Origin of the sequence: Desulfovibrio sp. OH1186_COT-070, assembly GCF_003860215.1 — a bacterium.
Taxonomy (GTDB): Bacteria; Desulfobacterota; Desulfovibrionia; order Desulfovibrionales; family Desulfovibrionaceae; genus Desulfovibrio.
Map to the genome: position 1 here is coordinate 1 of NZ_RQYH01000007.1, position 110,949 is coordinate 110,949.

Here is a 110,949-nt window from a genome sequence, read left to right on the forward strand (position 1 = left end):
GCCCCATGACGATAATCGCTCATGGGAAAACTTTAAACAAGAAACGCTAAAGCTGCCAGCTAAAGCTGGGGGTTTTAACCCTCCCAAAGTGAGACAATCAATCTTCAACACATACGCAGGATTTCTTGACTTTTTATTGTCTGCCACCTCAAGAACTGTTCCTGCGCGCACTTCGACCTTGTCAAACTCATCTATGGTTATCATGGCAATGGCCTCCATTTTTTTCTCTTGTACGAAACTCCCCGCAGACCACAAAGCTCTGTGGGAGGATATGCACAGGGCACTGCCGTGCGGCAGTGCCCCCAGGTTGATGCCCCCGCTTTGCGGAGTGTGCGCCGCCCCGCCCGCAGAGCGGATTGACGAAAAGGCGTTCAGTCCAGAGCGGCAAGCTGCTGACGCGCCTGGGCAGCTTCCTGCTCCAGCAGGTTTTTGCGGTCCGCGCTGATGCGCAGGCTCTGCGCCAGCCCGTCCAGGTAACTGCGCTCCATGAAGTGGTCAACATCCATGATCAGGCAGGACAGGCGATAGAGGTCTTCGCCCTGCTCCACAGACCCCACCTGGGCGGCGAGAGCGGCAGGGTCCAGCGGTTCCTGCATCAGGGAGTGCATGAGCCGCGAAGTGTCCTGCCCCGGAAACATCTGGGGCAAAAACTTGCCGATGCGCGCTTCTTCCGCCGCATCAATGTGCCCGTCAGCCCGCGCCGCAAAAACCATGGCGCGCAACAGCAGCATGGCTGTGGGGTCTTGGGAGGCGTCCGCCAGGCGCATGTTCGAGGTCATTTCCGTCCGCTTTTCCGGCACGGCGACGCTCTGCCCGGCAGCCCATTTCCGGTAAAAACTCCAGGCCACGGCACCCGCCCCCAAAAGAGCCGTATTTTTCACCATGGTCCGGGAAAGAACAGAGCCGAGCAGCACGCCCAGTGTGCCCGCGCCCAAAAGGCCGCCCATGCCGCCGGGCATATGATTGTCCGCTCTGGCAACACCGGCCTTGCCCTTGCTCACCAGCGCGCCCAGCATCTCGCCAAGGTCATCCTTTTTCAGAATATCAAACAAAGACATGTCTACCTCGTTGTGGTGGTTATGGGGTCAGCATATGCCTGCAAAAAACCCTGTCAAGGCGGAATGCGGCGTGGATCACCAGTCCGTCGGCTTGCCCACAGGCCCTCTGGGGATGTCCTCCCCGAAAGAAAAGCGTGTGGGACGCTCCGGCCCTTTCAGCCTTTTGCGCACATGAACAGCAAGAGATTCGCGCAGCGCATCCACAGTCCACCCCATTGCGGGCACGACAAAAGCCTTGAGTCTGTGCCCCTCTTCCGGACGCATGAGCCGCACCTGACAACACCGCACCCCTTCGTGCTCTTCAAGAATCGCGGCGACATGGCCGGGATAAACGTTCACTCCCCCCACCTGCACGGCGGCGTCAATACGCCCGCAGGGGAGCAGACGGCGCTCGTCCAGCCAGGTGATAACGTCCTGCACGGGATACAGCCTGCACTCCCCTTCCGGGAGGCAACGCTCCAGCATGTCGGCATGCGGCCCTTTGCCGCGGGAAATATGGGGCAGCAGTTCAAAAGGATCGTCAGGGTGGAAGCGATGGCAAACAACGCCCACTTCCGAAGAACCGAAGAACTCGATGACACGAAAGCCCTGACGCAACAGGGCGTGCGCCACATCAGGAGGCATGGGAGCCGTGGCGGTGAGGGCCGTGACCCCTCTGCCTTCTTCCGAAGCTCTTTCCTTCCAGCCGCGCAGATCCGCCAGACGGGACCAGAGCAGGGGAATGCCCACAACCATGTCGCCAGGTTTCATCTGCGCTTGCGCCAGCGTGGGCAGCGGCGGCACGCACCGCACGGGAATGCCGAGGCTCAGGGGCAAAAGCAGCCCGAAGGTAAAGCCGTACATATGGTGCAGGGGGGCCGTCACCAGAGCGGAGGTGCAGTTTTCCACCAGCGGAGCAAGGCTGGTGATCTCCTGCCGCAAATGGCTTTCCGGATGGGTGCAGGGCTTGGGCTTTCCCGTGGAGCCGGAGGTAAAAAACGTGACCGCCACCGGGCCGTCCCCCCAATGTTCCAGAATCCGCAGGGGCAAACGCCCGCACTCTTCCGCAAGATTTGGCGGGGCAAGGCTGGCGCGAAACATGGCATTGCACTGCCGCGCGACATTTGCCACGCCCTCCGGGCCAAGTCCGAAATCCTGCCAGCGCATGGCAGAAAAATCCTGCGGCGGGCATGCCACAAAGCCCGGCATCCCGTGACGCCCCATTTCCGCTTGGGCAATGGACTGGACAATGGCCGTGACAGCGCGCTCCCCAAGACGGGGAATTTTCTCCAGAGGCCAGGGCTTCATGATGCCCTCCGCACTTCCACAAGAGCCTGACGCCCGTCCGGCATCCGGCACAGGCAGTCAACCGGCCCCCCGCCCGCTCCTGCCCGCTCCAGCGCAGCCAACACATCCAGCGGATGCGCCAGAGGGCCGTCATCCCACCAACGGCCTTCGGCAACGTCGGCAGATCCCCTGCCGCACAAAAGAACCTCGCTGCCTTCTGCCGGTTCCTGCTCCCAGAGCACACGCAGGCTGGCGGCAGCGGGGCGTCGGGAGGTCAGGCAAAAAAAGACCGCCCCCTGAGTCGGCACAAGGCCCGGAACATGCTGTTGCGGGCAACAGCGCGAAAAGCGCTTGTCCAGTTCGTCCACGGCTCCCGCCAGCACGTGCTCCACGCGTCCGGAGGCCAACAGGGTTTCCGCCGCCGTCAGCGCACCCGCAAAGGACAGCCCGAACTGGGAAAGAGTGCAGCACGGCCCCCGGATGCCCAGCAAAAGACTGAGCAGACCGGCCCCCACATTGTTGACCGCATGGGAAAAAGCCGTGGGGGAGGAAAGCTGCGGACCGTTGTCCAGAATGGAATCCATGAAGTCCATGCTCATCCGGACACCGCCGTAGGCCGTGCCCAACACAAGGGCCGCACGGGAAATGTCGGACCGGGACCATGCGGCAGACCGCAGGGCCGACAGTGCGGCCAGCAGGGCCGTGCGGGCATACTGCGGGATGCGGCGCAGGGACACCGTGGGCAGAAGTTCGGCCAGAGGCGATGTGTCCGGCGGTGCGGACACCCACGCCCCAGGCTCCCGATCCGCCGCCAGACTCTCCGGGCCGCTGCGGCTGTAGGCCAGTCCGGTTCCTGCCACCAGCAGGGGGAAAGCCGTCATGCATCCCCCCTTCCCAGTATCAGGGCGGCATTGCCGCCGCCAAAGCCCAGAGAGGTGGACACGGCGTACGGCAAGGACACGGACAGAGCCTCCTGCGTGGGGCTGAGGCCGATTTCCGGATCAGAAGCAGAAAATCCCGTGCTCGCGGGCACACGGCCCAGATTCAGGGCGGCCAGCGTCAGCACAGCCTCAAGGGCCCCCGCCGCGCCCAGGGTATGCCCCGTGCCGCCCTTGCTGGCCCAGACAGGTGTCCGGGGCAGCATCTGAAGCAGCACATGCCCCTCCACCCTGTCGTTTTCGCGCGTGGATGTTGCGTGGGCATTCACAAAGGCCAGGTCTTTTGCTTCCAGCCCCGCCTGCGCGAGAGCCGCTCCAAGGGCATCGGCCAGCCCGCGCCCCTGGGGATGGGGCGCGGTAAAATGGTGCGCGTCCGCCGCGCTGCCGTAGCCGAGCACCCGCCCCAGCACGGCAGCCCCCCGTTGCCGCGCGCTTGCGGCGCTTTCCAGCACCAGAGCCGCAGCCCCTTCACCCAGATTCAGCCCCTTGCGTTCCCGGTCAAAAGGACGGCACGCCTCGTCAGAGGATATCATCAGCCGGGCAAAACCCGTATGCGGCACAAGGCTCAGGGCGTCCGCGCCTCCGCAGATCACGCAGGAGCACTGGCCCGCAGCCACCATATCCCTGCCCAGACCAATGGCATCCGCCCCCGAAGTGCAGGCATTGGTCACCGTCAGGCGCGGGCCACGGGCGGCAACGTCCATGGCGAGGGCCAGATTGGAGGCAAAATAGTCTTCTCTGGCGCAGTCCTGCCCGTCCTCCCGCGCTGCGGGCAATATCCCTTTGCCGCTCTCGCGGCTGGCGGCATAGGCGTCCAGAAAGTGCAGGGCACTGCCCGCAGTGGTCCCGAGCACAAGACCGGCATCTGCCAGAAGTTCCGGCGGCAGCGCCGCCTGGGCAAGGGCCTTGTGCACCACTGTCCGGGCCAGAGCAAAGGTATCTCGGGCGGACGCCCGCCTCCCTCCGGGAAAGCATTCCCCATCAAGGGCAAAGACCGGAAAGGCCAGAGCGCGGGAATCCAGAACAGTCGCCGGAGAGAGGCGGCATTCTCCCCGGCCGAGGGCAGCCAGAGCCTCTGCGGGGGTTTTTCCGGCGGCGCAGAGACAGGCCATGCCCGTCACAACGACATCATGCCCCATGCGCCTGTTCCGCCCCAGGTTGCGGGCTGTGGGCCAGAATAAAATCGGCAAGCCGGGAGACGGAGGCAAAAGCCTCGTGCGCCTCCCCGGCGCTGGCAATGCTCACGCCGAAATCTTTTTCCACAATGACCACCAGTTCCACGGCATCCAGCGAATCCAGCATCAGGCCTGCATCGCCGAACAGGGGCGTGTCCGCGTCCAGTTCTTCCGGTTTTACGCCTTCCAGCCGCAAGCCGCTGACAATGGCCCTTTTCAGGGCGTCTTCCATCTCTTTTTTCGTCATGTTGCCCACATATCGTAAAAGTTGAAAAACTGATGGGGATATCTTTCCACAACACGCTCCATGCCGCGCGCAAACCGCAGGGCATAGGGCAGAAAGACGGCGGGATCGCGGCGCGGCAGGCCAGACGGCACATTCAGGTGCTCCGCCAGAAAGGCCCGCGTTCTGCCTTTCTCCCGCACGGAAAAAAGCATGAGCAGCGCCGCCCCGGTGAGAGAAGCCAGGGCAAAGGCATTGACGGGAATGCGTATCATCCCGCCCAGAAAAGGCACGTCAACGCCTTGGGCAGTGCGCTCTCCCACGGCGAGGCGGTCGCCCATCAGACAGACGATTTCGGAGCGCCGCAGGGCAGCCGCAGCCTCCACCAGACCGCCCACGGGGTCAGCGGCATCAATGACAGCAAAAGGACGCCCCTTCCCGTATTCAAAATAGTGCCGCCCGGCGTCCTGAGGTTGCCGCCACTGGACAACATGCACCGGCCTGTCAAGCTGTTCCAGCCCCGCAAGCCCCATCTGCCACGCGCCCAGATGGGCGGAGAGGATGATGCAGCCGCGCGGGCATTCCGCCGCTTCCCGCAGGCGCTTCTGCAAAAGAGGCTCTGTCGCCATGACCGGAAATTTTCCGGTGGTTCCCGCGACCATCCTGTCCAGCAGAAGGCACCCGAACTCCAGATACAGGCGAAAGGCATGCGCGAACATGCGCACGCGCCCCGCGCCGGGAAAGCGCCGCGACAAATAGGGCATGCAGCGTTGGCGTATCCGTGGCACGAAAACGTAGTACAAAACCACCGCCACCAGCAAGACGCGCGCCAGAGGCACAAGGCGGCAGCGTACCACGGTCTGGAAAATACCGTACTGAAAGCGTGAGCCGAGGCTGCCCCGCGCTTCTTGCGCCCCGCTCACGCCCCCCTCCCTCCGGCGCGCATTCCGCGCCGTGCCAGCGAAGCCAATCCCCAGACCGTCAGCCCGGCCAGCAAACCCAGAAAGGGCGCAAGACAAAAAGCACCTGCCACCCAATCCAGAAGGCGCTGCGGTGCCTCATACCCCAAAGTCTGGACAGAAAACTCCGTCAGCCAGCGGCCGTTGCGCAGCCTGTAGCCCAGCAAAACGCCCAGCCCCGGCACTACCGGCGGCCATGCCAGAGGAATCATGGTCAACGCGCAGAGGCGGTTCAGGCGCATCCAGCCGATGCAGAAGAGCAGCAGAATGCTTTGCAGCCCCGGCAAAGGCAGGGCAGATACTGCCAGCGCCACACCGGCGGATTTTCCCAGGTGCAGCGGGCTGGACGCATCCCGCAAAAGCAGGCGCAAGGACTCCAGAGGACGCAGAAGGGACACCCGCTCCCGCGCATCGCCCGCCTGCTGCCGAAAAGGCACTGGCAGCAGGGCGCGCAAGGTCAGGCGCGTATTCAGCAAGGAAATGCGCATGTTGTCACGGCACGGGCGGAAATGGGAAATGCGCGCGCTCCCCGGCGGATACAGAACGCGGATTTCGATCTCCCGTACCGCGAATCCGGCCCAGGCCGCGCGCACCAGCACCTCCACCTCAAAGGCATAGCCTTTTTCCGTAAATTTCAGGTTCCGCAACACATCTATGGGGTAGGCCCGAAATCCGCTCTGCATGTCGGAAACGCCGATCCCCGTCTGCACCCGCATCCAGAATCCGGAAAACGCCCGGCCAAAGCGCGACGCGCGGGGCACGTGGGGCACGGAAAAATCGCGCCGTCCCACAATGATCGCCGCAGGCTCACGCTCCAGCGCGGCCAGAAAAAGGGGAATGTCCTCGGGATAGTGCTGGCCGTCGGCGTCCAGGGTGATCATGTGGCTTGCCCCTCGCCGGGCCGCCTCCTCCGCGCCTGTCAGGAGGGCCGCTCCCTTGCCGCTGTTGCGCGGCAGGCGCACCAGATGCAGGGGCAGGCCCGCCAGCCTTTCCGCGCCGTGATCCGTGGACCCGTCGTCCACCACAATGACCAAGGGGTGAACGCGCAGAGCGCGCTCCGCCACCGCGCGCACGCTGCTGGCATGGTTGTAGAGCGGGATGACCACTGCGCTCACGGGCGGCACACTATTTCTCCCTGACGCCACCGTGCGCAAAACTTTTTGTAAAACTCCGGCGCCTCCACCAGAAGCCCGCCGTCAGAACCGAGCATGAGCTGCGTGGTTCCTGCGGTTGTGGTCACCCGACCTTCCGCGTCCTCAATGCGATAGGTGTATTCCAGCACGGCAGCCTCGTTCCAGAGCAGTTCCGTCCGCACCGCATATGTCTGCCCATAGCGCATGGGCAGGCGGAAATCCAGATGAAAAAGCTTGAGCGGCACAAAAACGCCGTGCTCCAGAAAATCGAGATAGCCGATGCCGTACCGCCGCCCCATAGCCTCACGGCCGTCTTCAAGCCAACTGGCGTAGCGCCCGTGCCACATGATGCGCGCGGCATCAACCTCCTCAAAACGGACGGTACGGCTGATGCTCACGCGCAAAGGCTCCACCCCCGATGGCGGCGTCCTCCGGCGGCGCTCCCCTAGCCTGCGCATGTTTCCACCTGAAAACGGGCAGCCACGCCAGCCCGGCTTTGCACAACGCATGTCCAGACGCCCGGCCCGCCGCCGGGAGAAACAAGCAGTTCCAGATCTTCCTCCGGTGCAAGCGGGGCCAGAAACTTGGCCTGGGGGATGCCGGTCAAAACGCCCTCATGGCCGCAATCCTCCAGCGTGGCCTGGGCCATCACTATCTGAACCATTGCGGGCAATACCGGCCGGAGGGGAAAGTGCCCAAGAAAGACCGGGCTGTCCGGCGCAAAACGAAATGTTCTGCGCAGGCTTCCGCCGGGCAGGACTTCCGGCGCGGACGCCGCAGCAGCTATGGCCTTGCGCAACACGCTCATGTCACACTACCTCCGCATTCCGGCGCCCGCCCGCACTCCCGTGATCCGGGCACACTGCGGCTCCGGCCTCCCGTGTGGGCAGGGGCCATTTCATGGCTGGAGACGGTTTGAATTTTTCTCCGGCAAGGACGCAAACCGCATGTCCATGCCGAATCCGCCCTCTTCCGCATACTGTGCGCACAGCGTCTCCTCATCACGGAAAAAACGCGCTTCCCAAGGCTCCCGCCCACCGCGCAGATCCCCGCCGGAAAGCATGCCGGGCAGCATCCTGTATACAGCCCGCCCCGCATGGCGCAGCAGACGTTGTGCCCCGGCATTCTGCCCTGTGGCCGGAACGCAGGTCATCACAAGCATATTTTGCCGGGCTTGCCCCGTGGCGGCAGCATAGCGGCAATGCCCGAAGGTGCGGCCATACGGCAGGATCAGAACCAGGCTGCCTTCGCCCTTTTCCATCTGCACAGCGCCCTGCACGGGCAGGGAATGCCCCGCCCATGTCAGCCGTGCGCCGAACTGCGCTGTGAACGTCTGTTCCGCGTGCTGCCGGGGAAGAGAAATTTCTCTGGCACAGCCGCCGGAAAATCCCGATATTCCCAGCAGGGCGACACACAGCCAGCAACGAAGATTCATTGCTTTTCTCCGGGCCGGGCGGGGCTCTCCTCCGGGCACACCGCCCCGCTGCTTTCTCCCACGCACAGCCGGGGCAGAAGCCAGAGGGCAACAGGTATTTCCGCCAGCAGACCCCAGAAAACCACTTCTCCCATAGCCCTGAGCACAGGGTGGCTTGCCAGAGCCAAAAGCCCCATGCCCGCAAGGGTCGTCAGCGATGAAACCAGCACCGCCCTTTGCGCTCCCGCCCTGATGCCCCTGACAAGCTCGTGGGCCACAAGAATGCCGTGATCCGCGGAGAGCCCCAGCACCAGCGGCAGGGCCGCCATGCCCGCCAGCGTCAGGGGCTGCCCCGTGCAGGCCATCCAGGCAAGGACAGTACCAATGGAACACAAGGGCGGCAAAGATGCAAACAGGGCCATGCGCGCGCTTTTCAGGCAGGCAAAGAGCACGGCAAAGCAGGCCATCCAGGCCAGAGGCAGAAGATGCCTTTCTGACGCAAACTGCCGCGACAGCGTTTTTTCGAGAAAACCGGGCAAAAGAATCAGGACGTCCTGAAGCGTTCCCCCCTCCACACGCGAAAAATCCGTTCCCGGCCCTGCGAAAAGCAGAACTCTGGCTCGCTCCCCGGCGGCACGCACAGCCTCGCCGGGCACGAATGTGTCCAGCAGTTCGCCAAGACCCGCCGCGCGCACGACGTCAGGGCCGAAGGGCGCCACAGGCTGTTGCAGCAGCCCAAAGAAGGAGGCAAAGGCATTGTCTGCAAAGCCGTGTCTGCGAGCCGCCTCCGCCAGCAGGCCGCGCAGTTGCTGCCCGTGCTCCCGCGCAAAGCGCGTCCAACGCCGCACGTTTTCCCTCGCTTCCTCCGGCCCGGGCCACATATCGCCGGGTGTGAGCAGGTCCACAGCAGGATCGACGCGGCGCAGAGCATGGGAAAGACGGCGGGCCTTGCGCATGGCGTCTTCCATGTTTGCCCCTTCCACAACCAGCACCGTGGTCCCGGACGATCCCCAAATAGCCTCAAGGCGGCGGGCGTCCTCGTGCAAGAGGTGTGCATCCGCCCCCATGCTGCGCGGGGAAACATCCACCCCCACATGAAAAAAAAGAAAAAAACACAGGGAAAGCAGCAGGCTTGCAGCAATGCCCGTGCGCCACAGGGAAGGCTGCACAGGCATTGCCGTCCGGACAGAGGCATGCAGGCGCGGCCCGGAAAACCAGGGACAGAGCGGCAAAACAGTAATAGCCAGCACAAAACCCGCACTCAAGGCAAGAAGGGAAAAACAGGCCAGTTGCCGCACTGCGGGCAATCCGGAAAACAGCAGCACAACAAAGCCGGAAATATTGACCAGATAGCCCTGAAACAGGGGGGCGGCCAGATTGTGGAGCGCATCTTCCGCCGAAGCCCCCTCCCGCAGGGCAAAATGCACATGAACGGCATAGTCTTCCGCCAGACCAAGGGTCGCCGCGCCAAAGCCCAGGGCCAGGCCCGACAGGACAGGAAAAAGAAGCGTCATCCCGCCCAGAGCCATGCTTGCGGCCACGCAGGGCGTCAGCAAAAGCCACACTGCGCCTGCCGAACGCACCAGCGCCAGATAAACGGCCAGCAGCGCCGCCAGGGAAAAACCGGCCACAAAGGCCATGTCCCGGTGGATGGTGCGGGTATTGACAGCGCTGTGCCGCTGCCCGCCGACCACAAGGGCCCGCATGTCCGGAGCGAGGATGTGGGCCAGACCGTTTTCCACGGCGTCCAGAAGCTGCACCGCCGCATCCACATCGTGCAGGGAATGGGCGGGGCGCAGAACCAGAAGCAGATGCCTGCCGTCAGTACTCACCGGATACCCGAGTACAGGGTCGGAAGGAGTGCGCGCATGCCCGTCAGGCAGACGGGAAAGCACTGCCGGGAGCAGGCCCAGCGGGTCGGCCTGAAGCCAGCCAAGAGCCGGTCCGGACGCAAGAAGGCTGCCCAGACGCGCATGCACGGCGCGCACAGCGTCATCCGCCACCTGGGGATCAAGAGCGGCCTCCAGCCGCGCCAGTACTTTTTCGTCCGTATAGTAGGGCAGCAGTTGCAGAAGCTCTGCCGGATCAGGCAAAACCGCCTCCACGGGCCGGGCAAGATGCGCGGGCAGGCGGCGCACAAGAGCATCTGCCGCTTCCGCCAGGGCGGTTGCGCCGTTTTCCCGCTCCGTACTCAGGCTCACAAACAGCAGGCGCGAAGCGGGAACAAGATCCAGCGCCCCGGCCATGCTCCGGGACTCTGCATCCGCATCGGGGAAAAAAGCCGTGCTGCCGGTATCGGTTTGTACGCGCAGGGCCAGCAAAACCGCGCCGAACCACAGGCCAAAGACCAGCGCAAAACACAACAGCCTGTGCGCCCGCATGGTGCTGTGAAGAGCGACAAGAAGGAGCCGGGCGTTCATGGGAAGGATCAGAAAGCGCCGTCCCCGGCCGCGCACCGGGCCGGGAGAGGCCGGTTGACTTCCACGGAGCGGAACAGGATATGCACAACATCCCCACCGGCCTCCACAAAACTCAGGCGGCGCACGCTGGCCATATCTTCGGCAAAGCCGACATCCATCCGGGCAAAAAATGCGGGACGGCGCGGGAACAGCCGCAGGCTCCGCGCCTCATCGCCCGGCTCAAGCCTGTACGCCGCGCGCAGGGCTTGCGGGTCAATGTCCATCCACTGGAGCACATGACGCACAATACTGGAAATAAGAGCAGTCTCCCGTCCGTCTGCGGAGCGCGCGCGGGAGGGATCGCCTTCCCAGAGACGCCCCTTGCCCGCCTCATGGACAAAGCCCGAACGCAAAGGGTGGGTGTATGCCCAGAGCAGGCGCTCACCGGAGATATCCCCTTTTTTGTTCTCCCGCTGCCGCCGCAGACAGAGAAAGCCGTGCGACTCCAGAGGACGTTTCAGGAGGGACACATGTTTTTCCTGCAAGAAATCGGCGCTGAGGGACGTGGTTCCGGCATTGCGCAGGGCCACTTCCTCCAGCAGGCGCAGGGCGGCATCCTCTCCCCCGCTGCCCGCAGCAGGCGAGGCCCAGACAACAAAGGCGCACAGCACCAGCCCCGCAACGCCCCCTCTCTGTCCACGCACTATTCTTCCTCCGGAAGAAAAACCTTGATCTGCCCTGACGCCAGCAGCTTCTCCCCGCACCAAACCTCGCCCGTGACCACGGCGATATTGCCCAGGCGCGCCGTGAGGCAGACCGTAACGGCCAGACGCTGCCCCAGGCGCGCATCGTCGTGCACAATCACATCGCGCAGAGCGGCAAGATAGCCCCAGCCGGGAGCACGCTGCCCCGCAGCCCGCAGGCATGCCCCGGTCCCTGCGGCAAAGCACTGGGCCAGCATTTCCGCAAAAGCCGCCCGCTCCAGCAAACCGTTGGGACGCAAAAAAGGATTGTCCGCACGGACTTCCAGCACAGCCCGCGCTGCCTGCGCCGAAAAACTCTCCAGAGCGTCCAGCAGAAGCATGGGCGGACGGTGGGGCAACAAATCCGTTACGGGGACAGGCTGAATCATGTGTCAGATTCCTGCAAGGATTCCAGACAGCGGGCGTACTGCGCCCGCGCAAAACGCATCATGGCCCGGTGTGGCAAATTTTCGCCCGAAAAATCCCCAGGCTGCACCGGGGACAGAAATTCCATGTGCACGGGAGCGGGAAAAATGCCCCTGCCGCCCGGAGGCGCGACCTGAAAACTGTTGCGGATCAGCAGGGGAAGCACGGGGCACCCTGCCCGCACCGCCACCCGGAAGGCCCCGGAACGAAATTTCCCCAAGGCTCCCGTTCTGGTGCGGCGGCCTTCGGGAAAAAACACCAGCGTCGCCCCTTCTTCCAGACGTTGCAGGCAAAGCGCCTCTGCCTGCTCCACGGGCAGACTCTCCACATCAATGTATCCGGCGCAGCGCATGACCGGAGCAAAGAAAAACAGACGGCGGAAGGGCCAGCTTTTGGTCACCAGGCACAGATTGGCCTGAGCTTGCGCGCCAAGAAGATAAATATCCAGAAAAGACTGATGGTTGCATATCATGACCGAGGCAGGAAAGCGCACGGCCAGATCCCCTTGGCGAAGGTGTACCGGCAGCCAGGGCCGGAGCCAGAAAAGCATGCCGCGCCCGTAGAACCAGATCGCCCTGCGGCTGAACGGGGCCAGTTTCCGGGGGCAGAAAGGCCGCAGAACGGCCAGGCACAACATGCAGGGCAGGACAGCAAGAGTCCAGCACAAGAAAACAAGGCGGACGGCAATGCCCGACACCATGCCTACCCGCTTTCCCCAAGGGCTCCCTGGTCGCGCAAGGCGGCGATAAAGGCATGGATATCCCCGACGGTCCGGATTTTTGCCAGGGATTCCTTGTTGTGCAGTTTGCAGCCAAAGGCTTTTTCCAGCACAATGACCATATCCACAATATCAAGGCTGTCCAGGCCGAGATCTTCCCTGATGCGGGCTGAAGGCGTCAGGCTTTCCGGATCCAGCTCAAATTCTTCGCTCAGGGCGGCATTGACGGTTTTTTCGATATCACTGTGATTCATGGGGCAGTATTGTACGGGGCTTGGCGGAACATGTCGAGAACAATGCTGCAGTGGCAGCCGCCCAGAGCAAAGCTGTTTTTCAGCACCAGACTGTTGCGTGAGCGCAGGGGAGCAAAAAAGTGCCCCGGATTGCCGCAACGGGGATCGGGATCGTGCAGGCCTCTCGTGGGGGCATAAAGGCCGTCACGCAGCATTGCGACGCACAATATGCTTTCCAGCGCTCCGCTGGCGGCCATGGTATGCCCCATGTGCCCCTTGAGGCTGCTCACGGGAACCTTCGGTCCGAAAAGTTTTTCAATGGCCCTGCCTTCGGCCATGTCTCCAGATTCCGTAGCCGTGGCATGGGCATTCACATAGCCCACGCTTTCTGCGCCGATACCGGCATCGTCCAGAGCCTGACGCATGCATTCGCCGATGGCTTCGGCATCGGGATGGGCAATGCTGCCCGGCGAGGAAAGCAGAGCCGCTCCGAGCACCTCCGCCAGAACGGGAGCATTGCGGGCCTGCGCGCTGCGCAGGCTTTCCAGCACCAGAATGCCCGCGCCCTCCGAACACACAAGCCCGGCCCTTTTTTTGTCAAAGGGCAGCGAGGCCTGCCGGGGATCGGCCTCCTCCGAAGCCGCCCCCAACCGTGCGAACGTGGCCGGAACCAGAGGGTGAAATTCGTCCGCGCCGCCGCAGAGCATGATCTCCTCCCGGCCAGCGGCAATGGCCTCATAGCCCAGGCAGATGGCGGCAAGGCCGGAGGAACAGGCCATGGACGGAGCCAGCATGCGCCCGGTACAGCCGCAGGCCTGCGCCACATTGGCGGCAACGCTGTGCCCCATGACCTTGAAAAAAACCGTGCTGCGCGCGCTGTCCATATTGCCTTCGTGCAAAAACAGGCTGAAAAAATCCTGCAACGTGCCGGGGCTGCCCAAAGTGGAGCCTACGGCAACGCCTGTTCTTGTTTGCGGCGCGGGAGGCAGGGCCGCCTGTTCCAGGGCCTCCCAGGCCGCCAGACAGGCAAAAACAGACATGGGCGACATGGACCGGCGCAGTTCGCGCGGGATGCGCTTTGCATCCACAGGGGGAACCCGTCCGGCCACACGGCAGCAAAAACCTTCCGCCTCCTGTTCCGGCAGGGGACAAAGGGCGCAGGCATTCCGGCGCAGCCCCCTGACCATGCACTCCACTCCCCCGCCGTACGGCGAAACAGCGCCCATGCCCGTAATGACTACCCGTTCTCCGCGCATTGCCTGAACTCCTTGAGTACCGCATCGTGCCCGACGGCAAAGCCTACGGCAAGGGCCGCGCTCACAATGCCTCCCAGGACACCGGGCAGCAGAATATTCTGCCCCGCCAGAAGCAGGCCCGGCAGGCGCGTGACAGGCAGCAGGGGCATGGTATGCCAATGATGCCCCACCCCGTACAGGCTGCCCGTGGCTCCGTGTATCCAGTGCCGCAGGGTCAGGGGCGTGGCGGCGTCCAGAACACGCCAGGCATCTGCAAGGCCGGGCAGGCGTTTTTCGGCCTGGGCACGCACACGGGCCACGGCCTCCCTTTTCCAGTCCGCACAGGCGCGGGGGGAGTCGGGGGGAGCGCCCGGCGGCAGAAAAGCCGCTGCCATGACGGCCATCCTGCCGTCATGCTGCGGCCTGTCGCAAAAAAGATACAGGCAGGGCTCATCATCCTCCAGATCGGGAAACATGCAGGCACTCTCCGCTTCGGGCAAAAGATACACGCTTTCGCCTGGATGCAGAACGCCGCGGGCCTCGGCAAACAGCAACAGTGCCGAGCGGCTTTCCGGCAAATCCGCGATGCGGTGAAGATAGGCGGGGCGAAAAAGCCCGCCGGGCACAATGGACGCGAGTTGGGACGGGTGCCCGGTAAAAATGCAGAGGTCACAGGCCAGACGCTCCCCGTCATGCACAAAAACGCCGCTCACATTCCTGCCCGCGCTGACATCAAGGCCGCATACCATCTGCCCGCAGCGCACAGGAACACCCGTTTTTTGCAGAATATCCAGCAGCCCCGCGGCAAGTGCGGCTCCTCCTCCGTCCCAGGAACCGTTGGACTGAAAGTAGGGCCCGGCCACCAAGGCATAGTCTTCCCATGCGGATTCGTGGGGCAGTATGCCGTACAGCAGGCAGCGCGCTCCGAGCATGGCGCGCAGGGCGGCGGGAAACCCGGCCCCCTGCAGTATCCCGTCCGTGTTGCCCCGGCGGTGCCAGACAGGCGCAGGCTCGCCGCAAACAGCGGGGTTGAGATAGGGAGAGTGCGCGAGTTGGCGCTCCATGTCCTGCAAAAGAGCCCACAGGGCGTCTCCTGTGCCGGGGAACTGCCTGTCCACAGCGGTGCGGACAGCCTCATGCCCGTCCGGCAGAAAGTATCTGCTGCCGTCGGCAAAGCGGAAGACGTCCCGGCGGCCCGTGCGGATATTCCCCAGCGCCTTTTCCACCCCCAAGGCGCGCAGCCAGCGGCGCAGGACACCACCCTTGTGCAGGCCGCCGCCGCAGTGGAAACCCGTGTCAAAGTGCAGCCCCTGACGCCGGAAACCTCGCAAAAGAGGAGCCGGAGAGGGTGCGGCCTCCAGCACGGTGACGGCATGCCCCTGCCGTGCCAGAAAAATCGCGGCGCTCAAACCGGAGATGCCGCTGCCCACCACCACGCAGCGCATCAGGAAACCCGCAGGATCAGGCAGGCATTGTTGCCGCCGAAACCGGCGGCATTGCTCAGGACAATCCGGGGCGGGCGCTCCAGCCTGCGGGCCAGCACCGGAATGCCCCGCGTTCCGTCGTCCGGTTCCCCGTAATTGCGCGTTCCGGCAACAAAGCCCGCCTGGGCCATCACAATGGCATATGCCGCCTGCGCCGCGCCGGACATCCACAATTCGTGCCCGGTCAGACTTTTGAGGGCCGTCACGGGCGGGCAGTCCGCACCGAAGACCATACGGATATTGGCGGCTTCGGCGGCATCGCCCAGGGGGGTGGATGTGGCATGGGCATTGATGAGATCAATGTGCGCCGGGGTCAGGCGCGCGTCGGCCAGAGCCATGCGCATGGCGCGCGCCAGACCATCCCGGGAAGGCACGGAAAGGCCCTCTCCGTCAGCACTGCACCCGAAACCCAGAACTTCCGCCAGCAGGGGCACGCCCCGCGCACGCGCAAGCTCATACTCCTCCAGCAAAAGAACAGCGGCACCGCCGCTGGGCACAAGCCCGTCCCTCTCCCTGTCAAAGGGGCGGGAGGCATCTTCGGGAGGCATGCGCACGGAAAAGGCTCCCAGCCCGTCAAAGGCGCATACGGACTGCCAGTTCACCTCCTGTGCCGCACCGCACAATACGCGATCCAGACGGCCAAGCCGGATCTGGTCCGCAGCCTGCCCCACGGCATGGGCTCCGCTGGCGCACGCGGCGCTCACCGTCCAGCAGGGGCCGGTGTTGCCCAGAAGGACATTGAGATTCATGGTGATGGTGGAGTTCATGCCGCGAAAAACGTGCCCGCTGCCCATGCCCGACGTGACGCCCGCCTCCTCCAGAGCCTGCTGCTGCTCCAGAACCGCGAGAACCGAAGAATCGTTGCCAAAAACAAGCCCGCAACGCTCGGAGCGCAGATCCGCCGGTTCCAGACCGGCCTGGGCCAGGGCTTCCAGCGCCGCAGCGTGGGCCTGAACGGCATATTCGGGCATGGTTTTGCGCTGTTTGCGGCCCAGGTGGGCGGCAGGGTCAAAGTCTTTGATCCGGCCTGTCAGCGGGCTGCGAAAGCCGCGTTCCGTACGGGCGGGCTCGGCCACAATGCCCGAAGCCCCCGCATACAGGGATCGGGCCACAGCCTCCCGGCCAATGCCCAGAACAGACACAAGCCCCACTCCGGTAACAGCCACACGTTTCATGCGTTCTCACATGTACAGGCCGCCGTTGGCGGAAATCACCTGCCCGGTGACGTAGGAGGAAAGGCCGGAACACAGAAAGCGCACACAGCCCGCCACTTCCTCTGCGGTGCCGGGGCGGCCGAGGGGAATGTTTTTTCTGTATTCCTCCAGAGGCAGACCAAGGGTCATGTCTGTAGCGATGAAGCCCGGCGCCACCGCATTGACCAGAATGTTGCGCCTGCCCAGTTCGCGGGCCAGAGCGCGCGTGGCTCCCACAAGTCCCGCCTTGGCCGCGGAATAGTTGACCTGCCCCGCCATGCCGGTCTGCCCGGAAGCGGATACAATGTTGACAATGCGGCCCTGCCGCGCCCGCTGCATGTGCGGCACAATGCGGCGCGTGACATGAAAAAAGCCGCCCAGATGCACGTCCAGCACAGAATGCCACTGCTCGTCGGACATCAGGCCAAAAACCGCATCGCGGGCAAAACCGGCATTGTTGACCAAGGCAAAAGGCGTTTCCCGCTCCAGCAGGGGAGCCAGCGCCCCGTCCACAGCCTCTTTGTCGGCCACGTCAAAAGGCACGGGAAAGCAGCGGCGTCCCAGGGCCTCAATTTCCTGCCGCGCGCTTTCCGCGGCCTGGTGGTCGCTGCGGTAATTGAGCCAGATATCGAAACCGTCAGCCGCCAGCCCCAAGGCCACGGCCCTGCCGATTCCCCTGCCCGCCCCTGTCACGAAAGCCACAGGCCCCATATGCGGTATCCTCCGTCTTGCGTCTTCGCCGTTCATGACATACTGTCGGCAGATACAAAAAGCGCCCGTGCAGCATATGCAAACACGGCGTCAAGAACAACCTCAACCAGCGAGTTCTCTCATGAAAATCATGGCCGCATGCCTGATCGCCCTTTTTTTCCTCCCCGGATGCGGCTGGGTCGGCAGGACTGCCGGCAAAGCCACGGCAAAAATCGAAAGAAAAGTTGACTCCGTTGAGCAGGGATACAAGGAAGGATATCGGGAAGAAAGCAAGAAGTAGCGGCGCGGGCAGCCGGGCCGCCCTTCATCTGCCGGATGCGGGTTTTTTGCTCAAAACCAGAGACATGTAGGGCGGAACGCCCTCCGCAAGGTCAATGCCCTGGCGGATATGCTCGGAGTCCTGCTCCACCTGACTGACCAGCAGGCAATTTTCCAGCCTGCCCGTTGTGTGCAGGGCGTCCCGGATGGCGGAAAGGTTGCGGTACGCCTTGAGCACCACGGCAGTATCCGCGTGTTTCAGGCAGTCTTCAAGCTCTTCACGGCTGTTGATCCCCGGCAAAATACAGAGCGTCTCGCCGCTTTCACAAAGCACGGTGCGGGCGCGGGCCGCGGCGGCCTGAAAGGACGTGATGCCCGGCACAACCCGCACGGACAGATGCGGCGCGCACTCCGCCAGCGTGCGCATGAGATAGCCGAAGGTGCTGTAGACCAGGGGATCGCCGATGGTCAGAAAGGCCGCGTTCAGCCCCTCCTCCAGCACATCCTGCGTGATGCGCGCGGCCTCGCGCCAGGCGCGGAGCAATTCGGCTTTGTCCCGCGTCATGGGAAAATCCAGCCTCCGGATACAGACTCCGGAACGCAGATGGGGCCGGGCGGCTTCCAGCGCGAGGGAATATTCGTTGCGTGAGGACGCCGCCGACAGCACAACGTCCACCCTGCCCAGCACCGCAACGGCACGCAACGTCAGCAGGTCGGGAGCGCCCGGCCCGACGCCGATGCCGTACAAAACACCGTTCATTCACTACTCCCCTGTGGTCTGATCCGGCCTCCGGAGAACATATTCTCTTGCTTCCGGAGGCCGTGGCCCCAAAAAATCCCGCCCGCTCCGGGCAAAATCCGTTCCGCCAGCCGCGCGGCTGGCGCGTATTCCGCTTCCTGCGGGTGCAGCCAGCGGCCCAATTCCTCCGCCGCGTCCAGAGCGCGGGGGCCGGGACGGGAATACATGTCTTCGGGCACCATGAGCACTCTTCCTGTCCGAACAGCCCGCAATCCCTTATAGTGCGCGCGCGAGGCCGGAGGCGGCGGGGCGGGATTCATGGGGCCGATCTGCACCACATAGGCATCAGGGTCGGCGGCGAGCAGAGCCTCCTCACTGCAACGCACCAGTTTTTGGGCCTCTGTCAGCACGTTTTCCCCTCCCGCGCGGGCAATGATCTCGCTGGCAATGCCCCCACGGCCCGCGCCCAGCAGATTGGGATAGCGCGCCTCAAAAAAAACCCGCACCCTGGGGCGATCTCCGTAGAGGGCGTCCAGGCGCGCAAGGCGCTCCCGCCAGCCGCGCACAAGCTCTGCCGCCCGTTCCTCCCGCCCGGCGAGGCGTCCCAAAGTTTCCGTCACGGCAAAGAGTTGCGCGAAAGAATTCATCTCAAAGGTCAGCACTGTCATGCCCAGGGTCCGCAAGTTCCCGGCTTGCAGGCGCGCCTCTTCACGGCCTGCCATTTGCAGCACCACATCGGGCCGCGCCGCTGCCACCAGCTCCGCATTGGGGCGCATGTGGGTGCCGATGACGGGCAGATGGGCCAGAGCCGCGCTCTGGTCGGCAGAGGTGCGGGCCGCCAGCACATGGCCCGCATCCAGCGCCAGCAAAATTTCGTTGAAGGCTCCGTACAGGGCAATGACGCGGGACACCGGGCCCGGCAAATGCGCGGTGAAGCCCGTATCGTCCGTCACCGCAAACGGCGCGCCTTCAGCCGCGCGAACCTGCGGAACCGGAAATGCCGACAGCAGCCCCCAGAGCAGCAGGGCCGCCGCCATCCTCCACCCCCGCAGCCCGCGTATGGTGAGGGCCTGACGCTTGCGCGAGCAGAGCCTGCGGCAGTCCCCAGAGCGGATGGGGCAGAACTGTGACAGGCAAACCGTAAAGTTCACCGAGGTTCTCCTCTGTAAAGGCCTGGCCCACCGGGCCGTCAAAAAGCAGTTGCCCCGCCTTCAGCCCCACCAGACGTGTGGCATAGACAGCGGCCAGATTGCAGTCATGCACGGCCATGAGCACGCAGGCACCGGCTGCCCGGCGTTTTTCCAGCAGGTCAAAAAGTTCCACCATGCGCGCCGGGTCAAGGCCCGCGGCCAGTTCGTCCAGCAGCAGGAGGGGGCTGCCCTGGGCCAGGGCCCTGGCCAGAAGCACGCGCTGCAATTCTCCGCCGGAAAGCTCGCCCAGACGGCGCCGGGCCAGCGGGGCCGCGCCGGTTTCTTCCAGCGCCCTGTCTGCGGCCGCATGATCGGCAACGCCGTATGCTCCGAGCCAGGACAAGTGAGGATACCGCCCGAGCAGAACCATCTGGCGCACGGTCATTTCGTGCGGGCAGTGCCCGCGTTGCGGCACCACGGCAATCATGCGCGCCCGCTCACGGGGCCGCAGGCGAAAAAAATCCCGCCCCTGCACTTCCATGCGTTCGGCCCTGACGGGGATTCCCCCGGACAGTGCCCGCAAAAGGGTTGTTTTGCCGCTGCCGTTGGCCCCCAGCAAAGCCACGCACTCCCCTGCCCGCAGGGCAAGGTTCAAACCGTGCAGAACGCGGTTTTTGCCGTAACCGGCGCAGAGATTTTCTGCCGCCAGCATGGCGTGAGCGCCGCCCGGCATCAGCGCCTCCGCACCATGAAGGCAAAAAAAGGACCGCCCAGCAGGGCCGTCACCACGCCCACGGGCAGTTCCTGCCCGCCCGACAGCACGCTGCGGGCCAGTACATCGGCCCAGAGCAGGAGCAGCCCCCCCCCGAAAAAAGCGCCCACAAGGAGAGGCCCGTTTCCCCAGCCCAGCAAAAGGCGCAGCACATGCGGCACCACCAGCCCCACAAAGCCGATGATCCCCGTCACGGCCACGCAGCCTGCGGTCATGCAACTGGCTCCGGCCAGCAGCCAGAAGCGCGCCCGGCCCACGTCAAGGCCTGTCTGGGCGGCCTGCTCGTCGCCCAAGGCCAGCACGTCCAGTGCCCGCCACCCCAGGCCCACGGCCAAAAGGCCCGGAACAAATGTTGCCAGCAGCAGGGGCATGTTCTCCCAGCCCCTCCCCTGCAGGGAGCCCATGATCCAGAACACGATGCTGGTGACGGATTCCTCGTTCAGAGCCTTGATGAGAGCCACCAGAGCACCCAGAAAGGCGGCCACGGCAATGCCCGCAAGCACCACGCTCTCCCGGCGGAAAGAACCGTGGGCGCTCCCCAGCCAGAGCGTGCCCGCAAGAGCCGCCAGCGCGCCCGCAAGGGCCGCTGGAGCCACCAGAGCCGGAGAGGCCCAGGGCCAGAGCGTCCACAGGCCGGGAATTTGCCCGAAAGCAATGGCAAGGCTCGCCCCGCAGGCCGCTCCCGCAGAAATTCCCAGGGTAAAGGGATCCGCCAGAGGATTGCGCAAAACCCCCTGCAGGGCTGCCCCGGCCACAGCCAGCGCGCCTCCGCAGAGCAGAGCCAGACAGACCCGTGCCAGCCGGATATGCCCCACCACCAACAGGCGCACCGGGTCATCCGGCAAAGGCGCAAGCCCCAGAAAAGCCGCCAGAGCCGCAACAACCTCTCCTGCGGGCACAGACGCCGGGCCGGGCAGGCAGGCCAGCGGAACAGACACAAGCCAGAGCAGAACCAGAGCGGGAAAAACCAGCCGCCAGCGCGCGGAAGATGCGCAAAAAAAAGAAAAAAACGCGCGTCGGCTCATGCCGCCCCTGCCTGTGTCACGGCTGCCCTTGGCCCGGACAGCAACAAAAAAAGCCTCTCCCAACCCTGTGGAAGAGGCCCGTGTTTCCTCTGCCCGCGGCAAAAACCCGTTGCCGCAGCGGCTGCAATGCCGCCTGCCGCGGCAGCCTGTCACGGCGACCGCGGGCAACGGCAGGTCTTCCGGCTTGGTTCTTCCGCCCCGGCCTTCCCGTTTCCAGTGGCGCTGGATGGAGCAGAATCATGAACCTTACGGCGGCGGGTCCGCTCCCGCTTTCCACGGGATTCCCTTTTCAAGCCGGAAAAATCCGGCTACCGTTACCGCTGTTTCTATACGGCGCGCCTGTACCGGCTGTCAATGCCGCCCTTTTGCGCGCTTCAATTTCAATCCGCAAACAGGGGCGCAGCAAAACAACGGGGATTGGCAGGATCGCCTGCCCCGGCACCCCCTGCCCCTGTTGCGGACACGCCAGCAGTTCATGGCCTCCGCATTGAGCTTTCGTTTCAAAAATGATACGAAAATTCTGTCAAATGATACTCAAAAAAGAAAGAGCCATGACTACCAAACGCCAGGATCATATTCTCGCCTGTCTCGGGCAGACGGGAGCCTCTTCCCGGGAAGAGCTTGCCCGTTGCCTGGACAAACGGGGGCAGGCACAGCAAACCGGAAGCTGTTTTTTGCAACAGATGGGGTCAGCACCTCAAACTTTTGCAATACAGCCCTTCAAATCCCGCACAATCAGCTCAAAGCGATCCTCCGATGCCGCTATCCAGACCATTATACGCTGATATATCCAGTCCGGCTCCGCATCAAGCACATGACCGTTGATGCGCAAAAACACGTCACAGGCGGCAAACGCGGCACGCTTGTTGCCGTCGATAAAGGGATGATTGATGAGCAGGTTTTCCAGAAGAGCCGCAGCTTCCTCAACAATATCTGCATAGTATCCGCCATTGGGGGCGGAACACGGCGGCTTCCACCGCGCCCATATCGCGTATGCTGCTGGTACCCCCATAGCGTTCAATCAAGGCACGGTGCAGGGCCAGCACTTCCACGGGTGTCAGGTAGTCCCTCACCTGGAAAGCTCCCGGTACAGAGCGTCGAACTGGCCCATGCTGGCGTGCAGGGCCTGTACAACATGCCTGCGGGGGGCTTTTCCCTGCTTGCGTTCAATATATTCGCGCAGGGCTTCGTCCACAAGGGATTGCAGTTGCCTGCCTTCTTCCCCGGCGATTTTTCTGAGCATGGCGAGCAGTTCAGGATCGGCCTGAGTCGCGAATTTTACCTTTTGCGGATGTCCGGATGTCGTTTGCATGATGCACCTCACAGAATCAGGGATACCTCTGCATCATGAAATGTCAAGATATATCATGATACAGAGGCAAACAGTCCGTAGCGCATGCGCATCACCGCACCGAACGTCAGCGAAAGGCATTGCCGGGCAAAGGCGGCGACCGCACCCAACCTGTGGGCAAGCCTTTCCGGCGGGTCTTTTTTTCCCCGTGCGGCTCTGGTATAGACACAGGCACAGCCAATATGCGACAGCAGGAGAAGCTCCATGAAAGTCATTATCATGTGCGGCGGCAAGGGCACCCGCCTGCGGGAAGAAACCTCGGTCAAGCCCAAGCCCATGGTTGAAATCGGCGGCCGTCCCGTACTCTGGCACATCATGTCCATTTATGCGCGTTTCGGCTTCAGGGATTTTGTGCTGCCTCTGGGATACAAGGGAGAAGCCATCAAGCAGTACTTTCATGACTACACCATGCGCAATACGGATTTTACCGTTGATCTGAAAGACGGCAGCGTCACCACCTACCCCACGCACATTGAAGACTGGCGCGTGACCCTGTGCGACACGGGGCAGGAAACCCTCAAGGGTGCGCGCCTCAAGCGCGTTGCCCGGCACATCGACACAGAACGCTTCATGGTCACCTACGGAGACGGCGTTGCCGACATTGACCTGCACAAGCTTGTGGCCTTTCACGAGCAGGCAGGCACCATCGGCACATTCACCGGCGTGCGGATGCCCTCCCGCTTCGGGACGGTCCGCACCGACCCCCAGGGGAAAATTCTCTCCTGGGAAGAAAAGCCCGTGCTGGACGAATACATCAACTGCGGCTTTTTTGTTTTCAAAAGGGAATTTCTGGATTACCTCAGCGAAGACGAGAGCTGTGACCTCGAAAAGGAACCCCTGCAAAGACTGGCCGCGGAAGGGCAGCTTTCCATGTATCCGCATCCCGGACAGTGGCAGTGCATGGACACATTGCGCGACTCTCTGAAGCTCAACGAAATGTGGGACAAAGGCCGGGCCTTCTGGACAACGCGGGCGTGATTTCCTATGGTACAAGAGAGGTGTAATCATGCTTGACGCCATCGGCTATTCCGAAGCCAGAAAAAATCTGGCTTCCCTTATGGACAGTGTGTGCGATGGCAGCGACATCGTGGTCATCACCCGCCGAAAAGCCCGGCCCGTGGTGCTCATGTCGCTGGACGAATACAACAGCATCCAAGAAACCGCGCACCTTCTGCGGAATCCGGCCAACGCGGAACGGCTGCTGGAAAGCATTGCCGAACTGCAACAGGGCAAAGCCGTCCCGCGTGTCCTTGCCCATATCCCCGCAGAGAACAGTGAATAATGGCTCTGCTGACATGGACCCCCAAAGCCTGGGAGGACTACCTGCACTGGCAGGAGCACGACAAAAAGAAATGCAGGCGCGTCAATCTGCTGGTTGCCGCCGCCCTGCGCACCCCGTTTGAAGGCGAAGGCAAGCCGGAAGCCTTGAAATTCCAGCTTGCCGGTTTCTGGTCGCGCCGCATCGACCAAGAGCACCGCCTTGTCTATGCCTGGGACGAAAAATCCGACACCCTGACCATTGTGCAGTGCCGTTATCATTACAATAAGCACTGACCTGCGGGGATTCGCCGTGTCCTCATGTCGCGGCTTTCGGTTCGCTTTGCCCAGCCGACAGCCAGCCTCTCGCAGCAGGCGGCGTAAATCATGTTCATGGCAGTTGCCGTCCGCCAGGGCGGAATTGAACAGGGCGCCGAACCTGCCGAGGTTAGCGCAGGTCTTGATGATGCCCTGCACGATATGTCTGCGTTCGATGCTTTGCACAGGCCGCCGTGCAGGCGAAGGCGGTGACGGCAATCAGGCTGTGCCAACCCTTTCCGGCGGGTCTTTTTTTCCCCGCTCGGCTCTGATACAGACACAGGCACAGCCAACATGCGACAGCGAGAAATTCCATGAAAGTCATCATGTGCGGCGGCAAGGGCGCCCGCCTGCGAGAAGAAGCCTCGGTCAAACCCAGGCCCATGGGTGAAATCGGCGGCCGGGGCCTCTGGGCAGCCAAGCGGACGTGAGTCTCCGCGGCCGTTTGCCGCGTTGTGCCGCGCAGAAAAAACAGCCTTGCGCGAGGCACGGGCAAACGGGAACCGCGCAAAAACTGCCTCGCATCACAACACGCACTGCCGAAAAAGAAAAAATCTTTCGGCCGTCCAAACAACAAGGAATAGCCATGTTTTCCGACGCATATCAGGGACGCCGGGTTTTCATCACCGGCCATACGGGCTTCAAGGGTTCGTGGCTGGCTGCCTGGCTGACACAGTTGGGCGCTGTGGTGGGCGGTTTTTCCGATGGCGTGCCCACCACCCCCTCGCACTTTGAAGCCATGAACCTCGGGCCGCATCTGGAGGCTGACCTGCGGGGCGATATTCGCGACCGGGACAGCCTGGCAAGCAGCATACGCCATTTCCACCCTGAAGTGGTTTTTCATCTGGCCGCTCAGGCACTTGTGCGCAAATCGTACGAAGACCCGGCCCTGACCTTCGAGGCCAATGCGCTGGGCACGCTCAATGTGCTTGAGGCCGTGCGCCAATGCCCCGATGTGCGGGCGGTGGTCATGATCACTTCGGACAAGTGCTACCGCAATGACGAATGGGTTTGGGGCTACCGCGAAACAGATCATCTGGGCGGCTCCGATCCCTATTCGGCCTCCAAGGGCTGCGCGGAGATCATTGCCCACTCGTATTTTGCAAGCTTCTTCAAGGACGGCCCGGCCTGTGCCACCGTACGCGCGGGCAACGTCATCGGCGGGGGCGACTGGGCCGCCGACCGCATTGTGCCCGACTGCGCGCGGGCCTGGGCTGCTGGCCAGCCCGTGCAGATACGCAGCCCCTGGGCCACACGCCCCTGGCAGCTCGTGCTGGAGCCGCTTTCCGGCTATCTCTGGCTGGGCGCACGCCTTTTGCTGGGCAAAAACACGCCTTTTGACCCGCAAAACCAAGCCTACAATTTCGGGCCTGCCGCGGATGTCAACAATACTGTGGCGGAAATGGTGGAGGCTCTGGCCCTGCACTGGCCGGGATTCAGCAGCCAGATGGACACGGCCGGTCAGGCCGGAATGCAGGAATGCACGCTGCTCAAACTCTGTTGTGACAAGGCGCTGGCCCATCTCGGCTGGAAGGCCACCCTCGACTTTGCGGAAACCATACGCTACACGGCGGAATGGTATCACTGCTTCCACCACGGACAGGGCGGAAAACAGCCCCAGAACATGCTGGAATTCAGCCTCGGACAGATTGCCGCATACGTCAACGCGGCCCGGCAGAGAAAGCAGATCTGGGCCTGAAACGCCCCCTGGGGCGGCAAAGTCGAAAGAAGCTTGCTGCCTGCAAAGGAGCAGCCATGCCACGTCAGAATGCCATACAGAACACGGGAATCGACGGCCTTCTGCTGCAACCGCTTGCCGTCATCCCCGCAGAAGGGGGGCCGGTGCTGCACATGTTCCGCCCGGACTCACCCCTGTTTGCGAATTTTTGCGGCGGGCCGGGGGAAGTCTATTTTTCCGAGGTTCATCCCGGCCATGTCAAGGCGTGGAAGCTGCACACGCGGCAGCAGCAGACTTTTGCCGTGCCTTCGGGCCTGCTCAAGATTGTTCTTTACGACCAACGCCCCGGCTCACCCACCCGCGGCGTCCTGTGCGAGCTTTTTCTGGGCAGGCCCGACCATTACGCCCTGCTGCGCATTCCGCCCGGCATCTGGTACGGCTTTGCCGCGCACGGCAACTCCCCCGCCCTGATCTGCAACTGCGCGGACATTGCCCACGACCCGACCGAAAGCCGCCGCCTGCCCGCTGACGATCCGGCCATTCCCTATCGCTGGGGAAAAAGCTGATCCGCCCCCAATCCCTTTTGCCGGCAGGGCGTTCAGCGCCGGGCAGCCGCCCTTTCCAGCCCCAGGGCCATGAGCCGCTCCAGCAGGCTGCCGAGATCCATGCCCACGGCCAGCGCTTCTTGCGGCACAAGGCTTGTGGGCGTCATGCCGGGCAGGGTGTTCACCTCCAGCAGGGTCAGGCCGCCGCTGTCGTCCAGAATGAAATCCGCGCGGCTGTACCCCTCAAGCCCCAGCGCGGCATGGGCCGCCAGGGCAAGCTTTTGGACGCGCGCTGTCAGTTCCGGCCCGATGGGCGCGGGGCATACTTCCCGTGCGCCGTTGGGCGTGTATTTGCTTGTGTAGTCAAAATACTTTCCGGCCAGAGGTTCAATGAGCACGGGCGGCAGGGCTTCGCTGCCCAGCACACCGCACGTCACTTCCTGCCCCTCAAGCGCCGGTTCCAGAATGGCTTCGTCCCCTGCAGAAAAAATCTGCTCCAGCACAGCGTCCAGTTGGGCACGGTCACACGCGCGCCCCAGAAGCAGGGACGATCCCCCGGTATTGCTTTTGGCAAAAAGCGGATACGGCAGGCGCGGCTGCCAGCCCGCGGCAGGACGCGCGGGCAGGAACTCCCAGTCGGCTGTGGGCAGCCCGGCATGGCGAAAAATCTGCTTGGCAACAGCCTTGTTCAGGGCCAGAAATGACGCCGCAGGGCCGGACCCCTGGTAGGGACAATCCACTCTTTCCAGCATGGCCTGCACAAGGCCGTCCTCGCCGGGCGCGCCGTGCAGGTTGATGAAGGCGAAATCGTGCTCCGCAGCCCGGAGCAGAAGGTCGTCCATTTCTTCCCGGAGATCGAAAAAGCGCACCGTGTGCCCACGCTTTTCCAGAGCTTCCCGCATGCCCCGCGCCCCGGCAAGAGAAACCTCGCGCTCAGGCGACCACCCGCCCGCAATCAAAAGAATCTTCATGAACAGCCCACTCCAACTGCGCCGCGAGGGCGCTTTCCATCATTTTGCCCTGCCGGTGCGCCTCGCGGATGCCTTCACGCGCGCTTTCCGAACAGCCATACCGCTCCAGCAGATCCTCGTACCGCTCTTCAAGGGAAACACAGCGGTCGTGCCGGACCCTTTTGTCCGCATAGATCACAAAAAAAGGCAGGGAGCAGATGCCCGCTCCCTGCGGCAGGGGCCAGGGCCACCAGACATGCATCATGACGCCCTGCGCAACGGCATGGTTGCCGGTTTCGGCCACTGTCCAGGCAGCTCCGAGCTGGGCATGGCTGCCGCCGTAACGCACGCAATACGTCTTGGCAATATCGTGCAGGAGCGCGCTGGCGCGCACCTCCGGCACGCGAACATTCATGCCCATATCAGCGGCGCGCCGGGCCAGGCACTCCGCCACATGGGCCACCAGCAGGGAGTGCCGCCGGATATTGGGGAGCATGTCGTATTTGTCCCAAAGGGCAAAACAGGCGTCATCGTCGGGCACGGATGCTGCGGCGCAGGGCAGGGACAGTTGGGGGAGCTGGGAAAGCGGGCGCTTTCCGGCCCCGGCCTGCGTTTTGGACTGCGCGGAAGAATTTTTCATGGCGTACAGTATGCCACCGCGACAAGCGGCGCGTCAACGCTTCGCCGCTTTCCCGGAGGTTTTTTTCGCCGATGGCGTGGGAGCCGCCCTGCCCTCCACCAGATCGGCCAGAGCCAGGATGGTGTTGGCATACACCACGGACTTGTTGTATTTCATGAGTATCCCGTGCTGCGCCTGACGGCTCAGGCCCGCCTTCCAGCCGTGCCGGGCCAGATAGTTGGCCAGACTCGCCACGGCATCGGGAACAGTGAGCAGATCCACCCTGCCGTCAGCATCCCCGTCAGCCCCGTAGACCGCGATATTGGACGGCATGAACTGGCACAGGCCCACGGCCCCGTAGATGGAGCCGGGCAGACTCTCCGGCTCCGCATTCTCGCGCAGCATGTATTCCGTCAGGGCGCGGACTTCCCTGTAGGCCCAGTCCGCGCGCCGGGGCATGACCTCGGCGAACCAGTCCAGATGCTTTTCGTATTCCGGCATGCGGGGCAGCCAGTCGGCAATGTCCTCAACCGTGCGGCTGACCGCCATGCCCGCCAGAGTCTGGAAGGCGTTTTCCGGCACATCGCCAAGAACCGTGCCGAGGCGTGTTTCCACAAAGAGGAGCGCGGCGGCGATGGCGGGCGGCACGGCATATGTTTTTTCGGCGCGCTCGAAATCTTCTCTGTGGGCTTCGACAAAGTCACGGCACAGCCTGGCATTGCCCTCGGAAACCACGCCCTTGTAATACCGGGGAGGCGCACCCTGCGCCGGTGGACGCGGAAAAAACTTGCGCAGATACAGTTCGCGCATCTTGCGCCCCATGGGCGACTGCGTGGGCGTATCGCCAAGCGTGAGCAGCAGAGCCTCCACCCTCGGGCCGGAAAGACCGTCTGCGGCCAGTTTTTCGGCCAGCGGCAGCCAGACGGACGGCAGGCCGCTCTCTCCGGCAGGGGGGGCCTCCTGCGGTTGCCCCCTGGCCGGAAGCTGCGGCTGCCCCACAGGCAAGGCAGGAGGGGACGCCGTGTGCCCTCCGCCGCAGGCAGCCGCAAGAATGCAGAGCACCATGCAGCAGACAAGACCCGCCGCCCGCCAGCGCGCACGGGCAGAGCGCCCGCCGGAAAATCCGGCGGGCGCATGAGGCTCTTTTTTTCGCGCACTGCCTGTCATTTTTGCGGAGCCAGCAGAGGCGCGTCGCTGGCCAGAACCATTTTGCTGTTTTCCTTGAGGGCCTTGCGCATGGCTTCCAGCCAACGCTGGTAGGCATAGAACTGGGGCGACTTGTTGTAGGCTCCGGCATAAATTCCGGCAGCCTGAGCATCGCCCTTGCCGCGCTCGATCTGGGCTGCGCGCGCCGCCTCGGCCAGGATCAGGGAACGCTGGCGGTCCGCATCGGAACGGATGCGCGTGGATTCCTCCTCACCCTCGGAGCGGTACTGCTTGGCCTGACGCTCGCGCTCCGCCCGCATGCGCTCAAAGATGGCGCGCTGGTTTTCCGCCGGAAGATCCGTGCGCTTGATGCGCACGTCCAGCACCTCCACCCCGTAACTGTTCATCAGGGAAGACACCTTGTTGGTCACTTCCTTCATGATGGCGGCACGGTGTGAGGAAACCACCTCGGTCAGCGTGTATGCGCCCACCAGCGCCCGCAACTGGGAATACACCACGTCGTCCAGGCGGGCCTGGGCTCCGGGAATGGTGCGCATGGTCCGGTAGAACTGCAGGGGGTCTATGATCCGCCAGCGGGCGTAATTGTCCAGAACAATGGCTTTTTTGTCCACGGTAAAGGCTTCGCGCGAACGGGCCTCATAATCCAGAACCCGCGAATCAAAGTATATGACGCGCTGAATGAAGGGGAGTTTGAAAAACAGCCCCGCACCGTACACGCGGGAGAGCGGCTCGCCCAGTTGCAGAACCAGGGCTTTCTGCGTCTGGTGAACAATGAAAAAGCACTGGCTGCCCAAGACAACGGCAACCATCAGCGCCACAACAGGAAACAGGGGATTGGCACGCATTATTTTTTCTCCAGCAGTCTGGGAGCCGCGGGGGCGCTCAGGCCGGGCAGAGTGAGGTACGGCAGGGCGCGGCTGGCGGCAGATCCGTCCATGACCACTTTTTCGTCCGCCTGGGAAAGGACATCTTCCACCATTTCGTAGTACAGGCGCTGCTCGGTCACTTTGGGCGCCTTCTCGTACTCCACGCGCAGCACGTCAAACCGGGCGGCATCACCTTCTGCGGTGCGCACGCGGGTCGCGCTGTACGCCTCGGCCTGGTTCTGCAGGGCCGCCGCCTGTCCTCTGGCTCTGGGCAGAAGCTCGTTGCGGTAGGCCTCCGCCTCGTTGATGATGCGGCTTTTGTCCTCACGGGCGCTGGCCACGTCCTTGAAGGCGTCAATGACTTCCTGCGGCGGATGCACGTCCTGCAACTGGGCGGCAATGACCTGGATGCCCGCGCCGTAACGGTCAAGAATCGTCTGCAAAAGGAGTGTGGCCTCGTTCTGGATTTTCAGCTTGCCATCGGTGATGGCCGAGTCGATCTCGCTGTTGCCGATGACCTCGCGCATGGCCGCCTCGGCAGCGTTGCGCACCAGAGCCGTGGGGGCGCTGACATTGAACAGGTACTGCACGGGATCACTGATCTTGTACTGCACACTGAACTGCACGTTCACGATATTTTCGTCCCCGGTGAGCATGGATGCTTCTTCCGGAATGGTGCGCACCTGCCCCTGCTGGAAGGTCGCGCTCTGCCCCACGGAACGAAAGCCCACCTCACTGCGCAGAATCTGCGTCACCTGCGGTTTGTAGACGGACTCGATGGGCACAGGCCAGGCGTAGTGCGGGCCGGGGCCTTCAGTGCGGTTGTATTTGCCAAAACGCAGCACAACCCCCTGCTCGTCGGGGTTGACAATATAAATGCCCGAAAGAAGCCAGAGCCCCACCACAGCCAGAGCCACCAGAAGAAAAACCTTGCCGCCGGGCAGATTCATCCGGGGGATTTTCGCAAAAGGATTTTCCCCCTCCGGGGGACGTCCGCCAAAAGGACTGCGCCTGGCGCGCGGCGGCTCATTGATCTCGCTGTCGTCAAAATCGTCCTGCGGCGGAGGCGGCGTATTGCCCTGCCTCTGCCGTTTTTCCTGCAATTTGTCCCAATCCCAATTCATGAAAATGTATACCTTTTTGTTGAAAACAGGGAAGATTCGCCCGGCCTGCGGCAACACCATCTGCAAAACAGCCGGAAGAAAAGCATAGGGCACGAAAAGACAGCGGTCAAGGCAGGGGGGCGCTTTCAGAGCGTACCAGACCGATCTTACTCTCAACCAACATATCAAACATTGGATATTTTTGTTGACAGCATATAAAAAATTGATATGTTTTGTGCGTGAAAAATCCGCCCGATGCCCCTCACTGGACAGTGAATTTTTCCAACGCGGCGGCAAAGCAGTTGCGCAAGCTCCCTGCGGCAATGCAGGATCGCGTTCTTGCGTTGGCCCTTGATCTGGAGCACAAAGGCCCGGAGCAAAGGAGTTGGCGCAATTATGGCCTGATCGTGGGAGGCAGGGATGTGCATCACTGCCACCTGAACAGCGGTCCCACGCTATGTTGTTGTGTGGAAGGTGCTGGACCGGGAAGTGCGCATCACAGAAATACGGTATGTCGGCCCTCACGGCAGCGTGAACTACAGCCGGTTTGCATAGGAGTTTTGCCATGAACGCAGATGTGAAGGTTTTTCCCGGCAACGGGGGCCATACGGAGATCAATCTTTCCATTCCGTCAAACAAGGCTGACGCTGTTCTCGAAGCATTGAGCGGCATACTTCCCCTGGCAGGGCTCAGGCTGCGCCGGGTAAATGAAGATGGCGAAAAGATATATAGCGTCAAGGAAGTATTTCCTGACGCGAATCCGGCTATGGCTTTGCGTGGTTTCCGGGGCAAGATGGAATGGACGCAGCAGGAACTTGCCAGCAGGCTGGGCACCACACAAAACAGCATTTCAGCCATGGAAAGCGGAAAGCGCCCCATTTCCAGGGCAATGGCCATGCGCCTTGGAGAAGTGTTCGACATTGCCTACAAAGTCTTTTTGTAGGCCGCACACAGTATTGCAGTTTTTCTGCCGCCGCCGCAGAAAAAACAAACCCCCATTGCCTGAAATGGGGGTTTGTGCCATCCGTTGCGGGCGCGCTGAAAAAGCGCGCTACGGGGCGGTGGGGAAAAGCAGCATCTCCCTGGGGGAAGACACGGTCACGCTGTGCCTGACCTCTGCCTTGCCGCCCGCAGGCACTGCCACATCCCAGAAAAGCATGTGCTTTTTCCTGTCTTCCTGCGCCTCCGGCTGATTGGCCTGCGTAATGCTGATCTCCTGATCCACGGCTCTGGGCAGGGGCCGCTCAAGGCGCACGGTAACGGCCCTGTCTCTGCCGTTGACCACCTCATATGTCCAGCCCCATGTCCAGGTGCTGCTTTTCTTGAGAAAGCCGCTTTCGCCGCGCTCCCTCTTGTCCGCCACGGTATTGACCCTGATTCGCGGGTCTGCCCCGTAAAAGAGGGTGGCTTCATCGCCCGATGGGCGAAAATGCCCCCGCCCCACGCTTTGCCCGCCCATGCAGAATTCCGCCGGGCCTTCAGGCCAGACCTGCCCTGCGGGCAGAGTGTAGCGGCCCACAAACCAGACGCGGTTTTCCTGCTCCGAAGGACGGGAGAGCCATTCCAGCCGGGCTTTCCAGACATCCTCCACCATCAGCAGGCGTGAATGCCCTTCGGGCAGGCCGCGCGCCGCCAGCGTCCACGTGGCATAGACGCCGCTGACATCCGCCACAACAGCCGGCTCCTCCCTTTGCCTGCCACCCATCTCTGCGGACTCCACCACCATGGGCTCCGCTTGCAGGGCATGCCCCATCGGCGCCGCGCTTCTGCTCCTTTTTTCCAGGGCAGGCTCACGCGCCTCAAGAATCCAGGAACGCAGCGGAAACGGCTCGCGACCCGCCTCTGCCTGCGACACAAGAGTGAGCTTTGCCTTGTCCCAATCCATGCCGGAGTACTGCCAGACTTCCGCCATCAGGCGCACATCGGTTTCGTCTCCGCTTCCCCTGTCGGGCTGGGCGTCAAAAATGTACACCGGACGCCACCCGCAATCTTTCAGCGTATAACTGTATTCCACCGGAACGCCAAAAGCCGCGACGCTCTTTTTCAGAACCAGCGTGATCATCTGCCCCAGATCCGGGCCGCCGCGCAGTTTTTTCAACTCCTGCTCCAGCAGGGCAATGCGGCGCTCAAGATCGGCCTTCTCCTCCGTCAGGACGGGCACGGCTTCGGCCATGCGTTTTTCCAACTGCACCACATCGTTGTACACGCCGCTTTCCGTCTGGCCTGCCCAGAGCGCCAGACGGGCGCTGACGGAGGCCAAGCTGCCCCGCAGCACCTTCAGTTCGTTCAGCTTCTTGTCCCGCAGGGAGCTGGCCCCGCCGCTGCGCTCCAGCACATGGGGCGCGGATGACCAGCGCACAACCGTATTGCCCGGAATGCGCACCTGCCAGTCTTCGGCCCCTTCGGGCAGGACAATCCGCACTTCGCTCACTCCGTCCCGTGTTGTCACCGGCGCATGGTGCGCTACGGTCAGCAGCCCGCCTCCCGGCGACAGCCTGACGGAGGCCGGCGCCGCAAGGCCGGGCGTCTGTGCCTGCGCGGCAGCCGGGAGCATGATGCACAAACCGGCGGCAGCGCCCGCAACCATGCCCAGCAAACGCCGCCCCGCGTCAAATCCCGAAAATCTGAAAGTACGCATTGTGCCTCCCTGGCAAGAAAAAATCCCTCGAATACGCGGCGCACGAACCGCCGCGAAGTCCCAATGCCCTACCTTGTCAGCTTGCGGAACTTGATGCGCCGCGGCGTATCGGCCTCCTTGCCCAGCCTTTTTTTGCGGTCAGCCTCATATTCCGAATAATTGCCGTCAAAAAAGACCACACGGGAATCGCCTTCAAAAGCCATGATGTGCGTTGCCACACGATCCAGAAACCAGCGGTCGTGGCTGATGATGAGCGCGCATCCCGCAAAATTGTCCAGCGCGTCTTCCAGAGCGCGCATGGTGTTCACGTCAATATCGTTGGTGGGTTCGTCCAGCAGCAGCACATTGGCGCCCGATTTGAGCATGCAGGCCAGATGCAGCCGGTTGCGCTCGCCGCCGGACAGAACCTCGACCTTTTTCTGCTGATCCGCGCCGTGAAAATTGAAACGCGTGCAATAGGCGCGGGCATTCACCTCGCGCCCGCCCAGACGCACGCTTTCCGCGCCTTCACTGATGATTTCATACACAGTCTTGCCGGGCGTCAGCGAGTCCCGCCCCTGATCCACATGGGCAAAGCGCACTGTCTCGCCGACCTCCAGCACGCCGGCATCGGGTTTTTCCTGCCCCGTCAGCATCTTGAACAGCGTGGTCTTGCCCGCGCCGTTGGGGCCGATGATGCCCACAATGGCCCCCGCCGGAACAAGCGCGTTGACGCCCTCCATGAGAAGCTTTTCGCCCATGCCTTTCCTGACGTCCGCCAGTTCGATGACCTTTTTGCCCAAGCGCGGCCCCGGCGGAATATAGATTTCCAGATCCGGCGCCCTCTTTTCGCTCTCGTGCGAGAGCATGGCCTCGTATGCGTTGAGCCGGGCCTTGCCCTTGGCGTGCCGCCCCCTGGGCGACATGCGCACCCATTCCAGTTCGCGTTGCAGGGTTTTCTGGCGCTCGGCCTCGGCCTTGTCCTCATGGGCAAGCCGTTTCTGCTTCTGCTCAAGCCATGAGGAGTAGTTGCCCTTCCAGGGGATGCCCCGGCCACGATCCAGTTCCAGAATCCAGCCCGCCACATTGTCCAGAAAATAGCGGTCGTGGGTCACCGCAATGACGGTGCCGGGAAAGGTGGAGAGATAGCGCTCCAGCCAGGCAACGGACTCCGCGTCCAGATGGTTGGTGGGTTCGTCCAGCAGCAAAATATCGGGATTTTGCAGCAGCAGACGGCACAGGGCCACCCGCCGCCGCTCACCGCCCGAAATCCGGGAGACAGGCATGTCGCCGGGGGGGCAGCGCAGGGAGTCCATGGCCATTTCCAGGCGGGAGTCCAGATCCCAGATATTTTTGGCATCCATGAGATCCTGCACCCTGGCCTGCCGCTCCATGAGGGCATCCATCTCTTCCGGGGCAACGGTGGCAAACAGGGCATTGATCTCCTCAAACTCGCGGGCAATGGCCACAAGCTCGCTGACGCCCTCTTCCACAACTTCCCGTACGGTGCGCGCTTCACCGGCCAGAGGCTCCTGCTCCAGATATCCGATGGTATATCCGGGAGCCAGTACGGTCTTGCCCTCAAAGGCCTGGTCCACTCCGGCCAGTATCTTCAGCAGGCTGGACTTGCCCGCGCCGTTGAGCCCCAGAACTCCGATTTTGGCTCCGTAAAAATAGGAGAGGGAAATATCCTTGAGCACTTCCTTCTGGCCGTGGCGCTTGCTCACGCGAATCATGGAATAAATGATCTTGTCCGGTTCGTTGCTCATGACGCTCCTCAAAGGGTGACTGTTGGCGGGCCGCGCACAGCGGCAGGAAAAAGCGCAAAATTGAGGCATCAGGGTAGCCGCTGCCCGCCCGTTTGACAAGACCGCCCCTGCCTTCAGGCAGGGGCGGTTGCACGCATCCCTTGCGGATGGCGGGTGGAACGGACGTGGCGGCGCGCGAGGTGCACGGCATGGCGCAGCACGGGCAACAGGGCGGCCTCTCGGGCTGCCCGCGGCATCCGTGAGCGCCACCACAAGGGAAAAGGAGAAAACATCATGGGCAATATCTACGGGTACATCCGTGTTTCCAGCATCGGGCAGAATGAAAGACGCCAGCGTGCCGCCATGCTCCGCCGGGGTGTTCCGGCCGACAACACATATACGGACAGGCAGTCAGGCAAGGATTTCCGGCGTCCCCGCTACCAGGCCCTGCTGCGCCGCCTGCGGCCCGGCGATCAGCTCTGCGTCACGAGCATCGACAGGCTGGGCCGTGATTACCGGGAAATCCAGAGACAGTGGCGCTTCCTGACCCAGGAAAAAAAGGTCGATATTCTGGTTTTTGACATGCCCCTGCTCGACACGCGGCGTGACAGGGATCTGCTGGGCGTCTTCATCGCCGATGTGGTGCTTCAGGTCTTGTCGTTTGTGGCGCAGAGCGAGCGCGAAAACATCCGCAAACGGCAGGCGGAAGGCATTGCCGTTGCCAAAAAGAACGGCGTCAGGTTCGGCCGCAAGCCAAAGCCGCTGCCGGAGAATTTTTTTCGTATGCACACGCTCTGGAAAAACGGAAAAATCAGTGCCGCTGAGGCCGCAAAACGGTGCGGGATGGCGCGCTCGACGTTTCGCTATCAGGCTCTGGCGCTCCGCAGATCATCCTGATTGCCTGGCGAAAAAGTACACTTTTTCGCCACGCCTTCTTTTATCCAATATTTTACCAAAGCACAAGAGAAAGTTTTCTTCTCTTGCCTCTTTTTCTTTGCACTTTTTCTCTGGCGAAAAAGTGTACTTTTCCGGCAGTGGGCGGGAAAAGGCGTTTATGTATTAATTTAAGGAGGATGGTTATGCAATTGACTCAAGGCGCTCTGGGTATGCTCGTGCAGCGCTACCGGGCTGTTCTGAAAAAATGCCGTCTGCTCAACGTGTTCGGCGCTCTGCTGCTGGGCGCGAGCCTGCTTGGCGGCACAGCTTTGGCCGCTGATCCTGTCACCATTGACAATACGCAAGAGGTGGCGGACGGCGTTAAAAAAGAATACACCACCATTGACGTGAACAGCGGCGGCACGCTGAACATCGCGCGGCAGGGAAAGGTGACCGGAACAGCTGTGACCGTGAAGGCAGGCGGCGCGCTGAACTCGGCGAAGGACCTGCACATCGGCACGCCGGAGGCGGACGGTTCCAAAACCGGCCTGCTGGCAAAAGAAAAGCTCGTCATTGACGGCGGCAAGGTGACCGGCGCGCATCTGGGTTTTCTGAGCGCCGGCGCTGAACTGGAGGTCAAGAATGGGGGATCGCTGACGGGACTGGAGAAGCTGCAACTGGAACAGGGCAAAATTACTCTGGGGGGCGGCACAGGCGGTCGGCTTGAGGTGAAAGATCTGCAAATTGCATACGGCAGTCTCGCTGACGATGCGGCTGCCAACGGGAAAATCTTTTTGGACACGGACGGACAGCTTGTGGTTCGCAACAAGCTGTCCCTCACCGGCGGCAACATAACCAATGCATTGACGAAGGGATCCCTCAGTGCCGGCAAGCTTGCGCTGGATGCCGCAACAAATACCTATACGCATAACCACGATGATGCGAAACTGACTCTCACCGGCGGCACGGGGGACGGCACGTTCTTCAACGGCAGTACGTTTGCCGTGTCGAAGGGTCAGGTTTTCCTCCGGGACAACGGCGAAAGCTCTTCTGCCAGTCGGGAAACTGCTGCGGCTGTGGACGTCAACGGTACCGGAAAACTGAATGTGGACAAGGGAAGGTGGACCATCGGCAGCCTTGCGCAGGCCGACAACAGCCTTGTGACCGTGGGTTCTTCTTCGGGATCCGCCAAACTGAAGGTTGCAGGAGCCGTGAAGAACGTGGAGGCTGACGGCAGCAAGGGCATCACCGTAGCGAACGGAGGCGCGCTGAAGGTAAAATTTGCCAATGTGGTTAACGCTGACAATACTACCCTCAAGGGCGGCGTGAACAAAGTTCTGGTCGAATCCGGCGGAATGCTGCAATTTCTGGATGGGAAAACACTGACTCTGGCTGACCTCACCACGCTGAGGGGGAATCTTCTGACGGGCGCCAGCAAAGGGCTTATCGCCGGTGTTGCGGTCAGCGATGTGGCGGGCAAGACATTGCAGCAGCTTGCCGGCGCCAGTGTCGCCGTGATGGAAAATGCTGTGAAAAGTAACGGAGCACCCATCAATAACAGCGTTGGCGTGAGCGGCATCACAGGCGTGGGCACCACGGTGGGTAGCGGGGCACGACTGACGCTGAGCGGACAAACGTCCGACTTTTCCACAGTCGCCCTTACCCTGGACACAGCCAGCCTGCAGTTGGGCATGGACTCTTCCGAGGGCAAAAAGTTGGCCGGCGGCATCACCATGCAGGGCTCCGGCGTCAATACGCTTGATGTGCTCGGAAACAACCATACCATCAACGGCGGCATCAAAACCGCCGGAACCAGCACCAACGTTATCACTGTGCAGGGCGGCAGCCATACCATCAGCGGCAAGGTTGACGCCTCCACAGCCACAGGCACCACCATCAACGTGCACAATGGCGCCACGCTCGCGGTCAACGGCGGCGTCAAGGGCGCTGGACACACAAAAATCAACGTGGGCGACGCCAATAGCAAGGGCACCCTCGTTGCCTCTGGCATACAGATGAACGGCGGCCGCATTGACTTTGACCCGCCCTTTGTGGCGGCGGGCGATACGTCCAACGCGTCCCTGGGCGGACTGACCTTTGCGTCCAGCACTGTGGACGGCCTCATGAACGTGGGGCAGAACAGCATGGTCTCTCTGGGCAGCACCGATGCCGGCTGGCTGCGGAACGAAGTGGCAAACTACCAGAGTCTCGGGCACGGCCTCTGGGGCAAGGACGTTACCGCAGCCCTGGCTCTGCGCGCTCCCCAGACCCTGGACGCCGCGGGCGGCATCAATGTGGACGGAACCTGGGTGAGTGGCGGCGCTGCGGCCACTGCCAATACCGCGAAGTTCGCCGACAAGTCCCTGCTGGTGGTGGACGCCGCGGGCGTGGGCGACAAGGTGGCCCTCACGGGTGACGGCGCCGCCAGCGCCCTCAACGTGAACGGCGGAGCCAAGCTGCACATCGTGGGCGGCAAGGGCGGCAGCACAGTGCACATCACTGACAAGTTCAACGGCGGCGCCGCCACCGCGCCCACCAGCTGGACAGGAAAGAACCTGACCACCAGCACGGCCCTGCTTTCGGCCACGGGCGGCACGTTTGGCGCAGCCGACGGCAAGTACAGCGTGACCCTGAAAGCCAACGCGGCTTCTGACATGTTCCCCAAAATGTCCGGCGAAATGAGCGGGCTGGTCGGCGATGTGGTGACGCAGACCGGCATTGACCCCGCTTCGGACAATGCGGGCGTGCGCCTTGTGTCCCGCGCGGTGAGCGACAACTACATCGGCAGACAGGATCGCGACAAGGCCGCGGCCACCATCGAGGGCGCAGCCCAGATCGCCCCGGTGGGCGCGGTGCAGGCCAGCACCATGAACGTGGCCAACGTGGCCTCGGGCGCGGCGCTGAACCGTACCTCCCTGGCCCTGCCGCGTACGGACAGCCACCGCACCGTGGCCCTGCATCAGGATGCCGATGGCGTGAGCCTCTCCGGCATGAGCGCGGGCGACGGCATGAAAAACGGCCTGGGCCTCTGGCTCATGCCGCTCTACCAGACCAGCCACGTCTGGGGCATGGAGTCCGGCGACTTTGAGGGCGGCTACCACAGCAGCCTGGGCGGCATCGCCCTGGGCGCGGACTATACTGTCAACGACATGTTCCGCTTTGGCGCGGCCTTCAACATCGGCGCTGGCTATGCCAAATCCAGCGGGGACTTCAACGGCACGGACAACCGCTTCAACTTCTGGGGCGTGAGCCTCTACGGCGGCTGGGTATACAACAACTTCGGCCTCACCGCCGATGTGGGCTATACCAGCAACTACTGCCCGCCTCCATGCTCATGAACGACCTCAAGTCCGACGTCACCAGCCATGCCTGGAATACGGGCCTCAAGGCGGAATACAAGTTCAACGCGGGCGTGCTGGACATCATCCCCCACGTGAGCGTGCGCTATCTGGGCCTTGTGACCGACAAGCATGACGTGACCAGCGGCGGCGACACGGTCTTTGAAGTGGACCGCAGCGTCCAGTCCATCTGGACGTTCCCCCTGGGCCTGACCTTTGCCGCCAATCTGGAAAGCGCCAACGGCTGGACCTTCAAGCCGCAGCTGGACCTTGGCGTCATCCCGGCCACGGGCGACGTGAAGGCCAGGAGCAAGGTGCGCATCCCCGGAGTGGACAGCAGTGCCGAAATGAAGATGCAGGTGGTGGACTACCTCACCTTTGACGGCGGCGCGGGCTTTGAACTTGCCAAGGGCGACTTCAGCGTCGGCCTCAACTACAACCTCCAGGCATCGGAACACCGCACCGGGCACGGCGTCTTCGGCACGCTGCGCTACGAGTTCTAGCCTGTAGCCTTTTCCTTCCTGTCTGCCGGGCACAGCCACTTTGGCTGTGCCCGGCAGCACTGCATTTGGCTGGCCTGCACGACACTTCAGATGAAATGCCCCTAGATAGCGTCGTCAAACTATGAATATTATGATAACACCTCTTCCTGCATGACAGGAGAGGCTATGTACGCACATCAACGACACGATATTTGTGACAGGGTTTGGGAAAATATACGGGCACATCTTCCCGGCAAAAAGGGGAGTGTTGGTCGCCCGGCCGGAGACAACAGGCTGTTTGTCAACGCGGTATTCTGGATATTATGAACGGGAGCGCCATGGCGCGATCTGCCTCCTGACCTTGGGGACTGGGAAAATACCTATCGCCGGTTTTGCCGTTGGCGTGACCGGGGCGTTTGGGAAAAACTCCTTGTGGTGCTCGTGGTTGAGCCTGACTATAAGTGGTTAATGGTTGATGCAAGCCATTGCAAAGTGCATCCCCATGCTGCGGGAGCGGTTGGCGGCAACCAGGCGATGAGTCGCACAAAGGGGGGGCTCAACACCAAAATACATCTGGCCGTGGATGCGCATGGTATGCCGCTTAGAGAGGTTGCCCATCAGGGCTCCTTTTTTCAATCAATATGGATACTGTTTTCGTCTGTCGAGAACCTGGCCGCAGCATCCGTACGCCCCTCACACCCGCGCGAAAGCCAGAAAGACGATGTGCACGACCACCAGCAGCAACACAAAAATACTTCTGGCCGTTGCGGCGGAAAGGGGCAGGCCCACAGCGCGCAGGGCAAGAGCCTTGTTCTTGCAGACCGCAATGCAGTCCATGCACAAAGAGCAGCCAAAATCTGTTTTGCCCTGTACCCGGCTTGTTGCAGAAATGGCCCTGTACCGGCAGACATTCTCGCACGCGCCGCAGTTGTCGCATTTTTCCGGCGCCACGCGAATGCGCCACGGCGAAAGCTTTCCCAGCGTGCTGACCACAATGCCCATGGGGCAGAATGCGGTGCAGTGCTCCATACCGCCGTATTTTCGGGAAAGCAGGGCCATGCAGAGCAGGCTTGCGCCCACAAAAAGCACGGAGGCCGCCAAGGCAGCTTCCAGAGGCAGCTCTGCCATGCGCAGAGTCAGCGCCACCGCTGCCCCCAGAGCCAACACCAGCAACCTGCCGTGGCGTGCCGCCCGGCGCAGGAGGGGCGGCAGCGGCCTGACGGGCCTGCTCCCCGCTGCGGCGGCATCCAGCGGCCCGAAGTAGCATAGCATGCTGCACCATGCGCTGCCCACGAGCAGCGCCGCAGCAAGGGCCAGCGCGAGCATCATGCCGGGCGTGCCGCGAAAAGCAGGGCCAAAAACGATGAATCCCGGCACGGGAATGTGCAGATTTCCGGTCATGAGCAGCTTTTCCATACCCAGCAGACCAAGGATCAGCTGCCCAAAAAATACGCACGAAAAAAATGTCCAGACCAGTTTTCTCCCTCTGCGGCTGCGCTTCGGGTCAAGAAGCAGGGTCAGCACAAAAACGCCGTACCAGGCGAGGGGGATGATCTGCGCCTCTCCCCAGCGCGGGAAAAAGCGTTCGAGCAGCAACAGGGGCACGGGGGAAAGACTGGCCAGGGAGTGCACAACCCAGAAGGAACAAAAGAAAACCATGCCTTTCAGCCGCGCCAGAGGGTCTTCTTTTCCGGCGTGGCTCTGGCTGCCATACAGGGCAATGGCCCCCAGGCAGGTGATGCCGGCAACGCTCCACACGATGAGCGCGGCGCGAAACCAGGGAAGCCCGGCCTGCATGCGCGCCTGCGCCAGAAAAAAAGCTGTGGAACCCCATTGGACGGCCCCCCAGAACAGGAAAAAACTGACCGCATACCACTTCCACCGCGCATGCCCGCAATGCAGCAGAAGCACGCCGCAACAGCAGACCACAAGCCCATACTCGGAAGCACGGAAAAAGTGCGCTCCCAGCAGAGCAAGCAGCAGGCTTGCGCCAGTCCAGCCCAGCGCCTGCCGCAGGCTGAACGTATGGTTGAGGTAGCGGAAAAATCCGGTGTTCTGCATAACGGCGTTCGTGGGGGCACAGGTGGCCGATGCCAGAGCTTCAGCCGTGTGGATAGTGAAGGCAAGACACTAGACGTGCGTTGCGCTGTCTTTCAGTGCGTCCACAGCCCAGGTATTGAGACTTTTTCCGGAAACTGCGGCAGCCGCAGCGATCATGCGATGAATTTCCGGCGTCATGCGCACGGTCAGTCGCCCGGAGTAAGGTTTTTCCGGTTCTATACCCCGCTCCCGGCAAACTTCAAACCATATGTCCACAGAGCGGGCAAACTCCTGCCGCAGTTCCGCCGTTGTCTTGCCATAAAAAGTTACAGGGCTGGACATGTTGACAACGCAGCCGCAAAAGCTGTCCACATCCGCGTCATAGTCGATCTGTGCCACAAACCCCTTGTACTCCATTGTCGCCATTGTTACCCCCTGCCAGGCGTGTGCCCCAAACGCTCAAGCCATTGCCGGATCGTACTCACAGCGCCCTTGTCCGTCATGGGTGATGGGTGTGGCCGGTGGAAGACGGCAGGCATGTGACCGGGAAAGACGACTGCCACACGCGAGCCTGCCCGTTCTTCAATATCTGCTCCAAGTGCCACAAAAAGAGCTTCAACATCTTTCCAGCGGATGGTACCGCTGACCGGACGTCTGAAGAGAGCCCGCAGGGTGGCATCGTGTTTCCGGCTCAAACTCATGGACAAACAGTGTCATTTTTTGGTGCGAATAGCAAGAGAATAGTCGTGTCGACTGCCGTTCCTTGCACAGCCCCGCCGCACCAGAAGCCCCGCCCGGAACAGGGCGAAAAAATGGGCATACGCGAAACGTATGCCCATTCATGGGAAAGAAACCTTGTTCGGCTGCGTCCCCGCACGGCCCGTGGCAACCCCTCCAGCTTCAAGATTGAATGGAGGGTGAGCGTTGGCGCTCTGCGGCTAGAACGGCCAGATATTGTCCATCAGGCGCGTGAACCAGCCGGGCTTCTGCTTGTCGGCCAGAACGCCCTTGCCGTAATATTCGATGCTGGCATCGGCAAGCTGTGTGGAGAGCACGGTATTGTCCGCGCTCACGTCCCGCGAACGGACCATGCCGCGCACCACCATGTATTCGGTTTCGGAATTGACGCGGATTTCCCGCGCGCCCTCGATTTCCAGCAGGCCGCCCGGCAGAACGCGGATAACGCGCGCCGCCAGGGATGTGGTCACATAATTCTCGCGCTTGGTCTTGCCTGTGCCCTTGTGGGAGCTTCTGGAGTTGGTATCAAGTATGGGCAGGCCGATGGAGGCCTGCGGCCCCAGGTTGGTGAAGGGCAAAAAGCCCACCTTGCTCTTGCCGAACAGGGCCGCCACCTCGTAGTCATTGCCCGCGTTCTTGCTGGCTGTGGTTTCGGCCTTGTTCTGGGCCTTGGTGTTTTCCACCAGTTTGACCACCACAATATCGCCCACGCGGCGGGCGCGGCTGTCGGAAAAGAGGGTGTCCTCCTCGCTGGCCGCGAAAAGCGAGCCGGGATTGTTGGCCCCATTGACATCCTGCCGGTATTCCTGCGCGGGCGTCACCGGCGGGTGGATGGCGGGCCGTCTGTGCGGGCTGCCTCCGCAGGCGGAGCAGGCCAGAAGCAAAAGCGCCAGCAGGGGTGCAAGATAACGTGTGTGCATATTCCTCTCCTTGGGTACAGGCTGTGCCCGTTGCGCGGGCTCAGCGGACTTCCACGGTGCTGCCGTCCCTGACGGTGGCGTAGACCTGTTTTTTGGTTTGCAGGTTGCGCACGGGCACTCTGGCTCCCGGTTCGCCGTCGGCCATGACCTGGGCCTGGGCGGTGATGCGCAGATTGCCTTTGGCAAAAACAAGGGTAACGATGTCCCCACGGTTGACCATAAGCTGGCTGACCAGATCGCTCTGAACAATGGGCTCGCCCGTATTCAGACTGCGGGCGAGCTTCCAGGGGCCGCCCCTGCCGTCCCAGGGCACTTCCTGCAGACGGCCTGCGTTGACCCGCAAAAAGGTGACGGACTGGGCGGTGAGGGCGTCGCCCTTGTTCATGGGGCGGGCCGCTGCCGGAACCGTGATCCAGAGCACAAGGCTGGTTGTGCCCGCCACGCGCCGCAGAACGGTTCCGTCTGCCTCCTGCACGGCAAAGCGCAGAACAACGCGGCCCGGAGTCAGTTTGCCCGCCTCCAACTGTATTTTTTGCCGGGAATGGGCAAGAAAAATGTATTCCGGCAGGCGAAAATCCGTGAGTTCCGCTTCGCCAGGCATGGCCGCCAGAAGCGGGGTCAGGCTTTTGACAACGTAGGCGCGCAGATCATCCTCCCGAAAAATCAACCCCCCGCGCTGAATGGTCAGGGATGAAGGCAGGATGCAGCGCCCGGCCATGTCCTTGCCCAGCGCCTGCCACAGAGCCTGGGAAAGGCGCGAACGGTTGATCTGCGAGGGTTTTCCCTCGTCAGGGGGAGATGCCCAAAGCGGTTGCGCGCGCAACTGCTCCCACACCTGCTGGTCCATATGCCCCAAGGGCAAGGCGATATCGCCGAGGAGCACCATGTCGGTATGCGTTACTGCAGCTGGCAGGATTTTGAGCCGCCAGTCGCTCTGCCCCAGCATGTCCAACTGCCCTTCCCGTGCCAGGGGAGTACTGTTGGCCGCCAGTTGGCCGCGCACCCTGGCTGCTCGGGGACTTTGCGCATCAGCCTCCAGAGGCAGGCTCCGGGACTGGGGAGCGGATATCTGTGTTTTGATCTGGCTTGGCGAGCGGCGGTGACTGCGGTCATTGTCCTGCCAGACGGCGGCGGGCACGCCCCCCAGAGCCGCGCCCTGCGCCGTGACGCCGCAAAGGATGAGCCCCGGCAGGCAGAGAAGCCCCACGCCCCCGCGCAACAATGTCTGTATAACCCCGGCAATCCGCATGGTTGTCGTCCGCAAAAAAGTGTTTTCTAGCTGCGCTTGAGCTGCACGGCTATGCCCAGCATGGAGTCCGAAGTCTGGATGGACTTGGAGTTGACCTCATAGGCGCGCTGGCCAACGATCATGTTCACCATTTCGTCCACCACTTCCACGTTGGACATTTCCAGAAAGCCCTGGGCCAGGGTACCCACGTTTTCTGTGCCGGGCACACCCTCAATGGCTTCGCCCGAAGCTTCGCTGGGGGTGAACAGATTGCGCCCGCGCGCGTCCAGACCGGCGGGGTTGATAAAGGTGTACAAGGGGATTTCCGCTCCGGCCAGTTCCTGGCCCTGGGCGTCCAGGGCGGCGATGTGCCCGGAGGAGGAGATGGAGACGGTTTTGGTTTCCGGCGGGACGGAAAATTCCGGCTGCAGGATGTATCCGTTGGCCGTGACGACCGTTCCTTCCTGATTGAGCTTGAATGCGCCCGCGCGGGTGTACATGAGCTCCCCGTTCACGTCCACCTGAAAGAACCCGTCGCCTTCAACGGCAACGTCCAGCGCATTGCCGGTGTTCTGAAAGTCGCCTTGCGTGTAGAACTTGTGCACCGCTGTGGGGCGTGTGCCCATGCCCACCTGAATGCCCACAGGCAGGCGGTTGTCGCCCTCCACAATGGAACCGGCCATGCGCATGGTCTGGTACATGAGATCCTCGAACTCTGCCCGGCTTTTTTTGAAGCCCGTGGTGTTCACGTTGGCCAGGTTGTTGGAGATAACGTCAATGTTCAGTTGCTGGGCGATCATGCCTGTGGCGCCCGTCCAAAGGGAACGCATCATGGGGGAAACTCCTTGTGCTCTGCCGGTTCAGCACCGGCCCTGCGGCGCGTCTGTGCGCGTGTCTGGTCAGCCAGCTAGCCTATGCGGCGGCCCACTTTTTCCGTGGCGGCGCGGTCCAGCGTGTCTGACGTCTGCATGACTTTCTGGTAGGCTTCAAACTGGCGGTGCACCTCGATCATGTTGACCATTTCGGGCACCACCTCCACATTGGCCGCTTCGGTAAAACCCTGCTCCAACCGCGCCCCAAGCAGATAGGCATCACCTTCCTCCACCTGCGCCGTGGGACGGGGCCGGTAGAGATTGTTGCCCATTTTTTCGAGATTTTGCGGATTATCCACGCTGACAAGGGCGATCTGCTCGATGACGGCATTGTCCGCCAGCACCTGTCCGTCCCTGCTGATCTGCACATGCCGCGTACCGGGAGGAATGACAATATTTCCGCCCAGCCCCTGCACCTGATAGCCCTGGGGAGTCATGAGCACGCCGTCGCCGTTGACCACAAAGGCGCCGTTGCGCGTGAGGTAGGGGCCGGTAGGTGTGTTGACGCGGAAAAAGGCGTTTTCTCCGGTAATGGCCACATCCAGGTCGTTGCCGGAATATTGCAGCGACCCTTGGGCGAAATCGATGCGCGAAACAGCCACGCGCGGGCGGGCCGCATTTTTCGGCTCGGGAAAGAGCGGGTCTGACCGCAGGTGCAGAAGCGGCTCCCGGATCTCGTCAAAGGCATAGGTGATCATGGTGTCCTTGAAGGCCAACACGTCCCTCTTGTAGCCTCTGGTACTGGCATTCGCCAAATTGTTGGCGATGAAATTCATCCTGTGCTCTGTGGTCAGTGCGCCGAAAAGTCCGCTGAACATGCCTGCCTGCATATGAGGCTCCTTCTGTTGTCCGCTCCGGCAATTTTGCCGCGCGGTATGGCCCAAGGGCTGTGCGGAGTTTTATGCAAGGAGCGCGCCAACAGTCAGAAATGAAAAAAGGAGGAGTCAGGGGGATGCGGTATGCGGGGTAAAATTCTGCTCTGCCCGGCTCGCATGGCTGGAACACAGAAGCAAACACAAGTCTGCGCGGGTCAGGATTTTGGCTGTCGGCTTTTTTTGAGGGGCTTGGGAGGAGTGAAGGCTTTTTCGAGGAGATGCCTGGCCGTGTCGTCGCGTATACTGCGGCTGGGGCTGCCCAGCACCACGGCCAGCAGGCGGACATTGCCGCGCCGGGCGGTGACAATGATGTTGTAGCCCGAGGCGATGGTCCAGCCGGTTTTGAGGCCGTTGACGCCCGCCACAGTGCGCAGAAGCATGTTGGTGTTGGGCATGAGGCGGCCCCTGTGGGTAAAGGCCTTGGTGGAATGAAAGGAAAGCGCGGTGGGGTGCGCCGCCAGATAGGCCCGGGCAAGAGCCGCCATGTCGCGGGCGGAGGTTTTTTGCCCGGCGGCGGGCAGGCCCGTGGGATTTTTGAAAACTGTGCGCTTCATGCCCAGGGTCCGGGCCTTCTGATTCATGGTCTGCACAAAGCGGCGGTCGTTGCCGCCAACAGCGCGGGCCAGAGCCGTGGCCGCATCATTGCCCGAGGCCACGGCGGCTCCGGTGAGCAGATCCTTGACGCTCACCCGCTCACCCGCCTGAAGCCGCATGGTGGAGCCGCCCACCGCCGCCACGGAGGAAGTGATCCTCACCTTGTCCTTCAGCCTGATTTTTTTTTTGCGCACCATGTCCATGGTCAAAAACATGGTCATGACCTTGGTCAGTGAAGCCGGGGGAATGGACAAGTCGGGATTTTTGGCAAAGAGCACCTTGCCCGTGTCCATATTGACCACAATGGCCGCACGGGCATTGACGGCGGGGCGGGCCTCCGGAGCGGCCGGTACGGCAAGGATGCACCAGAGCGCGAGCAACAGAAAGAGGCGGGCAAAAACCGGCGTGCGAACGACGGTCTGGTCAAAATCAGGCTTGGCGGACGTGTGCATGGAGGGCATCAGCCTCTTCAACAGCCTGCATGGCAAGAACCAGCAGCACGGGGCCGACCACAAGGCCCACCGGACCGAAACTGGCCAAGCCGCAGAGGATGGCGATGATCAGAACAAAGAAGGGTGCCTTGATGCCCTGACGCAGAAAGAGGGGACGGAGAATATTGTCTACCCCCGCGACAACCACTATGCCCCACAAAGCCAGGCCGATGGCTGCCATGGTGCTGCCGGTGAACCAGAGAGAAAGGCAGAGCGGCCCCCAGACAAGAGCCGTACCCACCGCGGGGATGGGGGCCACAAATGTGGCCAGCATTCCCCAGAAGGCGGGTTGGCGTATCCCGGCCACGGCAAAGGCCAGACCGCAGAGGATGCCCTGGGCAAGGGCCACCAGCACAATGCCCAGCATGACGCCCCGCAGGGCCTTGTGGATGGCGAGAACGAAGCGTTGCAGCATATCGCCGGGAATGTGCAGTATTCTGCGGGCAACCTTGCGGATGGTGCGGGAATAGAGGGTAAAAAGCACCGTCAGGCTGAAAAAGAGAAGGGCTGTCCAGAGCACAGTCATGGTGCCACCCAGAAAATCCATGCTCCGCGTGAGCAGAATGCTCACGGTGTCGCCGAGCAGGCTTTCCAGCTTGTGCAGAAAATCGTTGAGCATTTTGTCCAGGCGGGGATAGGCGGCAATCTGGTCCCGCCAGACCTGGATGTTGGCTACCCACTCGGGCGGCAGCTGAAACTTGTTGGCCTGAAGTTCACGCAGGCGGGCAAAGCCTGCCGCCGCCTGCGGAGAAACCAGCAGCACCAGAATGGCTGTGGGAATGGCCATGCAGGAAAGCAGCATCAGAAGGTAGCCGCCCAGTGGCACAATGCCGGTCACACCCTGCAGAAAATTCCTGCGGCGCGAGGGCGGCAGCCTGCGCGCCAGGCCAAAACGCCAGCAGCGCGCCTTTTTTTGCAGTGCCCGGTACTGGGGCAGGGTAAGGCAGGACAGACAGGCAGCCATAAAAATGGTTGTAGGCTGGGGCCAGAGCAACAAGGCCCATGCAACGGCAGTCAGCAGGTAGAGCAGGCGCGGCAGGGACAATGTCATGAGGGAACCTTGGTGGTTTTGTACTGCCGCCCGATGCGGCATGATCCAACGCCGACGGCAAAACTGATAGCAGAGAATCGGGCGGCAGCCAAGTACGCGCCTGATCCGGGGCGTTGCTTCCGGCGCGGCCCGCGCCTTTGCGTCACTCCTGTTGCATCCCCCTGGTGCCGTGAAAATGCACAGCGGTCACTTCGTAGGTGACGCGCCCGCGCGGAATGTCCACGCTGACTTCATCCCCTTCGGAGCGGGACAAAAGAGCCTGCCCCACAGGCGAAAGAAAAGAGATGGAGCCCTTGGCGGGATCCGCCTCGTCCGGCCCGAGGATGGTGAAGGATTTCTTTTCTCCGCTGTCCACATCCTCTACTTCCACCGTTGCGCCAAAGGTTACCTTGTCGCCGCTGAGGGTATCCAAGTCCACAACCTGATAGCGGGCCATGCGTGATTCGATATAATTGATGCGCGCCTCGGTCATGCCCTGACGTTCGCGCGCGGCATCGTATCCGGCGTTTTCGCTCAAATCGCCCTCTTCCCTGGCCTCCTTGATGGCCTGGATGATGACGGGGCGCTCACTTTTCAGGCGGGCAAGTTCTTCTTCCAGCTTGCGGTAGCCCTGAACGGAAATGGGAATGTTTGTCAGTTCTGTCATGAAAAAATCCTTGTGGTCTGTGTTTTTTACAGGCAGGGCAGCTCGTTGGGAGCAGCGTGTTTTTTGTGCTTTTGCGCGCGTTCGCGCGGCGGCCGTGAAGACCAGAAAAGAACGCTGCGCGAATAAAAAAGCACCGCTGCCCTGGCAGCGGAGTATCCTCGGGGCGGGTTCGCGCGAAAAAGGCCGAAGAGAGAAACCTCTCCGGCAAGGATGGCGTTCTTTTGAAAACTATAGCCGCTCACGGAGAAAGGGTCAAGCGCGCAGAAGCTTGACAGCCGGGGCAGACCGCTCGCTAGCCTGCCCAAGGCATTTTCATACCGCCAGACAATTTTTTGTCCCCGGGCAGGCAAACGCAATGAAAACTGGCCGCTCCCGAAGAAGGGCCTTTTCCTTGACTTAATATCACAAAATGATATCATTTTTTCGTGAACGCCAAACACAAGAAAACCTTGTATCTTGTTTTTCAACGCCCTGTCAGTGGCAATATCCGCTGGGCGGACATTGAGGCTTTGCTGACAGCCCTCGGCGCAAAAATAACAGAGGCCGAAGGGTCACGTTTGTGCGTCCGGCTTTTCAACGATCGGCGAGTATTCCACAGGCCCCACCCCTCTCCGGATACCGATAAAGGGGCCGTGGTCAGTATCCGCAAATGGTTGGAAGAAAATGGAGTACGGCCATGAAAAATGTCATGGACTTTGACGGTGGCTATCAGGCCGTCATCGCATATGACCCGGAAATCGAAATGTTCCGGGGAGAATTTGTCGGACTGAACGGCGGAGCGGACTTTTACGCGAAAGACACCGAAAGCCTGAAACGGGAAGGCAAAGCCTCGCTTGATGTCTTCCTGCGCATGTGTGCAGAGGACGGCGTGCCGGTCAGGAAACCGCAGGGAAAATTCGCCTTGCGGCTGCCTCCTGAGGTCTATCACCGTGCCATGGTGGCGGCTGCTGCGGAAGGGACGTCTCTCAATTCGTTTATCAGCGATGCCGTTCGTCAGGCGCTGGCGGAATGAACGGAAAGACCGGGCAAGCTGTCCATGCCCGGCCTGCTTTCATTTTTCCTCGGTGCTGCCCGGTCAAGGCGAAAAAAATCCCAAACGGACAGGGCCATGTGCCCAAAAATATGTGCCCAAAAGTAAAGGCACTGCCGGGTATCCAGCAAGTGCCTGATTCTGCGCTTGATTTGTGGCGCGTCCGGGAGGGATCGAACCCCCGGCCTGAAGCTTAGAAGGCTTCTGCTCTATCCAACTGAGCTACGGACGCTTGCCTGCGTGACGCAAGAAAAGACTATATGTTTTCGCGCCCTCCGGCGTCAAGACGGCGAGCCCCCGTTTTCGCGCAAGTGCCTTGGCCAGAACGAAGATTGCCTCGGGAGTGCCGCAAGACCACAACTTGCCAAAGGCCACAGCCACAGGCAGACTGCCTGCCATGACATACTCACCGCACCTTTCCGGAACATCTGCGTCCCCGTGCGCGCAGCCCCCGCGCGGCAAGGGCCGCAGCGCGTTGCGCCCGTATTTTCTGGCGGCAACGGCAGTATGGGTCCTGTGCGTCTTGTCGGCCTGTGCCTCCCCCCGGCAGGCGGCGCTCACCTTCGCGCAGCAGCACGGCTTTGCCGAACGCCTTTTTGTGGCGCAGCCCTTTGTTTTGTACGGCCTGTACCGCCCCGGCTCTTCCGCCCGGCCCGACGTGCTGCGCGTCTATATTGAAGGCGATGGGCATGCCTGGGAATCGCGCACCCGGCCTTCCGGCGATCCCACGCCGCACAACCCTGTGGCGCTGCGTCTGGCAGCCCTTGATCCGGGGCCGGATCCGGTGCTGTATCTGGCGCGGCCCTGCCAGTATGTGCAGGGCAAGGACAGACGGCACTGCGCGCAACGCTACTGGACTTCGGCCCGGCTGGGGCAGGAGGTGATCACCGCCCTTGACGCGGCCATCACCCAGGCCAGGGATGCCTGCGGGGCGCGGCATGTGTTGCTGACCGGGTTTTCCGGCGGCGGAGGGGCTGCGGCGCTGCTGGCGGCGCAGCGGCGGGATGTCGTTTTTCTGGGAACCGTTGCGGGCATGCTTGACACTGATGCCTGGACACGCCTTCAGGGCATCAGCCCTCTTGCAGGCTCTCTCAACCCCATCAGCGTGGCTCCCGCACTGCGGCATATGCCGCAACGGCACATGAGCAGCCGCGCAGATGCCGTCATGCCGCCGGAAATCAGCGCGGCGTTCTGCCGGGCCGCAGGGCAGGCCCAAAGCTGCGAAGAAGTTCCCGGCATGGCGCACGGCGGGCCGTGGCAGAACGTCTGGCACAGGCACTCTGCCGCCCGCAGGCCATAACGTATGCAAAGCGGGAGCATGCCCATGCCAATGCTGAAAGTGCGCACGAACACCCGCAACTTGACTTTGCACTAAAAATTGGTATATTCAGCGTGCGAGGCCAGTATGGCAGAAAATTTGTGGCATGTGCGCTTGTCCAAAAAAGCAAGCAGGGGGGCGGCCAAACTTCCCAAAACGGTTCGCGCAAATCTGGCTGCGCTGATGAAGCAGATGGAAATTCAGGGGCCGGTGCGCGGCGACTGGCCCAATTACAGCAAGCTTGGCTCCAATCGGCATCATTGCCATCTGAAAAAGGGACAGCCTACCTATGTGGCCGTGTGGGAAGAACGTGAAACCGGCATTCGCCTTGTGGAGGTGACGTATGCAGGGACACATGAAAAAGCACCCTATTGAGGCTGTGCAGATGACCTTTTCCGGCCCTGTGGCCATGCGGGAAGAGGCTTTGCAGGCCATGCGCTCTCTTGGCTTTGTGGAAGCCGGGCACCTCCCCGTGGAAAATCAGAATGACAGTGCGATTTCGTGGCGTGAGTCCGAAGCCTTCAAGGACTTGTCTTTTCCCGGAGCCTATCTGTCCGGTTTCCGCCATCGCGAAGGCATGACTCAAGCTGAGCTTGCCCAACGTTCCGGTGTCCCCCGCCGCCATATCTCCGAAATGGAGAACGGCAAGCGCCCCATCGGCAAGGCCAATGCCCGAAAGTTGGCGGACGTGCTGCGCATTGACCCGCGCCTCCTGTTGTCGGTGTAGCGGCGTTTTTGACCAGCACGCTACTGTCCCCGCTCATGCGCAAGCTTTGTATTTTGCCACCGCGAAACAAGGCCGAACTCCCCCTGCCGATGCAGGGAGGCTATGGCAGTCCGCGCGGCAACTTTTTTTCAAAAAAATCTGGTGGGTAGCAGGTTTCTTGACACAAAGCAAATAATGTTGAAATGTCATTATATGGAAAGCAGGCGAGCCAGCAAAATCTTTGAAGCACTCTCGTCGGACGTACGGCTGGATCTGTTCCGACTGCTCGTCAAAAACGCGCCTGACGGCCTTGTGGCCGGGGATATTGCCAAGCAGTTGGGCGTCCCCTCCACAAACCTGTCTTTTCACCTGAAAAACATTGTGCAAAGCGGACTTGTGAACGTTGAGCGCGAGGGGCGCTTCATGCGCTACAAGGCCAGCATCCCGCTCATGTTGGACATTATCGCCTACCTGACTGCGGAGTGCTGCTCCGGCAATCCTGCACAGTGCCAAGCTTTCAGAAAGGCGAGCACTGTGGCCCCCGGCATTCTGCCCGAACGCACTGCCGCAGGCGGATAGTAATGCTTTTTACTTCAAAAATTCAATATTTCAACTACAATCAGAACAATGCGCACAAACAAAAAAAATTCTCTGCTCAAGCCCTCTGCCTGCGCCTGCTGCGCTCCTCCACGCCCGCCTGCCCCGACTTCAACTGCTGATACTCTGGCGTGGAATCTCCGCTACGGCAGTGCCGTCGTAGCCTTGGCCGCCCTCTGGTGGCTGGTCTTCGCACATCTGCCGCAGGCCGCTCACTGGCTGACCTTCGGTGCGCTCGGCCTTGCCCCCGGCTCGCGCCTTGGCGCAGCCGTGGAATTTTTTGTGTACGATACAGCAAAAATCCTTCTTCTGCTGGCAGGCCTCATCTATGCTATTGCCTGGATGCGCGCCTCCCTCAACGTGGAAAAAGTGCGCGATTTTCTGGCGGGGAAAAGACGGGGCTTCGGCTATTTTCTCGGTTCCGCTTTCGGCGCTGTCACCCCGTTCTGCTCCTGCTCAAGCATTCCCCTGTTTCTCGGTTTTGTCACCGCCCGGATTCCCGTGGGCATCACAATGGCCTTTCTCATCACCTCACCGCTGATCAACGAACTTGCGGTGGTGATGCTGTGGGGGGTGCTCGGCTGGAAGTTCACCGCAATATATGTGGTCACGGGCATGGCGGCAGGAATGGTGGGTGGCGCGTACATGGACGGCATCAAGGCTGATCGCTGGTTGCAGCCTTTTGTGCGGGAGGCCGCGCAAAGCGTTCCGGTGCGCAGGATTGTGGCGAAATCCGGGGGGAAGCTCACTGTCCGGCAGCGGCATGCCTTTGCATCCGGCGAAGCAGCCATGATTTTTGCGCGGGTCTGGCAATGGGTTGTTGCGGGAGTTGGAATAGGCGCTGCCCTGCACGGTTTTGTTCCGCAGGACTGGTTTGCGGAAAATTTTTCGGCAACCCAGTGGTGGACAGTCCCTTCCGCCGTGATGGTATCAATACCCCTGTATTCCAACGTAACGGGCATCATTCCAGTTATGGAAAGCCTGCTGCTCAAGGGGCTTCCCGTGGGCACCACCCTGGCTTTCTGCATGGGAGCAACAGTTGCCAGCATACCGGAATTCATGATGCTCCGGCAGATCATGGCGGGCAAACTGCAAGCGGCTTTCCTCGTCTATCTGTGGGTCATGCTGACTTTCGTGGGCTTCTTGTTCAATGCCATCGGCCCCCATATTCTGTAAGCTACCAACCCTGTGCGACAGCCACAAAGCTTTTTTGCAGGCTGGGAGCGTCTCCATGCCAAGGAGAAATGTTAACCGACGTCGGAATGCTCCACCAGTTCCCTGCCCAGAGCCAGGGCCTTGAGATTGACCTCCTGAAGCCTGGCGGGCAAAAATTTTCTGATGGCGGCCTCCAGCGCGTCCACGCCAAAGGGCAACACCCCGGACGCACAGGCCACGCTCAAAAGCACGGTATTGCCGCTCTGCACGGAACCGGCTCTGGCTCCCATCTCCCGGCAGGGCACAAAGAGGCAGCGCCCGGCTCTGGCGCGTACCTTTTCCTCAATCACTTCCAGGGGCGGATAGGCGGCCTTGCCCAGAGCAACGCTCAAGGGCGGCAGAGGGTCACTGCTGGAAAAAACAGCGCCGCCGTGGCGCAGATAGGGCAGCCCGCGCAGAGTTTCCAACGGTTCAAAGCCCAAGAGGATGTCAGCCTCGCCCAGATCCAGCCGGGGCGAGCGCCAGCCGCCCAAAAGCATGACCGACTCCACAACGCCGCCACGCTGGGCCATGCCGTGCACCTCGCCGGCCACCACATCCACACCGGCATCCAGGGCTGTCCGCGCCAGAAGGTTGGTGGCGGTCAGGGTTCCCTGCCCGCCCACGCCCGTAAAGAAAATTCGCATCCTTTCCCGGCCACCTGCTTTTTCCATCATGCCACCATCCTGCGACAACGCGCGCCCGCATGCCGGAGCCGCGCCGTGTTCAAAGACGTTACCGCTTCCGCGCCCTGAAGGCCGTTGGCGCAACCTGCAAACAGACCATGCAGCCCGTGCACAGGGTCGCGTCCACTGCCAGATCGTCGCCACGGCGAACAAAAGCCGGACAGGCCAGTTGCTCAAGGCAGCGCAGGGCTTCCGCGCCCTGCTGCGCGACCTCGGCCACCTGAAGCCGGGATTTTTTGAGCTGGCGGCGGGCGTACAGCACGCACGGCTCCTCGGCAATGAGCACCCGCACGCCGTCAGCGGCCTTCATGTCTTCCAGCGCCGCGGTTACGGCTTTGAGGTTGAACGCGCGCACCTTGACGCACTTTTCCACCCCCAGCCCGCGGACAATGGCCTCAATGTCCAGATGGCGGCTCATGGAGCCGAGCACGTCCTGCACCATGCCGGGATTGGGCTGGTGCCCGGTCATGGCCGTGGTGCCGTTGTCCAGAATGACCAGAATGATGTTGTGCTTGTTGAAAACGGCGTTGGCCAGACCGGTCATGCCGGAATGGAAAAAGGTGGAATCTCCAACAAAACCCACTGTCGTCCTGCCCGTGGCGCGGGCAAAGCCGCTGCCGCCGGAGATGGACGACCCCATGCAGAACAGAAAGTCCGCCGTGCGCAGGGGCGGCAGCAACCCCAGAGTATAGCAGCCGATATCGCTGGAATACCAGGCATCGTCGCCAAAGACCTGACGCGCCGCATAGTACACGGCACGGTGCGAGCAGCCCGCGCAGAGATTGGGCGGCCGTCCCGGCAGGTTCGCGTCCACCCCAGGGCTTTCCACAGCAGGCGCGCTCTCGCCCAGCCAGTCCGCCAGACGGCACCTGACCTGCGCCACAGAATATTCGCCCTGCTCTGTCAACTGCGCGTCCTTGCCGTGGATGTCTGTTGCAAGACCCCGCTCCTGAACCAGAGCGCGCACGTCCTGCTCCAGCAAGGGCTCGCCTTCTTCGAGCACCAGCACACTGTCGCAGCCGCGCAAAAAATTCTCCAGCAATGTCGTGGGCAGAGGCCAGGTCATGCCCAGTTCCAGCACCCGCACGCGCTCCCGCCAGCCGTTGCCTTCCAGCGCATCGGCCAGATAGTTGCGGGCCACGCCGCTGGCAATAACGCCCATGCGCGCGCCTTCGCCGGATTCACGCACCGTGTTGAAGGGGCTTTTTTCCGCAATTTCCCGCGCTTTTTCCAGAATGCCCTTCAGGGCCGCATGCCGCGCGCGGGCCACGGCGGGCACCGGCACAAAACGGCCGGGATCGCGCCGGAACTCCACCAGAGGTTGCGGCTCCGGAATATCCCCGAAGTCCACCGGCCCCCGCAGATGGTTGACGCGCGTCGTGGTGCGCAGCATCACCGGCTGTTGCAGACCGCGCGCCACCAAAAATGCCTCGCGCGTCATATCTTTGGCCTCCTGGGCCGAAACCGGCTCAAAACAGGGCAACATGGCGAACCGCGCGTAAAAACGGTTGTCCTGCTCGTTCTGGCTGGAATGACAGCCCGGATCGTCGGCCGTGAGCACCACCATGCCGCCCGGCAGACCCGTGTACACCGCTGTGAACAAGGGATCCGCCGCCACGTTGAGGCCCACGTGCTTCATGGTCACAAGGCTCAATGCCCCGCCCAGGGCAGCCCCGGCAGCCACCTCCAGCGCCACTTTCTCGTTGACGGAATATTCCAGCGTGTAGCGGCCTTCGCCGCCAATGTGACGAAAGGTGTCGGGAACCTCGGAGGAAGGAGTACCCGGATAACAGCAGACCATGTGCACGCCCGCCTCAAGAGCTCCGCGCACAATGGCCTCGTTGCCCAGCAGAAGATGGCGCTCACCGCGAGCGCCGTTCAACAGGGGATTTTCGCTCATACTGCCTCCTTGAAGCCCGCCCCCGCGGGTTTCCGACGGATGAAAGCCTATTTTCCTGCCGACCCCGCTCCCGCTCCCGCTCCGGACGCGGGGGCAACGTCAGGGCTCTGCGCCGCGCCTGCCGTCCCGCCGGACGAAATCCGGGCGGCGCGGGCGCGAAAATATCCGGCATGGAGGCCCTGGCTTTCGTTGGCCAGTTCAAGATACAGTTCGGCTGCCTGTTCGGGCCTGCCCGCAGCAAGGGCAGCCTCGGCGAGGGTCTGCGTCAGATGGGGAGCGCGAACCTCCGGCGGCAGGGAGGCGCGCAGCGTTTGCAGCATTTCCAGGGCATCGGCGGCCTTTCCGGCGGCCAGCAGAGCACCGGCCTCCTCCAGAGCGGCAGCCTGCCCCAGAGCGCCCCGATCCATCCGGGCGGCCCGCGCATACGCAGCAGCAGCCACAGCATGCTCCCCGCTTTCCACCGCGCTTTTGCCCAGAGCCAGATTCACGGCAAAGCGCGCCCCGTCGGACGCGTCTTCCGCCAGACGCTCCAGAGCCCTGACCTGCTCCGCTCCCTGCTTTTGCAGGAGAATGCGCGCCAGTTCCTCATGGTCACGGCTGCTGCGGGAAGAGCTGTACCACTGCCAGCCGCCCATGCCCACCAGCACCAGCAGAAACACCACAACCACAGCGGCGATCACCCCGGCATTGCGGAGAATGAACTGCAGCAGGGGCGCGCTTTCCGCGCTGACTTCCGCCTGCAGGTCGCGCAACAGGGACGGATTGGCCTCGCCTTGATTCTTTTGCGGATTCATGTATCAAAACTCCTTGGAGCATAATGACCGTGGGAAGGCGCCCCCGAACCGCCACGCCAGTCCGCCGACAGTCCGTCACGGCAGTCCGCGCGAACGGCAATTCCGGGCGCAAATATGCAGCATAGAAAGAAGCGCCGCCCCTGTCAAAGCAAATATCCCGCAAGCCGCTGCACACAAGGAGCCGCAATGACCGACACCATGACGCGCATGGGCGCACAGGCCAAAGAGGCAGCCCGGATCATGGCCCGCATCCACCCCGATGCCAAGGTTCGCGCCCTGCAAAACCTGGATGTGCTGTTGCAGGAAAACGCGCGGGAAATTCTGGACGCCAATACCCTGGACGTGTCTGCGGCCCGCGCCGCCGGGCAGGACGCGCCCCGGCTGAACCGCCTGACGCTGACTCCCACGGTTCTTGAAGAAATGCGCGCCGCATGCCGCTACGTGGCCCAGCTTCCCGACCCCGTGGGCGCCACCGAACGCCAGTGGCAGCAGCCCAACGGCCTGCTGGTGGGCCGCATGCGCATTCCCCTGGGCGTCATTGCCATGATTTATGAAGCCCGCCCCAACGTCACCATTGAAGCGGCCATCCTCTGCATCAAGGCGGGCAATGCCGTTATCCTGCGCGGCGGCAGCGAGGCCCTGCGCTCCAATACAGAACTGATCCGCGTGCTGCGCCTGGCCCTGGAACGTTCCGGACTGCCCACCGATGCCGCGCAGCTGGTGTCCGTGCCCGGCCACGAGGCTGTCACCCACCTTTGCCGCATGGACCGTTTTGTGGATGTGGTCATTCCGCGCGGCGGCGAGGGACTGGTGCGCGCGGTGACCGAGGCGGCCACCGTCCCCGTGCTCAAGCATTACAAGGGCGTCTGCCACGCCTTTGTGGATGCCGATGCGGATCCTGACCAGGCTCTGGAAATCGTCTTCAACGGCAAGGTGCAGCGCCCCGGCGTGTGCAACGCTCTGGAATGCCTGCTGGTGCACAAGGACTGCGCCCCCGCCTTTCTCCCCCGCGTGGGCGAGAAGCTCGGCGCTGCGGGAGTGGAATTCCGGGCCTGCCCCCGCTCCCTGCCCCTGCTGGGCGCAACGGCAGTGCCCCAGCGCCCGGAAGACCTGGGGCAGGAGTTTCACGCGCTGGTGCTCGCCGTCTGCGTTGTGGATACTCTGGACGCGGCCCTGGACCATATCGCCCGCCACGGCTCCAACCATACGGAAGTCATCTGCACCAACAACCACGCCCATGCCATGCGCTTTCTGCGCGAGGCCGATGCCTCTCTGGTGGCGGTCAACGCGTCCAGCCGTTTCAATGACGGGGGGCAACTGGGATTGGGCGCGGAAATCGGCATTTCCACCTCCAAGCTCCATGCCTACGGCCCCATGGGGGTGGAAGAACTGACCACCACCAAGTTCGTGGTGCTCGGTCAGGGGCAGGTGCGCCAATAAATGCCGGGCCGCAATGCCCCCCGGCCGGGACGGGCCATCCTGGGCGGCAGCTTCAACCCGCCGCACACGGGGCACTTGCGGCTGGCCATCGAAGTCTGCGAGGCGTTGGGAGAATACGTGCACGGCCTGGATATGGTGCCCTGCGCCACGCCTCCCCACAAAAGCCTGACGGGCATGCTGCCCTTTGACCTGCGCGCGGCCCTGCTGGAAGCCTGCCTGCACGCCCTGCCCCGCATACGCTGCAACCGTCTGGAGGGCGAACGCCCCGGCCCTTCCTATACCTGGGATACCTTGCAGGACTACCGCCAAGCCAACCCGGAGGAAAGCCTCTTTTTTCTTCTCGGCAGCCCGGACTTTGCCCTGCTGCCTGCCTGGCGGCACGGCCCAGAACTGCCCTCTCTCTGCCATTTGCTGGTGGCTCCCCGCGATGGCCAGACCCGGCAGGACTTTCTGCGCACGGCCCGCGCGCTCTGGCCGGAAGCAAAAGAATGCGCGCCGCCGCCCTTTTCCGCGTGCAGCCTGCTTCCGCCTTTCGGGCATCCTGTCCATTTTCTGCCCGTCCCCTGGCTGGAAGTGAGCGCCTCCCGCATCAGGCAACGCTGGATGCAGGGCCGCAACGTGGATTTTCTTGTGCCGCGCGAGGCTCTGGCCCTGCTGCGGGAACAGGAGGCCACCGTGCGCGCGTGCTGGCAAGGGGACGGAGAAACATGCTGACCACAGCCCCCAAGGACATTCGCGAAAACGTTGCCCGCGCTGTGGGGCATCTGCACCGTGACGAGCCGGAGCGCGCCCTGGCCTGCATGAGCGAAGCCCTGCGCCGCCTTGCCGGGATCAGGCTGCGGCGCGCCGCCAGAGACGGCCTCCGTGCCGACATCAACACCTTCCTTGCCGATCTGGTGCGCCACCCCCGCATGCGGGCGCTGCTGGCCCCGGAAAACGCGGAAAATCCCAAAAGCCTTGCACTGGAACAGGGCAAGGAACTGCCCCTGGCCACTGTTCTGGACGGACTGGCGAAAATTTTCCGCAATGAGGCGGAAAACAATGTGGAAGGAAAAATCCGGGAAAATCTGGAGCGGAAAAAATCCCTGCTCGCCAATGCTCTGGAATCCCTGTCTGCGGGGCAGATGGCCAGGGGGCGGGCTTTTCTGCTGCGGGTTGCCGACGAATTTTCCGCCGAGGACGGCATTTTTCTCCAACTGGCGCAGATATTTTCCGCCGCCGGACTTCAGGAAGACGCAGCCCTGATGTACGAAAAAGCCATAAAGGCCCACCCGCGCGAAGCCACCGCCCATGCCGGGGCCATTGCCGCCTGGACGGAACTCGGCGAGTACGAACGGGCGGAACAGGCCTACCGGGCCGTGCTGCGCACTTTCGGCGGGCATCCGTCCACCTACGGCAAAATGGCCGGAATGTACCTGCGCTGGGGACGGCCCGCAGAAGCCCGGGAAGCCGCACGACACGCCCTGAAGGAAGACCCCCGGCAAGCCGATGCCCTGAAGGCCATGGAAGCTCTGGCCCAAAAGGGCGCGGACGGCATGCCGGAAGGGAAAGAAAACGATCAGTAATCGCGCTTCCAGTTGATGCCGGCCTTGGTGCCGCCCTGCTCCGTGCGCAGTTCCAGCATGGCGCGGGGCGTTATCTCCCACTGGAGCACAAAGGCCGTGCTGCCCTGCTTCATGCCCTGCTGCACTCCGGCATACAGCCCTTCGGCAAGGTATTTGCCCGCCTCCACCGAAGAACCGGCGGCCATGTCCCCGTCATTTGCCCCGGAGGCGGAGTTGAGGCGCAGCGCGTCCATACCCAATGCCCCGCGCAGGGAGCCGAGAGCGTCTCTCCCCCCGCCCGCGCCGAATCCGGCCAGTTGCGCCACGGCCGCAGCCAGACGCAGATTTTCCAGCCGCCCGAGTTCGCTGGTGTTCTTGCCAAAAAGGATCTGGGCCAAAATTTCGTCACGGGGCAGTTCCGGCTCACTGGAAAGCGCGAGCTTCAGCCTGCGGGCCGTGCCCGTAATCCGTATCCGGGCCATGAGGGACGGGCTTTTGTCCACAAGCGCGATGTCCAGCAGGGGATTGTCCGCCGCGCCGCCGCCAAAGGCAATGCCCCCGCGCTCGAGGCTGAAGCTTTTGCCCAGAAAGGCGAGGCTGCCCCGGACGGCATCAATCTGCCCGGCAATGAGGGGACGGCCGGGCGTGCCCGTTACGCGCACGTCTGCCCGCCATTCGCTGGAAAGACCATAGCCCTCCACAAGAAAGCGGCCCGGAATGACCAGGCGCACGTCCAGCAGGCCCTTTTCCTGCCTGGCATCGGCCCGGGGAGCAACGGCGGGCGTCTGCCTGCTGCCGCCCCCGCCCTCGCCCTCACTGACGGGCAGTGTGGCAATGCTGGCCCCCACGTCCAGATTTTCCAGCAGCACAGCCCCCTGGTTTACGGTGATCCGCCCCCGTACTTCCGGCGCGTCCACAGCGCCCGTCACCGCAGCCTCCCCGGAAAACTCGATGCGCGCATCGCGCCGCCGCAGGGGGCGCAGCCGGTCGATCACGGCCTTGACGTCCGCGCGCGAACCGTCCAGCAAACTGTAGCCCGTGACGCTGGCCGTGCCGCCGCGGCCATCGGCAACGCGCAAGTTCACGCGAGCGCGGCCGGGCTGCTCGCCGCGCCCCTGATCCAGATCAAGGCGCGCAGCGACTTCCTGCAGCAGAATGCCCAACGCCAGATTTTCGTAACGCCCCTTGTCCAGCGTAACAAAACCCCTGGCCTCCGGGGCCTTCAGCGTGCCGCCCATATCCACGGACAATGCCAGTTGCCCCGCCATGCGCTGGTCTGCCACCGGCAGGAGGCTCCACAACGGAGCCACAGCGCCCTTCCAGCGCACAGAGCCGCGCAGGGGGCGCTCCCATGCCGGACGGGGCAGACCGTCAGGGGCAAACAGCAGGGGAATACGCGCCTGCGCGCGGCATTCCGCGCCGCCCAAAGCCTGTATCGCGGCAGGGTCCATATCCAGCCGCACGGCCAGCGCGCCGTTGTTTCCGCCTTCCCGCTCCAGCGTGCCCGTGAGAGAAATATCCACGGGCTTCAGCCCGCTCCCCGGCAGACGCAAGCCCCGCACAGCGGCGCGCACATGGCCTTCGGGCCTGTCCGGCGCGCCTGTCAGACGCGCGTGCAGGGATGCTGCGCCCTGGGGAAGCTCCCTGACCAGCGCCCGCCAGAGGGTCAGATCCAGATTGTCCAGATCCAGTTGGGCGTCCAGCCGGGTTTTGTCCAGAACCGCCCGGCCCCGTAAATGCCCCGAGGGCAGCAGAGCAGCCTCCAGCCCCGCAAGCTCCAGGCTCGCGGGACCGTAGCGCAGCACGGTTCCCGCTGCCAGCCGGAAGCCCGCCGCCGATCGAGAGCCTGCCGCCAATCGAGAGTTTGCCTTCGGGTGGGAAAGGCTTGCCTCCAGTTGCCGCACCTCCACGCTTCCCGGCTGCCAGCGGGCCTGCACACGGGCTGCCAGCGCGCCCGCAACGTCCAGCGTCACATCCAGCGGCCCGGCAAGATCGCCCTGCGCGCGCAGCCCGGCCTTCAGACGCGCGGAGCCCAGCCCCGCCTGCCCAAGGTCAACGCGCGCCCGCAGGCGTTGGGCGCCAAAGGCATCCTCAAGGTGAATCTCCCCGTCCAAACCGTGCAGAAAGACGTTTTCCGCCCCCGGCTTGCGGTACTCCATGCCGGGCACACGCCAGGCAAGAAGCGCGCTCTGCCGTGCGGCCGCTCCGGGAGCGCCCGCCGCATTTTCCGCATCTGCCCGCAGTACCAGGCTCAGATTGGCCCCGCCCTCCTGCGCATCGGGCAGCCGCACACCGGGCAGCCCCGCACCGGACAGCACAGCAGAAAGGGCGTTCCCGTTGGTCACGCGCACATCCAGCCTGCCGTCACACAGGGGCGGGAAGGGCTGTGCCAGCCCGCCAGGCAGGAACGCGGCAAGTTGGCCAGAGGCGCTCACCCCCGCCACGGCGGCCTTCAGATCGCGCAACCCGACGCGGAGGGCGCGGCCGTCGGGGCCGTGCCCCGCAGCGGCGAACAGTGTGCCCGAAACCTCTGCGGCCTGCCCGTCAAAATGCGCGCGCAGGCTCACGCCCACAGACATTTCACCGGCACGCCGCAACCCTTCCTCCCCGGAGTCCGGAGCGTCCGGCGGGATCTGCGCCGTATTGCGCCCCGGATCGGGAAAAAATATCTCCTGCCAACGCAGGGGCATGGCTTCCACCCGCGCCTCGATCCGGGAAAGCGCTTTCCCTGCCCAAACAGCATCGGCACAGTCCGCGCCGAACACGATTTCGGGGATTTCCAGCGGCCCCCTGGCCGTCAGGCGCACATGCAGCGGGGCTTGCAGCACACCGAAGGAGGATTTTTCCGCAGAAGGGGATGCCCCCGGCGCGGCGTCAACACGGGCCGCCACCGCCATGTCCAGCATGCCGGAATGCCCAAAATCCTCGCCTGCGCGCAGAGTGGCCCGAACCTCCGCCTCAATGCCCCCGCACGCGGCTCCGGCCAGGCGCAGGGGCTGTGCTTCGGCACCGGACACCCCGATGTGCAACTGCGTCTCAAGGCCGCTCCTGTCCGCCACAAGGTGCAGGTCCAGACGGGCCAGGGCTGTTCCCGGAGCATCCTCCCCCAGCACGCTCCGGGGAAAACGGGCATCCGTCACCTGTACCTGATCCACCCGCACCGACGGCAGCCAGCCGGGCAGCCCGCGCACTGTCCGCTCGATGTCGGCCAGCAGATTGCGCATATCCTCCCCGGTCAACGGAGGGGACGCCTGCCCGGCAGGAGGCGGCGTCAGGGGCAGGCGCAGGAGTTCCGCACGGCTGACGCTCACCGCCTTCAGCCGCAAAACCGCAGGCAGGGCGCGCCAGTCCCACTCCAGGCGGCTGTCGGGCAGGCGCAGCCACACGCCCTGCGCGTCGAAAAATTCCAGCCCCGCCGCCATACCGAAGGGCAGCGGCCCGGAAAGATGCGTGATGCGCACCCCCGTGCCCAAAGCCTCCGCCGCGTCCGCACGATCTTCGGGAACAGCCAGGGCAGCGTTGATCCGTTCCGCCAGCCAGCCCTGCACGCCCTCTTGCCGCAGCGCCGCAAGCACAAGAACCACGAGGATCACCGGCACGAGCACCAGGGCAGCCAGCGCGCGCCAGGCAACAATCCGCGCCCTGCTCCGCCTGCCGGAGCGTGATATGGCAGAGTCCGGAGGCGGTACGCCCTGCCCCGGCGGATCGGGAAGAAGGGATGGCCGGAAAGGATCCATCAGAATGCCTGCCCTATGCTGATATAGATCTGCGCCGGAGGATCGCCCCCGATGGGCTGGAGGGGAAAGCCCACGTCCAGCCGCACCGGCCCGATGGGCGTGTAATAGCGCAGCCCGATGCCCGTGCCCCAGCGCATGTCGCCGAGAATGCGCGGAAATTCGTCCCTGTAGACCATGCCCCCGTCCAGAAAGGGCACAATGCCCACAGAGTCGGTGATTTTGTACCGCGCCTCCAGATTCACCGTCTGGAAGGAACGCCCGCCCAGAGGGTCTCCGTCGCTGTTGCGCGGGCCGAGGGATTGGTGGGCGTACCCGCGCACCGATCCCGCTCCCCCTTTGTAGTAGCGCATGGCGGCCGGCAGCGTTCGCAGGGAAGCGCCCATCATGACACCGGCCTCCGCCCTCCCGGCCAGCACAAGCCTGTCGTCGGGGCGTCCGCCTTTGCGCAGGGGCGCGTAGTAACCGCTGGCGGACAGCGTGGCTCCCAGCGCGGTGAACGGAGAGCCGTACATGCCCGCATACGGGGCAAGCTCCAACCGGATGTCGGAACCGTCGGCGGGATTGAGCGTATTGTCGCGGGCATCCCTGCGCAGCCCAAGACGTGGAGCGAAAAAGCCGAATGCCTGGGTGTCGCGCTCCTCATCGCTGATGGAGCCGCTCTCTCCCTTCACTCCCAGGCTTCCCCACCAGTAGCGGGAAAGGCGGCGCTCCACGTCTGTGGAAACCCCTGCCGCAGTCTTTTTGTAGGCCTCGGTATCTTCCCGCAGGGCAAAGGCCGCTGCCAGCAGGCGCTGGTCCCGCACAAGAAAGGCCGGTTTTTCAAAAGCCGCCCTGAGCCCCTGCTCCTGCGTGGCCACCGGCGCGGCCAGAGTCAGCTTTTCACCGCTGCCCAGAAGATTGCGGTGCTCCCAGAAACCTTCCACGCCAAAGCCCGTATCCGTATCGTAGCGCGCGCTCCCGCCCACGGAGCGGAACGGGGCTTCGGCCACCGTCACCTCCAGCGGCAGCACGGCAATGCCGTCCTCCCCGGCTGCCGGAACCAGATTTTCCGCCAGCGGCCTGACCTCCACCGTGCGAAAAAGCCCCAGCGCCCGCAAATGGGCGGCATAATCCTCCACCGCATCGGCGTCCCACGGTTCCCGCCCGGTTGCCCAGGGCGTCAGCCTTTGCAGGTATGCGGGATCCACCTCCCTTGCGCCGCGCACCTCCACCGGCCCCGGCGCGGCCGGAGGGCCGGGATCAATGCAGACGGTGGCATGGAGCGTGCGGGACTCACGGTCCAGGACGTACCGGGAATCTGTAACGGCAGCCAGGGGATAGCCCTGCCGCTGCAGGCTTTGGAGCAGGGCTTCCACAGCGGCCAGCATGTCCTGGGCAATCACGGGGCTGCCCACAGCGACGCCGGGCAGAACATCGGGAAAGGACGGCGGGGGCACAGGTTCGGCGTCCAGACCCCAAAAGCCTGCGGAGCGCGTGCGGTTGACAAAAGCCGGAGGGATGGCGGGAGCCGGATCGTACACAACATGCGCGCTGCCCAGGCTGTACCGCTCGCCGGGGACAAGGCCGAGCGTCACCTGCACGGGGCGGGCTTCTTCGTCCATGCGGAAGGAAGCAGTGCCGTCATACCAGGAAAGAGAGTGCATGAGCCTGACGGCTGTTTCCACGTCAGCCCGCGCCCGACGCTCCAGAGCCAGCAGACTGTCGGGTGGCTCGTGCTTCAGGCGGACGAGCTGGCTGACAGAGCGCATCTGCTCCAGCAGATCCTTGTGTCCGCCCCCGGCTTCGATCGCTACCGCATAGGGCACGGGATCCCCCTGCCCGTCGTCCGCTGCAACAGGCGGCGCGGCAGGGGATGCGGCGCGGGGATCATCCTGTGCGCCGCCCTTGCCCGCAAGGCCGCAGCCGCTGAGCGCCAGCGCAAGAAAACACGCCAGAACCCCCCGCAGCAGGAGTACATATGCTGTGGAATGCGGGCAGCGCACGCGGCTCCGGGGGCCTTGCGCCGCGCCTGCGCAAGAATGCGGACTCATGCGCCCGACCATACGGGCTTGACGCCGCTTGCGCAAGGGCTGGCCCCGCACCTTTTCTTTGCCGCGGCTTGCAAAAAAAACGCCGCCGGACTATGCCTGTGAAGGGCAACAAAAGTTGCTCCCTGCCCTTTCCCGACGCAACCGGGGCAAAGATGCTCCGGGCACGCCGCCAACGTATCCACGAACAGCACGGAGGGATTGACCATGTACGATATGTGCCTGCACATAGACAGCCGGGATCCGGCCGTCCTGCGCCTTTTGCTGAGAAATGCGGCCAACTACTTCAAGGCCCTGCCGGAAGAAAAATTTGAGCTTGTGGTGGTGGCCAACGGCCCGGCCGTCTGCCAGTTCACCAAGCTCAACGAGGAGATGCACGCCATTGCCGCGCCCCTGCAGGACAAGGGGCTGCGCATCCTGCTCTGCGCCAATGCCCTTGCCGACAATGCCATCACGGAAAACGAACTCTGGCCCGGCTGCACCGTGATTCCCGCCGGAGTGGTGGAAATCGCGCGCCTGCAGCACCGGGGATTTTCCTACGTCAAACCCTGAGTGTGCAGGCCTACGAGCGTCAAGCCCCTGCGCGCCTGCGGGCGCGCAGGTCATCCAGAACGCTTTTGTGGACGCGCAGGCTGCCGTAGCCCACGCCCAGAGCGATGGCGGGCTTGTTGCTTCCGTGATAGTCCGACCCGCCGCTGACGCCAAGGTCAAAACGCCGCGCCAGTTCCAGGCAAACGCGCACGTCTGCCGCCGAATGCTCGCTGTACCATGCCTCGATGGCGGACAGGCCCGCATCCTTGAGCCGCGCCACCAGTTTTGCCAGATTGTCCGGAGAGATTTTCCAGTGCAGCGGATGGGCCAGACTGACCGTGGCCCCCTGGGAAGCCAGCAGATGCACGGCCTCCTCCGCCCCAAGAACCGTCCGGGGAATATAGGCCCTGCCCCCGGAGCCGAGATACTTCTGAAAGACCTCGCGGCTGTTGCGCACATACCCCTTGCGCAGCAGCACCGAGGCAATATGGGGGCGCCCCACACTTTCGCCCCTGGCCACCCGGAGCACCTCGTCCATGCTGATGTCCAGCCCCAACGCCTGAAGCCTGTCCACAATGGCCACATTGCGCTCGGTGCGCTTCTGCTGCAGCCAGCGCAGCTTTTTTTGCACGGGGGCAATGTCGTGCGGCAGCCAGAGACCCAGAATGTGCGCTTCCCCCATGTCTGTTATGCAGGACAATTCGCAGCCGCGCACCAACTCCACACCCAGTTCCCGTCCGGCGGCCTCGGCCTCGTCCAGCCCGGAAACCGTATCGTGGTCGGTAACCGCCACGGCCACAAGGCCCGCCTCTTTGGCCAGAGCCATGAGTTGGGCCGGGGTGTCCGTGCCGTCGGAGGCCGTGGTGTGGGTATGCAGATCAACAAGACTCATGGCGCATCCAGTATACGCCAGAACATGCGGCACCACAAGGCCGCAACCCGCTCTGACCAGATGCGCGGCTCTGCCGGGGAGCCATCACCGGGCAGCCGGCGGCCAAGACGCGGGCTTGAACTGCGCGCCCCATGAGGATAGACTGCGCGCAGCAAAGGACGGCTTATGGAAACACAAGAACTTCTGCGCATTCTGGCCTGCCCCCGCTGCCTGGGCAGCCTGACGGCTCTCGAAGAACACGGCAACCTTGCCGGGCTGGCCTGCGCGGCCTGCCAACTGGTGTATCCCGTCAAGGACCACATCCCCGTCATGCTGCCGGAGGAGGCCATCGAGCGCACCGCCTGGGACGCCCGCTCGCCCGCAGATGCGGAGAAAGCCTGATGCGCATGCTCATTGCCTCGGATCTGCACGGCTCCATCGAGAGCCTGCTTTTTCTGCTGGAGCGGGCGCGCAGTCTGCGCCCCGACACCCTGGTTCTTCTGGGCGATCTGGTCTATCACGGGCCGCGCAATCCCCTGCCGCAGGACTATGACACGCGCTCCGTCCTTCAGACCATGCCGGGCGCGGAGGACCTGCCCTGTGCGGTGCTGGCCGTGCGCGGCAACTGTGACGCCGAGGTGGATCTGGGCCTTTTGCCCTTTGCCGTGGCAGAAAACGCCTGGATCGCCTGCGACGGTCTGAACATCTTTGCCAGCCACGGCCACCGCCTGCCGGAGTGCCCCCCGTGTCCGGGTTTTGCGCCGGGCACGGTTTTTCTGCGCGGGCACACCCATGTTCCGCGCGGCGAAACCCGTGACGGCATGCATTTCTGGAATCCCGGTTCCCTGTCCCTGCCCAAGCAGGGGCATCCCCGCAGCTACGGCCTGTACGAACAGGGCGTGTTCCGCGTTCTGGACATGCAGGACAATCAGGTGCTGTCTCACGCTCCGCGGCTTTCCTGATGTCTTCTGCCCCACCGCCCCTGTTCGCCCTGGCTCCCGGCCTGCATCTGGTGCTGGCCTCGGCCTCGCCCAGACGCCAGCAGTTCCTTGCCCGCTGGGGCCTGCCCTTCCTTTTGTGCCCCGCCCCAACGGAACCGCGCCCCGCCCGCCGCGAAAGCCCGCAGGACTACACCTGCCGCGCAGCATACGCCAAGGCCCGGTGGGCATGCGACAACCTTGCCTCCTGCGGCCCGACGCCCCTGCCCCCAGGCTGCGCCGTCATTCTGGCAGCCGACACTGTGGTGGCCGTGGACGGCGATATCCTGGGCAAACCCGTTGATGCTGGCCACGCCCTGCGCATGCTCGAACGCCTGTCGGGACGGGGGCACGAGGTGGTCAGCGCCGTCTGCCTGCTGCTGCCGGACGGCACTGGCGGGCAGCGGCAAAGAACATTCTTTCAGACCAGCCGCGTCTTTTTTCATGCCTGGCCACGCTCTGTATTGCAGGCCTATGTGGATACGGGCGAGCCACAGGGCAAGGCCGGGGCCTATGCCATTCAAGGGCAGGGGGCCGTGCTGGTGGAGAGGGTGGAAGGCTGCTGGAGCACCGTGGTGGGCCTTCCCCTGACCCTACTGGCGCAGGCGCTTCTGAAAGAGGGCGTCATGCGGCCCGCAACGCAAAATATCACTTGAATCCAGGGCCGATCTGCGCCACTATGCCCCGGATGCGTTTCGAACTTTTTGTCGCCCTGCGCTATCTCTTTTCCCGGCGCAAGCAGACCTTCATCTACGTTATTTCGCTCATGTCCATCCTGGGCGTGGCCATCGGCGTTGGCGCGCTGGTGGTGGTTCTCGGCGTGTACAACGGCCTGACCACCGACATGCGCGACAAGATCCTCGGGGCCAATGCCCACGGCATTGTCCTCTCCTATCTGCCTTCGGCCCTTGAGCAGAACGAGGACGTTCTGCAGCGCGTGCGCTCCGTGCAGGGCGTTACCGGAGCTACCCCCTTCATCTATACCGAAGTCATGCTTTCGGGCGGGGGGGGCGTCAAGGGGGTGGTGCTGCGCGGCATTGACCCGCAAACTGCGCCGTCAGTGCTCTCCATGCTGCGCCAGATGCGCGTGGGCACGGCCGCCGGTCTGGAGAGGGAGGGCGCTCCCGGCGTCATCATCGGCGACGAACTGGCCAAAAAACTGCACCTGACCGAAGGCAGCCGGGTCAATCTGCTGTCTCCCTCCGGGCAGAAAACCGCTTCGGGGCATGCGCCGCGCATCCGTTCCTTTGAGGTTGTGGGCATTTTCAAGACCGGCATGTTCGAATACGACTCATCGCTGGCCTTTGTGAGCCTTGCAGCCGCGCGGGACGTGCTGGGACTGCCGGAAAACTATCTTTCCGGTGTGGAAATCACCGTGGACGACCTTTTTGCGGCAGACACCATTTGCGCCCGTCTGGCGGAAGAACTGGGCGCGCCCTTCTATGTGCGCTCCTGGATGGAGATGAACGCCAACCTCTTTGCGGCCCTCAAGCTGGAAAAAATCGGCATGTTCATCCTGCTGACCATGGTGGTGCTCATCGGTTCCTTTTCCATTGTGACCAGTCTGGTCATGCTGGTCATGGAAAAAACCCGCGACATTGCCATCATGATGTCCATGGGGGCCACGCGCGGCATGATCCGCCGCATTTTCATGTTCCAGGGCAGCATCATCGGCGTCATCGGAACCCTGCTGGGCTACGGGCTCGGCCTTTCCCTGGGCTGGCTGCTCAAGCGATACCGCTTTATCAAGCTGCCCGAAAACGTCTATACGCTGGATCACCTGCCCATCAGCATCAGCGTGACGGATGTGCTCATTGTGGGCGCGAGCGCGCTTTTGCTCTGCTTTCTGGCCACACTCTACCCCGCCCGGCAGGCCTCGCGGCTGCAACCGGCGGAAGCCCTGCGCTACGAATAGCCATGCCGGATCTCTACCAGTTTGTGGGCGTCAGCAAAAAATTTTCCATGCCCGGGGGAGAGCTTGAGGTTCTCAAGGATCTTCACCTGGTTGTGCGGGAGGGCGAGTCCCTGGCCATTGTGGGGGCCTCCGGCTCGGGCAAGAGCACCCTCTTGCATCTTATGGGTGCTCTTGATACTCCAACTACGGGCAAGGTCTGCTTTGAAGGGCAGGACATGGCTCTCATGAGCCCCGACATGCAGGCCGCCTTCCGCAACAGGACGCTGGGCTTTGTTTTCCAGTTTCACCACTTGCTGCCGGAATTTTCGGCTCTGGAAAACGTGGCCATGCCTGCGGTCATCGGCGGGGAAAACCTTGCGGAAGTTCTGCCCCGCGCGCGGGACATTCTGGAGCGTGTCGGCCTCGGCGCGCGCGCGGAAAGCAAAACAGCCACCCTTTCGGGCGGCGAACGCCAACGGATAGCCATTGCGCGGGCGGTGCTGCTGCGGCCGCGCGTGCTCCTGGCTGATGAGCCCACCGGAAACCTGGACGAAAAATCCGGGGAGGGCGTGGGTACGCTCATGAAGGAACTCAACCGCGAACTGGGCATGACCCTCGTGGTGGTGACGCACAACCGGGACCTGGCCGCAGGCATGGACAGGATTCTGGAACTGAAAGCGGGGACACTGTATGAAAAAACTTCTGGATAGCGCCGTGTGCGCGGCTCTGCGCCTTGCCGTCCTGGCCTGCCTTCTGCTGGCCCTGCCCGCAGGCGCCGTTGCGGCCAACGGCCCTCTTGTGCTGGTTCTGCCCTTTCAGGTCAACGCGGGGCCGGAAATGCCCCATGCCTCGCGCGACGTGCCCCAGGCCATTGCCGACCAGTTGCAGAGCAGAGGCATGCGCGTGGTGCCCATGAGCTCGGCCCGCCAGTTGCTGCGCAGCCGGGGAGAAAGCGTGGACATTGCCGCGGCCCGCAGCCTGGGCCGCCAGGCAGGCGCGCAACTGGTTGTGTACGGCAGGTTCAACCAGTTGGGCGAAGGCTTTTCTCTGGACACGCGCCTCGTGCCTGTGCAGCAGGGCGAGGCGGTTCCCGTGGGTTTTGACCGCAGTTCCCTGCTGGCCCTGCCCGAATGCGCGGGCGCTCTGGCCGGGCGCGCCGCAGAGATGGTCGGCGCGCAGCCTGCCGCGCCTGCTGTGGACGCCGCAGGCACAAGCCTTGTGCCCATGGGCGCGCCCGTTGCCGCCAGGGGCGGTTTGAGCGACGTGCAGGTTCGCGGCATGAACGTGCTGGACCCGGACACCGTGCTCATGCGCATGACCATCCGCAGGGGGGACACCCCGGACGCCGGAGCCATCAACGAGGAAGTCAAACGCATCTGGGAGATGGGCTATTTCAGCGACGTGCGGGCACATATGGAAGGCAACGTGCTGGTCTTCACCCTGGTGGAGAAGCCCCGCATCGACAATATCGTGGTGGAAGGCTCCCGGGAAATCGATTCCGACGATGTGCTGGCGGCCATGGGCACCAAGACGGGCAGTGTGCTCAACGAGCAGATGCTCGCCGACGACCTGCAGAAAATCGCCGAGTTGTACCGCAAGGAAGGCTACTATCTGGCCAAGGCCGACTATCGCCTGGAGGACCGCCACGGCGGCCGCGGCGCTGTGCTGGTCATCCGCGTGGATGAGGGCAACAAGCTCTACATCCGGGAAGTGAAGGTTGACGGCCTGGAAAAAATCAACCGCGGCGATCTGGACAAATACATGGCCCTCAAATCGCGGGGCATCTTCTCCTGGCTCACCGGCACGGGCGTCCTCAAGGAGGAGTATCTGGAACGTGATGCCAACGCCATTGCCGCCTATGCCCTCAACGAAGGCTATGTGGACGTGCAGGTGGGCGCACCCGTTGTGGACTACAAGGAAGACGGCATCTATGTGACCTTTCCCGTGCACGAGGGCGAACGCCATGCGGTGCGTAACGTGGTCTTTGCCGGTGATGTCATCGACAGTGAAGACAAGATGCTGGAAATCATCCAGATGGATGACTGGAAAAAGAGCGAGGACCATTTCTCCCTCACGGTCATGCAGGAGGATTCCAAGCGTCTGACCGACTATTATGCCGACTACGGTTATGCCTTCGCCGAGGTGGATACCAAAATTGTCAAGGCCGAGGATGGCAGTCCGCAGGTGGATGTAGGCTATGTCATCACCAAGAAGCACAAAACGTTCATCCGCCGCCTGAGTGTGGAAGGCAATACAAAAACGCGCGATAACGTCATCCTGCGCGAAATGCGCCTGGGCGACGGCGATATGTATGAAGGCGCCAAACTCCGCCGCTCCAGCGAACGCCTGAACCGGCTGCGCTATTTCTCGGCCGTGGACATGGAGCTCATTCCCACCGGTCAGGAAGACGAGGTAGACCTGAAGATCAAGGTCAAGGAATCCAATACCGGCGCCATCATGGGTGGCGTCGGCTATTCTTCCTACTATGACGTGGGCGTGAGCGCCTCCATCATGGAGCGCAACCTTTTTGGCCGCGGCTACTGGCTGCAGTTGCAGGGCTTCTTTTCCTGGCGACGCACGTCGGGCGTATTGTCCTTCACCAACCCGCGCATCTACGACACGGAACTCTCTGTAGGCAACGATTTCTACTATACCCACGACTACTGGGACTCCTTCACCAAGGATACCTTGGGCGACACCATCCGTCTGGCCTATCCCCTGGGAGAATATTCCAGCGTGGGCGTGGCCTACCGTCTGGAACGCTACAATCTCTACGATGTGGATGACGATACGTCCCCCTATATCCGCGACTATGAGGGAATCAACTGGACCAGCGCCCTCTCGGCCCGCTTTTTGCGGGATACCACAGATGTGAAGGAGCGTCCCACCAAGGGCACCATTACCCGCCTTTGGGTGGAATACGGAGGTGGCGGCTTGGGCGGTACGGACAACTTCGTCAAAGCCGTGGCTGACTGGCAGGGCTTCTGGTCCGCAGCGCCGCAGCACACCCTGCATCTGCGGGCGCGTCTGGGCGGCGTCTTCCAGAACACCGGGGACAAGGTCCCTGTGTTTGAACGCTTCTGGGTGGGCGGTATGGACACCATCCGCGGCTACGCCTATTCCGACATCTCGCCCCGTGACGAAAAATATGGCGGCGACCACATCGGCGGCGACCGCATGGGCGTGGTCAACCTGGAATACATCTGGACATTCCAGAAAGAACTGGGGCTGGCCATCGTGCCGTTTGTGGATGCTGGTTTCAACATCGACAGCAAGACCATGGGCCGCGAATGGGAAAAATATCTCGTCTATTCGGCCGGTCTCGAACTGCGCTGGCGTTCGCCCATGGGTGACCTGCGCATCGCCTACGGTATCCCGCTGGTGCAGGACTACGACAAGGAACGCGAATCCGGAAGGATCGAATTCAGCATGGGTCAGTTCTTCTAGCCCGCCCCTTCCCCTGCGCGGGGCATGCGGCGGCCAGCGCCTTTTTCGGATTTCGCGGCAGGAATGTTTTCCTGCCGCGAAATCCGGTTTTCCATACAGGCAAAATCTCTTTTCTGCCGTGCGCGTTTCTGGCACATATTGTGCTTGTTTGTGGGCAGCATCCGCACGGCACAGCGACGGACGGGCAAGGCGCAGGCCAATGCCGCGCCGCTGTGCACAAAATTTCGCGCTGTGCGCGGAAAACATGTGCCAGTATTTTGACGATGCTGCGGCAAAGGAAGGCCCGTGTCCCGCAAAAGCAGAAAAAGCCCCCTCCCACAGCACGGCGTCTGGCGGCGTATGGCGCCGCCCGCGCTCTTTCTGCTTGCGCTGTCTTTTCTGGTTGTCTTTTTTTACGATGCCGACTATACGGCCCGGCCCTCCACTACCCAGCGCTACGAAGCAGCCAAGGCAGAACTGGAAAATCTGCGGCAGGACGAAAAAAAGGCGGCCCGCAGAGCGCACTGGGAAAGCCTTTCGGCGGACTTTTTCTCTGTCTGGCAGGACGATGCCTCCTGGCCCAACCGCCCGGCGGCGCTGTTCCGGGCGGCGGAATGTCTGGAAGAGCTTACGCGCCGCTCCTGCGCCAAGGCCGATGCGCGCAAGGCCATCAGTTTCTATGAAGACCTTGCGGAAAAGCATGGAGACAGCCGCCTGGCCGATGATGCCCTTTTCCGCGCGGCCAAACTGCGCGCGGCATGGCTCAAGGACGACAAGGGAGCGCAGAGCCTGCTGGCCCGCATCAAGACGCGCTATCCGCGCGGCGACATGCTGCCCGAAGCCCTGGCTCTGGAAAAAACCCTTCTGGCTTCCGCCAAAGGCCGCACCGCGCCGGAGGCCAAGCAGGTGGCGGGCAGCGACAGCAGGCAGGTCAGGGAGACATCGCCGGGGCAGGAAGCCGCGCCGCCTCCCGCTGTTTCTCCTCCGCCCGACAGGGGGCCCGCGTTGGCCCTGCCCTCTCCTCCCGCTGCCCGGAAAACAGCCCCCAACGCAGATGCCGCCAACCCCGCGAAAGACCTGTCACAGCGGTATGAAGCCGCCAAAAAACGGATGGAGAGCCTGCGCGCCGACCCGGAGCGCTCCTGCCGCCGCCAGGCCTGGCGGGATCTTGCCGAAGAATTTTTGCGCATGGGGCAGAAAAACAGGGACATTGCGCCCAAAACCCTGTTTTCCGCCGCATCCTGTCAGGAAAGTCTGGCGCTCTGCTCCGCACGGAAAGCCGATCACCTCCGCGCCCGCGACCTCTACCTGCGCCTGACCCGCGAATTTCCCCGCAGTTCACTGGTCGGTGATGCCCTGCTGCGCGCGGCCACCATCAATGCCCGGCTGCGCCTGAACACCGAAGCCCTGGCGCTGCTGGATGTCATCGCTGCCCAGCATGCCACGGGCGATGTGCTGCAACAGGCAGAAGCCCTGCGCGGTAGCCTGGCTCCCCGCGCGGATACCCCAAAGGCGGAAGAAGCCCGCCGCCCCCGCCCCGCTCCTGCAGGCCACGTCAATGACATGGCCCGCCAGTTGGGCCTCACCGTACGCACGGTCTATATTGACGCAGGGCACGGCGGGCACGATCCGGGAACCCACCACAACAGCGTGCTGGAACGCGACATCACGCTGAAAACGGCCCTTGCCCTGGGCAGCCTGCTTCAGGCCAGAGGGCTTGACGTGGTTTACAGCCGCACGGACAACAGGGCTATTTCGCTGCGCGAGCGCACACTCATGGCCAACGAGGCCAATGCGGATCTTTTTGTTTCCATTCATGTCAACGCCCATGCCAATACTGCCGTGCATGGCTTTGAAACCTATTACCTGTCCCTGGCCGGCGATCCCGAAGCCGCGCGCGTGGCCGCTCTGGAAAACGTGGACAGCGACCACCGCCTGGGCGAAATGCAAAAAATGCTGGCCGACATCATGCTCACCACCCGCGCGGACGAGTCGCGCCGCCTGGCGGGGGATATCCAGAAATCCGCCCTGAGCTTTCTGGGGCGCAAGGCCTACCGCGTCCGTGACAACGGCGTCAAATCAGCCCCTTTTCACGTTCTTCTGGGAGCGACCATGCCCGCAGTTCTGGTGGAGATGGGCTACTGCACCAACAAGGCGGAAGCCGCCCTCCTGCTGGACCCCGCCTATCGCCAGACCATGATCGAAGGGCTGGCCCACGGCATCCTGACCTACAGGGAGCGCCTGCTCAAACTGCGCACCGCACAGAATTCCTTGACGCAAAGCGATGCTGATGCTATGTGACTTGAGAAATTTTCTAGAGCGGATTGCCTGTGCACGCTGCGCATCTCGCAACCACCATGCCGGGGACATTCCTCCCGACAAATCTTGCACAGAGCGGTTTTTGCCGCTGACAGAACACATCCCAGCAACAGAGGAAGGAGTATTTTTCATGCGCAAGCTTTTGATGACGGCTGTGGCGACATGCCTGCTTCTTGCCGGACAGGCCCTTGCCGCTGAGGGCAATGCAGCCCCCGCAGCAAAAATCGGCGTGGTGGACATGCAGACCGTAGCCACCCAGAGCAAACCCGCTCAGGTTGCCAAAAAACAGATGGAAAGCAAGTTCGGCAAAGAGCGCGCGGACCTTGAAAAACAGGGAGAAAGCCTGAAGAAAAAGGCCGAAGCCCTGAAAAATCCCAAGATCAGTGAAGAAAAAAAGCTGGACTTCATCCGCGCCAAGCAGGATCTGGATCAGAAAACCCGCAACTTCATGCGCAAGGTGGAGCAGGAAGAAGTCAAGCTGCGTCAGGACATGGTGACCCTGGTTTTCAGCGCCACCTATGAAGTGGCCAAGGCCAAGGGCTTCACCTTTGTGGTGGACGTGACTGCGGGCGGCGTGCTCTATGCCGACCAGTCCATGGATCTCACGCAGGACGTGCTGACGGAAGTCAACCGGCTCTACAAGGAAAAAAAGAACGACAAGAGCGACAAGGGCGAGAAAAAGCAGCCCTAGCGCGCCCTGTCTTTCGGGACCGCATGGCCTCCCGACCCGTGTGGGCGGGAGGCTTTTTTTCCGTACACAAGGGGCCGCTTTTTTCTCTGTTGCGGCCCGGCACAGGAGGCATCATGCAGGACACCCCTTCCGGCACATCTTCCGGCACCCCTTCTGCGGGCATGGATATTCAGCGCATTCTGCGCCTGCTGCCCCACCGTTATCCCTTTCTGCTGGTGGACAGGGTGGTGGAGTGCGTGCCCCGCTCGCACATCCGCGCATACAAGAATGTCGCCTTCAACGAGCCGTTTTTTCAGGGGCACTTTCCTGATGCGCCCGTCATGCCCGGCGTACTCATTCTGGAGGCTCTGGCCCAGGCGGGCGGCCTGCTGGCCGCAGCGGACATGGAAACGCTGGACGACAAGCTCTTTCTGTTCACCGGCCTCGACGCCGTGAAGTTCCGCCGCCAGGTGGTGCCGGGCGACCGCCTGGATCTGGAGTGCGACAACCTGCGCATGCGGCTCAAACTCTGCAAGATGGAGGCTCGCGCGCTGGTGGACGGCAAACTGGTCGCCGAAGCCCAGATCACTGCGGCCATCGGGGACCGCCCGCGCGTGGGCTGAGCCCGCGGCGCACATCCGCCCGGAACCGGATTTTTTCGGGGCTGCGGCAGGTTTCAGCTTTCTGCGCTGCGGAATACGCCCAGGCGGCCAAGGCCGTCCATGACATCTTCCACCGGCAGAAACTCCATACACGGCTGGGGGATGCGGGGATATTCAAAGCCCAGATTCAGGTAGGCGTATTCCCCCCTGTCGGGCAGGAGAGAACATGTGCGCGGGCCCACGGGCCCCCAGCGCAGGGGGTTGGTCGGGCCGTGCAGCCCCACGGTGGGCGCGCCGCACAGGGCGGCCAGGTGCATGGTGCCCGTATTGACCGACACCACTGCCGCCGCCCGCCCCAACAGCCGGGCCAGTTCTGTCAGGCCGACCCTGCCCGCCAGCGAGCGCGCCCGACACTGCGGAAAGGCGCGCAAAAAGGCCTCGTTGCGCGCGGCATCGGCCCCGGAGCCTGTGAGCAGAACCTGAAAACCGCGCTCGTCCAGCAGGCGGGCAAGCTGCGCCCAGTGCTCCGCAGGCCATTCCTTGAGACGGGCGTGGATGCCTGAAGGCCACATGTGCAGGCAAACAAAGGTGTTGTCGGCAGGCGCTGCGTCCGGCGGTTCTCCACCGTCGGGCAGGTCGGGCAAATGCAGTTCCGGAACTCCCTGAAGATCGTCGTAAAGCGTACGTCCCAGAGCCAGAAAATTCTCCACCTCATGCCGGTCGTTCCTGTGCTGCGCTGTACGGGTATAGCCAAAATTCCTGCACTGCCCCGCCGTGTCAAAGCCGATGGTCATGCCCGCTCCGGAAAGATTGCAGAGCACGGCTCCAAGCCGGACCCACTGACTGCTGTCCACCAGCACATCAAACTTCTGGCGGCGCAGCCATGCCACCATGGACGGCACCTGACGCACGCCGAAGGAGGCGCACTGATCCATGTGCGGCACCAGGCGGGCGGCCCCGGCATTGGCGTTTGAGGTCAAAAGGGCAAAGTGGGCGTGGGGCAGGCGCCTGCGCAGGGCGCTGGTCAGGGCCGTGAGCAAAAGAAGGTCCCCGATGGCGCCGAGGCAGAGAAAGCCCACACGGCCGGGAGGCGCGGCAGATACAGCGCGGCCGCAGCGCAGAAGCGCGGTGAACGCCGCCAGGGGAATCCCCAACGCGCGGTCCAGCAGGCGGTTGAGCCTGTTGCCGCGCTCCATCAGTAGGCTCCGTATCCGGTAATGGTCACCGGCAGGGTCCGGGCCAGAATCCAGATGTCCATCCAGACCGACCAGTTGTTGATATAATAGTGGTCAAAAGCCACCCGCTCGGCATAGGTGGTGGTGTTGCGCCCCGATACCTGCCACAGGCCGGTTATGCCCGGGCGTACACGACAATACTCCTCAAAAAAGGAGCCGTACTTGCCCACCTCGGAGGCCACAATGGGTCTGGGGCCAACCAGGCTCATGTCGCCCAGCAGCACGTTGAGGAGTTGCGGCAGTTCGTCCAGGCTCAGCTTGCGCACAATCCGGCCCACGCGGGTGATGCGGGGATCGCGCCGCAGCTTCTGGTCTTTCTCCCATTCCGCGCGCAGGGCCGCGTCATTGGCCAGCACTTCCCGGAGCACGCTGTCGGCGTTCTGCACCATGGTGCGGAATTTGAATATCCTGATTTCCCTGCCTCCCCGCCCGATGCGCTTCTGGCGGTAGAACACAGGGCCGGGGCTGTCCAGCTTGATGGCCAGCGCCAGCAAGAGGCCGCAGGGCACAAGCACGACAGCCCCCAGCGCGCAGAACAGGAGATCCAGAAAACGCTTGATGCCCAGCCGCCGCCCGTCACGCAAATTCTGGCGGACAAGATAGGCGCTGACCTGCCCCAGATCGCGGGGGCTGACCCACTGCACCCTGAAACCGCTCTCCTGCACGGGCACCACCAGCGTGCGCTCGAAAAAACGGCTGGCTTCGGTCACAATGTCCAGAGAGCCGCTCCCGCCGCGCTGCACCAGAATGGCGATGACGCCGGGGTGCTTGCGGGCCTGGACGGCGAACAGGGCCAAAATTTCGCCTTTCGTCTCTGGCAGGGGCAGTATGTTCACGGGATTCAGGCCCTTTTCCGGGCGACGCCTGAGATGACGCCAGAGCTTGCGCCCGTCCCCGCCGTTGTCGAAAATGAGTACCGGCCGCCCCCACCACGGCTGGCGCGCAAAAAGTCTGCGGCACAAACTCCGCATGAGGGGCAGCGTGCAGACCGTGGCCGCCCAACTGCCGACAACCACAAGGCGGGAATAGGCATCGCCCGTCTGGGCAAGAAAAAGCGCCGCCAGAATCAGGCCGTAGATGAGGCTGACCAATTGAAAGAGGCTCTTGACCTCACGGTGCGGCGGCAGACTCACACTGGGGTAAAGCCCCATGCCCGCGCCCAGTACGGGGCCGGCCAGCAAAAGGGGCAGCACCCACTGGTAGAGAACGGGATCTGTGCCGCCAAAGGCATGGCGCAGCAAAAAAACCGCCACAGCCGTGAGCACGAGGGCCAGCAGGTCAAAGAGGGCCAGCAGCGCCTTTTGCGGCATCAGGCCGCAAAAGTGCAGAAACCTGATCCAGAAGGGGGCGTGTTTCATGATGTTCCTGTCACGGGGCTGTTGTCGCTCTCATAATAATGTATACTACGCTTCGGGGCAGCGCGCAAGAAGCCCGGTCCGCTCTTGCGTCCCCCCCCGGCTTCTGATAGCAATGTTTTTTGTTTTTCGGACGCATCTGCTCCGGGCAGACGGCGTACCGCCGCTGTTCGTCACGCTGTCTTTTTCAAGGGAGAATACCACGCATGAAAAAAATCGCTGCTTGCGCCCTGTTGGCCGCTGTTCTGGCCGCCGTGCCCGCTTTCGCCAAGAAAAGCTTTGTCAACGGCATTGACCCCAACTACCCGCCCTTTGCCTATGTGGACGAAAAAACCGGACAGCCCGCCGGTTTTGACGTGGACTCCATGAACTGGATTGCCAAAACCATGGGCTTTGAAGTCACCCACAAGCCCATGGCCTGGGACGGCATCATTCCGGCCCTGCTCGCCAAGCAGATCGACATGGTGGACTCGGGCATGAGCATCACGCCCGACCGCGCCAAGGTGGTGCAGTTCTCTGATCCGTACTGGACGGTTTCGCGCGTGTTTCTGGTTGCCGCGGACTCCAGCCTGACGCCCGCCGAAATCCTGACGCAGAAAATCCGCGTGGGCGTGCAGCGCGGCACCTCCGAAGCCAGCGACATCAAAAAGGAACAGCAGGAAAAGAAGTATCCTTTTGAACTGCGCTTTTACGATTCCGCCCCCCTGGCTGTGGAAGACCTGCTCAACGGCCGCATCCAGGCCGCGCTCATGGACGAGCTGCCTGCCAACGACGCCATCGAAAAAGGGCGCGCCGTCAAGAAAGCCGGTGTTCACGGCACTCCCGACCAGTTCGGCGTTGCCATGCGCAAGGAAGACACGGAGCTCCATGCGCTGGTCAACGAAGGCTACAAAAAGCTTCTGGCCGACCCCTACTGGCAGGAACTCCAGAAAAAATACCTGAACAAATAACCGCAGATCTTCCGGCGGTCGCGAGGGGCGCGGAAAAATCCGCGCCCCTCGCGACCGCCCCGCAAAAAACGCAAACGCCGCGCGACGGCACCGCCCGGTGCAAAGGCAAAACGATCTCCCCCATGAATTCCCTGCTGGTCATCTACAATGCCCTGCCCTCCATGCTGGCCGGAAGTCTGGTCACTGTGGGCAACGTCACCCTGTCGCTGGGCATGGGGCTTGTGCTGGGCATTCCCCTGGCTGTGGGGCAGGTGTACGGCCCCGCGTGGCTGCAACGGATGGTGGCCCTGTATGTCTGGTTTTTCCGGGGAGTGCCCATTCTTGTTCTGCTCTTTCTCTGTTACGGACTGTTCATCAGCCTGGGCATCACGGTAGCGCCGTTTTTCATCTGCTGTCTTGTGCTGGGCTGCACCAGCACGGCCTACCAGTCGCAGATTTTCCGGGGGGCCATGCAAAGCCTGCCCAAAGGCCAGTTGAACGCCGCCCGCGCCCTGGGCATGAGTGACGCCACAGGCATCCGCTCCATCATTCTGCCCCAGGCCCTGCGCCTTTCCCTGCCCGGCTGGGCCAACGAATTTTCCATCCTGCTCAAGGATTCCGCCATCTGTTATGTTCTGGGAACCCAGGACATCATGGCCCGCACGTCCTTTGCCGCCGCGCGCACCCACGAACATCTGGCCCTGTACGCCACAGCGGGAGCTCTGTATTTCGTGCTGACGCTGGCTGTGCTCAGGGCCCTGCGCCGCCTGGAACAAAAAGTCCATGTGCCCGGCTATTCCGGCGCGGACGGTATGGGGATAGGATAGCGACATGGATCAACAGGCTGTTTTGCACATTGAGGGCATTTCCAAGAAGCTGGGGGGCAAAACCATTCTGGACGGCTGCTCCCTGTCTGTGCGGCGGGGGGAGCTCAAGGTGCTCATCGGGCCTTCGGGCGCGGGAAAAAGCACGCTACTGCAAAGCATCAACTGCCTCATCCCGCCGGACTCGGGCGAGATATATCTGGAGGGCGAGCGCCTCGACCGCGCCGACCGTACGGCACTGTGCGCCTTCCGCGCCCAGGTGGGCATGATCTTTCAGGATTTCAATCTTTTCGACCATTTGAGCGCGCGGGAAAACGTGGCCATTGCCCTGCGCAAGGTGCGCGGTATGCCCGCCGCCGCAGCGCTGGAGCGCGCCCATGAGGAACTGGCCCGCGTGGGCCTTTCCCGGCATGCGCCGCTCTACCCGGCCCAGCTTTCCGGCGGACAGAAACAGCGCGTGGCCATTGCCCGCGCCCTGGCCATGGATCCCAAGGTCATTTTGCTGGACGAACCGACCTCGGCTCTGGACCCGGAACTGGTCGGCGAGGTTCTTTCTGTCATCCGGGACCTTGCCAGCGGCGGCATGACCATGATCATGGCCACGCACCAGATGGATTTTGCCCGCGCCCTGGCCTCGGAAATCATCTTCATGGAGCGCGGCAGGCTCATCGAACAGGGCGCACCCGCGTACCTGCTGGCCGAGGGCGCCAACACCCGCACACGGGATTTCTGCCTGCGTCTGGCGGAGATGGGGGGCTGATGCTGGACACGGCCTTTTTCAGCAACGACCTGCTGCCCGCGCTCAACAAGGGGCTGCTGGTTTCTCTGGCGCTCATCATTCCGGCCGGGACGCTGGGATTTGCGGGAGGCGTGCTCCTGGGCTGCGCCAGAGCCTTTGGCCCCTCATGGCTGCGCCGCACGGGCGATGGATATACTGCGCTGGTGCGCGGCGTGCCCTTGGCTGTGCAGCTCATGCTCATTTATTACGCGCTGCCCAAACTGGGGATTTTTTTCCCCCCCTACGGCGCTGCCCTGACCAGCTTCATTCTCTGCACCGCCGCCTACCAGTCCGAATACGTGCGCGGGGCACTGCTCTCCATCAGGCAGGGACAGATCCGCGCGGCCCAGGCTCTGGGCTTCAGCACATGGCAGACCATCGCCTGGATCGTCATTCCGCAGGCCGCCCGCCGTGCTCTGCCCGGCTGCGGCAACGAAATCATCTATCTCATCAAATACAGTTCTCTCGCCTATCTGGTCACCTGCATGGAACTGATGGGAGAGGGCAAGGTGGTGGCTTCGGACACCTTCCGCTTCACCGAGGTTTTTCTCACAGTGGGCCTGTACTATCTGCTGCTGGTCACCCTGGCGACCTTTCTGCTGCACTGGCTGGAAAAACGCTTCCACATTCCCGGCTTCGGCACACGTTAGGCAGCGCAGCCATGTACGTGAATCCTTCAAAAAAATGTATCCGGGAAGTTTACGCATGAAAATGGAAAAGCCCCCGTTTCTGGGGGCTTTTCCATTTTCATGCGCTCATCTGCCTGTCAGTCCTGCCCCAGTTGGCGCTTGAGCCAGGCCTTGAGCGCCGGGGTCGGCGCGCTGATCCCCCGCCACTGGCCGTGGGCATCGTGAAAATCCTGAAGAAAATCCTGGGGCAGGGGAAAGGTCACCAGGTCTTCGGCCTGCTCGGAATTGCGCCGGACCAACCGGACAAGCGGCGGCGACTGCCAACTGTCCACCACAAAGTAGTGGGACACGTCATCCTTGGAACGCACAGGGGGATATTCGGAGTGCCAGTCGTTGTTGCCCCATTCCAGATACATGGTCACGGCATGTTCCGGGGTCAGGTTCCAGTCGATATGGTGCAGGGAAAAATCCTTGAGTTCCGCCATGACGGTCTCCTTGCAAGCTTCGGGTATGCTCCTTTCAGGCAGATAATCACTGCTGCCCCGGCGGGCAAGGCTCACGACGCATCTTTCCCGTCCGCAGCCTCGGCCTCTTCCCTGTCCTCCAACTGACGCCGGATTTCCTTGCCCGCCACCACAGCCTCGGCACGGCGGGCGCTTTCGGCCTGGGCGCGGCGCTGCCTGCGCACCTTCTCCAGCCGATCCTGCTGGGCCTGCTCGCGCTGCTGGCGCGCATTTTCCAGAAGCTGCTCGCGCTTGCGCTCAAAAACCAGCGTGCTGCGCAGAGCGGCCACGCCCAGAGCCACCACCGTGACAATGAGCAGGAGGACTTTCTGGATGGACCAGGGATCCGAACCGATGATCTCCCTGAGCCAGCCAAGCCCCAGACTGTCTCCCCAAAAAACCACTGCCGGAACCCCGGCAAAACAGAGCAGCAGTCCGGCGGATTCCACCCAGAGCGCGGTTTTGGCCATGGTCAGGCCAAAAAGTGTTCCGTCGCGCACAAGCCGCAGGGTGCGCAAACGCCTGCGCAGCCTTTTCAGCAGGCGGACAAGCCTGGGCAGTTCTTCCTGGGCGGCCAAAAAACTTTCCACCTTATTGAAATTGCTTGAAAAAGCTCGGTTGATAATGCCCGCGCTCTCGTTGAAATTGGCGCTGAACTCCCGCAGGGCCGTGGGGAAGGGAAACCACGATGCCTCGTCGCGGATTTCCTGCAAAACTTCCAGGCAGTGCATGTAGCGGCCGCGCAGGGTTTCAATTTCATTGGTGATCTGCTCTTCCAGTTCTTTTTCCACACCGGGGCATTCTTCCACCACGCGCAAAAAGGCGCTGTAATTGTTGGTATTGGAAAGATTGCCAAGATATTTCAGCTTGCTGTCCAGCGACGCGCGCGCGGGATGCTCCGGCGCAAACCAGGCATTGAGGCGGCTTTCCATCGCATTGATGCGCACGCGCACGGCCTCGGCCTTTTTTCTGGCTTCGTCCCAGATGTCATACAGCCTGCCGAGCACCAGCAGCCGTCCTCTTTCCAGAGCAGGGTCGACAAGCGCGCGGTTGAAGTATGTTCTGTCTTCCTGAATCAGGGCCGCAAGCTGCTCCAGCACCGACTCGGCAAAACCCATTTTGATCTTGCACAAAATTTCCCGATACCGGACACCGCGCCACTGGGGCATGGCACGGAATATCTGCGCATACTGCGCTATGGCTGCGGTGTAGCGCCCCTGCTCCTCGTTCAGGCGGGCCTGGAGAAGCTCATTCCAGGCCTGCACGGCCTGTGACGGCGTGAGCATGGCCGCATCCCGAAAGCTTGCGGCCGCACGGGTGAAGTCATTGCGCTCCAGCAGCACGAACCCCTGAAGCATGCGCAGGCGCGGATCGCGCTGGTAGTTGGGAATGGCCTGGTTGATCTTTTTTTCCATGTCTGACAGGCCTTCCGGCGCTGTCTTCATGAGTTTTTCCAGCAAATCCCAGGCAGGGCTTTCGTCCTGCGGCTGCACCTTGTCTCCGGGGCGCGGCTCGCGCCCGCCGTGACGCCACATGTCCGCCACATTACGCAACTGGCAAATGCCGTTGAGATTGAGAACCGCGCGCATCACCGTGCCCACGGCATCCTTGCGCGCCATCAGGGCTTCGTACCCGGCCAGCCCCTCCTTCATCAGGTTCTGCTCGATTTCCCGAAAACCCTCGTTGATGGCTTCAAGGCTCAGGGAGTCCAAGTCTTCCCAGACGGCCTGGGTTCCCCCCTTGGCGCAACGCGTCGGGCAGGCCGCAGCCTCGTGCCCGGGCAGACCGCAATAAACGCAGCCCACTCCGGACGGGGACGGGGCCGTCAACTGCCCGGCCATGAGCAGGGGCAGGGTGCGGGCGCTGATGCGGTTTTCGTCCAGCACCACATTGCACCAGTCGTCCACGGTTTTCTGTTCGCTGCTGTAGCGCAGGTCGCGCACCGTGAAACCTTCGCCCAGAAGATAGGCATTCCTGTAGCTCAGGTAGGGAAAGTCCGGCATGAGACTGTCCCACTGCAAGCCGATCTTTTTGGGCAAATCCACGTTGAAATTGAGGTTGTTGCGGTCAGCCACCACGCAGGCGCAGGGCCAGTGCGCGCCTTCGGCATTCTCCTTGTCAAAGCTGCTCAGGTACTCGTGCATGAACGTGCGCAGCATGAGCAGATTGTCCACCGAAAGCATGACAAAGCCTTCGTGCACCAGAAACTTGATTTTGTGCTTTTGCAGCAGGCTCTCCAGCCTCTGGAACATGGCGGGCCATCCGGCCTGAAAGTTTTTGTCCAGAGGGCTGCCCAGAGGATGCACAATGGCAAACCAGGCGCGGCTGGAAACAAAGGGCATGCGCACGTCAACGGCCATACTGGCCCAGTCCACCCTGCTCATGCCCTGGCGGCCGGAACTCGGCTCGAAGCTGATACCCGGCAAGCCTTTTTTGTCTTCACGGCTCTTGGGGTGTACCCAGATATCCAGCTTGCCCGCCGCCAACAGCATCTGCCCGTGCAGCGAACCGTCAATGAGCAGATTGGCCTCGCGCTTGCGGCCCAGTTGCAGCCGCCCCGGAAAAAGCTCCATGCTTACCGACAGTTCGTTGAAGTTGGCCCAGACCATCAGGCGGGCCAGGGCCAGAAAGGCATCGTCGGTAAAGAAAAACCAGAGGGCCTGCTCGTCGTCCTCGCACACGGGCATGCCGCCGTAGTTGAACAGCGTCTGCCGCACCGTGGGGTCAGGCTTGTTCTGCCAGCAAACCCAGAGCGTATGGCCCATGGCGGCCATGCGCACCTCGGCGAATTCGGGCATTCGGGACAGCAGGTCTGATATCTGGGCCATGCACAAAATCCTTTGTGGCGGCGGGCAAGATGGGGTAAACTCGACCGCAAAGGAAAAATCAGGACAGACGTATGGACATTACCAAAACTCTTCAGGAACTCAAAGCGCGCCCCGGCTTCAGCCAGCATGTGGGCATGATGCTCGTTCACAACGGCGTGGTGCGCGCCTGGTCCCGCAAGGGGCATACTCCCGTAAAATCCGTGCAGGTTTGCCCGGACAGGGCAAAAATCACCGCCCTCTGCCGCGAAATGGAACAGCGCCCCGGCATTTTTGCGGTTCTGGCCGAAGCCGCCGAAGGCACGCTCCTGCCGGGGGATGACCTGCTCTTTCTGGTGGTGGCCGGGGATATCCGCGAGCACGTCAAACCTGTGTTGGCCGAACTGCTGGACCGCATCAAAAGCGAAGCCGTGGTCAAGCAGGAGCAGGCATGACGCCACCGTGTTGCGCGCGAAAGTACGCCCTCTCCTGCTGTATCGGCACAAAAAGGAAAAACATGCCCCGGTGAAAGAAAATTTTCCGCACAAACATTCGCCTTGCCTTTTGGGCATGCCTGCTATATATGCATATGGTCAAAGCCCGTATGCAAAGCGTACCGGCTGCCTCTCGGCAGATATTGGGCGAACCTTGGGCAAGTGTACATGACTCGCCGGATCCCCAAAAAGCAATGATTTTTCGGCACAGGCATTGCGAAAATTTCCCGACTTTGCCTCGCAGTGCCCGCGCGCAACGCTTTGACGGCGCAGCGGCAAGGCGCCGTCCCTTCCGGTATCCACCGGCATGCCATCTATTTTTCAGGAGACATGATGACAGCACGATCCTTGTTTGCAGGCGCTCTTCTGCTCTGCGGCTCGCTGGCTCTGGCCCTGCCCGACTGCGCGGAGGCAGCCCGCATGGGCGGCGGGCGTTCTTTTGGCGGCAAACCCTTCATGAGCACCCCCGCTCCGACTCCCCGCCCGCAAGCCACCCAACCGGGCGTCAACCAGGCGCAGCCGCGCCAGCAGCAGGCTGCGGCGGCCACGGCAACGCGCCCCGGCGGCACGTTCGGGGGCATGGGCGGTCTTTTCGGCGGCCTGCTGGCAGGTACGCTGCTCGGCTCCCTGCTTTCCGGAAACGGGTTTTCCGGCGGCGGTTTCATGGACATTCTTCTGTTTGGCCTGCTCATCTTTCTGGGCCTCAAGCTGTTTGCGGCTTTCCGCAACAAGCAGAACCCCACGCAGGCTTCCGCATCCGCCGGGGCTCACGGTTCTTCCGGCATGTACCGGGAAAGCGCCGGCCAGAACGGCTGGGATGCTCTGCGCGCGCAGCCTCCGTCCGGAGCGGGCCTTCAGGGAGCGGACAGCGCACAGCCCGCCGTACCCCAGGGCTTTGATGTTGAAGATTTTCTGCGCGGCGCAAAGATGGTATACAACCGCCTGCAGGAAGCCTGGGACAAGCGCGACGTGAGCGACATCGCCCAATTTGCCACCCAGGCCGTGCAGGATGAGGTCCGCGGGCAGATGCAGGACGATCCCCATCCCTCCCGCACGGAAATCCTGCTGGTCAATGCCCAGTTGCTGAGCGTGGAGGAAGAAGAAGGCAACCAGTACGCCCAGGTTTTCTTTGATGTTCTGCTGCGCGAGAGGCCGGATCAGGAAACGCCCTCCTCAGCGCGGGAAATCTGGCACTTTGTGCGTCCGACGGCTGGCGGCAACTGGAAGCTGGACGGTATCCAGCAGGTTTCGTAACGCAAACGAAGAATGAAAAGAGGCGGGCTGAACACCCTTCAGTCCGCCTTTTTCTGCGGGAAAAACCATGAAAAACTATGTGAAAAAGCACGACAAGCTGATGCGTCATCTGGACATGACTATCGAAGAAGCCACGCCCGAATACGCCAAAGTCAGCATGCCCCTGAACGAATGCCACAAAAACGGCATGGGCATTGCCCACGGCGGCGCAATTTTTTCTCTGGCCGATGTGGCCTTTGGCGCGGCGGCCAATGCGGGCAAGGAATACAGCGTGGTCAGCCTGTCCACCAGCATCGAATACCTGCGGCCGGGCAAAATCGGGCCGCTGACCGCAGAAGCCTTTGCGGTGCGCAACGGAAAACACATCCAGAATTATGAAGTGAAGGTTTTTGACGCCTCCGGCGAGATGATCGCCCGGTGCATGGCCTCGGGCTTCCAGACGGACATCCGGCTGCCGGACTGAACGCGGGGATACACTGTGCGGCTTTTTGTCACAGATATCCGCTCTCTGGAAGATCCGGATCTTTTCCGGCGCGGCCTTGCCCGCGTTCTGCCCGAGCGCCGGACGCGGGCCGTGCGCCATCTTTGCGCACAAGACCGCTGCCGTTCGCTGGGGGCGGGGCTGCTGCTGGAGTACGCCCTGCGCGCCGCAGGCATTGAACCCGCCACGGCAAACATACAGCGGGACTCTTACGGCAAACCTCATTGTGCCGCCCATCCCGCCTGCCACTTCAACCTCTCCCATGCCGGGCACTTTGCCGTCTGCGCGCTGGGAGCCTTGCCCTGCGGGGTGGATGTGGAACGCATCTCCGAACTGGACGGAGTGGAGGCCGCGCTGCATCCTGACGAAGTGTTCTGGCTGCACGGCTTTTCGCCGCGGGAACGCCCCTTTTGCTTTGCCCGGCTCTGGACGCGCAAAGAGGCATTTCTCAAGGCCACAGGGCGGGGCCTGAGCCTGCCGCCACACAGTATCAGCGTTGTGCCGGGATGCTCTCCAGTCTGGGAGGGGCGGCACTTTTCCCTGCGCGAGCATGCGCTGCCGGGGCATGTTCTCTGCCTCTGCCTGCCGCAACATGCCCCTTTTCCCGAACCGGAAATGCGCGATATGCGCACACTCTGCGCATGATTCCGCCTTTGCTCCGAAGGGAGAGGCGTACATTACGCCTGCTTGGCATTGCCGGAAGACAGCGGCTTATCCCTGTCATCGCAGAGCAGGTGTAGGGGATGCGTTGGGGCGTTGGCCATATCATAGGCAAAAAAGCCCAACAAAAGTTGCAGCCCAACAATGATCATGGTGCCTGCCAGAATGGCCGTGCCCGCAGGAGTGGCAAGCTGCTGCTCCAATGCATTCCACCAAGTGAAGCCGCCGAACAGACAGCCCCAGACGGTAAAAAACAGGCCCAGCAGCAGTTCCAGGGACGCCAACGAAAGATCGCGCAGAAAATAACTGTAAAAAATGCGCTTCACCATGTTGGCGCAATGCTTGAAAAGGAAGCGCCCCACACTGCCAACTATACTCAGGTTGCTCTTTTCATCGCCGTAGCGCGCTGCCATTGGGATGTCCACCACCACGGCGCGGATGATGTTCAGGCGGAAAAGCATGTCCGACTCGAAAAAATAGCGCTTGTCAATTTTTTTGAAATCCAAATGGCTTGCGACCTCCCTGGCAATGGCCGTGTAGCCGTTGGTAAAATCGAATATCTGCCAGTAGCCGGTGGAAAATTTGGAGAGGAAAGACAGCACCACATTACCGAAAATACGTATCTTGGGCATGCGGAACACATGGTCCAGATCGTAGAATCTGTTGCCCTTGGCATAGTCGGCCATACCCCGGCGGATGGGGGCTACAAAGCGGGGGATGAGGGCCGGATCCATTTGGCCATCGCCGTCGATCTTGACTATGATTCTGTTTTCCGGCTCTTCAAGCGCCGCACGATAGCCACGCATGACGGCCCCGCCCACACCGAGATTTTTTTCGTTGAAGAGCACACGCACACGAGGATCACTGACTTTCTCCTGCACCAGACGGCCTGTGCCCTCAGGGCAGCAGTCGTCCACCACATAAACACGACGCACATCCTGTCCCATACGCTGCAAGACATCCAGAATGTGACTGCGGCATCGGAAACAGGGAACGACAACGGCAATGCCGTATTCACTCATGGTGCACCTCAAAAGGGTTTGTGGTCAGCGCAGCACTGAGGGTTTCCCAAGTGCAGAAGCCGCGACGCTCGTAATACAACTGCCCCGCATGCGGCCTGTCCCGGCGCTGTGACAAAACAGCCTGCGTCTGTTGTGTGCCTGTAAAGAGATAGCGCAGAGCCACGGGGAAAAAAAGCCCCAGCCAGGTTTTCCACTGGGAAGGATAGCGCAGGCAAAGCCGTATACAGCGAAGGCGCAGCGTCAGAGGAAGGGGCGTGTGCAGCACAGGGCCGTTGCAGGGCAGAGGCAGCATGGCGCGGAACAGGAGCCCGGAGCATCGGTAACCGTTGTACAGCGAAAATTGCCGGATGCGGCTGACGGATTTTTTTTGTCGACATGCGGCAACTACGGCAGCCGCATGCACCGTGTCGTGATCCGGATGGCCGCCTTCCCATGCGGGAATATAGACCGTTCCCACAGGGGCAAGCTCGGCCAGCAGGCGAACCAGCCAGCGGCAACAATCCGCATACTGCTCGTACAGTCTGCCGTCCTTCCAGGAATATTGGCAACCGGGAAAGTGCACATGCTCTGCCGCGATATCCAGTTCGGCCAGCACGGCCAGCGACTCCCGGCAACGGCGTTGCGCCTGGGGGCCGCCATCGGTCAGGTAGACGCAGTGGACAGCATCGCCCCGGCGGCGATGCTCGTGGAGTGCGGGAAAAACCCCGTACTCATCGTCCTGGTGCGCAAAAAGAAAAACAGTATTCATTCAAACAGGACACATCCGCCCGTGCCGGAAGGCCGGGAAGGCGGCTGCCGAAGGCATGGGGAGATTGCAAAAAAAATTTCCTTGAGCGTTTGTTTCTGCCAGATTATGTATGCCTTGGCAACAAAACGCTGTCCGGCGCATCCGGCAGATTCACCTTCTCACGAAACCGTTTGATGTTCAAACCGAGAGCCTTCCCCATGCCACGCACCATACTGGCCGACTGCCTTTTTGTCCTGATCGCAGGGGTGTTTTGTCTGGCTGCCCTCAACGGCACGCTGAGCATGAACCCTCGGGCCGTCAATATTGACAGCGACCTGCAATGGTATGCCCAAATTCTGGAAACGCGCCTTCACCCTGAAGTCTTTGCCGCCGACCCGCTGGTTTCCCTGTTTCCGCACGATCCGGGAGTTCCCAACCTGCTCACCAATCTGGCGGGCTGGCTTTCCCCCACAGAGTACGCCCCTACCAACCTGCTGTACGCAGGCAGCTTGGGCATCTTCCTGCATTTTCTCATGTATTATGCGCTGGGGCGCTGGCTGTTCGACAGGCCTTCACTGGCGGCGATCCTTTCGCTGCTCATGAGCATTACGGTCTACTGGGCCTACGGCACCTTCTGGGGCAATCTTCATTCGGACCCCATACCCAGAATCTTTTTCGCCGTTCTCTGGCCGCTGCTGCTCGTCGGAGCCTGCCTTGCTGTGCGCCGCACAGCCCTGCGCCCCCTCGTGCTGCTGCTGACAGGCTGCGCCATCACCGTACATACGGTCAGCACGCTCATGGCCGGGCCCATGCTGCTCATGGCCTTCGCCCTCCTGCCGCAGGGACAGCCGTGGCGCAAACATGCCCTCCATTGGCTGGCGGGCGCGTGCTGTTTCGCCTTGCCTGTGGCCGTCTACCTCTGGTGGTTGCTGGGCGGCATGCTCGTGCAACCCGGCGATGAGGCGCTCTTCGCCCAGGTGCGTGCATTTCGGTTTGCCGAGGATTTTCAGGACCTGTGGCGTTCGCTGTGGGACGTTCTCACGCAGTACAGTTTCCTGCAGCCGATATTGCCCGTGGGCACGCTCTGCTGGTGGATTGCCTGGAAAAACCGGACCCTCCTCTCCGAACGGCTGCAAAGCCTGCTGGCGCTCATACCCGGAATGGTGCTGGGCATGGCGGGCATGTGCGTGATCTGCGCGCTGGAGATATGGCTGGCCTCTGCCCTCGGCCACAACAATACAAGTCAGGAAATTCTGCGCGGCACGCGCTTTCTGGTTCCCCTTTGCTGGCTGATGGTGACCGCGACGCTGACCCTTGTCTGGCCGAGAGTACCTTCCCTGCTGCGGGGCGGCGCGGCGCTCGGCTTGGCTGTCTGCCTGTGCCTGTTCGTGCAAGACAAGCAGGTTCTGGCCGCCCGGCACTGCCTGGCCGAGGTTTCGGGCCTCGCCATTTTGGACACAACCGAAGCTCGAAACATGGTCCGGGCCTCGACCTTGCAGATGGAGGCGCTGGCGGCCTTGCGGCAATACATTCAGCCGGAAGAACTGGTCTTCAGCAACAACAATCTGATGGCCGTGCGCTACGCGGCCCATTGCCCCATGGTTCCGGTGCACAAGGACGGCAATATCATTTATTACGCAAAAGAACCGGAAATCGCCCGGCGCTGGGTGGACATGCAACGCCGTATGGCCGCCACTCCTCACGGGTGGATCACGGTGTGGAAAGAAGGCGAAGCCCCCCTCCTGCTGACGCGCAATGTGGAATATCGGGAAAGTTTGTTGGCGGTTGGCGATATACTCTTTGAAAATGCGGAATGGCTGCTGCTGCGCCGCCGCTAGCCACAGGTTCCCGGTATTTTCCTCCATCGGTATTCCGCGCCTGCGGACTGCGCTATGAGGTTACCCGCGGCCTATCGCCTGCCGCGTCCCGCGCGGGCAATGAGCTTTTTCAGCGGAGCGAGGATACCCGCGTTGAAACTCAGATACTTGTGAGCAAAAAAGGAATAAAAAGTAACGATGCCAATAGCCAGCACATGGCAGACGACCTCCACATCCAGCAGGGCGCGCGAGGGAAAGAGCCACAACCCCACACACAGCAGCCCCCTGGCCAGCAAAGTGGTCAAAACGGTGCCGATGCCGGCGACAGTGGCAAAGGTGACGAACTGGGCCACCAAAGGCCGCCCGTGATAGTGGAAATTGAAAATGCAGTTGAGGAAAAAGTTGACAAAAATGGCAGCAGCCGAACCAATGAAAACTGCTTGGCCGTACGGCACTTCACAGAATGCATAGAGCACAAAGCCACCTGAGAAGCTGACCAGGGTGGCAATGCCGCCGAAGAGCAGAAAGCGGAGAAACTGCGGGTCGAGCAGCAGAGCCACGGCCCTGTGCACAAGCGTATGCAGCATGGATATGCCTTTTGAGGGCACAGTGCGAACCCCGCCTTGCTACAGAAGAAACAGGGAGGCCATGCCCAGAAAGATGAAGAATCCCGCGCCGTCGGTGATGGTGGTCAGAAAAATGCTGGACGCCTGCGCGGGGTCACGGCCCAACGCGCGGAACACAAGAGGAATGGAGCCGCCAGCCACAGCCCCCAGCAGCATATCGCACAAAAGCGCGCCCCCCATGACTGCACCCATGCCCATGTGCCCGGTAAAAAATCCGGCCCCCGCAAAGGCCGTCAGGGCCATGACAAGGCCCGTGACCATGCCGATCTTGCCTTCACGCAGCACAGCCATCCAGGCTTTTTTCTGGTCAAACCTGTCTGTCGCCAACTGGCGGATCATGACGGCCAGCGCCTGCTGCCCCGTATTGCCCGCCTGATTGGCCACCATGGGCATGAGCACGGCCAGCGTGGCCATTTGGGCGATGCTGCCCTCAAACATATAGACCACAAAGGCCGACAGCGTGGAATTGAGCATGTTCACAAACAGCCAGGGCAGGCGCTTGCGCACGCTCTCCACCCACGGCGTGTCCACGCTTTCCTCCGGGTCCGCGCCCACCATGCCCAGCATGTCCGCGCTGGCCTCGTCGTGCATGATGTCCATGATGTCGTCGTAGGTCACAAGGCCCATGAGGTGCCCCTCGGTGTCCACCACGGGCATGGCCAGAAAATTGTAGTGGGACAGCAGGCTGGCCACCTCGCGCTGTTCCGTATCGTGGGTCACGCTGATGACATTCTGCCCGGCAACCGCTTCGCCCACAACGGTTCCGGGCTTGGCCAGCATCAGGTCGCGCAGCGAAAGCACGCCCATCAGAATATGCTGGCTGTCCACCACATAGGCGTAATAGGGGCTCTCCTTGTCGGCCATTTCACTGCGGATATGGGCTATGGCCTCGTCCACGGTAAAGTGGGTTTCCAGCAGGATGATTTCCGTATTCATGACGCCGCCCGCAGTGTCCGGATCGAAATTGAGCAGCGTGCGCAATTCCTCCGAATCCTCGCGGTCCAGCTTGTCCAGCAGGGCGTCGCGGTGCTCGTCCTCCAGTTCGTCCAGAACGTCCACGGCATCGTCCGGAGACATTTCGGCGATGATCTGGGCGGCCATATCCCTGTCCAGGCTTTCCAGCACGTCCACAGCCACGCTTTCGTCCAGCTCCACCAGGACTTCCGCGGCGTCTTCCGTGGACATGCGGCTCAGGGCGCTGACCTGCCCTTCAAGGCTCAGATTTTCGAGGTGGGCGGCAATATCCGCCGGATGAACGCTGGCGGAATCGGTGAGGTGAAAGTCCGGCTCTGTCTTGCGGCTCGCGGCGGCAGCTTCCCCTTCGGCGCAGGCGTCAGCAGGCAGAGGCATCCCCTCTCCGGGCACGGGCAAAACCGCAGTTTTCCCCCGCTCTGCGCACACAGAAAGGGCGGCAGGCTCCTGCTCCGGCGAAGGGCCGGAAGGCACTGCTGTCTTTTCGGGGAGGTCCGTCATGTTCGCATCCAACGCATTGTCGCCGTTTTTTCGGGAGAAGGCGCCACAGCAGGAGGGCTGCTTGACGCAGGGGGCAGGGCATCCTATTTTAGCTGCCGCCGGTCTTGCGGGGCGCGCCGTACCGACGCGAAAGCTGTACGGGTGCCGGGCTTTTGCCGCCTGCCGCAAAAGCGCCCCATTCTGTAACACGGGCAATCTGTGGGGACAAGCGCAATGTTCACGCCCTGGAATTCCTTTTTTTCTCCCGAAGGGCGCAGCCTTTTGCAACGGAGCATTGACCTTGCCCTGGACGAAGACGGCCCCGAACTGACAGCGCAAGGCATTTTTGCCGAAGATACGGCTTTGCGCGCCGTTATCCGGGCCAAGGAAGACACTCTGGTCGTGGGCCTGCCCGTTATCGGAGAGGTGCTCACGAGGCTCACCAGGGACTTTCGCTGGAAAGCCCTGGCGCAGGAAGCCACGCCCGTGCCCGCCATGACGCAGGTGGCCGAGATCACCGCCCCTGCCGTGGCCCTGCTCAAGGCGGAACGCGTCATCCTCAATTTTGTCTGCCATCTTTCGGGCATCGCCAACCTCACCGCGCGCTATGTGCGGGAACTGGAAGGCACGGGAGTGCGGCTTCTGGACACGCGCAAAACCACCCCCGGCCTGCGCTGGCCGGAAAAGTATGCCGTGCAGGCCGGAGGCGGTTGCAACCACCGCAAAGACCTCACAGAAATGCTCATGCTCAAGGACAATCACATTGACGCCGCAGGTTCTGTCACGGCTGCGGTACGGGCCTTGCGCGCGCGCTACGCGCCCTGCCCCCCCATCGAAGTGGAATGCCGCACACTGCTGCATGTGCGCGAGGCGCTGGCCGCCGGGGCTGACCGCATCATGCTGGACAATATGGACGCCCCTCTTCTGGGGGAGGCCCTGGCGCTGATCCCCCCCCAAACAGAGGCGGAGGTGAGCGGCGGCGTTTGCCTGGAAAATATCCGCGCCATTGCCCGCACAGCCCCGCGCCCGCCGGATTTCATCTCCGTAGGGCGGCTCACCCATTCCGCCACGGCGGCGGACTTCAGCATGCTGCTCCTGAATCCGCAAACGTGACCAGTATTTCCGCACCCCGCGAAACCATATGCCGCAGGCATTCTTGCACCGAGGACGACATGTCAGGAACCCACAGGGCCATTGCCGCCATCAAAAAGCAGCTCGGGCCGAAGCTCTGCATCATGGGGCACCATTACCAGAATGACGCCGTGGTGCGCCATTGCGACATTGTGGGCGACTCGCTGGAGTTGGCCCGCCGCGTTCCCGATGTGGACGCCGCCCACATTGTCTTTTGCGGCGTGTACTTCATGGGAGAGTCCGCCGCGCTGCTGACCAGGCCGGGCCAGGGCGTCCACCTGCCCGATCCTGACGCCGACTGCATCATGTCGCGCATGAGCCCGGCCCCGCTGGCCCGCAAGGTGCTGGAGCAGCTTTCCGCCACCGGGCGGAAAGTCCTGCCGCTGGCGTACGTCAACACCACCGTGGCCCTCAAGGCGGTGGTGGGAGAATACGGGGGAGCCGTCTGCACCTCGGCCAACGCCGCCACCATGCTGCGCTGGGCTTTGGAGCAAAGCGACAGCGTTCTTTTTCTGCCGGACAAAAATCTGGGCGAAAATACCGCCAATGCTCTGGGACTGGACAAAAGCCAGCGCCATGTCCTGCGCCTCTGCTCCCGTGGCCTGCAAGACCCCGCAGCGCCGGAACAGGCCCGCAAGCTGCTGCTCTGGCCCGGCTGTTGCGCCATCCACGCCCGCTTCAAACCGCAGGATGTTGCGAGAATGCGGGCGGCCCACCCCGGTTGCCGCATCATCGCCCATCCCGAATGCCGTCAGGAAGTCATCAATGCCTGCGACGGCGCCGGCTCCACCTCCTTTCTCATTCAGGAGGCAGCCCGCGTGGCCGCCGCAACGCCCTCGACGCCGCTGGTCATCGGCACGGAAAACAATCTTGTTCACCGCCTGGCCAAACGCCATCCGGACTGCCGCATTCTCTCTCTGGGGCAGGCCCTGTGCCCCGACATGGCCAAGGTGACGGAAGAAAAGCTTCTTCAGCAACTGGAACGCATTGTCAACGCAACCGCTGTTCCTCTGGAGGTTCCGCCCGCCCTGCTCGCTCCGGCCCGCCTCTCCCTGACCCGCATGCTGGACGCATGCGCGAGGTTGCCATGACCAGATCCCGCCGCCATGTTCCCGTGCTGGTCATCGGTTCCGGCCTTGCCGGTTGCGCGGCAGCCCTGACCATTGCCGACTCCGGCTGCGAAGTCCTGCTGATCAACGCCGGGGACAGGCTCTCCGACGGCAATTCCCATCTGGCCCAGGGCGGCATCATCTATCGCGCCGAACCCGCCCCCGGTAAAAACGACCAACGCGCCCTGGCCGCAGACATTCTGGTGGCCGGGCACAAGTGGAACAGCACCAAGGCCGTGCGCCATCTGTGCAGGCAGGGGGCGCACTGCGTGGACGAAATGCTTGTCCGGCGAGCCCGCGTACCCTTTGACCGCAACTCCGACGGCAGCTTTCACCTGACCCGCGAAGGCGGGCACTGCGCGCCGCGCATCCTGCACTGCGCCGACTATTCCGGCAGGGCCATCATGGAGGGGCTGGAAGCCCTGGTCACGGTCCATCCCCGCATCACCCTGCTGCACGGGCGGGCGGCCATCGACCTTCTGACCAGCCGCCACCACGCCAAAAACTCCCAGCACCGCTACGACGTGAACAACCGCTGCCTGGGAGCCTATGTGCTGAACATGCAGACCGGCGAGCCGGAAACCATCCTTGCCGACTGGACCGTGCTGGCCACCGGCGGCGTGGGGCAGATTTTTCTGCACTCCACCAATACGCGGGGCTGTGTGGGCACGGGCGTGGCCATGGCCTTTCGCGCGGGGGTGGATCTGAGCAATCTGGAATTCATGCAGTTTCACCCCACCGCCCTGTACGAGGAGCGCAGCAACCGCCGCTCGCTGATCACCGAAGCCATGCGCGGCGAGGGAGCCCGCCTGCTGGACCATACGGGCCACGCCTTCATGCGCGACTATGACCCGCGCGGCGACCTTGCGCCCCGCGACGTGGTTTCCCAGGCCATGATGGACAAAATGCTCCACAGCGACGCGCCCTGCCTTTTTCTGGACGTGAGCGGCGTCACCCAGGATCTGCCCACGCGCTTTCCCACGGTGTACGAAAAATGCCGGGAAGCGGGCATCGACATTCTGCGCGAACCCATCCCCGTTGTGCCTGCGGCGCACTATTTCTGCGGCGGCATCCTCACGGACACGCGCGGGCGAACCTCCCTGCGGGGCCTGTACGCCGTGGGCGAGTGCGCCTGCACCGGCCTGCACGGAGCCAACCGTCTGGCCAGCACCTCACTGCTGGAAGCTCTGGTCTGGGGCATGAGCTGCGGCAAGGATCTGGCCCGCCGCATTCCCCTCGAAAGCGGCCTGCCTGCGGCGCTGGTCGCGGCCATTCCCGACTGGCAGCACGAAGGCGACGAACGCCATGACGACCCTGCCCTGGTGGCCCAGGACTGGGCCAACATCCGCAATACCATGTGGAACTATGTGGGCATTGCCCGTACCCACGCCCGCCTGCGCCGCGCTTTTGAAGACATGCGCAACCTCGTGCGCCACATCCACGATTTTTACAAGCGCACGCCCATTTCGCGGCGGTTGGTGGATCTGTTCCACGGCTCGCAAACCGCCTACATCATCACCCAGGCCGCCCTGCGCAACCGTACAAGCATCGGCTGCCACCGCCGCGTGGACTGAGCACGGCAAAAAAAGCGGGCACAAGGACTGTCATGAAAAAACTACTTCTTGTCTGCGCTCTGACGGCGCTGGCCGCAGCCGCCATTCTGGCTCCGGGCATCGGGCTGAAAGCGCGCGTGGAAAGCGCCGTCCTGACCTGCCTCGAAGGCATGGGCGCAAGCCACTCCCCTGCCCTGCTGGTCACGGCGGGGGGAGTGACCTTTGACCCTGCCCGGCGCAGCGTCCGCCTGCAGAACGTCATGGCGCGCGCCCATGCGGGGCAGGACGTATCCGTCTACAGCGCGGCCGAAATCTCCTTCACCCTGCCGTGGCGCGTGCTGCCCGCCTTTACCCCGCTGCGCTCCCTCCTCCGCACGGAAAACATGCTGCCTGTGGCCGGGGACATCACAATCCTTGACCTGAAAGCCTCTACAGGCTCGGGCCATGCGGGCGCCCGGCGCATTGCCGTGGACGTGCTGCGCGCCCAGGGGAATTTTTTGTGCGACATGCTGGACGGGCAGCCTGCGGACGCGGCCACGGCACTGCACCGCATGGGTGCGGACACTGTCGCCCTTTCTTCCTTCACGCTGGCAGAGCCTCTTGCCCAAGGCATGCACCGGCTGAGCCTCGCCACAGCGTGGATGGAGGGGTGGCAGCAGGCGCGCATTGCCCGCATGCAGTTCGACGGCCTTGCCCTGCATCTGGGAAAGGACGAATATTTTCGGTGCAACAGTCTGGAACAAAAAGATGTCCACCTGCCCGAAGAAGCCCTGCTGCGCCGCCTGTGGGCCGCAGCAGCGCACGCGCAGGCAGATCCCGCAAGCCTGCACAACCTGTCCGCTCTGGGCGACGAAATTTTGTCTTCTCCTGTTCCCCTTGTGGCGCAGGCCCGCGCCACGGGGCTGGTGTTTGTGGAAAAGCCGCATGCGGCCGCCATCAGGGAAATCCGTTTTGACTGGATGCCCGGCAGCCCCGCACGCACAAAAGCCGAAATTCTCGGGCTGGACGTGCCCGCTGGCCTGCTCAGGGACGCCCTGCACATTTTGGGGCCGGCATTGCGTGCTGACATGACCTTTGAAAACGTGATCCTTGGCCCGTCCACACACCAAAAAACCCTGACCTTCAAGGCCGCGGGGCTGGGCGACGCTGTGTGCTCCCTCACCGTGCGCGCCTCCGGGGCAGGGGCGGCCGCGCTGTGGTTCGCCAGCTTCAGCGACATTTCCCTGACTTTTACAGACAACGGCCTTCTGGCCTGGATCGGGCGCAATATCAGCCCTGACCCCGCTCTTGCGGCAACGTTTCTGCGCAGGGCGGCGGCACTGCCGCACCTTGCTCCCACACAGCAAAACGCCGGACTGCGCGCCGCCCTGCAAACGTTTGCAGACAAACCCGGTACGCTGGAAATCCGCAGCCTGCCGGGAAAAACCCTGGATGCGAGCCAGAGCCTGACGCTTCTGCACGATCCCGGCTCCCTGTTCCGCCTTGCCGCTGTTCCGGGCACACAGGATCTGGAGGAGCAGATCCGCGCCCTGAATCTTCCCCCGTCCGGCCCTGCCCGCCCGTAACTTTTTTGCAGCCCATTTGAGGTATCGCCCATGCTCAACAAATTCCGTCTGCTCACTCCCGGCCCCACCCCCCTGCCCGAACGCGTGCGTCTGGCGCTGGCCAGAGATATGGTGCACCACAGAAAAAAAGAATTTGCGGCCGTCATGGAGCGGGTGCAGGAGCGCCTGCGCACGCTCTTCGGCACGCAAGACACGGTGCTGCCCCTCTCCTGCTCGGGCACCGGAGCCATGACCGCCGCAGTGTACAGCCTGTTCGCGCCGGGGCAGAAAGTGCTTGTGGTGGAAGGGGGCAAATTCGGCCAACGCTGGCGCGAGATCGCCGTATCGCGGGGGCTGGACGTCAGGAGCATTGACGTGCCCTGGGGGCAGGCGGTGCAGCCCCAGGCCGTGGCCGATGCCCTCCGGGACGACCCGTCGCTGGCGGGAGTGCTTCTTCAGCATTCGGAAACCTCCACAGGCGTGCTGCATCCCGTGCGGGAAGTGGCCGCCGTCACGCGAAAAAGCGCGGCCCTGCTGCTGGTGGACGGAATCTCCGCCGTGGGCCTGACCCCCTGCCCCATGGACCAGTGGGGCATTGACTGCCTGCTCACCGGCTCGCAAAAGGGCCTCATGCTGCCGCCCGGACTGGCCCTGCTGGCCCTTTCGCCCCGCGCCTGGGAGCGGGCGGAGAAACAGGCGCCGGGCTGTTTCTACTTCAACCTGCCCGGAGAAAAAGCCAAGCTGGCGCAAAAGCAGACCCTGTTCACCTCTCCGGTCAATCTCATCGCCGGCCTTGACGAAAGCCTTGCCGTGCTGTTGGAAAACGGCCTTGACGCCCTGTACGCCAAGCAGTGGGCGCTGACCATGCTGGCCCGCACAAGCCTGGCGGCCATGGGGCTGAAGCTTTTTGCCCAAACGGATTTTGCCTGGGGCATCACCAGCGTGCTCCTGCCGGACGGCATTGACGGTCGGGAAGTCCTGCGCCTGGCCGCAGAACGGCACGGCGTTTGCCTGGCTGGCGGCCAGGACCATCTCAAGGGCCGCATGGTGCGGGTGGGCCATATGGGCTGGGTGGACTGGAGCGACCTTCTGGGCGGCCTGTACGCGCTCAACCAGAGCCTCAAGGATGTCGGCGGCTACTGCGCCTCGCGCGATTATCTGGAACAGGGCATGGCCGCGTACCGGGCGGCGCTTCAGGGGCAGCCGGGGCAGGCCCTGCCGCCCATGCTGCACAGCTAGAGGCTCTGCCGCCCGAGGGCCTTGAAATAATCCCCTGAAGGTGGGACACTGCCGCAATGCGCGCCTCCAACCCTTGAGGACACTGCCATGAAAAAAGAAGACCATACCGGCCCCATGCCGGAAGTGACCTTTTCCACCTTTGTGCTTTCTCTGGCGTCTTCGGCTCTGGTGCATCTGGGCGAAGTGCCCAATCCCGAAACCGGGCAAACCGGTTTTGACCCGGACCTGTCCAAGCACAGCATCGACATTCTGGAAATGCTGCGCGCCAAGACGGAGAACGGCCTTGACGAGCAGGAAGCCAAGCTGCTGACCGGCATTCTGTACGAACTGCGCATGAAGTTCGTCATGAACTGCGACAGAACCGGCGCATGCACAACAGACAGTGCGCCCGCAGGCAACTGACGCGAAACGCAAAGGATACGGCATGAAAACCATTGACGTGGGGTTGGTGGGCATCACCGGGTATGCGGGCATGGAACTGGCGCGTCTGCTGGCGGGCCATCCCTCCATGCGCTTGCGCATGGCCTGTTCGCGCGCTGAAGCCGGAAAAAGGCTGGGCGACTATTATCCCTTTCTGAACGGCATGCCCGGCGCGGATACGGAAATCAGCGTTTTTGACCCGCAGCGGACCGCAGAAACGTGCGAAGTGGTTTTTCTGGCCGTGCCTGCGGGAACAGCCATGGACATGGCGGGGCAACTGCTTGCCGCAGGCGTGAAGGTGGTGGATTTTTCTGCGGATTTTCGCCTGCGCGATCCCGGAACTTACGCGGCCTGGTACAAACGCGAGCACACCCGCGCCGACCTGCTGCACAAGGCGGTCTACGGCCTGCCGGAATTCTACGCGCAGGACATTGCCCGCGCGCAGCTTGTGGCCAACCCCGGCTGCTACCCCACCTCCGTTCTTCTGGGCCTGCACGCCGCCATCAGGCACGGCCTGATCCACACCGACGACATGATCATCGACGCCAAATCCGGAACAAGCGGGGCGGGACGCAAGGCAGCCGTTCCCACGCTTTTTTGCGAGGTGGCGGACACGTTTCGGGCATACGGCCTGCCCACGCACAGACATATTCCGGAAATCGAGCAGGAACTCTCGCTTCTGGCGCAACACAGCATACAGATCACGTTTTCCACTCACCTTGTGCCCATGAACCGCGGCATCCTTTCCACCATCTATGCCCGCCTCAAAAATCCGGCAACGCGCCTCGCAGACGTGCGGCAGGCTTTTGGGCAAACCTGGCAAGACAGTCCCTGGGTGCGCGTTCTGCCCGAAGGCACCCTGCCCGAAACCCGCTTTGTGCGCGGCAGCATGTTCTGCGATATCGGTCTGGTTGTGGACGCCCGCACAGGCAGGCTGGTAATTCTTTCGGCCATCGACAATCTCTGCCGGGGCGCATCCGGGCAGGCGCTGGCCAATGCCAACCTCATGTGCAGCCTGCCCGTGAATACGGGCCTGAACAGTCTTGCGCCTCTGGTCTGAACTCCTCCCGCGAAAAACCATGCAACTGGAAAACGCTTTTCAGGATCCCCAGCTCTGCCGCACCCTGCTGCGCCGCCTTGAACAGACCCTCGCGGGGCGGCCCATGCGCTTTATGGAAGTTTGCGGCACGCATACCGTGACCATTTTCCATAGCGGCCTGCGCTCTCTCCTGCCTGCGGAAGTCGCCCACCTGTCCGGGCCGGGCTGTCCCGTATGCGTTACCCACGAGGCGGAGGTGGCCGCGTTTCTGGACCTGGCCGCGCGCGACAGGGTCATTCTCGCCACGTTCGGCGACTTGCTGCGCGTGCCCGGCCCCGGCGGCCACAGCCTCAAGCATGCCCAGGCGCAGGGGGCGCGGGTGGAGATTGTCTATTCCCCCCTGGACGCCCTGACCCTGGCCGCCGCCAACCCCGGCGACACTGTGGTCTTTTTGGGCATAGGCTTTGAAACCACTGCCCCCACCGTGGCGGCAACCATGCTCGCCGCCCGGCAGCGGAATGTGCGCAATTTCTGCGTTTTTGCGCTGCACAAACTGGTGCCCCCAGCCCTGCGCGCCCTGCTGGAAGACAGCCAGTGCGCTGTGGACGCCTTTTTGCTGCCCGGCCATGTGTCCACAGTGCTGGGGCTTGAGCCCTACGCCTTTCTGGCGCGCGATCACGGCGTTCCCGGCGTTGTCGGAGGTTTTCAGCCCGTGGACATTCTGCTGGCCCTCTGCCTCATGGCCGAGCAACTGCGCGACGGCCTCCCGGCTGTGGTCAACGCCTATCCGCGCGCGGTGGACGATGGGGGCAACCCGCGCGCACGCGCCCTGCTGGACCAGTTTTTCATAGTCAAGGACGCCCTCTGGCGGGGCATCGGACGCATCCCCCAAAGCGGCCTTGCCGTCCGCCCGGAATACGCGGACATGGATGCACAACAAAGGCTGGGCCTTGTGCTGCCCCAGGTGCCTTCCCTGCCCGGATGCCGCTGCGGCGATGTGCTCAAGGGGCGCATTGCTCCTCCCGACTGCCCGCTTTTTGCCAGAAAGTGCACCCCGGCAAGCCCTGTGGGGCCATGCATGGTCTCCACCGAAGGCAGTTGCGCGGCCTATTTCAAATATGCGGAGCAAAAAATCGTATGACGCAGTGCCTTCTTCTGGACGCGGGCAGCGGCGGCAGGGCCTCCCAGCGCCTTGTGGCCCAATGCTTTGTGCGCCGTTTCGCCAACCCCCTGCTGGAACGCATGGACGACGCCGCGCTGCTTGCCGGTCTGGACGGCCCGCTGGCCATGAGCACGGATTCCTACACCGTGACCCCCCTTTTCTTCCCCGGCGGCAGCATCGGCACTCTGGCCGTGCACGGAACGGTCAATGACGTGACCATGCTGGGCGCGCGCCCGCACTATCTGAGCTGCGCCTTTATTCTGGAAGAGGGGCTGCCCCTGGAAACGCTGGAAAAAATCGCCGACGACATGGCCGCTGCCGCGCGCGAGGCGGATGTGCTCATTGTCACCGGCGACACCAAGGTGGTTCCGCGCGGAGCGTGCGACAAAATTTTCATCAATACCACGGGGATAGGAAGTGTTTTTGCCGACCCTGTCCCGTCCGGGGCAGCGGCCAGGCCCGGCGATGCCGTGCTGGTCAGCGGCGCTGTGGGCGACCACGGCCTGACGGTCATGGCCTGCCGGGAAGACCTTTCCTTTCTCTCCGATGTGCGTTCGGACTCCGCGCCCCTCAACCACATGATTGCCCGTGTGCTGGACGCTGCGGGAAAAGTCCATGTGTTGCGCGATCCCACGCGCGGGGGGTTGGCCACCACGCTCAACGAAATTGCCGAACAGTCCGGCGTTTCCATCCTGCTGGACGAAGCGGCTGTGCCCGTACACGAAAACGTGCGCAACGGCTGCTCCTTTCTGGGGCTGGACCCTCTGTATCTGGCCAATGAGGGCAAGTGCATCTGCATTCTGCCCGAAGACCGCGCCGCAGCCGCTCTTGACGCCATGCGCGCCTCTCCATACGGCAAAGAAGCTGCGCGCATCGGCACGGTGCAGGAAGGGAGACCGCAGGTCAGCCTGCAAACGCGCATCGGCGGGCAGCGCCTGCTGGGCATGCTGGAAGGCGCGCAACTGCCGCGCATCTGTTGACGGCCGTCTGCCCCTTCCAGGCATACGGCTTTCGCGGTTTCCGGCCGGGGCGCGGCAGGGCGTGGCCTGCGCGCGATTTTCGGCTCCTGTGTGCTGTCTTGCAATCCGCCTGTCTTTCGGGCAAAGATGCAAAAGGTGCGCGTGCCCCGGTGCAAGGCCGGAAAACGTCCCCGCCGGACGCTCGCCTCCCTGTTTCCCTGCAAAGGAACTTCAACAACCACGGAGGTTATGGCAATGAAGCGTATTCTTGCACTGCTTGTCGTCATGGGGCTGATGTGTACCATGCTGCCCGGATTTTCTCCGGAGGCGGAGGCAAAAGTTCTGATCAAGATTGCCGGCATGAAACCGGAAGGAGAGCCGGAAACCGTTGGCATGCACCTGTTTGGCAAATACCTTGACGAGCTTTCCAAGGGCAAATACGAAGTCCAGGTTTTCCCCAACAGCCAGTTGGGCAAGGAAGATGCCTATATCGCCGCCACACGCAAGGGCATCATCCAGATGTGCGCCACGGGCACGCAGACTTCCGCGCTGCACCCGGCCATGGCCATGCTGGAAACCCCCATGCTGTTCGACAACCTCGATCATGCGCGCCGGGCCATGGAAGGCAAGACCTTTGAGCTGATCAACGAAGGCTTTACGGAAAAATCCGGCCTGCGCACCCTCAACGCCTTTCCGCTCGGCTTCCGGCACTTCTATACCAAGAAGCCGCTCACCACTGTGACGGACTTGCAGGGCCTGCGCCTGCGCGTGCCCAATATCCCCCTGTACACCAATTTTGCCAAGGAATGCGGCATCAGCGGCCAGCCCATGCCCTTTGCCGAGGTGCCCGGCGCTCTTGACCAGGGCGTCATTGACGGCGGCGACAGCCCCCTGGCGGACATCGTCAGCCTGAAAATGTACGAAATCACGCCCGTGATCACCCTGAGCGGGCATATTCTGGTGATCCACTCCCTGTACATCAACGAAAAGTTCTATCAGTCCCTGCCCGATGAAGACAAACAGTGGATCAACGAAGCCGCCAAGCGCTCCGCGAACGACGTCTGGAAGATGGTGGCCGAAGGCGAGAGCAAGGCCAAACAGGACATTCTGGCCAACAAGGGCCAGATCAACACTCCTGACAAGGCCCTGCGCGACCATCTGGTGGAAGCGGGCAAGCGCAGCTGGAAGCTGTTCTACGATACCGTGCCCAATGCCCAGGCCATTCTGGACAGCGCCCACAGCTACCGCAATCCCCAATAATTCTCCGGGGCGGGCCGGAAGTTTTGCACCGACCCGCCTCCGCCCGAACCCGCCGAGGTCAGCATGCGCGACGCACCGTCTTCTCCCCAGCCGCCCAACAGCACGCCAAACGACCGGTTGGACCAACCCCCCTCCTCTCCCAGCGGGGAAAACAAGGGACATCTCCTGTTTGAATGCTTTTGCGCAACCATTTTTCTGGGCATGATCGGCCTTGTTTTTTACAACGCCTTTCTGCGCTATGTTTTTTCGTCCAGCTATCCCCCCAGCGAGGAATGGGCGCGTTTTCTCTTTATCTACATCACCTTTTTCGGCGCCATTGAAGCCTTTTTCTACAAAAAGCACATTGCCGTGGACATGTTCGTCAATCTTCTGCAGGGCACTTCCCGAAAGACTGCGGACATTGCGGCATCCCTCTGCGGCATTTTTGCCCTGGGGCTTCTGCTGTACGGCGGCGTCGTCAATGTGTGGCAGACGCTGGATACCTATTCCGTGGCCACCAATGTCAATATGGCCCTGATCAACGGCACACTGCCCCTCATGGCGCTGGCTGCCCTGATCATGCAGGTGCATGCCCTGCTGGGCATTCTGCGGCGGCCGGCCTCGTCATTTCACAAGGGCTAGGAGGCAGGCATGGAACTTTTCATTTTTCTCGGTTCCCTGTTCTTCTTTCTGGCCCTGGGCATTCCCATCGCGCTGGTGCTGATTCTCTGCGCCATTGTTCTCATGTGGCATTCCGGCATGTGGGATGCCATGATCATTCCGGGGAGCATGCTTGACGGAGCCAACAATTATCCGCTCATGGCCATTCCCTTCTTTGTGTTCGCCGGAGAAATCATGGCAGCGGGCGGGCTTTCCCAGCGCGTTGTCCAACTGGCCCAACTCATGATCGGCCGGGTTCGCGGCGGCCTCGGCTATGCCGCCATCATCGCCAGCGTCATTTTTGCCGGGCTCATGGGCAGTTCCGTAGGCGAGGCGGCGGCCCTGGGCGGCCTGCTTCTGCCCATGATGAAGCAAGTGGGCTACAATCCCGGACGCGCCGGAGCCATCATTGCCTCCGGTGCCATTCTCGGCCCCATCATCCCGCCCAGCACCAATTTCATCTTGCTGGGCGCGACCATCAGCGGCCTTTCCATCACCAAGCTGTTCATGATCGGCCTTGTGCCGGGTGTGCTCATCGGCCTGTCCCTGATGGTGGTCTGGTTTTTCATTGTCCGCAAGGACGGATATACCGAAACCATTACCTTCACCCGTCAGGAGGCGATCAGGATTCTTGTTGACGCCACCCCGGCCTTTCTCATGCCCGTGCTGCTGCTGGGCGGCATACGCTTTGGCGTGTTCACGCCCACCGAGGGCGGAGCCTTTGCCGCCATCTACGCCATTGCGGTGTGCATGCTGTACTACAGGGAGCTGTCTTTCCGTGAGCTGCTGCGCGTCAGCGCACGCGCCGCCCGCACTACAGCGGTGGTCATGCTCATTGTGGCCACAGCCACGGCCGTGGGCTGGTTCATCACCATTGCCCAGATTCCCAAGCAGATGACCTCGCTGTTCATGCCGTTCATCGACAGCCCTGTGATCCTGCTGCTGCTTATCAATACGTTCCTTTTCCTCATCGGCATGGTCATGGACCTGACGCCCAACATCCTGATCTTTGCGCCGGTGTTCTACCCTCTCATCATGCAGGCGGGCATAGACCCCTACTACTTCGGCCTGCTTTTCATCCTCAACCTCGGCATCGGCGTCATCACGCCGCCTGTGGGCACGGTGCTCTATGTGGTCTGCGGAATCGGCAACATCAAGATCACGGAGCTCATCGTCAAGCTGATTCCGTTCATCCTGATGGAAGCGGTCATGCTCTTCCTCCTGCTTTTCTTCCCCAAGCTGTCCCTTGTGCCGCTCAACTGGCTCATGGGAGGAAACTGAAAAACAGCCCCCTGAACCGCCCATGCGGTTCAGGGGGCAATGCCAAAGGGCACGGCAGTCCGCGCGCAAGCAATCGGGATCAGCGCAGGGCGGCGTCCGCCTGCCCCAGATCCTCCAGCACCAGCGTGGGCTGGCGCTCCTCACGGGCAAGGTCTTCCCTTGTCGCCTCGCCGGAAAGCACCAGAAAGAAATCAATGCCCGCGTTTTCGGCCAGCTTTTTGTCGGTGCTCAGCCTGTCGCCCACCATGACCACCTCCTGCCTGGCGTATGTTTTCCACAACGGTGCGAGAACAGCGGGGTCCGGTTTGCCGAAAATTTTCTGCGGGCGGCGTCCCGTTGCCGCCGCGTACAGATGGATCAGGCTGCCCACGTCAGGCAGCGGCCCTTCTGGCGAAGGGCACACCATGTCGGGATGCGTGGCAAAAAAGAGGACGTGGCTTTTCTGGAGCAAAAGGGCGGAACGCGCCAGCTTGTGGTAGGTCAGTTCCGTATCGTAGGCCAGCACAACGGCCTGCGCCCCCTCCTCGTCAAGCCGCAGTTCCGGCATGCGTTCCCGAAGGTCGCGCTGAAAGTCGGCATTGCCCACAGGGTAGACGCAAAAAATGCCTTCGGCGCGCAGATGCTCCACCAGCGGAACCACTGGCGAGAGAATGTGCTTTGCATGCGCGGGAATGCCCATGCTGTTCAGCTTGTGCACATAGCTTGCGGGAGATTTGGACGTATTGTTGCTCAGAAAGAAAAAATCAAGGTCGTGCCAATGCCGCCGGACAAAGTCCACAGCCCCGGTGATGGGCAGATGACCAAGATACAGGGTTCCGTCCATATCCAGCACCATACAACGCTTGTTCTCCCACCCCATGTGCACACTCCGTCAGCATGTTTTTTGGCCGGTCTTTCCGCGCGAAGCGAAAAGCGGCGTCTGGACAAAGGCATGAAAATGACGCTACAGAAAAGCCCGTTCGCCGACAATCCCCCACCATCACGGGCAGCAGGTTCTGCGGCGCACCGAGGAGAAAAAATGCTGGAAACAACGGTTGTGGTCATCGGGGGCGGAGCAACCGGCATGGGCATCCTGCGCGACCTCTGCATGCGCGGGGTTTCCGCCGTCCTGCTGGAGCAGGCGGGCCTCGCCCACGGCACAAGCTCGCGCTTTCACGGCCTGCTGCACAGCGGCGGGCGTTATGCTGTCAACGACATTGAATCCGCCCGCGAATGCCTGCGGGAAAACCGGATCATCCGCAGGATCGGCAGGCAGTGCGTGGAAGAAACAGAGGGCTTTTTTGCCCTTGCTCCGCAGGACGACCCGGACTATGTGCCCGGCTGGGAAAACGCCTGCCGGCAGGCGGGCATTGACGCGCAGGAAGTGGAGGTGGGTGAGGCTCTGCGCCTGGAACCGGAGCTCTCCCCGAATATTGTCAGGGTATTCCGCGTACCCGATTCCTGCGTGGACGGCTTTCGGCTGGTACACCACAACGCTCAGTCGGCCCGCAGGCACGGCGGCAAGGTGTTTACCTACCACGCTGTCACCGCCATCCGCCAGCGCAACGGAAAAATTCGCGGCGTGAGCGCCGTCAACCGGCATACCGGCACCAAGCTGGACATTGCCTGCGAGTGCATCGTCAACGCCGCAGGCTCCTGGTCGGGCTGCATTACCGGTCTGGCAGGGCAGGACGTTTCCGTCACGCCGGACAGGGGCACGCTGGTCATCTTCAACCACCGCTTTGCCTCGCGCGTGATCAACCGCCTGCATCCCGGCTCTGACGGCGACATTTTTGTTCCGCACGGCTCCGTCACCATTCTGGGCACCACTTCTGCCACAGCGGACACTCCTGACGACATGACCCCCACCACCCAGGATGTTCTGCGCCTTCTGGAACTGGGCGAGCCGCTCTTTCCCGCTGTGCGCGACTACCGCATCCTGCGCGCTTTTTCCGGAACCCGCCCGCTCTACGCGCCGGGAGGTTCCGGCGGCAGAAAGGCCAGCCGCAATTTCCATGTGGTGGACCACGCGGCGCAGGGCCTTGAGGGGCTGATCACCATTCTGGGGGGAAAACTGACCACCTATCGCCTCATGGCCGAGCGTGCCGCCGATTGCGTGTGCGCCCGCCTGGGCGTCACCGCCCCGTGCCGCACCGCGCTGGAGCCTCTGGCGGAAGAT

At 62.5% G+C, this 110,949-nt stretch carries 110 protein-coding genes, 1 tRNA gene, 2 pseudogenes and 1 riboswitch (1 of these 114 only partly in view); of the genes and pseudogenes, 53 read left to right on the forward strand and 60 right to left on the reverse strand.

Annotation, left to right across the window (positions count from 1 at the left end; translation table 11 throughout):
• The 27 genes from EII23_RS13125 to EII23_RS03815 form a co-directional block, all read right to left on the reverse strand.
• Positions 1-219 (reverse strand): hypothetical protein (locus EII23_RS13125; protein WP_409360223.1); only part of this gene is annotated, 219 nt, incomplete at its 3' end.
• A gap of 152 nt (positions 220-371) precedes the next feature.
• Positions 372-1,058 (reverse strand): tellurite resistance TerB family protein, encoded by a 687-nt coding sequence (locus tag EII23_RS03690; RefSeq protein ID WP_124792046.1) that lies wholly within the window; start codon positions 1,056-1,058, stop codon positions 372-374.
• Positions 1,059-1,133: 75 nt separating this feature from the next.
• Entirely contained in the window at positions 1,134-2,345 is a 1,212-nt protein-coding gene (locus tag EII23_RS03695) for an AMP-binding protein (protein WP_124792047.1), read from the reverse strand.
• Entirely contained in the window at positions 2,342-3,205 is an 864-nt protein-coding gene (locus EII23_RS03700) for a beta-ketoacyl synthase chain length factor (protein WP_124792048.1), read from the reverse strand. The genes EII23_RS03695 and EII23_RS03700 overlap by 4 nt, the downstream gene beginning before the upstream one ends.
• On the reverse strand, positions 3,202-4,401 hold the full coding sequence (locus EII23_RS03705) for a beta-ketoacyl synthase N-terminal-like domain-containing protein (protein WP_124792049.1): 1,200 nt from the start codon (positions 4,399-4,401) through the stop codon (positions 3,202-3,204). Before EII23_RS03705 ends, EII23_RS03700 begins: the two co-directional genes overlap by 4 nt.
• Positions 4,391-4,684 carry a phosphopantetheine-binding protein gene (locus EII23_RS03710; protein WP_260424579.1) on the reverse strand — a complete coding sequence of 98 codons (294 nt, stop codon included), beginning with the start codon at positions 4,682-4,684 and terminating at the stop codon, positions 4,391-4,393. The genes EII23_RS03705 and EII23_RS03710 overlap by 11 nt, the downstream gene beginning before the upstream one ends.
• Positions 4,681-5,583 carry a lysophospholipid acyltransferase family protein gene (locus EII23_RS03715; protein ID WP_124792050.1) on the reverse strand — a complete coding sequence of 301 codons (903 nt, stop codon included), beginning with the start codon at positions 5,581-5,583 and terminating at the stop codon, positions 4,681-4,683. Before EII23_RS03715 ends, EII23_RS03710 begins: the two co-directional genes overlap by 4 nt.
• Positions 5,580-6,743 carry a glycosyltransferase gene (locus tag EII23_RS03720; RefSeq protein ID WP_124792051.1) on the reverse strand — a complete coding sequence of 388 codons (1,164 nt, stop codon included), beginning with the start codon at positions 6,741-6,743 and terminating at the stop codon, positions 5,580-5,582. The genes EII23_RS03715 and EII23_RS03720 overlap by 4 nt, the downstream gene beginning before the upstream one ends.
• Entirely contained in the window at positions 6,731-7,210 is a 480-nt protein-coding gene (locus EII23_RS03725; protein ID WP_124792052.1) for a thioesterase family protein, read from the reverse strand. The genes EII23_RS03720 and EII23_RS03725 overlap by 13 nt, the downstream gene beginning before the upstream one ends.
• Positions 7,198-7,560: a hypothetical protein gene (locus EII23_RS03730; RefSeq protein WP_124792053.1), complete on the reverse strand. Its 363-nt coding sequence runs from the start codon at positions 7,558-7,560 to the stop codon at positions 7,198-7,200. Before EII23_RS03730 ends, EII23_RS03725 begins: the two co-directional genes overlap by 13 nt.
• Before the next feature lie 90 nt (positions 7,561-7,650).
• Positions 7,651-8,187, reverse strand: a complete 537-nt coding sequence (locus tag EII23_RS03735; RefSeq protein WP_124792054.1) for a hypothetical protein — start codon at positions 8,185-8,187, stop codon at positions 7,651-7,653.
• Positions 8,184-10,586: a hypothetical protein gene (locus EII23_RS03740; protein WP_124792055.1), complete on the reverse strand. Its 2,403-nt coding sequence runs from the start codon at positions 10,584-10,586 to the stop codon at positions 8,184-8,186. Before EII23_RS03740 ends, EII23_RS03735 begins: the two co-directional genes overlap by 4 nt.
• An 8-nt stretch (positions 10,587-10,594) precedes the next feature.
• A complete protein-coding gene (locus EII23_RS03745) occupies positions 10,595-11,269 on the reverse strand; it encodes an outer membrane lipoprotein carrier protein LolA (protein ID WP_124792056.1) in 675 nt (224 codons plus the stop codon).
• Complete coding sequence (locus tag EII23_RS03750; RefSeq protein WP_124792057.1) at positions 11,269-11,697, reverse strand: hypothetical protein; 429 nt, start codon at positions 11,695-11,697, stop codon at positions 11,269-11,271. The genes EII23_RS03745 and EII23_RS03750 overlap by 1 nt, the downstream gene beginning before the upstream one ends.
• Positions 11,694-12,434: a 1-acyl-sn-glycerol-3-phosphate acyltransferase gene (locus EII23_RS03755; RefSeq protein ID WP_124792058.1), complete on the reverse strand. Its 741-nt coding sequence runs from the start codon at positions 12,432-12,434 to the stop codon at positions 11,694-11,696. Before EII23_RS03755 ends, EII23_RS03750 begins: the two co-directional genes overlap by 4 nt.
• A 2-nt stretch (positions 12,435-12,436) precedes the next feature.
• On the reverse strand, positions 12,437-12,706 hold the full coding sequence (locus EII23_RS03760) for an acyl carrier protein (protein WP_124792059.1): 270 nt from the start codon (positions 12,704-12,706) through the stop codon (positions 12,437-12,439).
• Positions 12,703-13,941, reverse strand: coding sequence for a beta-ketoacyl synthase (locus EII23_RS03765; RefSeq protein WP_124792060.1), 1,239 nt, complete (start codon positions 13,939-13,941; stop codon positions 12,703-12,705). Before EII23_RS03765 ends, EII23_RS03760 begins: the two co-directional genes overlap by 4 nt.
• Entirely contained in the window at positions 13,923-15,365 is a 1,443-nt protein-coding gene (locus EII23_RS03770) for an NAD(P)/FAD-dependent oxidoreductase (protein ID WP_124792061.1), read from the reverse strand. The genes EII23_RS03765 and EII23_RS03770 overlap by 19 nt, the downstream gene beginning before the upstream one ends.
• Positions 15,365-16,579 (reverse strand): beta-ketoacyl synthase, encoded by a 1,215-nt coding sequence (locus EII23_RS03775; protein WP_124792062.1) that lies wholly within the window; start codon positions 16,577-16,579, stop codon positions 15,365-15,367. The genes EII23_RS03770 and EII23_RS03775 overlap by 1 nt, the downstream gene beginning before the upstream one ends.
• A gap of 6 nt (positions 16,580-16,585) precedes the next feature.
• Positions 16,586-17,308: an SDR family NAD(P)-dependent oxidoreductase gene (locus EII23_RS03780; protein ID WP_124792063.1), complete on the reverse strand. Its 723-nt coding sequence runs from the start codon at positions 17,306-17,308 to the stop codon at positions 16,586-16,588.
• A gap of 304 nt (positions 17,309-17,612) precedes the next feature.
• Positions 17,613-18,326 (reverse strand): precorrin-2 C(20)-methyltransferase, encoded by a 714-nt coding sequence (gene cobI, locus EII23_RS03785; RefSeq protein WP_124792064.1) that lies wholly within the window; start codon positions 18,324-18,326, stop codon positions 17,613-17,615.
• On the reverse strand, positions 18,323-19,342 hold the full coding sequence (locus EII23_RS03790) for an ABC transporter substrate-binding protein (RefSeq protein WP_124792065.1): 1,020 nt from the start codon (positions 19,340-19,342) through the stop codon (positions 18,323-18,325). Before EII23_RS03790 ends, cobI begins: the two co-directional genes overlap by 4 nt.
• Positions 19,275-20,168: an ABC transporter ATP-binding protein gene (locus EII23_RS03795; protein WP_311768151.1), complete on the reverse strand. Its 894-nt coding sequence runs from the start codon at positions 20,166-20,168 to the stop codon at positions 19,275-19,277. The genes EII23_RS03790 and EII23_RS03795 overlap by 68 nt, the downstream gene beginning before the upstream one ends.
• Positions 20,168-21,232, reverse strand: a complete 1,065-nt coding sequence (locus EII23_RS03800) for an iron ABC transporter permease (protein ID WP_124792158.1) — start codon at positions 21,230-21,232, stop codon at positions 20,168-20,170. The genes EII23_RS03795 and EII23_RS03800 overlap by 1 nt, the downstream gene beginning before the upstream one ends.
• Positions 21,233-21,383: 151 nt before the next feature.
• Positions 21,384-21,563, reverse strand: a riboswitch (cobalamin riboswitch).
• Positions 21,564-21,929: 366 nt separating this feature from the next.
• Positions 21,930-22,244, reverse strand: a complete 315-nt coding sequence (locus EII23_RS03805) for a type II toxin-antitoxin system death-on-curing family toxin (RefSeq protein WP_221620359.1) — start codon at positions 22,242-22,244, stop codon at positions 21,930-21,932.
• A gap of 57 nt (positions 22,245-22,301) precedes the next feature.
• Positions 22,302-22,544, reverse strand: coding sequence for a hypothetical protein (locus EII23_RS03810; protein WP_124792066.1), 243 nt, complete (start codon positions 22,542-22,544; stop codon positions 22,302-22,304).
• 53 nt (positions 22,545-22,597) lie between these two features.
• A complete protein-coding gene (locus tag EII23_RS03815) occupies positions 22,598-22,789 on the reverse strand; it encodes a hypothetical protein (RefSeq protein WP_124792067.1) in 192 nt (63 codons plus the stop codon).
• Between EII23_RS03815 and rfbF the strand changes: the two genes are divergently transcribed.
• The 6 genes and pseudogenes from rfbF to EII23_RS03845 all read left to right on the forward strand — a co-directional run bounded on the left by rfbF (position 22,788) and on the right by EII23_RS03845 (position 26,402).
• The gene (gene rfbF, locus EII23_RS03820) at positions 22,788-23,561 is read left to right on the forward strand and encodes a glucose-1-phosphate cytidylyltransferase (protein WP_124792068.1); all 774 of its coding nucleotides are present in this window, start codon (positions 22,788-22,790) and stop codon (positions 23,559-23,561) included. The genes EII23_RS03815 and rfbF overlap by 2 nt on opposite strands.
• A gap of 28 nt (positions 23,562-23,589) precedes the next feature.
• Entirely contained in the window at positions 23,590-23,865 is a 276-nt protein-coding gene (locus EII23_RS03825; RefSeq protein ID WP_124792069.1) for a type II toxin-antitoxin system Phd/YefM family antitoxin, read from the forward strand.
• On the forward strand, positions 23,865-24,137 hold the full coding sequence (locus tag EII23_RS03830; protein ID WP_124792070.1) for a Txe/YoeB family addiction module toxin: 273 nt from the start codon (positions 23,865-23,867) through the stop codon (positions 24,135-24,137). The genes EII23_RS03825 and EII23_RS03830 overlap by 1 nt, the downstream gene beginning before the upstream one ends.
• Before the next feature lie 335 nt (positions 24,138-24,472).
• A pseudogene (locus EII23_RS03835) lies at positions 24,473-24,571 on the forward strand (glucose-1-phosphate cytidylyltransferase); the annotation flags it as partial.
• A gap of 173 nt (positions 24,572-24,744) precedes the next feature.
• Complete coding sequence (gene rfbG, locus EII23_RS03840) at positions 24,745-25,857, forward strand: CDP-glucose 4,6-dehydratase (RefSeq protein ID WP_124792071.1); 1,113 nt, start codon at positions 24,745-24,747, stop codon at positions 25,855-25,857.
• A gap of 56 nt (positions 25,858-25,913) precedes the next feature.
• The gene (locus tag EII23_RS03845; protein WP_124792072.1) at positions 25,914-26,402 is read left to right on the forward strand and encodes a cupin domain-containing protein; all 489 of its coding nucleotides are present in this window, start codon (positions 25,914-25,916) and stop codon (positions 26,400-26,402) included.
• A 32-nt stretch (positions 26,403-26,434) separates the two neighbouring features.
• On the opposite strand, the gene EII23_RS03850 is transcribed toward EII23_RS03845, so the two are convergent.
• The 5 genes from EII23_RS03850 to hflK are packed head-to-tail and all read right to left on the reverse strand — an operon-like array spanning position 26,435 to position 31,107.
• Positions 26,435-27,352, reverse strand: coding sequence for a D-alanine--D-alanine ligase (locus EII23_RS03850; RefSeq protein WP_124792073.1), 918 nt, complete (start codon positions 27,350-27,352; stop codon positions 26,435-26,437).
• On the reverse strand, positions 27,315-27,971 hold the full coding sequence (locus tag EII23_RS03855) for an HDIG domain-containing metalloprotein (protein ID WP_124792074.1): 657 nt from the start codon (positions 27,969-27,971) through the stop codon (positions 27,315-27,317). Before EII23_RS03855 ends, EII23_RS03850 begins: the two co-directional genes overlap by 38 nt.
• A 33-nt stretch (positions 27,972-28,004) precedes the next feature.
• Positions 28,005-29,117, reverse strand: a complete 1,113-nt coding sequence (locus EII23_RS03860; RefSeq protein WP_124792075.1) for a lytic murein transglycosylase — start codon at positions 29,115-29,117, stop codon at positions 28,005-28,007.
• Positions 29,114-29,962: a protease modulator HflC gene (gene hflC, locus EII23_RS03865; protein WP_124792076.1), complete on the reverse strand. Its 849-nt coding sequence runs from the start codon at positions 29,960-29,962 to the stop codon at positions 29,114-29,116. Before hflC ends, EII23_RS03860 begins: the two co-directional genes overlap by 4 nt.
• Complete coding sequence (gene hflK / locus EII23_RS03870) at positions 29,962-31,107, reverse strand: FtsH protease activity modulator HflK (protein ID WP_124792077.1); 1,146 nt, start codon at positions 31,105-31,107, stop codon at positions 29,962-29,964. Before hflK ends, hflC begins: the two co-directional genes overlap by 1 nt.
• A gap of 544 nt (positions 31,108-31,651) precedes the next feature.
• Here hflK and EII23_RS03875 point away from each other — a divergent pair.
• Positions 31,652-32,029 carry a helix-turn-helix domain-containing protein gene (locus tag EII23_RS03875; RefSeq protein ID WP_124792078.1) on the forward strand — a complete coding sequence of 126 codons (378 nt, stop codon included), beginning with the start codon at positions 31,652-31,654 and terminating at the stop codon, positions 32,027-32,029.
• Positions 32,030-32,137: 108 nt separating this feature from the next.
• Here EII23_RS03875 and EII23_RS03880 read toward each other — a convergent pair whose 3' ends face one another.
• Together EII23_RS03880 and ettA are read right to left on the reverse strand one after the other, a co-directional pair.
• Positions 32,138-33,724: a DUF4139 domain-containing protein gene (locus EII23_RS03880; protein WP_124792079.1), complete on the reverse strand. Its 1,587-nt coding sequence runs from the start codon at positions 33,722-33,724 to the stop codon at positions 32,138-32,140.
• Between the two features lie 68 nt (positions 33,725-33,792).
• Entirely contained in the window at positions 33,793-35,472 is a 1,680-nt protein-coding gene (gene ettA / locus EII23_RS03885; protein ID WP_124792080.1) for an energy-dependent translational throttle protein EttA, read from the reverse strand.
• Between the two features lie 273 nt (positions 35,473-35,745).
• Between ettA and EII23_RS03890 the strand changes: the two genes are divergently transcribed.
• The 4 genes and pseudogenes from EII23_RS03890 to EII23_RS03905 form a co-directional block, all read left to right on the forward strand.
• Positions 35,746-36,348, forward strand: coding sequence for a recombinase family protein (locus EII23_RS03890; protein ID WP_124792081.1), 603 nt, complete (start codon positions 35,746-35,748; stop codon positions 36,346-36,348).
• Between the two features lie 182 nt (positions 36,349-36,530).
• On the forward strand, positions 36,531-39,665 hold the full coding sequence (locus EII23_RS03895) for an autotransporter outer membrane beta-barrel domain-containing protein (RefSeq protein ID WP_124792082.1): 3,135 nt from the start codon (positions 36,531-36,533) through the stop codon (positions 39,663-39,665).
• Positions 39,656-40,168, forward strand: coding sequence for an autotransporter domain-containing protein (locus EII23_RS03900; RefSeq protein ID WP_124792083.1), 513 nt, complete (start codon positions 39,656-39,658; stop codon positions 40,166-40,168). Before EII23_RS03895 ends, EII23_RS03900 begins: the two co-directional genes overlap by 10 nt.
• A gap of 165 nt (positions 40,169-40,333) precedes the next feature.
• A pseudogene (locus EII23_RS03905) lies at positions 40,334-40,774 on the forward strand (IS5 family transposase); the annotation flags it as partial.
• A gap of 66 nt (positions 40,775-40,840) precedes the next feature.
• On the opposite strand, the gene EII23_RS03910 reads toward EII23_RS03905, so the two are convergent.
• From EII23_RS03910 to greA, 10 genes are all read right to left on the reverse strand, one after another.
• Positions 40,841-42,208 (reverse strand): 4Fe-4S binding protein, encoded by a 1,368-nt coding sequence (locus tag EII23_RS03910; RefSeq protein WP_124792084.1) that lies wholly within the window; start codon positions 42,206-42,208, stop codon positions 40,841-40,843.
• Between the two features lie 69 nt (positions 42,209-42,277).
• Positions 42,278-42,613, reverse strand: a complete 336-nt coding sequence (locus EII23_RS03915) for a type II toxin-antitoxin system HicB family antitoxin (protein WP_221620361.1) — start codon at positions 42,611-42,613, stop codon at positions 42,278-42,280.
• A gap of 2 nt (positions 42,614-42,615) precedes the next feature.
• Positions 42,616-42,888 (reverse strand): type II toxin-antitoxin system HicA family toxin, encoded by a 273-nt coding sequence (locus EII23_RS03920; protein WP_260424581.1) that lies wholly within the window; start codon positions 42,886-42,888, stop codon positions 42,616-42,618.
• A 237-nt stretch (positions 42,889-43,125) separates the two neighbouring features.
• Entirely contained in the window at positions 43,126-43,845 is a 720-nt protein-coding gene (locus EII23_RS03925) for a flagellar basal body L-ring protein FlgH (protein WP_124792085.1), read from the reverse strand.
• Positions 43,846-43,885: 40 nt separating this feature from the next.
• The gene (gene flgA, locus EII23_RS03930) at positions 43,886-45,094 is read right to left on the reverse strand and encodes a flagellar basal body P-ring formation chaperone FlgA (protein WP_124792086.1); all 1,209 of its coding nucleotides are present in this window, start codon (positions 45,092-45,094) and stop codon (positions 43,886-43,888) included.
• A 26-nt stretch (positions 45,095-45,120) separates the two neighbouring features.
• Positions 45,121-45,906, reverse strand: coding sequence for a flagellar basal-body rod protein FlgG (gene flgG, locus EII23_RS03935; RefSeq protein ID WP_124792087.1), 786 nt, complete (start codon positions 45,904-45,906; stop codon positions 45,121-45,123).
• Between the two features lie 74 nt (positions 45,907-45,980).
• On the reverse strand, positions 45,981-46,775 hold the full coding sequence (locus tag EII23_RS03940; RefSeq protein ID WP_124792088.1) for a flagellar hook-basal body protein: 795 nt from the start codon (positions 46,773-46,775) through the stop codon (positions 45,981-45,983).
• A 200-nt stretch (positions 46,776-46,975) separates the two neighbouring features.
• Positions 46,976-47,875 (reverse strand): D-alanyl-D-alanine carboxypeptidase family protein, encoded by a 900-nt coding sequence (locus EII23_RS03945; protein ID WP_260424582.1) that lies wholly within the window; start codon positions 47,873-47,875, stop codon positions 46,976-46,978.
• Positions 47,844-48,956, reverse strand: a complete 1,113-nt coding sequence (locus EII23_RS03950) for an AI-2E family transporter (protein WP_124792089.1) — start codon at positions 48,954-48,956, stop codon at positions 47,844-47,846. The genes EII23_RS03945 and EII23_RS03950 overlap by 32 nt, the downstream gene beginning before the upstream one ends.
• A 142-nt stretch (positions 48,957-49,098) precedes the next feature.
• Complete coding sequence (gene greA / locus EII23_RS03955) at positions 49,099-49,593, reverse strand: transcription elongation factor GreA (RefSeq protein WP_124792162.1); 495 nt, start codon at positions 49,591-49,593, stop codon at positions 49,099-49,101.
• 434 nt (positions 49,594-50,027) lie between these two features.
• On the opposite strand from greA, the gene EII23_RS03960 reads away from it, so the two are divergent.
• Positions 50,028-50,282, forward strand: coding sequence for a type II toxin-antitoxin system HicA family toxin (locus tag EII23_RS03960; protein ID WP_124792090.1), 255 nt, complete (start codon positions 50,028-50,030; stop codon positions 50,280-50,282).
• Positions 50,279-50,614, forward strand: a complete 336-nt coding sequence (locus EII23_RS03965; RefSeq protein WP_124792091.1) for a type II toxin-antitoxin system HicB family antitoxin — start codon at positions 50,279-50,281, stop codon at positions 50,612-50,614. The genes EII23_RS03960 and EII23_RS03965 overlap by 4 nt, the downstream gene beginning before the upstream one ends.
• Before the next feature lie 173 nt (positions 50,615-50,787).
• Here the strand turns inward: EII23_RS03965 and EII23_RS03970 are convergent.
• Positions 50,788-50,864: transfer RNA gene (locus EII23_RS03970), tRNA-Arg, on the reverse strand.
• A gap of 165 nt (positions 50,865-51,029) precedes the next feature.
• Between EII23_RS03970 and EII23_RS03975 the strand changes: the two genes are divergently transcribed.
• The 5 genes from EII23_RS03975 (at position 51,030) to EII23_RS03995 (ending at position 54,429) form a co-directional block, all read left to right on the forward strand.
• Positions 51,030-51,932 (forward strand): hypothetical protein, encoded by a 903-nt coding sequence (locus EII23_RS03975; protein WP_260424583.1) that lies wholly within the window; start codon positions 51,030-51,032, stop codon positions 51,930-51,932.
• Between the two features lie 105 nt (positions 51,933-52,037).
• Positions 52,038-52,325 (forward strand): cytotoxic translational repressor of toxin-antitoxin stability system, encoded by a 288-nt coding sequence (locus EII23_RS03980; protein WP_124792092.1) that lies wholly within the window; start codon positions 52,038-52,040, stop codon positions 52,323-52,325.
• Positions 52,306-52,677: a helix-turn-helix transcriptional regulator gene (locus EII23_RS03985; RefSeq protein ID WP_260424584.1), complete on the forward strand. Its 372-nt coding sequence runs from the start codon at positions 52,306-52,308 to the stop codon at positions 52,675-52,677. Before EII23_RS03980 ends, EII23_RS03985 begins: the two co-directional genes overlap by 20 nt.
• A gap of 192 nt (positions 52,678-52,869) precedes the next feature.
• On the forward strand, positions 52,870-53,235 hold the full coding sequence (locus EII23_RS03990) for a helix-turn-helix transcriptional regulator (protein ID WP_124792164.1): 366 nt from the start codon (positions 52,870-52,872) through the stop codon (positions 53,233-53,235).
• Positions 53,236-53,283: 48 nt separating this feature from the next.
• Positions 53,284-54,429: a permease gene (locus tag EII23_RS03995; protein ID WP_124792094.1), complete on the forward strand. Its 1,146-nt coding sequence runs from the start codon at positions 53,284-53,286 to the stop codon at positions 54,427-54,429.
• A 71-nt stretch (positions 54,430-54,500) separates the two neighbouring features.
• Here EII23_RS03995 and EII23_RS04000 read toward each other — a convergent pair whose 3' ends face one another.
• The 3 genes from EII23_RS04000 to EII23_RS04010 are packed head-to-tail and all read right to left on the reverse strand — an operon-like array spanning position 54,501 to position 57,827.
• Entirely contained in the window at positions 54,501-55,124 is a 624-nt protein-coding gene (locus tag EII23_RS04000) for an indolepyruvate oxidoreductase subunit beta (protein ID WP_409360224.1), read from the reverse strand.
• Between the two features lie 58 nt (positions 55,125-55,182).
• The gene (gene iorA / locus EII23_RS04005; protein ID WP_124792095.1) at positions 55,183-57,033 is read right to left on the reverse strand and encodes an indolepyruvate ferredoxin oxidoreductase subunit alpha; all 1,851 of its coding nucleotides are present in this window, start codon (positions 57,031-57,033) and stop codon (positions 55,183-55,185) included.
• A gap of 47 nt (positions 57,034-57,080) precedes the next feature.
• A complete protein-coding gene (locus EII23_RS04010) occupies positions 57,081-57,827 on the reverse strand; it encodes a tetratricopeptide repeat protein (RefSeq protein ID WP_124792096.1) in 747 nt (248 codons plus the stop codon).
• A gap of 186 nt (positions 57,828-58,013) precedes the next feature.
• On the opposite strand from EII23_RS04010, the gene EII23_RS04015 reads away from it, so the two are divergent.
• From EII23_RS04015 to EII23_RS04025, 3 genes are read left to right on the forward strand one after another with little or no spacing between them, the layout of a single operon-like run.
• Positions 58,014-59,267, forward strand: a complete 1,254-nt coding sequence (locus EII23_RS04015; RefSeq protein ID WP_124792097.1) for a glutamate-5-semialdehyde dehydrogenase — start codon at positions 58,014-58,016, stop codon at positions 59,265-59,267.
• A complete protein-coding gene (nadD, locus tag EII23_RS04020; RefSeq protein ID WP_124792098.1) occupies positions 59,268-59,981 on the forward strand; it encodes a nicotinate (nicotinamide) nucleotide adenylyltransferase in 714 nt (237 codons plus the stop codon). It begins immediately after the preceding gene.
• Positions 59,975-60,832, forward strand: coding sequence for a M48 family metallopeptidase (locus EII23_RS04025; protein WP_124792099.1), 858 nt, complete (start codon positions 59,975-59,977; stop codon positions 60,830-60,832). The genes nadD and EII23_RS04025 overlap by 7 nt, the downstream gene beginning before the upstream one ends.
• Here the strand turns inward: EII23_RS04025 and EII23_RS04030 are convergent.
• Positions 60,826-64,548, reverse strand: coding sequence for a translocation/assembly module TamB domain-containing protein (locus EII23_RS04030; RefSeq protein ID WP_124792100.1), 3,723 nt, complete (start codon positions 64,546-64,548; stop codon positions 60,826-60,828). The genes EII23_RS04025 and EII23_RS04030 overlap by 7 nt on opposite strands.
• Positions 64,548-66,578 carry an autotransporter assembly complex family protein gene (locus EII23_RS04035; RefSeq protein ID WP_260424585.1) on the reverse strand — a complete coding sequence of 677 codons (2,031 nt, stop codon included), beginning with the start codon at positions 66,576-66,578 and terminating at the stop codon, positions 64,548-64,550. The genes EII23_RS04030 and EII23_RS04035 overlap by 1 nt, the downstream gene beginning before the upstream one ends.
• A 204-nt stretch (positions 66,579-66,782) precedes the next feature.
• Here EII23_RS04035 and EII23_RS04040 point away from each other — a divergent pair, with 204 nt between their 5' ends.
• Positions 66,783-67,127, forward strand: a complete 345-nt coding sequence (locus tag EII23_RS04040; protein ID WP_124792102.1) for a DsrE family protein — start codon at positions 66,783-66,785, stop codon at positions 67,125-67,127.
• 19 nt (positions 67,128-67,146) lie between these two features.
• Here the strand turns inward: EII23_RS04040 and EII23_RS04045 are convergent, their stop codons facing one another.
• Complete coding sequence (locus EII23_RS04045) at positions 67,147-67,998, reverse strand: PHP domain-containing protein (protein ID WP_124792103.1); 852 nt, start codon at positions 67,996-67,998, stop codon at positions 67,147-67,149.
• 165 nt (positions 67,999-68,163) lie between these two features.
• Between EII23_RS04045 and EII23_RS04050 the strand changes: the two genes are divergently transcribed.
• The 9 genes from EII23_RS04050 (at position 68,164) to fabZ (ending at position 77,886) form a co-directional block, all read left to right on the forward strand.
• A complete protein-coding gene (locus EII23_RS04050) occupies positions 68,164-68,379 on the forward strand; it encodes a Trm112 family protein (RefSeq protein WP_124792104.1) in 216 nt (71 codons plus the stop codon).
• On the forward strand, positions 68,379-68,939 hold the full coding sequence (gene yfcE / locus EII23_RS04055) for a phosphodiesterase (RefSeq protein ID WP_124792105.1): 561 nt from the start codon (positions 68,379-68,381) through the stop codon (positions 68,937-68,939). The genes EII23_RS04050 and yfcE overlap by 1 nt, the downstream gene beginning before the upstream one ends.
• Entirely contained in the window at positions 68,939-69,610 is a 672-nt protein-coding gene (locus tag EII23_RS04060; protein ID WP_124792106.1) for a nucleoside triphosphate pyrophosphatase, read from the forward strand. The genes yfcE and EII23_RS04060 overlap by 1 nt, the downstream gene beginning before the upstream one ends.
• A gap of 32 nt (positions 69,611-69,642) precedes the next feature.
• Positions 69,643-70,869: a lipoprotein-releasing ABC transporter permease subunit gene (locus EII23_RS04065; protein WP_185702287.1), complete on the forward strand. Its 1,227-nt coding sequence runs from the start codon at positions 69,643-69,645 to the stop codon at positions 70,867-70,869.
• Positions 70,870-70,871: 2 nt separating this feature from the next.
• Complete coding sequence (locus tag EII23_RS04070; RefSeq protein ID WP_124792108.1) at positions 70,872-71,558, forward strand: ABC transporter ATP-binding protein; 687 nt, start codon at positions 70,872-70,874, stop codon at positions 71,556-71,558.
• Positions 71,539-74,295, forward strand: coding sequence for an outer membrane protein assembly factor BamA (gene bamA / locus EII23_RS04075; RefSeq protein ID WP_124792109.1), 2,757 nt, complete (start codon positions 71,539-71,541; stop codon positions 74,293-74,295). The genes EII23_RS04070 and bamA overlap by 20 nt, the downstream gene beginning before the upstream one ends.
• 285 nt (positions 74,296-74,580) lie before the next feature.
• A complete protein-coding gene (locus EII23_RS04080) occupies positions 74,581-76,575 on the forward strand; it encodes an N-acetylmuramoyl-L-alanine amidase (RefSeq protein ID WP_260424586.1) in 1,995 nt (664 codons plus the stop codon).
• Between the two features lie 148 nt (positions 76,576-76,723).
• Entirely contained in the window at positions 76,724-77,284 is a 561-nt protein-coding gene (locus EII23_RS04085) for an OmpH family outer membrane protein (protein ID WP_124792110.1), read from the forward strand.
• 161 nt (positions 77,285-77,445) lie between these two features.
• On the forward strand, positions 77,446-77,886 hold the full coding sequence (gene fabZ, locus EII23_RS04090) for a 3-hydroxyacyl-ACP dehydratase FabZ (RefSeq protein ID WP_124792167.1): 441 nt from the start codon (positions 77,446-77,448) through the stop codon (positions 77,884-77,886).
• 53 nt (positions 77,887-77,939) lie between these two features.
• On the opposite strand, the gene EII23_RS04095 is transcribed toward fabZ, so the two are convergent.
• Together EII23_RS04095 and wbaP are read right to left on the reverse strand one after the other, a co-directional pair.
• A complete protein-coding gene (locus tag EII23_RS04095; protein WP_124792111.1) occupies positions 77,940-79,061 on the reverse strand; it encodes a glycosyltransferase family 9 protein in 1,122 nt (373 codons plus the stop codon).
• Positions 79,061-80,458, reverse strand: a complete 1,398-nt coding sequence (wbaP, locus tag EII23_RS04100) for an undecaprenyl-phosphate galactose phosphotransferase WbaP (protein WP_124792112.1) — start codon at positions 80,456-80,458, stop codon at positions 79,061-79,063. Before wbaP ends, EII23_RS04095 begins: the two co-directional genes overlap by 1 nt.
• 203 nt (positions 80,459-80,661) lie before the next feature.
• Between wbaP and EII23_RS04105 the strand changes: the two genes are divergently transcribed.
• From EII23_RS04105 to EII23_RS04120, 4 genes are all read left to right on the forward strand, one after another.
• Positions 80,662-81,405 carry an ABC transporter substrate-binding protein gene (locus tag EII23_RS04105; RefSeq protein ID WP_124792113.1) on the forward strand — a complete coding sequence of 248 codons (744 nt, stop codon included), beginning with the start codon at positions 80,662-80,664 and terminating at the stop codon, positions 81,403-81,405.
• A gap of 122 nt (positions 81,406-81,527) precedes the next feature.
• Positions 81,528-82,211 (forward strand): amino acid ABC transporter permease, encoded by a 684-nt coding sequence (locus tag EII23_RS04110; protein WP_124792114.1) that lies wholly within the window; start codon positions 81,528-81,530, stop codon positions 82,209-82,211.
• 4 nt (positions 82,212-82,215) lie between these two features.
• Positions 82,216-82,968: an amino acid ABC transporter ATP-binding protein gene (locus EII23_RS04115; RefSeq protein WP_124792115.1), complete on the forward strand. Its 753-nt coding sequence runs from the start codon at positions 82,216-82,218 to the stop codon at positions 82,966-82,968.
• Positions 82,968-83,636 (forward strand): amino acid ABC transporter permease, encoded by a 669-nt coding sequence (locus tag EII23_RS04120; RefSeq protein WP_124792116.1) that lies wholly within the window; start codon positions 82,968-82,970, stop codon positions 83,634-83,636. Before EII23_RS04115 ends, EII23_RS04120 begins: the two co-directional genes overlap by 1 nt.
• 116 nt (positions 83,637-83,752) lie before the next feature.
• Here the strand turns inward: EII23_RS04120 and EII23_RS04125 are convergent, their stop codons facing one another.
• Both EII23_RS04125 and EII23_RS04130 read right to left on the reverse strand, forming a co-directional pair.
• Positions 83,753-84,100 (reverse strand): DVU0772 family protein, encoded by a 348-nt coding sequence (locus tag EII23_RS04125; RefSeq protein WP_124792117.1) that lies wholly within the window; start codon positions 84,098-84,100, stop codon positions 83,753-83,755.
• Between the two features lie 71 nt (positions 84,101-84,171).
• Entirely contained in the window at positions 84,172-86,946 is a 2,775-nt protein-coding gene (locus EII23_RS04130; RefSeq protein ID WP_124792118.1) for a lipopolysaccharide assembly protein LapB, read from the reverse strand.
• Positions 86,947-87,017: 71 nt separating this feature from the next.
• Between EII23_RS04130 and EII23_RS04135 the strand changes: the two genes are divergently transcribed.
• From EII23_RS04135 to EII23_RS04150, 4 genes are all read left to right on the forward strand, one after another.
• Positions 87,018-87,377, forward strand: coding sequence for a molybdenum cofactor biosynthesis protein MoaE (locus EII23_RS04135; protein WP_124792119.1), 360 nt, complete (start codon positions 87,018-87,020; stop codon positions 87,375-87,377).
• Positions 87,378-87,749: 372 nt separating this feature from the next.
• On the forward strand, positions 87,750-88,670 hold the full coding sequence (locus EII23_RS04140) for a Tim44 domain-containing protein (RefSeq protein ID WP_124792120.1): 921 nt from the start codon (positions 87,750-87,752) through the stop codon (positions 88,668-88,670).
• A gap of 67 nt (positions 88,671-88,737) precedes the next feature.
• Complete coding sequence (locus tag EII23_RS04145; RefSeq protein ID WP_124792121.1) at positions 88,738-89,133, forward strand: PaaI family thioesterase; 396 nt, start codon at positions 88,738-88,740, stop codon at positions 89,131-89,133.
• 15 nt (positions 89,134-89,148) lie between these two features.
• Entirely contained in the window at positions 89,149-89,796 is a 648-nt protein-coding gene (locus EII23_RS04150) for a 4'-phosphopantetheinyl transferase superfamily protein (RefSeq protein ID WP_124792122.1), read from the forward strand.
• A gap of 32 nt (positions 89,797-89,828) precedes the next feature.
• Here the strand turns inward: EII23_RS04150 and EII23_RS04155 are convergent, their stop codons facing one another.
• Both EII23_RS04155 and EII23_RS04160 read right to left on the reverse strand, forming a co-directional pair.
• Positions 89,829-90,833 carry a glycosyltransferase family 2 protein gene (locus EII23_RS04155; protein ID WP_124792123.1) on the reverse strand — a complete coding sequence of 335 codons (1,005 nt, stop codon included), beginning with the start codon at positions 90,831-90,833 and terminating at the stop codon, positions 89,829-89,831.
• Positions 90,826-91,581 carry a PIG-L deacetylase family protein gene (locus tag EII23_RS04160; protein WP_124792124.1) on the reverse strand — a complete coding sequence of 252 codons (756 nt, stop codon included), beginning with the start codon at positions 91,579-91,581 and terminating at the stop codon, positions 90,826-90,828. The genes EII23_RS04155 and EII23_RS04160 overlap by 8 nt, the downstream gene beginning before the upstream one ends.
• Positions 91,582-91,778: 197 nt before the next feature.
• Between EII23_RS04160 and EII23_RS04165 the strand changes: the two genes are divergently transcribed.
• On the forward strand, positions 91,779-93,398 hold the full coding sequence (locus EII23_RS04165) for a hypothetical protein (RefSeq protein ID WP_124792125.1): 1,620 nt from the start codon (positions 91,779-91,781) through the stop codon (positions 93,396-93,398).
• 71 nt (positions 93,399-93,469) lie between these two features.
• Here EII23_RS04165 and EII23_RS04170 read toward each other — a convergent pair whose 3' ends face one another.
• Positions 93,470-93,964 (reverse strand): GtrA family protein, encoded by a 495-nt coding sequence (locus EII23_RS04170; protein ID WP_124792126.1) that lies wholly within the window; start codon positions 93,962-93,964, stop codon positions 93,470-93,472.
• 39 nt (positions 93,965-94,003) lie between these two features.
• Complete coding sequence (gene mgtE / locus EII23_RS04175) at positions 94,004-95,476, reverse strand: magnesium transporter (protein WP_260424587.1); 1,473 nt, start codon at positions 95,474-95,476, stop codon at positions 94,004-94,006.
• Positions 95,477-95,689: 213 nt separating this feature from the next.
• Between mgtE and nadC the strand changes: the two genes are divergently transcribed.
• The 12 genes from nadC (at position 95,690) to EII23_RS04235 (ending at position 108,791) form a co-directional block, all read left to right on the forward strand.
• Positions 95,690-96,568 carry a carboxylating nicotinate-nucleotide diphosphorylase gene (gene nadC, locus EII23_RS04180; protein WP_124792127.1) on the forward strand — a complete coding sequence of 293 codons (879 nt, stop codon included), beginning with the start codon at positions 95,690-95,692 and terminating at the stop codon, positions 96,566-96,568.
• A 59-nt stretch (positions 96,569-96,627) separates the two neighbouring features.
• Positions 96,628-97,677 carry a quinolinate synthase NadA gene (gene nadA, locus EII23_RS04185; RefSeq protein ID WP_124792128.1) on the forward strand — a complete coding sequence of 350 codons (1,050 nt, stop codon included), beginning with the start codon at positions 96,628-96,630 and terminating at the stop codon, positions 97,675-97,677.
• Positions 97,674-99,269, forward strand: coding sequence for an L-aspartate oxidase (gene nadB, locus EII23_RS04190; RefSeq protein WP_124792129.1), 1,596 nt, complete (start codon positions 97,674-97,676; stop codon positions 99,267-99,269). Before nadA ends, nadB begins: the two co-directional genes overlap by 4 nt.
• Positions 99,270-99,301: 32 nt before the next feature.
• On the forward strand, positions 99,302-100,813 hold the full coding sequence (locus EII23_RS04195; RefSeq protein ID WP_124792130.1) for a hypothetical protein: 1,512 nt from the start codon (positions 99,302-99,304) through the stop codon (positions 100,811-100,813).
• Positions 100,814-100,843: 30 nt separating this feature from the next.
• Positions 100,844-102,031: an alanine--glyoxylate aminotransferase family protein gene (locus tag EII23_RS04200; protein ID WP_124792131.1), complete on the forward strand. Its 1,188-nt coding sequence runs from the start codon at positions 100,844-100,846 to the stop codon at positions 102,029-102,031.
• 87 nt (positions 102,032-102,118) lie between these two features.
• Positions 102,119-102,433 (forward strand): DUF1844 domain-containing protein, encoded by a 315-nt coding sequence (locus tag EII23_RS04205; protein ID WP_124792132.1) that lies wholly within the window; start codon positions 102,119-102,121, stop codon positions 102,431-102,433.
• A gap of 22 nt (positions 102,434-102,455) precedes the next feature.
• Positions 102,456-103,511 carry an N-acetyl-gamma-glutamyl-phosphate reductase gene (argC, locus tag EII23_RS04210; protein WP_124792133.1) on the forward strand — a complete coding sequence of 352 codons (1,056 nt, stop codon included), beginning with the start codon at positions 102,456-102,458 and terminating at the stop codon, positions 103,509-103,511.
• A gap of 19 nt (positions 103,512-103,530) precedes the next feature.
• Positions 103,531-104,631: a hydrogenase formation protein HypD gene (gene hypD / locus EII23_RS04215; protein ID WP_124792134.1), complete on the forward strand. Its 1,101-nt coding sequence runs from the start codon at positions 103,531-103,533 to the stop codon at positions 104,629-104,631.
• Positions 104,628-105,632 carry a hydrogenase expression/formation protein HypE gene (gene hypE, locus EII23_RS04220; protein WP_124792135.1) on the forward strand — a complete coding sequence of 335 codons (1,005 nt, stop codon included), beginning with the start codon at positions 104,628-104,630 and terminating at the stop codon, positions 105,630-105,632. The genes hypD and hypE overlap by 4 nt, the downstream gene beginning before the upstream one ends.
• Before the next feature lie 234 nt (positions 105,633-105,866).
• Complete coding sequence (locus EII23_RS04225; protein ID WP_124792136.1) at positions 105,867-106,871, forward strand: TRAP transporter substrate-binding protein; 1,005 nt, start codon at positions 105,867-105,869, stop codon at positions 106,869-106,871.
• Between the two features lie 63 nt (positions 106,872-106,934).
• Positions 106,935-107,492 (forward strand): TRAP transporter small permease, encoded by a 558-nt coding sequence (locus EII23_RS04230; RefSeq protein WP_124792137.1) that lies wholly within the window; start codon positions 106,935-106,937, stop codon positions 107,490-107,492.
• Between the two features lie 9 nt (positions 107,493-107,501).
• On the forward strand, positions 107,502-108,791 hold the full coding sequence (locus EII23_RS04235) for a TRAP transporter large permease (protein WP_124792138.1): 1,290 nt from the start codon (positions 107,502-107,504) through the stop codon (positions 108,789-108,791).
• A gap of 79 nt (positions 108,792-108,870) precedes the next feature.
• Here EII23_RS04235 and EII23_RS04240 read toward each other — a convergent pair whose 3' ends face one another.
• Positions 108,871-109,650: an HAD-IIA family hydrolase gene (locus tag EII23_RS04240; protein WP_124792139.1), complete on the reverse strand. Its 780-nt coding sequence runs from the start codon at positions 109,648-109,650 to the stop codon at positions 108,871-108,873.
• A gap of 159 nt (positions 109,651-109,809) precedes the next feature.
• Here EII23_RS04240 and glpA point away from each other — a divergent pair, with 159 nt between their 5' ends.
• On the forward strand, positions 109,810-110,949 hold the 5' portion of the coding sequence (glpA, locus tag EII23_RS04245) for an anaerobic glycerol-3-phosphate dehydrogenase subunit GlpA (protein ID WP_124792140.1). Its footprint extends 468 nt past the window's final position; 1,140 of the gene's 1,608 nt are visible here — the first part of the coding sequence; it begins with the start codon at positions 109,810-109,812; its stop codon lies beyond the right edge, outside the window.

Bases quoted from the DNA above. Each gene is read 5' to 3' on its own strand.
- nadC (WP_124792127.1), top strand. From the start codon at position 95,690: ATGTTCACGCCCTGGAATTCCTTTTTTTCTCCCGAAGGGCGCAGCCTT.
- hflK (WP_124792077.1), bottom strand. From the start codon at position 31,107: ATGAATTGGGATTGGGACAAATTGCAGGAAAAACGGCAGAGGCAGGGC.
- fabZ (WP_124792167.1), top strand. From the start codon at position 77,446: ATGGATATTCAGCGCATTCTGCGCCTGCTGCCCCACCGTTATCCCTTT.
- bamA (WP_124792109.1), top strand. From the start codon at position 71,539: ATGAAAAAACTTCTGGATAGCGCCGTGTGCGCGGCTCTGCGCCTTGCC.
- ettA (WP_124792080.1), bottom strand. From the start codon at position 35,472: ATGAGCAACGAACCGGACAAGATCATTTATTCCATGATTCGCGTGAGC.
- EII23_RS04160 (WP_124792124.1), bottom strand. From the start codon at position 91,581: ATGAATACTGTTTTTCTTTTTGCGCACCAGGACGATGAGTACGGGGTT.
- EII23_RS04095 (WP_124792111.1), bottom strand. From the start codon at position 79,061: ATGGAGCGCGGCAACAGGCTCAACCGCCTGCTGGACCGCGCGTTGGGG.
- EII23_RS04230 (WP_124792137.1), top strand. From the start codon at position 106,935: ATGCGCGACGCACCGTCTTCTCCCCAGCCGCCCAACAGCACGCCAAAC.
- EII23_RS04065 (WP_185702287.1), top strand. From the start codon at position 69,643: ATGCGTTTCGAACTTTTTGTCGCCCTGCGCTATCTCTTTTCCCGGCGC.
- EII23_RS03725 (WP_124792052.1), bottom strand. From the start codon at position 7,210: ATGCGCAGGCTAGGGGAGCGCCGCCGGAGGACGCCGCCATCGGGGGTG.
- EII23_RS03750 (WP_124792057.1), bottom strand. From the start codon at position 11,697: ATGATTCAGCCTGTCCCCGTAACGGATTTGTTGCCCCACCGTCCGCCC.
- EII23_RS03945 (WP_260424582.1), bottom strand. From the start codon at position 47,875: ATGCCCTCCATGCACACGTCCGCCAAGCCTGATTTTGACCAGACCGTC.
- EII23_RS04115 (WP_124792115.1), top strand. From the start codon at position 82,216: ATGGATCAACAGGCTGTTTTGCACATTGAGGGCATTTCCAAGAAGCTG.
- EII23_RS03940 (WP_124792088.1), bottom strand. From the start codon at position 46,775: ATGCAGGCAGGCATGTTCAGCGGACTTTTCGGCGCACTGACCACAGAG.
- EII23_RS03700 (WP_124792048.1), bottom strand. From the start codon at position 3,205: ATGACGGCTTTCCCCCTGCTGGTGGCAGGAACCGGACTGGCCTACAGC.
- EII23_RS04195 (WP_124792130.1), top strand. From the start codon at position 99,302: ATGAAAAAACTACTTCTTGTCTGCGCTCTGACGGCGCTGGCCGCAGCC.
- yfcE (WP_124792105.1), top strand. From the start codon at position 68,379: ATGCGCATGCTCATTGCCTCGGATCTGCACGGCTCCATCGAGAGCCTG.
- nadD (WP_124792098.1), top strand. From the start codon at position 59,268: ATGCCGGGCCGCAATGCCCCCCGGCCGGGACGGGCCATCCTGGGCGGC.
- EII23_RS03855 (WP_124792074.1), bottom strand. From the start codon at position 27,971: ATGAAAAATTCTTCCGCGCAGTCCAAAACGCAGGCCGGGGCCGGAAAG.
- wbaP (WP_124792112.1), bottom strand. From the start codon at position 80,458: ATGAAACACGCCCCCTTCTGGATCAGGTTTCTGCACTTTTGCGGCCTG.
- iorA (WP_124792095.1), bottom strand. From the start codon at position 57,033: ATGAGCGAAAATCCCCTGTTGAACGGCGCTCGCGGTGAGCGCCATCTT.
- EII23_RS03985 (WP_260424584.1), top strand. From the start codon at position 52,306: ATGAAAAAGCACCCTATTGAGGCTGTGCAGATGACCTTTTCCGGCCCT.
- EII23_RS03810 (WP_124792066.1), bottom strand. From the start codon at position 22,544: ATGCAAACGACATCCGGACATCCGCAAAAGGTAAAATTCGCGACTCAG.
- EII23_RS04030 (WP_124792100.1), bottom strand. From the start codon at position 64,548: ATGGATCCTTTCCGGCCATCCCTTCTTCCCGATCCGCCGGGGCAGGGC.
- EII23_RS03780 (WP_124792063.1), bottom strand. From the start codon at position 17,308: ATGGGGCCTGTGGCTTTCGTGACAGGGGCGGGCAGGGGAATCGGCAGG.
- EII23_RS03735 (WP_124792054.1), bottom strand. From the start codon at position 8,187: ATGAATCTTCGTTGCTGGCTGTGTGTCGCCCTGCTGGGAATATCGGGA.
- EII23_RS03895 (WP_124792082.1), top strand. From the start codon at position 36,531: ATGCAATTGACTCAAGGCGCTCTGGGTATGCTCGTGCAGCGCTACCGG.
- EII23_RS03695 (WP_124792047.1), bottom strand. From the start codon at position 2,345: ATGAAGCCCTGGCCTCTGGAGAAAATTCCCCGTCTTGGGGAGCGCGCT.
- hypE (WP_124792135.1), top strand. From the start codon at position 104,628: ATGACGCAGTGCCTTCTTCTGGACGCGGGCAGCGGCGGCAGGGCCTCC.
- rfbG (WP_124792071.1), top strand. From the start codon at position 24,745: ATGTTTTCCGACGCATATCAGGGACGCCGGGTTTTCATCACCGGCCAT.
- nadA (WP_124792128.1), top strand. From the start codon at position 96,628: ATGTCAGGAACCCACAGGGCCATTGCCGCCATCAAAAAGCAGCTCGGG.
- EII23_RS03965 (WP_124792091.1), top strand. From the start codon at position 50,279: ATGAAAAATGTCATGGACTTTGACGGTGGCTATCAGGCCGTCATCGCA.
- EII23_RS04125 (WP_124792117.1), bottom strand. From the start codon at position 84,100: ATGGCGGAACTCAAGGATTTTTCCCTGCACCATATCGACTGGAACCTG.
- EII23_RS04015 (WP_124792097.1), top strand. From the start codon at position 58,014: ATGACCGACACCATGACGCGCATGGGCGCACAGGCCAAAGAGGCAGCC.
- EII23_RS04235 (WP_124792138.1), top strand. From the start codon at position 107,502: ATGGAACTTTTCATTTTTCTCGGTTCCCTGTTCTTCTTTCTGGCCCTG.
- EII23_RS03875 (WP_124792078.1), top strand. From the start codon at position 31,652: ATGAACGCAGATGTGAAGGTTTTTCCCGGCAACGGGGGCCATACGGAG.
- EII23_RS03900 (WP_124792083.1), top strand. From the start codon at position 39,656: ATGCTCATGAACGACCTCAAGTCCGACGTCACCAGCCATGCCTGGAAT.
- mgtE (WP_260424587.1), bottom strand. From the start codon at position 95,476: ATGACGGACCTCCCCGAAAAGACAGCAGTGCCTTCCGGCCCTTCGCCG.
- EII23_RS03975 (WP_260424583.1), top strand. From the start codon at position 51,030: ATGACATACTCACCGCACCTTTCCGGAACATCTGCGTCCCCGTGCGCG.
- EII23_RS04240 (WP_124792139.1), bottom strand. From the start codon at position 109,650: ATGGGGTGGGAGAACAAGCGTTGTATGGTGCTGGATATGGACGGAACC.
- EII23_RS03800 (WP_124792158.1), bottom strand. From the start codon at position 21,232: ATGAGCCGACGCGCGTTTTTTTCTTTTTTTTGCGCATCTTCCGCGCGC.
- EII23_RS04060 (WP_124792106.1), top strand. From the start codon at position 68,939: ATGTCTTCTGCCCCACCGCCCCTGTTCGCCCTGGCTCCCGGCCTGCAT.
- EII23_RS03925 (WP_124792085.1), bottom strand. From the start codon at position 43,845: ATGCACACACGTTATCTTGCACCCCTGCTGGCGCTTTTGCTTCTGGCC.
- EII23_RS04130 (WP_124792118.1), bottom strand. From the start codon at position 86,946: ATGGCCCAGATATCAGACCTGCTGTCCCGAATGCCCGAATTCGCCGAG.
- EII23_RS03825 (WP_124792069.1), top strand. From the start codon at position 23,590: ATGCTTGACGCCATCGGCTATTCCGAAGCCAGAAAAAATCTGGCTTCC.
- EII23_RS04170 (WP_124792126.1), bottom strand. From the start codon at position 93,964: ATGCTGCATACGCTTGTGCACAGGGCCGTGGCTCTGCTGCTCGACCCG.
- cobI (WP_124792064.1), bottom strand. From the start codon at position 18,326: ATGAACGGTGTTTTGTACGGCATCGGCGTCGGGCCGGGCGCTCCCGAC.
- EII23_RS04105 (WP_124792113.1), top strand. From the start codon at position 80,662: ATGAAAAAAATCGCTGCTTGCGCCCTGTTGGCCGCTGTTCTGGCCGCC.
- EII23_RS03755 (WP_124792058.1), bottom strand. From the start codon at position 12,434: ATGGTGTCGGGCATTGCCGTCCGCCTTGTTTTCTTGTGCTGGACTCTT.
- EII23_RS03860 (WP_124792075.1), bottom strand. From the start codon at position 29,117: ATGACAGGCAGTGCGCGAAAAAAAGAGCCTCATGCGCCCGCCGGATTT.
- EII23_RS04045 (WP_124792103.1), bottom strand. From the start codon at position 67,998: ATGAGTCTTGTTGATCTGCATACCCACACCACGGCCTCCGACGGCACG.
- EII23_RS04135 (WP_124792119.1), top strand. From the start codon at position 87,018: ATGGACATTACCAAAACTCTTCAGGAACTCAAAGCGCGCCCCGGCTTC.
- EII23_RS04155 (WP_124792123.1), bottom strand. From the start codon at position 90,833: ATGAGTGAATACGGCATTGCCGTTGTCGTTCCCTGTTTCCGATGCCGC.
- EII23_RS03770 (WP_124792061.1), bottom strand. From the start codon at position 15,365: ATGCGCTGCGTGGTGGTGGGCAGCGGCATCTCCGGTTTGAGCGCCGCG.
- EII23_RS03915 (WP_221620361.1), bottom strand. From the start codon at position 42,613: ATGGCGACAATGGAGTACAAGGGGTTTGTGGCACAGATCGACTATGAC.
- EII23_RS03790 (WP_124792065.1), bottom strand. From the start codon at position 19,342: ATGGCGGCGGCCCTGCTGCTCTGGGGGCTGCTGTCGGCATTTCCGGTT.
- EII23_RS03995 (WP_124792094.1), top strand. From the start codon at position 53,284: ATGCGCACAAACAAAAAAAATTCTCTGCTCAAGCCCTCTGCCTGCGCC.
- rfbF (WP_124792068.1), top strand. From the start codon at position 22,788: ATGAAAGTCATTATCATGTGCGGCGGCAAGGGCACCCGCCTGCGGGAA.
- EII23_RS04145 (WP_124792121.1), top strand. From the start codon at position 88,738: ATGAAAAACTATGTGAAAAAGCACGACAAGCTGATGCGTCATCTGGAC.
- EII23_RS03950 (WP_124792089.1), bottom strand. From the start codon at position 48,956: ATGACATTGTCCCTGCCGCGCCTGCTCTACCTGCTGACTGCCGTTGCA.
- EII23_RS04120 (WP_124792116.1), top strand. From the start codon at position 82,968: ATGCTGGACACGGCCTTTTTCAGCAACGACCTGCTGCCCGCGCTCAAC.
- EII23_RS03710 (WP_260424579.1), bottom strand. From the start codon at position 4,684: ATGACGAAAAAAGAGATGGAAGACGCCCTGAAAAGGGCCATTGTCAGC.
- EII23_RS04050 (WP_124792104.1), top strand. From the start codon at position 68,164: ATGGAAACACAAGAACTTCTGCGCATTCTGGCCTGCCCCCGCTGCCTG.
- EII23_RS03740 (WP_124792055.1), bottom strand. From the start codon at position 10,586: ATGAACGCCCGGCTCCTTCTTGTCGCTCTTCACAGCACCATGCGGGCG.
- EII23_RS03795 (WP_311768151.1), bottom strand. From the start codon at position 20,168: ATGCCGGGCGGCGCTCACGCCATGCTGGCGGCAGAAAATCTCTGCGCC.
- EII23_RS03845 (WP_124792072.1), top strand. From the start codon at position 25,914: ATGCCACGTCAGAATGCCATACAGAACACGGGAATCGACGGCCTTCTG.
- EII23_RS03765 (WP_124792060.1), bottom strand. From the start codon at position 13,941: ATGCGCGGAGAACGGGTAGTCATTACGGGCATGGGCGCTGTTTCGCCG.
- EII23_RS03705 (WP_124792049.1), bottom strand. From the start codon at position 4,401: ATGGGGCATGATGTCGTTGTGACGGGCATGGCCTGTCTCTGCGCCGCC.
- EII23_RS04205 (WP_124792132.1), top strand. From the start codon at position 102,119: ATGAAAAAAGAAGACCATACCGGCCCCATGCCGGAAGTGACCTTTTCC.
- flgA (WP_124792086.1), bottom strand. From the start codon at position 45,094: ATGCGGATTGCCGGGGTTATACAGACATTGTTGCGCGGGGGCGTGGGG.
- EII23_RS03690 (WP_124792046.1), bottom strand. From the start codon at position 1,058: ATGTCTTTGTTTGATATTCTGAAAAAGGATGACCTTGGCGAGATGCTG.
- nadB (WP_124792129.1), top strand. From the start codon at position 97,674: ATGACCAGATCCCGCCGCCATGTTCCCGTGCTGGTCATCGGTTCCGGC.
- argC (WP_124792133.1), top strand. From the start codon at position 102,456: ATGAAAACCATTGACGTGGGGTTGGTGGGCATCACCGGGTATGCGGGC.
- EII23_RS03920 (WP_260424581.1), bottom strand. From the start codon at position 42,888: ATGAGTTTGAGCCGGAAACACGATGCCACCCTGCGGGCTCTCTTCAGA.
- EII23_RS04140 (WP_124792120.1), top strand. From the start codon at position 87,750: ATGACAGCACGATCCTTGTTTGCAGGCGCTCTTCTGCTCTGCGGCTCG.
- EII23_RS03830 (WP_124792070.1), top strand. From the start codon at position 23,865: ATGGCTCTGCTGACATGGACCCCCAAAGCCTGGGAGGACTACCTGCAC.
- EII23_RS03890 (WP_124792081.1), top strand. From the start codon at position 35,746: ATGGGCAATATCTACGGGTACATCCGTGTTTCCAGCATCGGGCAGAAT.
- EII23_RS04200 (WP_124792131.1), top strand. From the start codon at position 100,844: ATGCTCAACAAATTCCGTCTGCTCACTCCCGGCCCCACCCCCCTGCCC.
- EII23_RS03815 (WP_124792067.1), bottom strand. From the start codon at position 22,789: ATGGAGCTTCTCCTGCTGTCGCATATTGGCTGTGCCTGTGTCTATACC.
- EII23_RS04085 (WP_124792110.1), top strand. From the start codon at position 76,724: ATGCGCAAGCTTTTGATGACGGCTGTGGCGACATGCCTGCTTCTTGCC.
- EII23_RS03775 (WP_124792062.1), bottom strand. From the start codon at position 16,579: ATGAAACGTGTGGCTGTTACCGGAGTGGGGCTTGTGTCTGTTCTGGGC.
- EII23_RS03980 (WP_124792092.1), top strand. From the start codon at position 52,038: ATGGCAGAAAATTTGTGGCATGTGCGCTTGTCCAAAAAAGCAAGCAGG.
- EII23_RS03910 (WP_124792084.1), bottom strand. From the start codon at position 42,208: ATGCAGAACACCGGATTTTTCCGCTACCTCAACCATACGTTCAGCCTG.
- EII23_RS04000 (WP_409360224.1), bottom strand. From the start codon at position 55,124: ATGATGGAAAAAGCAGGTGGCCGGGAAAGGATGCGAATTTTCTTTACG.
- hflC (WP_124792076.1), bottom strand. From the start codon at position 29,962: ATGCGTGCCAATCCCCTGTTTCCTGTTGTGGCGCTGATGGTTGCCGTT.
- EII23_RS03990 (WP_124792164.1), top strand. From the start codon at position 52,870: ATGGAAAGCAGGCGAGCCAGCAAAATCTTTGAAGCACTCTCGTCGGAC.
- EII23_RS03760 (WP_124792059.1), bottom strand. From the start codon at position 12,706: ATGAATCACAGTGATATCGAAAAAACCGTCAATGCCGCCCTGAGCGAA.
- flgG (WP_124792087.1), bottom strand. From the start codon at position 45,906: ATGATGCGTTCCCTTTGGACGGGCGCCACAGGCATGATCGCCCAGCAA.
- EII23_RS04165 (WP_124792125.1), top strand. From the start codon at position 91,779: ATGCCACGCACCATACTGGCCGACTGCCTTTTTGTCCTGATCGCAGGG.
- EII23_RS04035 (WP_260424585.1), bottom strand. From the start codon at position 66,578: ATGAGTCCGCATTCTTGCGCAGGCGCGGCGCAAGGCCCCCGGAGCCGC.
- EII23_RS03730 (WP_124792053.1), bottom strand. From the start codon at position 7,560: ATGAGCGTGTTGCGCAAGGCCATAGCTGCTGCGGCGTCCGCGCCGGAA.
- EII23_RS04070 (WP_124792108.1), top strand. From the start codon at position 70,872: ATGCCGGATCTCTACCAGTTTGTGGGCGTCAGCAAAAAATTTTCCATG.
- EII23_RS04225 (WP_124792136.1), top strand. From the start codon at position 105,867: ATGAAGCGTATTCTTGCACTGCTTGTCGTCATGGGGCTGATGTGTACC.
- EII23_RS04040 (WP_124792102.1), top strand. From the start codon at position 66,783: ATGTACGATATGTGCCTGCACATAGACAGCCGGGATCCGGCCGTCCTG.
- EII23_RS03880 (WP_124792079.1), bottom strand. From the start codon at position 33,724: ATGCGTACTTTCAGATTTTCGGGATTTGACGCGGGGCGGCGTTTGCTG.
- EII23_RS04025 (WP_124792099.1), top strand. From the start codon at position 59,975: ATGCTGACCACAGCCCCCAAGGACATTCGCGAAAACGTTGCCCGCGCT.
- EII23_RS03805 (WP_221620359.1), bottom strand. From the start codon at position 22,244: ATGGGGGTACCAGCAGCATACGCGATATGGGCGCGGTGGAAGCCGCCG.
- EII23_RS04110 (WP_124792114.1), top strand. From the start codon at position 81,528: ATGAATTCCCTGCTGGTCATCTACAATGCCCTGCCCTCCATGCTGGCC.
- hypD (WP_124792134.1), top strand. From the start codon at position 103,531: ATGCAACTGGAAAACGCTTTTCAGGATCCCCAGCTCTGCCGCACCCTG.
- EII23_RS03850 (WP_124792073.1), bottom strand. From the start codon at position 27,352: ATGAAGATTCTTTTGATTGCGGGCGGGTGGTCGCCTGAGCGCGAGGTT.
- EII23_RS04010 (WP_124792096.1), bottom strand. From the start codon at position 57,827: ATGAATCCGCAAAAGAATCAAGGCGAGGCCAATCCGTCCCTGTTGCGC.